At 48.7% G+C, this 115,343-nt stretch carries 97 protein-coding genes and 1 pseudogene (2 of these 98 only partly in view); 64 read left to right on the top strand and 34 right to left on the bottom strand.

Features of this window, described 5'->3' with window-relative positions; all coding sequences use genetic code 11:
- From EDM59_RS05705 to EDM59_RS05675, 7 genes are all read left to right on the top strand, one after another.
- Positions 1-1,516, top strand: partial view of a peptidoglycan D,D-transpeptidase FtsI family protein gene (locus EDM59_RS05705; RefSeq protein WP_122922710.1) — the 3' portion only. The gene continues 515 nt to the left of window position 1, outside the view; 1,516 of the gene's 2,031 nt are visible here — the last part of the coding sequence; its start codon lies off the left edge, out of view; it ends in the stop codon at positions 1,514-1,516.
- Positions 1,517-1,688: 172 nt separating this feature from the next.
- A complete protein-coding gene (bla, locus tag EDM59_RS05700; protein WP_425455944.1) occupies positions 1,689-2,588 on the top strand; it encodes a class A beta-lactamase in 900 nt (299 codons plus the stop codon).
- A gap of 290 nt (positions 2,589-2,878) precedes the next feature.
- Positions 2,879-4,675 carry a BlaR1 family beta-lactam sensor/signal transducer gene (locus tag EDM59_RS05695; RefSeq protein ID WP_122922708.1) on the top strand — a complete coding sequence of 599 codons (1,797 nt, stop codon included), beginning with the start codon at positions 2,879-2,881 and terminating at the stop codon, positions 4,673-4,675.
- Between the two features lie 49 nt (positions 4,676-4,724).
- Positions 4,725-5,099 (top strand): penicillinase repressor BlaI, encoded by a 375-nt coding sequence (gene blaI / locus EDM59_RS05690; RefSeq protein ID WP_122923390.1) that lies wholly within the window; start codon positions 4,725-4,727, stop codon positions 5,097-5,099.
- A 271-nt stretch (positions 5,100-5,370) separates the two neighbouring features.
- A complete protein-coding gene (locus EDM59_RS31725; protein ID WP_122922707.1) occupies positions 5,371-5,577 on the top strand; it encodes a YxiJ family protein in 207 nt (68 codons plus the stop codon).
- Positions 5,578-6,289: 712 nt separating this feature from the next.
- Positions 6,290-6,601, top strand: a complete 312-nt coding sequence (locus tag EDM59_RS05680; protein ID WP_342769188.1) for a GNAT family N-acetyltransferase — start codon at positions 6,290-6,292, stop codon at positions 6,599-6,601.
- Between the two features lie 444 nt (positions 6,602-7,045).
- The gene (locus tag EDM59_RS05675; RefSeq protein ID WP_122922706.1) at positions 7,046-7,528 is read left to right on the top strand and encodes a hypothetical protein; all 483 of its coding nucleotides are present in this window, start codon (positions 7,046-7,048) and stop codon (positions 7,526-7,528) included.
- 404 nt (positions 7,529-7,932) lie between these two features.
- Here the strand turns inward: EDM59_RS05675 and EDM59_RS05670 are convergent, their stop codons facing one another.
- Positions 7,933-8,376: a hypothetical protein gene (locus EDM59_RS05670; protein ID WP_122922705.1), complete on the bottom strand. Its 444-nt coding sequence runs from the start codon at positions 8,374-8,376 to the stop codon at positions 7,933-7,935.
- A gap of 364 nt (positions 8,377-8,740) precedes the next feature.
- Here EDM59_RS05670 and EDM59_RS05660 point away from each other — a divergent pair, with 364 nt between their 5' ends.
- Entirely contained in the window at positions 8,741-8,944 is a 204-nt protein-coding gene (locus EDM59_RS05660; RefSeq protein ID WP_122922703.1) for a hypothetical protein, read from the top strand.
- A gap of 290 nt (positions 8,945-9,234) precedes the next feature.
- Here EDM59_RS05660 and EDM59_RS31720 read toward each other — a convergent pair.
- Positions 9,235-9,618: pseudogene (locus EDM59_RS31720) on the bottom strand (Ig-like domain-containing protein); the annotation flags it as partial.
- Positions 9,619-10,270: 652 nt separating this feature from the next.
- Between EDM59_RS31720 and EDM59_RS05650 the strand changes: the two are divergent.
- Positions 10,271-11,473 carry a serine hydrolase domain-containing protein gene (locus EDM59_RS05650; RefSeq protein WP_122922701.1) on the top strand — a complete coding sequence of 401 codons (1,203 nt, stop codon included), beginning with the start codon at positions 10,271-10,273 and terminating at the stop codon, positions 11,471-11,473.
- 80 nt (positions 11,474-11,553) lie between these two features.
- On the opposite strand, the gene EDM59_RS05645 is transcribed toward EDM59_RS05650, so the two are convergent.
- The gene (locus EDM59_RS05645; RefSeq protein ID WP_122922700.1) at positions 11,554-11,985 is read right to left on the bottom strand and encodes an SRPBCC family protein; all 432 of its coding nucleotides are present in this window, start codon (positions 11,983-11,985) and stop codon (positions 11,554-11,556) included.
- A gap of 404 nt (positions 11,986-12,389) precedes the next feature.
- Between EDM59_RS05645 and EDM59_RS05635 the strand changes: the two genes are divergently transcribed.
- The 4 genes from EDM59_RS05635 (at position 12,390) to EDM59_RS05620 (ending at position 17,675) form a co-directional block, all read left to right on the top strand.
- Entirely contained in the window at positions 12,390-13,538 is a 1,149-nt protein-coding gene (locus EDM59_RS05635) for a GerAB/ArcD/ProY family transporter (RefSeq protein WP_122922698.1), read from the top strand.
- The gene (locus EDM59_RS05630) at positions 13,501-15,096 is read left to right on the top strand and encodes a spore germination protein (RefSeq protein WP_122922697.1); all 1,596 of its coding nucleotides are present in this window, start codon (positions 13,501-13,503) and stop codon (positions 15,094-15,096) included. The genes EDM59_RS05635 and EDM59_RS05630 overlap by 38 nt, the downstream gene beginning before the upstream one ends.
- The gene (locus EDM59_RS05625) at positions 15,096-16,304 is read left to right on the top strand and encodes a Ger(x)C family spore germination protein (protein WP_122922696.1); all 1,209 of its coding nucleotides are present in this window, start codon (positions 15,096-15,098) and stop codon (positions 16,302-16,304) included. The genes EDM59_RS05630 and EDM59_RS05625 overlap by 1 nt, the downstream gene beginning before the upstream one ends.
- A 186-nt stretch (positions 16,305-16,490) precedes the next feature.
- Positions 16,491-17,675 carry an acyl-CoA dehydrogenase family protein gene (locus tag EDM59_RS05620; protein ID WP_122922695.1) on the top strand — a complete coding sequence of 395 codons (1,185 nt, stop codon included), beginning with the start codon at positions 16,491-16,493 and terminating at the stop codon, positions 17,673-17,675.
- A 98-nt stretch (positions 17,676-17,773) separates the two neighbouring features.
- Here the strand turns inward: EDM59_RS05620 and EDM59_RS05615 are convergent, their stop codons facing one another.
- The gene (locus EDM59_RS05615; RefSeq protein WP_122922694.1) at positions 17,774-18,106 is read right to left on the bottom strand and encodes an antibiotic biosynthesis monooxygenase family protein; all 333 of its coding nucleotides are present in this window, start codon (positions 18,104-18,106) and stop codon (positions 17,774-17,776) included.
- A 376-nt stretch (positions 18,107-18,482) separates the two neighbouring features.
- On the opposite strand from EDM59_RS05615, the gene EDM59_RS05610 reads away from it, so the two are divergent.
- From EDM59_RS05610 to EDM59_RS05465, 30 genes are all read left to right on the top strand, one after another.
- Positions 18,483-19,730 (top strand): dipeptidase, encoded by a 1,248-nt coding sequence (locus EDM59_RS05610; protein ID WP_122922693.1) that lies wholly within the window; start codon positions 18,483-18,485, stop codon positions 19,728-19,730.
- A gap of 215 nt (positions 19,731-19,945) precedes the next feature.
- Positions 19,946-21,997, top strand: a complete 2,052-nt coding sequence (locus tag EDM59_RS05605; RefSeq protein WP_183192816.1) for a sigma 54-interacting transcriptional regulator — start codon at positions 19,946-19,948, stop codon at positions 21,995-21,997.
- 85 nt (positions 21,998-22,082) lie between these two features.
- Positions 22,083-22,601, top strand: a complete 519-nt coding sequence (locus tag EDM59_RS05600) for a nitroreductase family protein (RefSeq protein WP_183192815.1) — start codon at positions 22,083-22,085, stop codon at positions 22,599-22,601.
- Between the two features lie 14 nt (positions 22,602-22,615).
- On the top strand, positions 22,616-23,194 hold the full coding sequence (locus EDM59_RS05595; protein WP_183192814.1) for a nitroreductase family protein: 579 nt from the start codon (positions 22,616-22,618) through the stop codon (positions 23,192-23,194).
- Between the two features lie 120 nt (positions 23,195-23,314).
- On the top strand, positions 23,315-24,550 hold the full coding sequence (locus tag EDM59_RS05590) for a M20 family metallopeptidase (protein ID WP_122922689.1): 1,236 nt from the start codon (positions 23,315-23,317) through the stop codon (positions 24,548-24,550).
- A gap of 49 nt (positions 24,551-24,599) precedes the next feature.
- A complete protein-coding gene (locus tag EDM59_RS05585; protein ID WP_122922688.1) occupies positions 24,600-26,342 on the top strand; it encodes a M28 family peptidase in 1,743 nt (580 codons plus the stop codon).
- 267 nt (positions 26,343-26,609) lie between these two features.
- Positions 26,610-27,605: an ABC transporter ATP-binding protein gene (locus EDM59_RS05580; RefSeq protein ID WP_122922687.1), complete on the top strand. Its 996-nt coding sequence runs from the start codon at positions 26,610-26,612 to the stop codon at positions 27,603-27,605.
- Complete coding sequence (locus tag EDM59_RS05575; protein ID WP_122922686.1) at positions 27,602-28,573, top strand: ABC transporter ATP-binding protein; 972 nt, start codon at positions 27,602-27,604, stop codon at positions 28,571-28,573. The genes EDM59_RS05580 and EDM59_RS05575 overlap by 4 nt, the downstream gene beginning before the upstream one ends.
- 56 nt (positions 28,574-28,629) lie before the next feature.
- Positions 28,630-30,333 (top strand): ABC transporter substrate-binding protein, encoded by a 1,704-nt coding sequence (locus EDM59_RS05570; RefSeq protein ID WP_246010965.1) that lies wholly within the window; start codon positions 28,630-28,632, stop codon positions 30,331-30,333.
- A 71-nt stretch (positions 30,334-30,404) separates the two neighbouring features.
- Positions 30,405-31,364: an ABC transporter permease gene (locus EDM59_RS05565; RefSeq protein ID WP_092276318.1), complete on the top strand. Its 960-nt coding sequence runs from the start codon at positions 30,405-30,407 to the stop codon at positions 31,362-31,364.
- A 12-nt stretch (positions 31,365-31,376) separates the two neighbouring features.
- A complete protein-coding gene (locus EDM59_RS05560) occupies positions 31,377-32,291 on the top strand; it encodes an ABC transporter permease (RefSeq protein WP_122922684.1) in 915 nt (304 codons plus the stop codon).
- Between the two features lie 20 nt (positions 32,292-32,311).
- Positions 32,312-33,472 carry a M24 family metallopeptidase gene (locus EDM59_RS05555; RefSeq protein ID WP_122922683.1) on the top strand — a complete coding sequence of 387 codons (1,161 nt, stop codon included), beginning with the start codon at positions 32,312-32,314 and terminating at the stop codon, positions 33,470-33,472.
- Between the two features lie 10 nt (positions 33,473-33,482).
- Positions 33,483-34,310 (top strand): alpha/beta fold hydrolase, encoded by an 828-nt coding sequence (locus EDM59_RS05550; protein ID WP_122922682.1) that lies wholly within the window; start codon positions 33,483-33,485, stop codon positions 34,308-34,310.
- 42 nt (positions 34,311-34,352) lie between these two features.
- Positions 34,353-35,783 carry a M20/M25/M40 family metallo-hydrolase gene (locus tag EDM59_RS05545; RefSeq protein ID WP_122922681.1) on the top strand — a complete coding sequence of 477 codons (1,431 nt, stop codon included), beginning with the start codon at positions 34,353-34,355 and terminating at the stop codon, positions 35,781-35,783.
- Positions 35,784-35,816: 33 nt separating this feature from the next.
- On the top strand, positions 35,817-37,580 hold the full coding sequence (locus tag EDM59_RS05540) for a M28 family peptidase (RefSeq protein WP_246010910.1): 1,764 nt from the start codon (positions 35,817-35,819) through the stop codon (positions 37,578-37,580).
- Positions 37,581-37,619: 39 nt separating this feature from the next.
- Positions 37,620-39,386: a M28 family peptidase gene (locus EDM59_RS05535; protein ID WP_122922680.1), complete on the top strand. Its 1,767-nt coding sequence runs from the start codon at positions 37,620-37,622 to the stop codon at positions 39,384-39,386.
- A gap of 443 nt (positions 39,387-39,829) precedes the next feature.
- Positions 39,830-41,584, top strand: coding sequence for a M28 family peptidase (locus tag EDM59_RS05530; RefSeq protein ID WP_246010909.1), 1,755 nt, complete (start codon positions 39,830-39,832; stop codon positions 41,582-41,584).
- Between the two features lie 24 nt (positions 41,585-41,608).
- Positions 41,609-43,333 (top strand): ABC transporter substrate-binding protein, encoded by a 1,725-nt coding sequence (locus EDM59_RS05525; RefSeq protein ID WP_246010908.1) that lies wholly within the window; start codon positions 41,609-41,611, stop codon positions 43,331-43,333.
- A gap of 103 nt (positions 43,334-43,436) precedes the next feature.
- Positions 43,437-44,426, top strand: a complete 990-nt coding sequence (locus EDM59_RS05520) for an ABC transporter permease (RefSeq protein WP_246010906.1) — start codon at positions 43,437-43,439, stop codon at positions 44,424-44,426.
- A gap of 5 nt (positions 44,427-44,431) precedes the next feature.
- Entirely contained in the window at positions 44,432-45,367 is a 936-nt protein-coding gene (locus tag EDM59_RS05515) for an ABC transporter permease (RefSeq protein WP_246010905.1), read from the top strand.
- A 17-nt stretch (positions 45,368-45,384) separates the two neighbouring features.
- Positions 45,385-46,398 carry an ABC transporter ATP-binding protein gene (locus EDM59_RS05510; protein WP_122922678.1) on the top strand — a complete coding sequence of 338 codons (1,014 nt, stop codon included), beginning with the start codon at positions 45,385-45,387 and terminating at the stop codon, positions 46,396-46,398.
- Positions 46,377-47,408 carry an ABC transporter ATP-binding protein gene (locus EDM59_RS05505; RefSeq protein WP_122922677.1) on the top strand — a complete coding sequence of 344 codons (1,032 nt, stop codon included), beginning with the start codon at positions 46,377-46,379 and terminating at the stop codon, positions 47,406-47,408. The genes EDM59_RS05510 and EDM59_RS05505 overlap by 22 nt, the downstream gene beginning before the upstream one ends.
- On the top strand, positions 47,405-48,169 hold the full coding sequence (locus EDM59_RS05500) for an aspartate/glutamate racemase family protein (protein WP_122922676.1): 765 nt from the start codon (positions 47,405-47,407) through the stop codon (positions 48,167-48,169). The genes EDM59_RS05505 and EDM59_RS05500 overlap by 4 nt, the downstream gene beginning before the upstream one ends.
- A gap of 11 nt (positions 48,170-48,180) precedes the next feature.
- Positions 48,181-48,942, top strand: coding sequence for an aspartate/glutamate racemase family protein (locus EDM59_RS05495; RefSeq protein ID WP_122922675.1), 762 nt, complete (start codon positions 48,181-48,183; stop codon positions 48,940-48,942).
- A 37-nt stretch (positions 48,943-48,979) separates the two neighbouring features.
- A complete protein-coding gene (locus EDM59_RS05490) occupies positions 48,980-49,702 on the top strand; it encodes an aspartate/glutamate racemase family protein (protein WP_122922674.1) in 723 nt (240 codons plus the stop codon).
- 24 nt (positions 49,703-49,726) lie between these two features.
- Positions 49,727-51,490, top strand: coding sequence for a M28 family peptidase (locus EDM59_RS05485; RefSeq protein WP_122922673.1), 1,764 nt, complete (start codon positions 49,727-49,729; stop codon positions 51,488-51,490).
- 445 nt (positions 51,491-51,935) lie between these two features.
- Positions 51,936-53,096, top strand: a complete 1,161-nt coding sequence (locus EDM59_RS05480; RefSeq protein ID WP_122922672.1) for a sulfite reductase subunit alpha — start codon at positions 51,936-51,938, stop codon at positions 53,094-53,096.
- 222 nt (positions 53,097-53,318) lie between these two features.
- Complete coding sequence (locus tag EDM59_RS05475) at positions 53,319-53,744, top strand: RidA family protein (protein ID WP_122923385.1); 426 nt, start codon at positions 53,319-53,321, stop codon at positions 53,742-53,744.
- Between the two features lie 50 nt (positions 53,745-53,794).
- Complete coding sequence (locus EDM59_RS05470; RefSeq protein WP_122922671.1) at positions 53,795-54,454, top strand: suppressor of fused domain protein; 660 nt, start codon at positions 53,795-53,797, stop codon at positions 54,452-54,454.
- 312 nt (positions 54,455-54,766) lie between these two features.
- Positions 54,767-55,306, top strand: a complete 540-nt coding sequence (locus tag EDM59_RS05465) for an AAA family ATPase (RefSeq protein WP_246010963.1) — start codon at positions 54,767-54,769, stop codon at positions 55,304-55,306.
- A gap of 239 nt (positions 55,307-55,545) precedes the next feature.
- On the opposite strand, the gene EDM59_RS05460 is transcribed toward EDM59_RS05465, so the two are convergent.
- Positions 55,546-56,214: an S-layer homology domain-containing protein gene (locus tag EDM59_RS05460; protein WP_122922669.1), complete on the bottom strand. Its 669-nt coding sequence runs from the start codon at positions 56,212-56,214 to the stop codon at positions 55,546-55,548.
- Between the two features lie 616 nt (positions 56,215-56,830).
- Here EDM59_RS05460 and EDM59_RS05455 point away from each other — a divergent pair.
- On the top strand, positions 56,831-57,505 hold the full coding sequence (locus EDM59_RS05455; protein ID WP_183192812.1) for a response regulator transcription factor: 675 nt from the start codon (positions 56,831-56,833) through the stop codon (positions 57,503-57,505).
- On the opposite strand, the gene EDM59_RS30965 is transcribed toward EDM59_RS05455, so the two are convergent.
- Positions 57,502-57,657, bottom strand: a complete 156-nt coding sequence (locus EDM59_RS30965) for a hypothetical protein (RefSeq protein ID WP_183192811.1) — start codon at positions 57,655-57,657, stop codon at positions 57,502-57,504. The genes EDM59_RS05455 and EDM59_RS30965 overlap by 4 nt on opposite strands.
- 104 nt (positions 57,658-57,761) lie before the next feature.
- Here EDM59_RS30965 and EDM59_RS05450 point away from each other — a divergent pair, with 104 nt between their 5' ends.
- Positions 57,762-58,403 (top strand): NAD(P)H-dependent oxidoreductase, encoded by a 642-nt coding sequence (locus tag EDM59_RS05450; RefSeq protein ID WP_122922667.1) that lies wholly within the window; start codon positions 57,762-57,764, stop codon positions 58,401-58,403.
- Between the two features lie 104 nt (positions 58,404-58,507).
- On the opposite strand, the gene EDM59_RS05445 is transcribed toward EDM59_RS05450, so the two are convergent.
- The 4 genes from EDM59_RS05445 to EDM59_RS05430 all read right to left on the bottom strand — a co-directional run bounded on the left by EDM59_RS05445 (position 58,508) and on the right by EDM59_RS05430 (position 63,158).
- Positions 58,508-59,608 (bottom strand): GerAB/ArcD/ProY family transporter, encoded by a 1,101-nt coding sequence (locus EDM59_RS05445; RefSeq protein WP_183192810.1) that lies wholly within the window; start codon positions 59,606-59,608, stop codon positions 58,508-58,510.
- On the bottom strand, positions 59,608-60,666 hold the full coding sequence (locus tag EDM59_RS05440; RefSeq protein WP_122922665.1) for a Ger(x)C family spore germination protein: 1,059 nt from the start codon (positions 60,664-60,666) through the stop codon (positions 59,608-59,610). The genes EDM59_RS05445 and EDM59_RS05440 overlap by 1 nt, the downstream gene beginning before the upstream one ends.
- A 26-nt stretch (positions 60,667-60,692) precedes the next feature.
- Complete coding sequence (locus tag EDM59_RS05435) at positions 60,693-62,165, bottom strand: spore germination protein (RefSeq protein WP_122922664.1); 1,473 nt, start codon at positions 62,163-62,165, stop codon at positions 60,693-60,695.
- Positions 62,166-62,312: 147 nt separating this feature from the next.
- A complete protein-coding gene (locus EDM59_RS05430) occupies positions 62,313-63,158 on the bottom strand; it encodes an oxidoreductase (protein ID WP_122922663.1) in 846 nt (281 codons plus the stop codon).
- Between the two features lie 492 nt (positions 63,159-63,650).
- Here EDM59_RS05430 and EDM59_RS05425 point away from each other — a divergent pair, with 492 nt between their 5' ends.
- Positions 63,651-64,103, top strand: a complete 453-nt coding sequence (locus EDM59_RS05425; RefSeq protein WP_246010904.1) for a MarR family winged helix-turn-helix transcriptional regulator — start codon at positions 63,651-63,653, stop codon at positions 64,101-64,103.
- A 355-nt stretch (positions 64,104-64,458) separates the two neighbouring features.
- On the opposite strand, the gene EDM59_RS05420 is transcribed toward EDM59_RS05425, so the two are convergent.
- On the bottom strand, positions 64,459-64,824 hold the full coding sequence (locus EDM59_RS05420) for a winged helix-turn-helix transcriptional regulator (protein ID WP_122922661.1): 366 nt from the start codon (positions 64,822-64,824) through the stop codon (positions 64,459-64,461).
- Positions 64,825-64,948: 124 nt separating this feature from the next.
- Between EDM59_RS05420 and EDM59_RS05415 the strand changes: the two genes are divergently transcribed.
- The 3 genes from EDM59_RS05415 (at position 64,949) to EDM59_RS05405 (ending at position 67,483) form a co-directional block, all read left to right on the top strand.
- The gene (locus EDM59_RS05415; protein WP_122922660.1) at positions 64,949-65,317 is read left to right on the top strand and encodes a DoxX family protein; all 369 of its coding nucleotides are present in this window, start codon (positions 64,949-64,951) and stop codon (positions 65,315-65,317) included.
- Positions 65,318-65,358: 41 nt separating this feature from the next.
- Positions 65,359-66,438, top strand: coding sequence for an LLM class flavin-dependent oxidoreductase (locus EDM59_RS05410; RefSeq protein ID WP_122922659.1), 1,080 nt, complete (start codon positions 65,359-65,361; stop codon positions 66,436-66,438).
- An 88-nt stretch (positions 66,439-66,526) separates the two neighbouring features.
- Positions 66,527-67,483, top strand: a complete 957-nt coding sequence (locus EDM59_RS05405) for an SDR family NAD(P)-dependent oxidoreductase (RefSeq protein WP_122922658.1) — start codon at positions 66,527-66,529, stop codon at positions 67,481-67,483.
- Positions 67,484-67,892: 409 nt separating this feature from the next.
- Here EDM59_RS05405 and EDM59_RS05400 read toward each other — a convergent pair whose 3' ends face one another.
- Positions 67,893-69,782: a helix-turn-helix domain-containing protein gene (locus EDM59_RS05400; protein ID WP_122922657.1), complete on the bottom strand. Its 1,890-nt coding sequence runs from the start codon at positions 69,780-69,782 to the stop codon at positions 67,893-67,895.
- Between the two features lie 368 nt (positions 69,783-70,150).
- Between EDM59_RS05400 and EDM59_RS05395 the strand changes: the two genes are divergently transcribed.
- The 14 genes from EDM59_RS05395 to EDM59_RS05330 all read left to right on the top strand — a co-directional run bounded on the left by EDM59_RS05395 (position 70,151) and on the right by EDM59_RS05330 (position 85,526).
- The gene (locus tag EDM59_RS05395; protein ID WP_122922656.1) at positions 70,151-70,660 is read left to right on the top strand and encodes a GbsR/MarR family transcriptional regulator; all 510 of its coding nucleotides are present in this window, start codon (positions 70,151-70,153) and stop codon (positions 70,658-70,660) included.
- Positions 70,661-70,700: 40 nt separating this feature from the next.
- On the top strand, positions 70,701-71,675 hold the full coding sequence (locus EDM59_RS05390; RefSeq protein WP_122922655.1) for an ABC transporter permease: 975 nt from the start codon (positions 70,701-70,703) through the stop codon (positions 71,673-71,675).
- Between the two features lie 11 nt (positions 71,676-71,686).
- Positions 71,687-72,550: an ABC transporter permease gene (locus EDM59_RS05385; RefSeq protein ID WP_221176036.1), complete on the top strand. Its 864-nt coding sequence runs from the start codon at positions 71,687-71,689 to the stop codon at positions 72,548-72,550.
- A gap of 23 nt (positions 72,551-72,573) precedes the next feature.
- Positions 72,574-73,533, top strand: a complete 960-nt coding sequence (locus EDM59_RS05380; RefSeq protein WP_122922654.1) for an ABC transporter ATP-binding protein — start codon at positions 72,574-72,576, stop codon at positions 73,531-73,533.
- 5 nt (positions 73,534-73,538) lie between these two features.
- Entirely contained in the window at positions 73,539-74,534 is a 996-nt protein-coding gene (locus tag EDM59_RS05375) for an oligopeptide/dipeptide ABC transporter ATP-binding protein (protein WP_122922653.1), read from the top strand.
- Positions 74,535-74,642: 108 nt separating this feature from the next.
- Positions 74,643-76,241 carry an ABC transporter substrate-binding protein gene (locus EDM59_RS05370; RefSeq protein ID WP_122922652.1) on the top strand — a complete coding sequence of 533 codons (1,599 nt, stop codon included), beginning with the start codon at positions 74,643-74,645 and terminating at the stop codon, positions 76,239-76,241.
- Between the two features lie 26 nt (positions 76,242-76,267).
- Positions 76,268-77,650: a M14 family zinc carboxypeptidase gene (locus tag EDM59_RS05365; RefSeq protein ID WP_122922651.1), complete on the top strand. Its 1,383-nt coding sequence runs from the start codon at positions 76,268-76,270 to the stop codon at positions 77,648-77,650.
- A gap of 211 nt (positions 77,651-77,861) precedes the next feature.
- Positions 77,862-79,445, top strand: coding sequence for an ABC transporter substrate-binding protein (locus EDM59_RS05360; RefSeq protein ID WP_122922650.1), 1,584 nt, complete (start codon positions 77,862-77,864; stop codon positions 79,443-79,445).
- A gap of 26 nt (positions 79,446-79,471) precedes the next feature.
- Positions 79,472-80,389: an ABC transporter permease gene (locus EDM59_RS05355; protein WP_122922649.1), complete on the top strand. Its 918-nt coding sequence runs from the start codon at positions 79,472-79,474 to the stop codon at positions 80,387-80,389.
- A 12-nt stretch (positions 80,390-80,401) separates the two neighbouring features.
- Complete coding sequence (locus tag EDM59_RS05350; protein WP_122922648.1) at positions 80,402-81,313, top strand: ABC transporter permease; 912 nt, start codon at positions 80,402-80,404, stop codon at positions 81,311-81,313.
- Between the two features lie 14 nt (positions 81,314-81,327).
- A complete protein-coding gene (locus EDM59_RS05345) occupies positions 81,328-82,329 on the top strand; it encodes an ABC transporter ATP-binding protein (RefSeq protein WP_122922647.1) in 1,002 nt (333 codons plus the stop codon).
- The gene (locus tag EDM59_RS05340) at positions 82,319-83,296 is read left to right on the top strand and encodes an ABC transporter ATP-binding protein (protein ID WP_122922646.1); all 978 of its coding nucleotides are present in this window, start codon (positions 82,319-82,321) and stop codon (positions 83,294-83,296) included. The genes EDM59_RS05345 and EDM59_RS05340 overlap by 11 nt, the downstream gene beginning before the upstream one ends.
- A 15-nt stretch (positions 83,297-83,311) precedes the next feature.
- A complete protein-coding gene (locus EDM59_RS05335; RefSeq protein WP_122922645.1) occupies positions 83,312-84,493 on the top strand; it encodes a M24 family metallopeptidase in 1,182 nt (393 codons plus the stop codon).
- 370 nt (positions 84,494-84,863) lie between these two features.
- On the top strand, positions 84,864-85,526 hold the full coding sequence (locus tag EDM59_RS05330; protein ID WP_122922644.1) for a Type 1 glutamine amidotransferase-like domain-containing protein: 663 nt from the start codon (positions 84,864-84,866) through the stop codon (positions 85,524-85,526).
- Between the two features lie 2,422 nt (positions 85,527-87,948).
- On the opposite strand, the gene EDM59_RS05325 is transcribed toward EDM59_RS05330, so the two are convergent.
- From EDM59_RS05325 to EDM59_RS05310, 3 genes are all read right to left on the bottom strand, one after another.
- A complete protein-coding gene (locus EDM59_RS05325) occupies positions 87,949-88,839 on the bottom strand; it encodes a class I SAM-dependent methyltransferase (RefSeq protein ID WP_122922643.1) in 891 nt (296 codons plus the stop codon).
- 1,077 nt (positions 88,840-89,916) lie between these two features.
- Entirely contained in the window at positions 89,917-90,738 is an 822-nt protein-coding gene (locus tag EDM59_RS05315) for an alpha/beta fold hydrolase (protein WP_122922642.1), read from the bottom strand.
- Positions 90,739-90,744: 6 nt separating this feature from the next.
- A complete protein-coding gene (locus EDM59_RS05310; RefSeq protein WP_122922641.1) occupies positions 90,745-91,230 on the bottom strand; it encodes a DinB family protein in 486 nt (161 codons plus the stop codon).
- Between the two features lie 146 nt (positions 91,231-91,376).
- Between EDM59_RS05310 and EDM59_RS05305 the strand changes: the two genes are divergently transcribed.
- Complete coding sequence (locus tag EDM59_RS05305; RefSeq protein ID WP_122922640.1) at positions 91,377-92,276, top strand: LysR family transcriptional regulator; 900 nt, start codon at positions 91,377-91,379, stop codon at positions 92,274-92,276.
- Here the strand turns inward: EDM59_RS05305 and EDM59_RS05300 are convergent.
- From EDM59_RS05300 to EDM59_RS05210, 19 genes are all read right to left on the bottom strand, one after another.
- Positions 92,273-92,563, bottom strand: a complete 291-nt coding sequence (locus tag EDM59_RS05300) for a hypothetical protein (protein ID WP_122922639.1) — start codon at positions 92,561-92,563, stop codon at positions 92,273-92,275. The genes EDM59_RS05305 and EDM59_RS05300 overlap by 4 nt on opposite strands.
- Before the next feature lie 144 nt (positions 92,564-92,707).
- A complete protein-coding gene (locus EDM59_RS05295) occupies positions 92,708-94,465 on the bottom strand; it encodes a Rieske (2Fe-2S) protein (protein WP_122922638.1) in 1,758 nt (585 codons plus the stop codon).
- Positions 94,466-94,713: 248 nt separating this feature from the next.
- Positions 94,714-95,766: an ABC transporter permease gene (locus tag EDM59_RS05290; protein WP_122922637.1), complete on the bottom strand. Its 1,053-nt coding sequence runs from the start codon at positions 95,764-95,766 to the stop codon at positions 94,714-94,716.
- A gap of 19 nt (positions 95,767-95,785) precedes the next feature.
- A complete protein-coding gene (locus tag EDM59_RS05285; protein ID WP_122922636.1) occupies positions 95,786-96,784 on the bottom strand; it encodes an ABC transporter permease in 999 nt (332 codons plus the stop codon).
- 22 nt (positions 96,785-96,806) lie between these two features.
- Entirely contained in the window at positions 96,807-98,294 is a 1,488-nt protein-coding gene (locus tag EDM59_RS05280) for a sugar ABC transporter ATP-binding protein (protein WP_122922635.1), read from the bottom strand.
- Between the two features lie 34 nt (positions 98,295-98,328).
- A complete protein-coding gene (locus EDM59_RS05275) occupies positions 98,329-99,378 on the bottom strand; it encodes an autoinducer 2 ABC transporter substrate-binding protein (protein WP_221176035.1) in 1,050 nt (349 codons plus the stop codon).
- A 57-nt stretch (positions 99,379-99,435) separates the two neighbouring features.
- On the bottom strand, positions 99,436-100,245 hold the full coding sequence (locus EDM59_RS05270; RefSeq protein ID WP_122922634.1) for a BtpA/SgcQ family protein: 810 nt from the start codon (positions 100,243-100,245) through the stop codon (positions 99,436-99,438).
- Between the two features lie 32 nt (positions 100,246-100,277).
- Entirely contained in the window at positions 100,278-101,378 is a 1,101-nt protein-coding gene (locus EDM59_RS05265; RefSeq protein WP_122922633.1) for a M42 family metallopeptidase, read from the bottom strand.
- Positions 101,379-101,401: 23 nt separating this feature from the next.
- The gene (locus tag EDM59_RS05260) at positions 101,402-102,931 is read right to left on the bottom strand and encodes an FGGY-family carbohydrate kinase (RefSeq protein ID WP_183192809.1); all 1,530 of its coding nucleotides are present in this window, start codon (positions 102,929-102,931) and stop codon (positions 101,402-101,404) included.
- A 56-nt stretch (positions 102,932-102,987) separates the two neighbouring features.
- Positions 102,988-103,737, bottom strand: coding sequence for a DeoR/GlpR family DNA-binding transcription regulator (locus EDM59_RS05255; protein ID WP_122922631.1), 750 nt, complete (start codon positions 103,735-103,737; stop codon positions 102,988-102,990).
- Between the two features lie 264 nt (positions 103,738-104,001).
- Complete coding sequence (locus tag EDM59_RS05250) at positions 104,002-104,898, bottom strand: DMT family transporter (protein WP_122922630.1); 897 nt, start codon at positions 104,896-104,898, stop codon at positions 104,002-104,004.
- Between the two features lie 21 nt (positions 104,899-104,919).
- On the bottom strand, positions 104,920-106,497 hold the full coding sequence (locus EDM59_RS05245) for a glutathione ABC transporter substrate-binding protein (protein WP_122922629.1): 1,578 nt from the start codon (positions 106,495-106,497) through the stop codon (positions 104,920-104,922).
- A gap of 175 nt (positions 106,498-106,672) precedes the next feature.
- Complete coding sequence (locus EDM59_RS05240; RefSeq protein WP_122922628.1) at positions 106,673-108,148, bottom strand: amidohydrolase family protein; 1,476 nt, start codon at positions 108,146-108,148, stop codon at positions 106,673-106,675.
- Positions 108,149-108,211: 63 nt separating this feature from the next.
- The gene (locus EDM59_RS05235) at positions 108,212-109,222 is read right to left on the bottom strand and encodes an NADH:flavin oxidoreductase/NADH oxidase (RefSeq protein WP_122922627.1); all 1,011 of its coding nucleotides are present in this window, start codon (positions 109,220-109,222) and stop codon (positions 108,212-108,214) included.
- Between the two features lie 43 nt (positions 109,223-109,265).
- Entirely contained in the window at positions 109,266-110,510 is a 1,245-nt protein-coding gene (locus EDM59_RS05230) for an amidohydrolase (protein WP_122922626.1), read from the bottom strand.
- A 111-nt stretch (positions 110,511-110,621) separates the two neighbouring features.
- On the bottom strand, positions 110,622-112,193 hold the full coding sequence (locus EDM59_RS05225) for a glutathione ABC transporter substrate-binding protein (RefSeq protein WP_122922625.1): 1,572 nt from the start codon (positions 112,191-112,193) through the stop codon (positions 110,622-110,624).
- 17 nt (positions 112,194-112,210) lie between these two features.
- A complete protein-coding gene (locus EDM59_RS05220; protein WP_122922624.1) occupies positions 112,211-113,677 on the bottom strand; it encodes an amidohydrolase family protein in 1,467 nt (488 codons plus the stop codon).
- 85 nt (positions 113,678-113,762) lie between these two features.
- Positions 113,763-114,731 carry a GntR family transcriptional regulator gene (locus tag EDM59_RS05215; protein ID WP_246010902.1) on the bottom strand — a complete coding sequence of 323 codons (969 nt, stop codon included), beginning with the start codon at positions 114,729-114,731 and terminating at the stop codon, positions 113,763-113,765.
- A gap of 584 nt (positions 114,732-115,315) precedes the next feature.
- Positions 115,316-115,343: the final stretch of a M20 family metallo-hydrolase gene (locus tag EDM59_RS05210; RefSeq protein ID WP_342769184.1), read on the bottom strand. 1,262 nt of this gene lie beyond the right edge of the window; the window shows 28 of its 1,290 coding nt (coding positions 1,263-1,290); its start codon lies off the right edge, out of view; the stop codon is at positions 115,316-115,318.

The raw sequence follows: 115,343 nt of genomic DNA, 5'->3' as shown, positions 1-115,343 counted from the left end.
GAAGCCGATCAGGCAATACGACCCCAGGCGAATTGCCGTTCAGGCAGTCGGGTATGTGAGGCCCTACCATGTTGCCGAAAACCTGGATATTGCTCATTATCGCAGCGAACAGGAGCAATACTTGCCTAATCAATTTGTCGGTTTGGATGGGATTGAGCTGTCGTATGAGGAGCAGCTGCGAGGAGTAAACGGCTACCGGCTGTACGAGGTGGCTGCTGATCAAACGGTCGTCAAGCAGCTCGAAAAAGTCTCGCCTGTAAGCGGAAACGATCTGACTCTCACGATTGACCAACGCGTGCAAACGGCGATACGAGATTCGATCCAGCAGTTTTTGCCAAACCTGCGCGCTACCATCCCAGAAGCTTCCTATGCCAAAGGCGCTTATGTCGTAGCGATGGAGATCCAAACCGGAAAGATCGTGGCGACGGTCAGCTACCCCGAGTACGACCCGAATGTTTGGATCGAGGGACCCGATCAGCAAATGTACGAACAGATTCAGTACGCAGTAACAAATGGGACAATCAAAGAAGCCCCGTATGATGCAAGGCCTCTGACAGGGGAAGCTGCTGCCAAAGAAAACGACAAGCACCCGCGCTCCATCGTTCCATCTGGCTCGGTCATCAAACCGATTACGATATTGCTCGGATTACAGGAAGGAATCATAGGTCCAAAGGATCAATGGACAGATCCGGGCGTTTACTTTTATGGAAGAGGAACGGATCGAATCAAGAATGATAGCGGTCATGTCTACGGAATATTGACCCCTGAGAAAGCGATTCAAAAATCCTCCAATACATACATGGCACGGATTGGCGAGGAGCTCTCTGCCAAGTTTGGGAAGAAATCGGTATCGCTTCTGCAAACCTACTATCATGCGTTTGGGCTGGGGATTCAAACAGGTGTGGATTTGCCAAATGAAAGCAAGGGAAAAGAAGACTATCTCGTGATGAATGATCATTATGGTCCGTTGGCAGCCATGGTGCAAGCGTCCTTTGGTCAGCAAATTCGAGCCACCGCCATGCAGCTGGCCCAGTATACAGCGACACTGGCAAATAAGGGCGTACGCTTACAACCCCAATTAGTTGAGAAGATCACTGGACCAGACGGCAAGCTGGTAAGAGGCTTTACCCCGCGTGTACTTAGCACGTTCCCCCATCCAGACGCCTACTGGGACATCCTCACCAGGGGAATGGTGATGGTAACACAGCCGGGTGGTACGGCAGTGAATGCCTTCCGAGGTTTACCGTATTCGGTCGCAGCCAAGACAGGAACTTCCGAACAAGACATCTATGTACCCGTCACCACGACGGATCCGAAAACGGGAGAGAAAAAGACGAACTGGAAGATGCATGCCCGCATTACAAATGGGGTGAGTATTTCCTTTGCTCCTGCAGACCGTCCCAAGCTGGCGGTTGCCGTAGTCGTTCCGGAAGGGGGATACGGTGGACGTTCCGCAGCTGTCATTACGCGCTCCGTATATGATGCCTATGACAAATACATCGGACTGCATAAGTGAGTTCTCGTTTTTGTTTCAAAAAGAGGGATAACTTCGGTCATTGGGATTACAGGTGTAATCGTACGAAAGGAAAATCGTATGTACAGGATATTCCTATTCATAGGGAAGAAATGAGGGTTTGGCTATGAAAAAGGCAAGAAAAATGTCACGTTATCTGGCAAGTGGGAAAGTCATGCTCCCATTCCTTTTGATGGCGGTTGCAGCGGTTGCAGCGTTTGCGGGATGCTCGTCGATTCAGGATGAGCAGAGGGTTACCCAAGCTAAGGAGCAAGCGAACGGACAAACAGCACTAGATCCACAGTTCGGTCAATTGGAAAAAGACTTTGGCGCGCGCCTCGGCGTTTATGCCATCGATACCGGGTCTGGAAGAGAGATCACGTATCGAGGGGAGGAACGATTCGCATTTGCCTCGACTTTCAAAGCGCTGGCAGCAGGAGCGGTTCTCAAACAAAGTACTGACGAGCAGCTCCATGTGGTAATCAATTATACAAGCGACGACCTGGTTACGTATTCGCCAGTAACAGAGAAGCACGTGCAAACAGGGATGACGCTCAGTGAGATCAGTGAAGCGGCTATCCGCTACAGTGACAATACGGCAGGGAATCTCCTGCTGAAGCAGCTGGGCGGACCGGAAGGCTTTGAAAAGATTTTGCGAGAGCTGGGCGATCAAGTAACGAGCCCTGTCCGTTATGAAACTGAGCTGAATGAAGCCATTCCTGGTGACACTCGGGACACCAGCACACCAAAAGCGCTGGCTGGCACACTCCAAAAACTGACGCTCGGCGATGTACTGCCACAGGAAAAACGATCCATGCTGATCAACTGGATGCTTGGCAACGAAACAGGTGATAAGCTGATTCGTGCTGGCGCACCAAAGGATTGGGTCGTCGCGGATAAATCAGGTGCTGGAAGCTACGGCACACGCAACGATATTGCCGTCATCTGGCCCGCAAATGGGGATCCGATCGTCATGGCCATTTTGTCCAGTACAGACAAACAGGATGCTCCGTACGACAATGCGCTTATAGAAAAAGCGGCAAAGGTCGCACTCGATGCCTTAACCTCCAAGTAGCCTGTAAGCAAAGACTCGCAAATGGCTGTCACAGCTGCTTGCGAGTCTTTTTGAACGTATAAGAATTTATAAGCGTAATGCTTATGAATTCTGGAGCGCATGGCGAGGTGCCTCAGCGTCCGCTTCTGGCATTCCTTCGGTAAAACCTTCCCTAAAACGCGGTCGCTCCTTCATGAGATGGCCTCGATAGAGGTTTTCTTAACCGTGAGACTTCTCCTTTTACGCTTGCATATTTCGTCCTACACTTGTAATATATGAGTGGTTCAGGCTCCATGAAGGAGAGGAGAAGTATGTTTTTGACCCATTTCCTGACATGTTTAATCGTGTCTTCCTTTAGCATGGCTGTTATTCTGCTGACGAAAAAGATCTTTCAACGGAATCTGTCAGCAAGATGGCATTATAATATTTGGTATTTATTGTTTGTTGCCTTGCTCATTCCCTTTATTCCCAAGCCGCTATTGTCATTGGGTAGCGCGTTTCCGCTAGATGCTTTTCACTCGGACAGCTGGCTTGGCGGCTTAGAAGCGATAGCTCAGAGTCCAGCTCAGGAAAAGGCGAACTGGTTGAACGATTTTGCCGTTTCGGTTGATCGCGCAACTCCGGCGTACCTGGATCATCTTGTGGTGATCATCTGGGTGGCAGGAATGCTGCTCTTCACGGTTCCTGCCATACACGCCGTGCTTAAAATGGAGAAAATAAAAAAGTCCACTTCCCGCATTCAAAATCCTGAGCTGCTGCGATTGCTCGAGGAGTGCAAGCAGCGTGTCCAGCTATCCGGAGAGTTGATCGTGGGGGAATCACCGCTTGTGCAATCTCCGATGATGTTTGGGCTGCGCAGGACGTACATTGTCTTTCCCCTCGGTTTTCAGGAGTGGCTGTCGCAAAACGAGATCAGGTATGTGCTTTTGCATGAGCTGAGTCACTCCAAAAATAAAGACAATCTGTCCAATTTTTTGATCGTCCTGTTTCAGCTTCTGTACTGGTTTAGTCCGCTCGTTTGGATTGCCTTTCGGGAGATGCGCGTGGACCGTGAAATTGCCTGTGATAGTGATGTTCTTCAGACGTTGGACGAACGTAGCCATGTCGAATATGGCCATACGATCATTCAATTTGTAGGCAAAGTTTCGAAGCAAAAGAGATTTGTCTTGGAAAGCGAAATGGGCAGCTCCAAGGAGCAATTAAAAAGGCGCATCCAAAAGATTGCCACTTTTCAAATGGAATCCACACAGCTGCGGACGAAAAGTATTGCTGTTTTTATCCTTGCAGGCGCGATCGTGATCAGCCAGATCCCTCTCGTTACCGCAATCGCCAACGACAACACGAGCTACCCATTTCACGGCGACAACGCAGACTACGAGGATCTCGCGTCATTTTTTGCCGGATATGATGGCAGCTTTGTCTTGTATGATCAAAAAGCTGATCGTTACAGCATTTACAATAAGCAACAGAGCGAATCACGGGTGTCGCCCGATTCGACGTACAAGATCTATAGCGCGTTGTTCGCCTTGGAATCACACGTGATTACCAATGACCATTCCACACTTGCATGGAGGGGTGTGCCATCTCCCTATGCAGAATGGAACAGAGACCAGACGTTAAACACCGCGATGAAAAGCTCCGTAAACTGGTACTTCCAGGAGCTTGATCAGGCAACGGGAATCGATCATTTGCAGGCGTACCTCTCACAGATTGGCTACGGAAATGAAAACGTGTCCGGTGGAGTAGATTCATTCTGGATGGAATCCTCCCTAAAGATTTCTCCGGTAGAGCAAGTGCTGCTCCTTCGCTCTTTTTATTTCAATCAATTTGGGTTCCAGGAGCCACACATTCAGACAGTGAAGAATGCGATTGCATTAGAAGAAAAAGACGGAGCTCTGCTATCGGGAAAAACAGGAACAGGCGCAGTCAATCACAAAGAAACAAACGGTTGGTTTATTGGTTATGTGGAGACGAAGGGAAACACGTATTTCTTTGCCACCAATATTCAGGGCAAAGAGCACAGCTCTGGAAGCAAAGCAGCCGAGATCACTCTTTCGATCTTAAAAGAAAAAGGAATCTATGAAAGCCCGCGCCGTGTTAATCGGTAGATGACGATGATCGCATCATGACAAGTGTAATCGTAAGGGGGTGGTAATGGTGGCAAAAAAAGTGCCAGGGATCACGGAAGCAGAGTGGGAGGTCATGAACGTACTCTGGGAAAAGTCTCCACAAACGGCGAACGAAGTTATACTCTCCCTGCAGGAAAAAATGGATTGGAAGCCAAAAACGATTCGTACCCTTTTGGATCGTTTGGTGAAAAAAGAAGTAGTCGGGGTCAATCAAAATCAGAAGGTGTATACGTTTTACCCCCGCTATACGCAAGCCGAGTGCCAACAAGCCGAAGCACAGTCGTTTTTGAAGCGAATTTATGGGGGAACGATGAAATCCATGCTCGTGCAGTTCATTCAGGACGATTCCTTGTCGGAAGAGGACATGAAGGAGTTGCGCTCCATCTTAGATAAAAAATCATAGCAGCTCGTAAAAGGGAAAGAGGGACTATGCAGCTCCCTCTTTTTTATGGACACAAACACATGTCCAGAGATAGGTAGTAGTAGAACGAATAATCATAAAGGGGGAATCTTTTTTGGAAGAAATCGTAAAACAGCTAACCTACATAAATAATAAATTATTCAATCCATTTCCTCAAAAGGATGTACAAAAATTACAAGAGGATTTCCACGCGGAGTTCTCGAAGTTGACACACGAAGAGAATGGTTTAAGTGGTGATTTTCATACTTTCTGAATGAATATCGCTGGAAGTATAAGTTATATTTTAGCTGGTAAAAGAATCCCTCAAAATCAGGTGGAGTTTTTACGTTTTTCTTTTTTTGATTTCTTTAATCAGTATAAGTTTCTTGAAGGCAAAATTAGTACCTATAAGGAATTTTATGAGGAATATACAAGCTTTGAAGAGGCGAGGAAATTATTGGTAGAATTATTGTCTACGTAATTATTTCTGCTAAAACCAAGTGATCAACCGGTAAAAACTGGCTGACCTCATAATACGACGAGTTCGATGAGTCAATAATATGCCGGCAACCGATCTTTATGGTCGGTTGCCGTTTTTCATTGAAGTAACGAGGCAGGATAACGGGAGTTGACATGGTAATTTTAAACAAATGCCTTTATAAGTAGTTGAATGATGACAGTAAGACTGAAACTTGGAGTTACAAACAATAAGCAAATGCAGGGGTACTTGCAGCATAAGATAAGGAAAATGGAAATCTATCACTAACGGGAATCGTTAATTCAACTCTGCTGCGATTTACGAAAAGCGACCTCCTTCTAGAGAAAAGAAAGGCTCGCTTATTATCCAACGAATTGCTTCGCGTATGTTTTCTGCGTTTTGTTGGCGGACCCCAATAGTAAAGAAATGATCTTTGAAGGTCTCAAGGAGGAATACATGAATGTTATATGTGGTCAGACATGGACAAACGGAATGAAATAGAGAAGGGAGATTACACCATGTCGGATGAGATCACAGCGTACCCCGGCGTCTGGCCACCCGCCCCGATCAAGACCGAGCGGCTCGTGCTCCGTCAGTCCGAGGCACGGGACCGTGCGGCGCTCGACCGCGTGAAGAGCTCGAGCGCGCTCTGCCCGAGGTTCCAGGACAGCGCTTCGGCTTCTTCGTGGTCGAGCTCAGCGGAACAACAATCGGTATGATCACGCTCGATCGGCGCGACCGGGAGCGTAAGGGTCACATCCGTCCAGAGGGCGGGGAGCCTGAACTCGGCTACATGTTCCTGCCGCAGGCGTGGGGACGGGGGTACGCCACCGAGGCGTGCGCAGCGGCGCTCGACTGGTTCGCCGACACGCATCCCGGCGAGCCGGTGGTGCTTTCTACCCAGACTGCCAACGAGGCGTCGATGCGCGTCGCGGCGAAGCTAGGGTTCACCGAGGTGGAGCGGTTCGAGGACTACGGTGCCGAGCAGTGGCTCGGCGTGTGGTACCCGCGTACACCGTCTGATTGAGCTTGGGCACGAAAGCCACGGATCTACGATTCCGCTAATCGGTCGTCGGCCTCGGCGAGCCGCTCGTGCCAATGCTTCCCAACTTCGGTGAAAACCGTCCCGACATCGCTGTCACTGGCTCCAATCTACTTTACTTTTTTTCCATCGTAATACTAGAATCGGATTGAAAGGTTATAGAGGAATCCATTTGAGAAACCAACGTGAAGATATAAAGTTCTAAAAGAGTTACGTACAGGATAACATCCCAAGCAACCATAAATAGATCATAAAGCTAACGAGAACGATAGCTTAGCAAAAACACTAGAGGCTGTTGGAGATTTATCCGGCAGCCCGGTTGCTGGTTCGTTGAGCTAAATGGTGGGCTTCCGGAATCATCGGAACCTGTTCTGCTTGGCGGATTAATCACAGATGAAGAGCATACACCAATTGAAAAGAGGAAAAACAATGAGCGGGTATCCCCCTGAAATAGAACAGTTTCACCAAACCTTGTGCAGCATAGCCGGTGTCGATTCTGCCATGAGCGGTGTGGATGATTTGTCATCTGTAGATGCAGAGCTGCTTTCCGTAACGGAGTATGCCCATCTGCCACATGCCGCTTTGTTGCGTACCGGGGGAGGGCTGGACAATGAAGTTCTAATTCAATTTGAGCTTGTGCTGCAATCGTCACAGGAAGGTTGGCAAGCACTTGAGTTTCTCGGCTGGTTCGTTCGGGATTGTGCAAGAGGCGGCTACAAGATGCAGCTGCGGCCGTTTGCGCTGCCACCTGTGACGCCGCATGGCAGACAGCTGGGTCAAACGTTGAAGTTCCACCTTGATCTCTTCGTGGATGGCATCGAAGACTCACTGGCTCCTGCCCTGCAGGTGGTATCTGAGATCAACCGGTCTTTAGAACTTGCCATCCGCTTGTATCAGATTAATCAAGCTTAAGTATAAGATCGCACCTTAATTTATTTGTTTTGGGCAGGTCAGAATATATGTTGGGGAGCGTTGCAAGCGCTTGAGTGGTGAACGTAGGATTAGGCCGCCGGACTTGATAGCTTCGCAGTTCGTACCCACAACAAATCCCATGCAGGGCGCACCCCAGGTGAAACAAGAAGCAGGCCGACAAGTTCGAACTGATAATTTGCTCAGATCCGGCAAACTTCAAGGCCTCGCATGCGTTTAGGGCGAGCTGAGCGCGACTTTTCAGCCGTGTGGTGCGTCGTCATCATTACGCTAACAGGATTGATAGTTTCGCAAAACATCAGAGGCTGCTGGATAAGATCTGGCAGCCTCGTTAACTTTTTGGCAGGATAGTTGCGAAAATTCGATTTAACACAAGCTCAATTATGTTAAATAACTGCAGCAATAAGTTTTTCTCTGAGCTTACGAACACCTTTTACAAGTTGTTCTCGATTCTTTGATGATTTTATCCAGGAGGGTAAACGGCTTGCTAAGCTTTGATTAATATTGGGTGTCCGTTCACGTAAGGATGAGGAAATATAACCCTCCAGAAAATCAAGATGCTGCTTGTTGTAAGCCCAAAGTAAATGGCCACAGCAATTGACTCTTAACCATAGTTGGTAATCATAAAAATAACCTGCGCCCCAGGATAGATTATCTGAACAAGGTAAGAGCCCACATTGCATACAGATCACACGGAAATATGGGTACTCTTCTCTAGATTTTGTAGCGATGGCACTGCCTGAGCATTTTGGACATTCAACGAGTACATCGTTACTGAAAATTATATCGTGAGTGGTATCCCAAGAGTCTCTAAATCTTGAATCTGACAACAGAATCACTCCAAATGAAAGGCATTACAACAGTATTCAATGAGATTAGGATAAGATCTGCACAGTAGATAGTTTTTACAAAATGATCAGTAAGTAAAAATACTAGCTAGACATGGAGAGGTTCGTAAAAGAAAAAACTAGCCACGCAAGCAAGAGAGATCCAATCCATAAGTTTGAATCATAATCTTCACTATTGACAATCTTTCTGATGATCGTTGTAAAGTTCACAAAAAACCAAATCGCTATAAAAGGATTAAGGTAAAAAGCAATACCAATAATAATTCTATCCACACGAATCACCTCATCCAAATAATACCATAAACGATGTGTGGGCAATTTAACAAAGTGTGTAGGGAGGCGTGGTATGCAGGGCATTCACGGGATCAACATCCTTCAGAAATTGAATAAAGCATCTGCGAAGAACATGGATGCTTTCGTCAATACTGCGCAAGCAATTCCTGATAAGGATTACGAACACTTGCTGCAATATCTGGCGAACATGACTACGTTCGCGATGAGTGAGTTGGAAATGCGGAAAAGGAAAAAGCCGGGTAACTTATCACACTAGTTAGTATGGTAAACGGTTAGAAAATGCTCTTAACAGTTACAAGTGACCAAATCTCGTGAAGAGTCCTTCCATCGATTTTTCCATACTGCAGTAAATCTTGGTGAGAAGAAAAAAGTTCAATTTCATTCTTATAATATTCAGCCAAGGACCATCCTGCCGGGGTATTGGTAATAGAAAACCTTCTATCTGAGTATATAAATTCAATTTCATGTCCAATGGATAAATCCCGTGTAAGGTTCTCGAAAGTATAGTCCATACTTGGCACCTCATTGTTAGTTTCTTACAGTTTATCAACGTAGCAGGGTGGTCACAAGGTGCTTAACAAATCGGTAATTTTGAAAAAAAGCCCTTTGGTTTCCCCAAGGGCATGTTGATGGAGATTGAACTGGTTCAATTATCCTGACAATCCATTTCGTTGACACTGTACCACCTTTTAGATCGTTAGCTGTAATCGTAACTGTAAAAATATCTCCTGCTCTACTATCAGACGGTACAGTCAAAGTAACGGTAGTACCAACTAGGCTAACAGTACTTCTTACATCATCGGTCACAACCGTGTATGACAGTGTGTCACCGTCTGGATCAGTGAAGTCCTGAAAAATAGGCAATTCAAATGGATTCTGAGCTATTAGCAAGTTTGTATAAGCAAAAACCCCATCCATGTCACTCACTACAGGAGATCGATTTACACTATTCTCGACTTATTCCCTTCTCTTTTTGAGGGTTTCGTTCGAGCCTACACCGTGCGGGCGACTTTCATCGCACACGGCGTTCCATCAACGGATAAGAAAGTTTTTATAACGGGTAACTTTAACATACGTCGCGTAATCAAATTTGTCTGCCAGCGAAAGTTAACCATTTTAGTGGCAGCATTCGAAATGAACCTAGTTCAACAAAACATTCGATTTGATAAATGGAGGAAGTTACATGACGAAGATCAAGAGTTTAATAGTTCCTGGCACACAAGTATTGCACACCACTATTATAGACGAACTCTTAAACTCAATACCTGAATGAAAGCCGCTCTTCGCTGCGAATACGGTTAAGTGCCTCGATGACTATCCCATATGTCAATGATCCAGAGGCAGTCTAGGACTCTTGATGATCGTCCCCTTGATGTCACTGACTTTTTAACAAAGTTAGTCTCATACAATTTTAGAAAGCGTTTAAGCATTGCAAAAAAGCTGATTAGATTTGTACGAAACTTCTGGCAATCGTGAACTTTATAAAGGAAAAAAGGCTGCTTCTGCGGAAATGAAACAGGTAAGGAAGTGAATAAAGCGATTCCGAATCTAGGGAAAAGATGCTGAAGGGGAGTTTTACGAGATGAGTCTGTGGAAGCAACCGCCTGCAAAAGAACTGACTGCAGAAGTGGACAAGAAAATAGTCGCATTGATGGAGACGTATCAGATCGTCGGAGTCTCGGCTGCTGTCGTGAAAGAAAACCAGGTCGTTTGGGCCAATGAATACGGCTGGTCCGATCTGGATAGGGAGATTGCTGTAACGGAGGACACTGTTTTCCGGATTGCATCGATATCCAAGCTGTTTGTCGCCACTTCCTTGATGCAGCAGTATGAAAAGGGGAAGTTTCAACTGGATGACGATATCAGTGATTGTTTGGGATTTTCGTTCCGCAATCCACACCATCCGGATGTTCCTATAACGTTTCGCCAGCTGTTGACGCATACAACGAGCTTACATGAGGATGAGACAGGGGGCGAGCTCTATGTGGTGTTCTCGAAAGCCTCTCGCCAAGCAAACCCACCGACCATGGAAGATCTGCTCGTTCCAGGCGGCTCCTTGTATGTAGACAGCTTGTGGAGCTCGTTCAAGCCTGGTGATCCACAATGCTTCGCCTATTCCAACCTCGCTTCGATGATCGTCGCGGCCTTGGTGGAGAGAATGTCTGGGGAGCGTTTCGATCAGTACTGCCGGGATCATATTCTGCGGCCACTTGGGATGACTGCCTCTGACTTTCATGTGCAGGCTTTAGCCGATATCAATAAGCTCGGTGTCATCTACAGCTTGGAAGAGGAACAGTTTATCGCAGGCGTCGATGATTGCAAAGGGGTGAAGCCGGAGTCGATTGACTGGTCCAATGTTGCACCAGGAACGAACGGCTCTCTCTTTGGACCTCAAGGGGGTCTTCGCACGAATGCGCGAGAGCTGAGCAAATTTATGATGGCTATTATGCGAGGGGGCAGCTTCAACGGCGCGCGCATCCTGCAGCCAGAAACGGTGGAGCTGATGCTCTCCACACAATGGGCGCAAGAGGGGGTGGATCAGGGCTTCCAAGCCATCGGATTGCAATTCCATATTACGGATGAATGTATTCCGGCGAAACGGATGTTTGGTCACGGTGGCAGTGCATACGGGCTTTACTCAGGCCTGTACTTTAGCCGCGAGGAAGACTTTGGCATTATTTTCGTGACAAATGGCTCCCATGCATCGGCTGGCACACGCGGTTCTTTCAACAACGTGGAGGAAGCACTGATTGATACTCTGTACGAAGAGATCGTGAAAGAGTAGTTTTTGAGAATCGCCCCGGAAAGCTGGCAGCGGATTTCCCGTTGTGCTTTCCGGGGTGTTTTTGTGGTCAATCTATCTGTTTACTCATGCACAAGTGCTGCGCGCAATGTCGTAATACCGTGCTCCAAATAACCCTTTAGACAAGTCAGCATGTACACCCAGCCTTCTTTGTTTCCTACGATCAGGGGGATCGCATCGGCGCTCTCCGGAAACTCTTCCTCGCATACTTCCACAACAGTCGTGGTATCGTCAATCGCTGTCAGCGTGATTGTGACCAGGTGCATCGTGCCATAATCCCATTCAAAAGAGATTTTTTTGTCCGTTACGATTTCTTTTATGGTGATTTCGCCTTCCGCCTGGTACTCCTCGTAGCGCAGTGTGATGGTTTGGCCTGACTCCCATCGCTTTGAACTGGAAGAAAACCAGAAATTCCCGATTTTTGAAGGGTCGACAAATGCTTCAAACACGTCGTGGGCCGACCGCGCTATTTTGATTTTCGTCTGGTTCTTCATCCGCATTCACCTCTGTCAAAGAATACCATTAAGTATATAGGAGAATAGTAGGAATTGCGAATAGAAGCCGGATGAAGAGTATGTTCACACACCAATTGAAACATAATGAGTAGGAACAAATTTCCACGGGCTGGTGATGCATCATCATTACGATTTCCGTGCTCGTTATTAGCGTGTCGATGATTTTTATGATTACGATGATCGATATCTGTTTGTACGGTAGATCCGTATGGGACACGATCGTTTATATTTTCGATGTGGACTTTGGCACCAAAGAGTATTACGTGATCTTTGGTTATCTCGTCAGCTTCGTGTTCACTGTTCGTACGGATTTATCTCGTAGAAAGGAGCAGCACTCAGAGCAGCGCTCGTGATCTACCATCTTGTGGTTTGGAGAAGGGTATATGCGTACAGACTTGACTGAAAAAATATCGCTCAGCCAGTTTTTCTTAATGATTGTTATCTTTCAATTAGGAACTGCCATCGTCATTGGGCTTGGACAGTCAGCCAAGCAGGATGCATGGATTTCTGTTGGCATCGCGACCATTTACGGGGTGCTCTTGATCTTTGCCTACTGCTTCATGCTCTCCCTTTTTCCGGGCAAAGGCTTTTACGAATTGTTGAAGGTAGCCTACGGCAGCCTGCTGTCACGGATTCTATCTTATTTTTATGTGCTTTATTTTCTTTACATCGCAGCTAGGGTCACTCGCGATTTTTGCGAGCTCCTTACGACTGCGATCTATCCCAAAACGCCGATCGAGATCATTTCCCTTTCTCTTGCTCTTATGTGCTGTTATTTTCTTTATCAAGGGATAGAGGTTATCGGCAGGTCAACAGAGATCTTGTTTCCGTATTCGGCTGCCTTTTTGATTCTATTGGTGATCTTCCTCTTTATTAACCGTTCTTTTCATAGCGAAAATCTTCGGCCTGTGCTGGAGTTCGGTTGGGGACCTGTTTTTCAAGCTGTTTTTCCGTCGATGCTCGGGTTTCCTTTTGGAGAAATCGTCGCTTTGACCACAGTTATGGTTGCGGTCACCAGACAAGATTACTTGACAAAGGTCGGAATATCAGCCGTGGCCGCTGCGGGAACGATCCTGATGATTTTCACGATGATTAATCTGAGTGTTTTGGGGGTGGAGATGATCGATCGCGTTGAGTTTCCCCTCTTAAGCACCATCCGCGACATTTCCATTGCGAAATTTATCGAAAGGCTGGATGCCCTGGTCGTGTTCGTGATGATGCTGGGGATCTGGCTCAAAGTGTGTGTCTTTTTGTTCGCAGCGTTAAAAGGGATGGAATATATAACCCTGATTCCTTATCGAAACTTTGTTTTCCCGATGGGGTTGCTCGTTTCTTCCATATCTGTGTTTATTGCGGCCAATTTTGCCGAGCACATTGAGGAGGGATTAGTTGCAGTCCCGCTTTATCTTCATATCCCATTTCAGATCGGCATCCCTTTGGTAACAACGGTGATACTCCTCATAAAGGCGAGAAGAAGAAAAGGGGAAAAAAAGCATGAGGGACATGACAACGTGGTTCAAAGCGAAAATTAGGCAAAAGCAGATCAGAGAGGAACGGATTTACAGCTATCCTTCCTCTGCCGAAGAGGACAAGCACATCCACTCAGAAGTGGAAATAAACAAGCAAGAGATTCGCAGCATATTCGGAAATACGGCGGATTTACATACCATCGGAATCAGAATACAGGGACGCGAGGGTATGCTCAGCTATTTGTCATCCACCGTCGATCTGCAGATGGTCAATCAGATATTTCTCGAGCCGCTGTCGGATCTCGGTGGAACCGAGTCTGAAATCGATAATGACGAAGAGCTGGAACGTTACATGCAAACGTCTTTCTCGGGCAAAAAGTACGTGATGGCGAGTACGTTAAATCAGCTTACGTGGTTGATCCTGTCCGGCTATGTCGTTGTTTGCTTGGATGGCATGACGAGAGCGGTTGCCCTGTATTGTCCGGAAAAAAGCCAAAGAGCCATAGAAGAGCCTACTACCCAGACGGTGATTAAAGGGCCGAAGGAAGGATTTACGGAATCAGCGGAGCAATCCATCACGTTGATCCGCAAACGGATTAAAAATCCAAAGCTGCGTTTTGAACCATTTCAGTTGGGGACGGAAACCCATACTTCGATTTATCTGGCTTACATAGACGGCATTATCAATCCAGCGATCCTTCAGGAAGTTCGCAAACGCATTCAATCTATTCATACGAACGCAGTCTTTGATTCGGGAATGATTGAGGAGTTTATCACAGATAAAACAATGACGCCTTTTCCACTGGTTTTTAATACAGAGCGTCCAGATACCACCGCAGCCAATCTCATCTCCGGTAAAGCGATTGTCATTGTAGACGGCTCTCCGTTCGTACTTTCAATGCCCGCTACCCTAAACGATTTCTTTCAGATCTCGGAAGATTACTATCAGCCTTTTATGATGGCGACCTTTATCCGTTTCATCCGTTATATTGCCTTTCTCATCGCACTGATCATGCCGGCTGCTTATGTAGCCATCATTACATACCACCACGAATTATTACCGACGCCTCTCATGATTAGTATCATGGCCCAAAGGGAAAGCATTCCGTTCCCCGCCGTCGTCGAAGTTCTGATCATGGAGTTCACCTTTGAAATCCTTCGTGAAGCAGGGATTCGCATGCCTCGCGCCGTGGGGATGACGGTATCGGTCGTGGGCGGGTTAGTAATCGGACAGGCAGCTGTAGAAGCGGGGATTATTTCCAGTATTATGGTCATTATCGTCGCGCTTACGGCCATTGCTAGCTTTGTAAGTCCCGTTTACAGCTTTTCCATGGCGGCGCGGCTGCTTCGGTTTGGGCTGGTCATTTTGGCGGCTTCGCTGGGACTCTATGGTGTCATGCTGGGATTGTTCTTCATGGTCGGGCACTTAAACAGCCTCCGTTCTTTCGGCATCCCGTATCTTTCGCCGATGGCACCGTTTATTTTGGAGGATCAAAAAGATGTCGTCCTTCGTTTTCCGGTATTCTCCATGAAAAAAAGACCCCACTCGAACCAGCCTGCTGCTATCCTCAAGCAGCCGAATGCCCATTCGCCCACACCTCCGCAGAAAGAAGGGACATAATGGGGTATACACGAGTCATAAAATCGCTTCTTTTGTGCTGTGTATTCACATTCATGACGACGGGTTGCTGGGACCGCAAAGAGTTAAACGAGATTTCCTTGATCTCCGGAATTGCCATAGACAAGGGTGAGAATAAAAAGTACAAGCTGAGTGCGGAAACGGTCAATATCACTGAGCTGTCCCCCAAGACAAAGGGGGGAGAGACGCCGTCTGTCGTGTACACGCAGGAAGGGGACACCATTTCCGAGCTTGTGCACAAGATGAATACAGGTCTTTCTAGAAAACTGATCCTTTCGCATATGAGCGTAGTGGTTATTTCGGAGGAGGTAGCCAAATCGAGCTTAATGGAATTTCTGGATTTTATGGATCGCTATCGGGAGGTACGTAACGATTTTAACCTGGTCGTAGCCAAGGGAGTGAGAGCAGAAGAAATACTTACGGTTCTCTATCCGTTCCAAAAAATCTCCACGCTCAAGCTCAAGGTCCAGCTAAATACCCTGCAGGATGAGTGGGGCGGCGATCCCGATGTGCGTCTCAAGGATTTTATCCAGGCATTGGTATCTAAAGGGAGGAGCCCTGTAGCGGTGGCATTGACTGTCTCCGGTACCAAGCACATTCGCAATTCGACAGACATCATGAAGCATCCGATCCCTCCCTCGCTTGTCACCGTACCTGGTATGGCTGTCTTTGACAAAGAGAAATTAGTGGGTTATCTACCGCTTGAAGGAGTGCGTGCGTATCTCTGGTCGCAAAACAAATTGCAGCATACATCGCTGTCGATTCCCTGCTCCAAGGATAAATACATCAATGTCCTCGTCTACAATTCCGCTACAAATGTAAAAGCCCGCGGCAAAAATGATGTTCCGCATATTCAGCTGAACATCAAAGTGGAGACGATCCTAGATGGCACGCAATGTGGTGCGGACTTGTCCAAGCACTCTTCTTATGAGGATTATGAGAAGAAGGCAGCAGATTTTATCCGAGCAGAGGTACTCGCGAGCATCAAGAAAGTGCAGAAGGATTTTGGTACCGACATCTTTGGGTTTGGGGATCGCATGCATCTTCAGGATCCAGCTTACTTCCACAAAGTTTCAGACAGATGGCAAGAGGCGTTCCAAAAAGCAAACATCGTGGTCAATGTAGATGCCAGGATCAGGAGATCGGGATTGGACACGAAGAGTTTTCTTCAACAGCTCCCGCCTCGGTAAATACCGCGCAAACGACATGCCTTTTCGAGCACCCCCACACGAGCAAACCGCTTGTTTTGGGGGTATTTTGATTGGGGCGGAACTCCCTTTCACGAGGCAGCAAATGCGTGGAAAACAGCGCAATGATTGAAGGATCCAACAAAAGCGAATATGATAACAGGTAGGTAGGATAGGAGGTGCGGTCGTGTGACTACACAGAAAAGAAACGATCCATTTATCCGCAATGAAAAGGAAGCGCACTTGGTGAAGACAGCTGCGGAGTTGGCCGAGCGTTTTGCCGCAAGGGCGCCTCTGCATGATCGCGAGGGAAGCTTTCCTTTTGAAAATATCCAGGATCTGAAGGACTCGGGCTATGTGAAACTAACCGTTCCCCGCGAGTATGGGGGAGAAGAAATTTCGCTCTATGAAATGCTCTTGATCCAAGAACAACTTGGGCGGGGGGATGGGTCTACAGCGCTTTCGATCGGCTGGCACATGGGTTTGATGCTGCACTACCGGACGACTCGTTCCTGGCCAGAGGAGCTGTTCCGATCGTTTTGCCGAGAAGTGGTGGAAAAAGGCACGCTCCTGAACCATTTTTCGACAGAGCGATCGTCTGGCAGCCCCAGCAGAGGCGGAACACCGCAGACGACAGCCGTGAAGACAGAGGGAGGCTGGTTCCTCTCCGGGAGAAAAACCTTTAGCACACTTAGTCCTGTGCTGGATACATTTTTGGTCTCCGCCAGCATGGTGGAACGCAATGAGATAGGGAGCTTCTTGGTACGCTCCTCCGACCGGATTCACATCGATGAGACGTGGGATACGCTGGGGATGCGTTCTACTGGAAGTCATGACGTGGTATTGGATCAGGCATTTGTTCCGGATGAGGCGCTCATCAGCTCCTATCCGGTTGGAAAGAAACCACAGGCACCGAGTGATGCCAGCGCTTGGCTATTGCATATTCCTGCGTGCTATTTAGGCATTGCCCACGCTGCGCGGGATTTTGCTGTCTCTTTTGCCAAAAGCTATCACCCTGCGAGCCTGCCTACGCCGATCGCTGACTTGCCTACTGCCCAACAGCAAATTGGGCTTTTGGAGTCGGAGCTGCTAGTCGCACGTCACCTCATGTATGCAATCGCGGATCGTTGGGACAAGAACCCACCGGGCAGGCTTCAGCTGATACCAGAGCTGGGGCTGGTGAAATACGTCGCAACGAATCACGCTATTTCCATCGTAGATAAGGCGATGCGGGTCGTAGGTGGCGCGAGCTTGTCCCGTTCCTTGCCTCTGGAACGGATGTATCGCGACGTTCGTGCGGGGCTGCACAATCCGCCCATGGACGAAAACGTGATACGCAACTTGGCGATGCGGGCGCTAGCGGAGATGGACTAGACAGCACCTGACTCGCTTGCAGGAAAATAAACAATCTATTCCCATACAAAAGCCCCGATAATGCTGGTTGTTATCGGGGTTTTTGTATGGGTGTTTTCCTAAGTATTTCTCGCTTCAAATTCGTAATCTCTCTCGACCTTGCAGACTCTCGTTTTATAGTGTTGATACCACTCTGACCTTCCTTTCCTTTGTGCGACGAGATGTCTCTCGTTCTGCTTCCAATTTTGAATGGCTTCAAGGGATTCCCAATAGGACACGGTGATGCCGAGACCTTCCCGGGCACTTTCCACACCCAGAAAACCAGGTTGACAGGATGCAAGCTCTACCATTTCATCCGCCATGTCCCCATATCCATTGTCTCCTTCTGTCCGTTCCGAGGTAAAAATGACAGCATAGTACGGTGGCTGTGGTGTTTTTGCAATTCCGCTCATCGATATCCCTCCCAATCTTTTTGCCTCGGTGTAAGGCATTGTCACAGATGCTGGCAAGAGCTAACTTTTCGACGTGGGCTTTGCGCATTCCTTTCTTTCGATCGCCATGGCAAAGAGAAGAAAGGCTGGGACTTATGCTTACTCAAAATGAGTTCTCTTAGGTTGCTCGATTAGGGTGAAGCTGGTTTCAAATATCGTTAGCTTTTCTGTATAGCAGCGAAGACAGCCCAGGAAAAACGCTGATAAGACTTGCCTTTTTCCTTATGCACCCACTTGGCATCGAAAATGCATCTTGTTCACCATGAATAGACAATGGCACGCGCGATGACAGAGAACCTCCTGTCCATCGCATGAAGAACAGAAAGGTGTGATTTCGATGCAACAAAAGGATTACAAAGGATATCGCGCTTATCAGTATTTGGAGCCAGGAGTTGATTTCAAAGAATTCAAGCTATCCAAAGAAACCGGCTTATTCCCTGCGTATACGATTCCATTGACGACCGCACAAGAAGAGCGGGCGAGGCGGCTTTTCGAGGAAAACGTGGTGATTTCTCTGCATGACCACATGTTTGTCGCGCCTGAGAACCTGAATGAATTCTTCGAGTTCCGTCGGTGGGGCAGAGACAGCATGGGCTATGAAGGACTGAGTCAGTCAGGGCTCGATTGCGTGTTTGACAATCTCATGAATGGAACCGCCATGATTACTTCTCGAGCTGGGTGGAAATGGGATGACATCCTGTTTGATTTAGGCATGCGCCTATGTGATATCGCGCATCAGGACATGGTGGTGCTCGGACTCACCACAGAGGACATCCGCCAGGCGAAGAAAAATCGCAAAATCGCTTTTGTGCCATCGCTGGAGGCTTCCACGATGATCGAGAACGAGCTGGATCGTCTGGATATCCTGTACGGCTTCGGGGTTCGCTGCATGGGGATCGCCTATAGTGAAGGAAATTCGTTAGGGTACGGATTGAAGGAGAAGAACGATGGGGGACTGACGGAGTTCGGCAGACAGGCGGTGCGCCGCATGAACAAGCTGGGCATTGCCATTGATATCTCCCACTCTGGAGACAAAACCTCATTGGATACGATTGAGACGAGCGACAAACCGATCTTCATTACTCATGCAGGGGCGCGTTCTCTGTGGGAATCCAACCGCTTGAAGCCGGATCACATTATTCAGGCGTGCGCAGAGCGTGGGGGCGTTATTGGGATTGAGGCAGCTCCTCATACCACGATGACGAAAAATCAGCCAAGGCACAATCTGGACTCTTTCATGGAGCATTTCGAGTATTGCGCGAACCTCGTGGGCATTGACCATGTCGCATTTGGTCCAGATGTGCTGTTCGGAGACCACGTGGGCATCCACCGCGTATTTGCCAGTGCCCTGTCCATCTCAGCTGCACACGGGAAGAAAAATTTCGAGGAAGTCGATTATGTAGCAGGGATCGAAAATCCGACAGAAGCCTTCCCGAATATTGTGCGCTGGTTGATCACCCGTGGATATTCCGATGAAGATATCGCCAAAGTGATCGGCGGAAATATCATGCGCGTCCTGGAAGAGGTCTGGTATGACCCGAGATCGATGACTGTTGGCAAGAAGGATGAAAAAGCTCGCGCCTGATCCCGTTTCTCTGCTAGGCCAGTCCTAATACGAAACGTCTCATCCAGATAGTTCTCGCTTAGCATTTCTTCGCTAATAAGAGAGCTATCTTTCTTTATCTAGCAGCTTCCAGAAAAATCCAGTCACATCAAAATTTTTTTGACCCTATTAACCAGAGGAGTTCCCATACTATGATGGTAGAAAATATCCGTATGACTATCTTGGGAGGGGATACTGTGGATAAGCGAACCGTTCTGGTTGTGGCAAAAGATCATCGCACCCATTCTGTTTTTGCGAATCAAATCAATGATTTTTTCCAAAATCGCATTACCATTCTCCATGAGTCGAAAATCTCCAATACTGATGAGGTTGACTTGGTTCTCGTATCGTCACCGAAAGTGATGGAGGGCTGGAACATCCCCAGTGAGAAGCTCATTATGGCTAGACGAGCCATTAATATCGCCAAAATGGAAGAGCTGGTGACCCTCCCCTCGGATGTGCGTTGTCTTGTCGTCAACAATATGCTCGAGACCTCCTATGAAACGATTGAGCTGCTCCGAAATCTTGGCTTTCAGTTCGATATGGTGCCGTACTATCCAGGATGCAAACAGCCGATCGACGGGATTCATACGGCGATTTACGCGGAAGGAGCAGAGCTGCTGCCTCGAGGCATGCAGAAGGTCGTCAATATCGGAATTCGGCCACTCGATGTTTCTACCATTATTGAGCTAGCCGTTCGCCTGAACTCCAATGTGGACCGAGCAAATCTGTATGCGGCCCGATACATCCGGGAAATCATTGAGCACAGCAGACGTTTTTACCGAACCTTGAATCAAATGAAAGAATTGAACAAGCATTTGGACACCATTCTCAATACCGTCCACGAAGGCATCATCACGACCGATCCCAATAAAACCATCATTCAAATCAACCAAGCAGCGAAGAACATTCTCGGCATCTCAGACTTAAACAAAGATCTGGTAGGCAAACCCGTCGATGAGGTACTGCCATGGCTGTCCCTTCCGGAAGGCAAAGAGCAGATCGAGGTCAACAAGGTGCAAGCCGTTCAGCATCTGAATCTGGTCGTGAACAACACCCCGATCACTTTGGAGGATGAAAAGATAGGGGTTGTGACTGCGTTTCAAGACGTGACCAACATCCAGAAGGTCGAGCAGGAAGTGCGGAAGGAATTGCAGGGAAAAGGCTTATCCTCAAAATACACGATCAAAGACATCATCGGGAAAAGTGAGCGTCTTACTTCAACATTGGACGTGCTCCAAAAAATATCGGCTACGGACAAAACCGTCCTGATTCTGGGAGAGAACGGCACCGGCAAGGAGTTATTTGCTCACTCCATTCACAGCCTGTCGAAGCGTCGAAACGGTCCCTTTTTGCCGGTGAATTTCGCCGGATTGCCCGAGTCGCTGGCGGAAAGCGAACTGTTTGGCTACGAGGGCGGATCTTTTACGGGAGCAAAGAAGAACGGGAAGCCTGGGTTGTTCGAGCTAGCGCACAACGGGACGTTATTTCTGGATGAGATCGGGGATGCCTCTCCCTCTCTGCAAGCACTCTTGCTTCGTGTCCTGCAGGAAAAGCAGGTGATGCGAATAGGGGGTCAGCAAATCATCCCCATTGACGTTCGGATCATCGCCGCGACCAACCGCAGTCTGAAGGACCTCGTAGAAGAAGGGAAATTTCGCCAGGACTTGTACTACCGTTTGTTTGTTCTGCCGCTGAGAGTACCGTCGCTGCGCGAAAGAAGAGAAGACATCCCGCTTCTCGTGGACCATTTTATCCGGGAAAACACCGTCGTGAAAGTACAGATGGAGCCCGCTGTCATGCATCGTCTTCTCACCTATGATTGGCCCGGGAATGTACGGGAGCTCAACAGCGTGGTGCAATATATGACGAGTGTCATGACCGGAAGCACCATCTCGGAGAATGATCTTCCCGAGCAGTTCAGGGAAACGGAGCAGTTGGTGAGGGAAACCAAACGCGGGGATATGGAAGAGCTGGAGGCAAAAGGAGAGCTGTTAAGCTTCTTTGTCATCCTGGAATGTCTGGAGCAAGCGAAAAGTAGATTGGAATGTGTAGGGAGAGGAAAAATCGTAGAATTCGCCTCGCGAAAAGGCGTGCCGATAACGGATCAGCAAGTGCGCCATCGGATGGATAGCTTAAAAGATCTCGGCTACATTTTTTCAGGGCGAAGGGGGCAAGGCAGCCGTATCACGGACAAAGGTCTGCATATGCTCTCGATGATGAAGCAATCGATGGAGCTGCGTGCGTAATTGTAGTTCCGAATATTCGAAAGATTTCTGAGCGAAAGGAATGATCGCTTTGGTTCATACCGAGAATACGGGGTGGCACAACGTCATGAACACAATCATAAATGTGCGAAGCTACCTGGAAACACCCGTACCAGAGCAGGCTTTGGATGAGGTATTCCATGCCTTTACATTAGGGCCGTCCTTGGCGAACACGCAGCCTTGGGAGCTGATGCTGATCACGAAATCCGAAGAGAGGGAGAAGCTGATAGCCGCCACACTGGATCCCTTTCTGTCGCCCGATAGCTATGGAGGGCAAGCCTGGTTGAAGAGCGCGCCTGTCATCGTAGTGGTGATGCTTGAAAAGAGACGGGCTTTGGTACGGCTGGGGGAGCGAGGCGAAATCTTTGCGATTCAAGATACGTTTAGCGCCATCCAGAATGCGCGCTTGTCTGCTGCTGTTCATGGTCTCAGTACGTCGGTCATTCGGGAATTTGATCCGCAAATCCTGCACAAGAACTTGGAGCTGCCATGGTACATAGCGCCAATTGCAATTCTTACGATCGGCTACAGCGAGGAAGAAAAGGAAATTCCGCCGCGACTCACCGTTGCCGAGATCTTTACGTGAAGGATGTGGACAGGATGAAATCAGAATTGGATTATCCCATTCCTGCGATTTTTGAGCGTGTGAGCAAACGAAAGTTCACCCAACAACCTATTGCACCCGAAATGCTCGAGCAGCTTTTGCTGGCAGCCACACGGGCCCCTTCCAGTGGCAACATGCAGCCTTGGGAGTTCATCGTGATAGATGAGCCCGGCAAAAAGCAGGAAATTGTGCGCTCCACCTACAGCGGCTACTTTTCCAAAGGGAAAAACTATCAATACTGGATCGCCGACGCTGCAGTGGTGATCGTCGCTTGCACGAACGTAAAGCGGACGGCTGCCCGTTACGGCCCTGCAGGAGCGGAGTGGGCGATGATCGATACGGCGGCGGCTGTCCAAAATCTGCTGTTAACCGCTACCGCTTTGGGTTTGTCCGGCTGCTGGGTAGGAGGGATCAACGAGCAGGCGATCAAAGAAAGCCTTCGGATCCCCGAGTACGTCCGGATCATCGGTCTTTTGCCCATTGGCTATTCCGTGGAAGAAGCCGCTCCCAAAAGCCGTCTGCCGCTCAAGTGGGTGACGCACCATAACTCCTATAACGTTCCTTTTTACGATTAGGTTCCCGCTCACACCCTAAGACACCACAATCCCCCTCCAAAAAACGGAAATCAGGCGCTTTTCAGCCTGTTTTGATTGGCATAGACTTTGCAATTATTCATCCTCGAGGAGGGGTAACGCATGAATGAAACGAAAATGCAGGAGCTATTCCAGGTGGTCGAAGAGATGAGACCGCAGATCATTACATTTCTTCAAAGACTGATCCAAATCCCAAGTGAGAATCCACCGGGAAACTACGTGGAAATATGTGAGTTCTTAGAGAAAGGGCTGACGGAGTTAGGGTTTGAAGTGCAAGTCATCTCCGTGCCAGATGGGCTGACCCAGGCGGCAGGCTTGAGTACTCCGCGCAAGAATGTCGTGGCCATCCTGCGCGGCTCAGGTGGGGGAAGGAATCTGATTTTTAACTCCCATCTCGATACCGTTCCAGCTGGAGATCCAGCGCAGTGGGATTATCCTCCCTTTTCCGGTGCGATCGCAAATAGGCGCATCTACGGGAGAGGCGCCACCGATTCCAAGGGAAGATTGAGCGCCTACATCATGGCTGCTGTCGCATTGGCAAAAACCGATAGTGAGCGAAAAGGAGACGTCATCATAGCGGCGACCTGCGACGAGGAAACAGGGGGCATTTTGGGTGCAGGCTATATCAATCAGCACGGGCATGTACACGGCGACATGGTGATCGTAGAAGGCTACAGCAATCACATTGTGCGGGCGATGGCAGGCGTTTTGCAGCTAAAAATCGTCACGGAGGGTATCCCCGCCCATGCCGGCTATAAATGGAAAGGGTTAAACGCTGTAGAAAAGATGGCGAAGGTCGTATCGGGGCTGGAAAAATTACAGGAGGAGCTCGAGGGAGAGCCTTCCTCTATTCCCGGGATGAAATATACAACGGTCAATATCGGTACGATACAGGGAGGAACAAAAGTCAATGTGGTCCCCGCATCATGTGAGATCGAAGTAGATTTCCGTGTCATTCCCGAGCATAGCCTCGATTCGCTCTATGGTCGTGTCGAGGCGATCCTTCAGTCATTAGAGCTTGAAGACCCTACTTTTAAAGCCAAGCTCACGCGCATTACTGACTTTCAGACAGAGCCAACCATTACAGATGAAAATTCGCCGCTCATTTCCGAGCTCCAGCAGGCTGTCCAAGAGGTAACCGGACGTACCTTGCCTGTAGTTGGAATTTTGGCACAAGCAGATACGCGCTGGTTCATCCAGAATGGCATACCCGGCATCAATTTCGGACCCGGCACCAGCGAGAACAGCATCCATGGCTTTAATGAATGCATGGAGATCGAAGACTTGATTCAGACGACGAAAATATTGGCAGTCCTCACGAAAAACATCGTCGGCTGATCAACTCTATCAGAATGCTTCTAAAATCGAAAAGGAAAGAGGACCGTATATGAACCAATGGCAGACGCTTATTCCAGAGGAACACCTGCTTCTGCAGGTTAACAAAAGCAAGCTGATGGAGTTCACGCAGACCATTTCCAAAGAAGTGCGTCTGTCCGGCTCCGAAGAAGAGCTGCGTGCTTTCCACTATGTCAAAGAAACATTAGAAAAGATGGGTGTAGAAACAAAGCTGCATTTTCACCAGGCGTATATCAGCTTGCCCGTCAAGTCCCACCTCACTGTGGCCGATCAGCCGATTCCCTCCATCACGCATTCGATGGGGCAATCCGTCAATCATTTGGAGGCTGAGCTCGTGTACGCGGCCTCTGGCACTGCACAGGATTATCAAAGGCTGGAGGTTGTAGGCAAAATCGTGCTCCTGGATGGTTTAGCTACCCCCATTGCCGTGAAAACGGCAGAGGAGCAGGGAGCGATTGGGGCTGTCTTTATCAATGCGACCTATACTCACGAGATGATCGTCTCTACCGTCTGGGGAACTCCGACCCTGGAGAACAAGGGACTGCTCCCAAGCATCCCAGTGGTGTCGGTCACGATTGAAACAGGCGCAGTAATCAAGAACTACCTGACAGAAGGGCAAAGCATATGTACGATTTCGACGGTGGTAGAAACGGGTATTCGCACCATTCCCACCCTCATCGCGGACATCAAAGGGCAAGCCGAGCCGGATAAATTCGTGCTCTTTAGCGGGCACATCGACTCCTGGCATTACGGGGCGATGGATAACGGGACGGCCAACGCTGCTATGCTGGAGGTGGCGCGTATTCTTTCCACCCAGCGCTCCCAACTGAAACGGACGCTGCGCCTCGCGTTTTGGTCCGGTCACTCTCACGGTCGTTATGCAGGCTCTGCTTGGTATTGCGACACGCACTGGGAGGATTTGCGGGAGAATTGTCTCCTGCATCTGAATATCGATTCCGTCGGGGCGATGGACGCAACGGTTCTGACCGAAGCCAATACGATGCGAGAAACGCGAAAGCTTGCAAACGATGTCATAAGCCTAGTCTCCGATCAGGAATTTACGGGCTCGCGCTTTGGGCGCTCTGGGGATCAGTCGTTCTGGGGGACGGGAACCCCTTCTCTTTTCATGGGCCTCTCTGAACAAGAACCATCTGAGGATCCCGCCGCAAAAGCCTTCAGTCAGCTTTTTGGATCGGGGAAATCAGGAGGGTTTGGCTGGTGGTGGCATACGACGGAAGACACGATGGATAAAATTGATCCCGAGCTATTGGAGAGGGATTGCAAAATCTACTTGTCCATTGTATGGCGTTCCTTGACGAGTCCCCTCTATCCAATCGACCAGCTGGAGGCGATTGCTGACATTGAGGGAAGCGTCCAGGAATGGCAGGTGAAAGCAGAGAATCGCTTTGATTTGTCGTCCACGCTTGCACGGATTGAGAGTGTGAAAGCAAGCCTGCTGGAGCTAAAGGACGAAATGAAGATAGCAGTGGGGGAAGAGAAGGTCACACTCATCAATCACTGCCTGCTGGAGCTTTCCAGCTATCTGGTGCCACTCAACTACGTAAAGGGCAGTATCTACGAGCATGACTTGGCTCTGAAGCAGCCAGCTGTTCCGAAGTTCTCCGATCTCGAGCTGCTGGTGCAAACCACACCGGACCAGCCAGAGTATTACTTTCTCTTGACTTCCCTGCAAAGGAAGCGAAATGAAGTCAATTATGCGCTGAAGCAAGCAAATCGGCTGGTGCAGGAAACACTCCGGTCCTTGCAAAAATGAAACGAGCAAAAACAGCTGTTCCCGGCAGATTCGTAGTGCCGCTGGGGACAGCTTTTTTCTCTTTTTCATAGGTTCGAACGCGATCGGTCTTAGGGTCATTTGGGGTCTGCCAACCAATCATGCTTGAACCTAATGGGCCGTCTTCGATGATCCCGGACGCAAAAAGGAAGGCAGTAGCACGATTTCCCACGATGAAACCATCTGGCATAGTCCTTGCTATTAAACCAAGGTAACGAAAGAAGATGTCGTTTCACAGGGGGGGAAATCATGTCTCGAGACAAGCCAAAAGTACTGGAAGTCAAACATGTGAAAACGCGGATCAAGATGGAGAGCAAAGAGTACGCCATCATCGAGGAAATTGATTTCCACGTGGATAGCAAAGAGACGGTAGGGATCGTCGGGGAATCAGGCTGTGGAAAAAGCATGACGGCGTTGTCCATCATGGGGCTCTTGCCGGAAAACGCGAGTGTAAGCGAGGGAGAGATTCGCTTGCAGGGCACCAATTTGCTTACGATCAGCAAGGACGCCTATCGGAAAAAACGGGGAAAAGAGATGTCGATGATTTTCCAGGAGCCGATGTCCTCTCTGAATCCGGTGTATACCATCGGCTTTCAACTAATCGAGCTGTTACGAGAACACACCACGATGAGCAAGGCAAAGGCGAAAAAGAAAGCCATCGAAATGCTCCAGACCGTCGGGATTCCCAGACCGCATGAGGTCATCGACGAATACCCGCATCAGCTCTCCGGTGGAATGAGGCAGCGGGTGATGATCGCCATGGGACTCGCCTGCAATCCCGACATCTTAATCGCGGATGAACCAACGACGGCTCTCGATGTTACGATTCAGGCCCAGATCCTTGAGCTGATGAAAAGGCTGCAGGAACAGTTTGACATGGCGATCTTGCTTATTACCCATGACCTGGGTGTCGTCGCAGAGGTTTGCGACCGGGTCATCGTCATGTACGCGGGACAGATTGTCGAGGAAGCACCCGTTCTCACGCTGTTTGAATCCCCCAACCATCCGTATACAAAAGGACTGATCGCTTCAACTCCCAAAATCGGGGAAGGAAAGGATCGCTTACATACGATCGAGGGAACCGTACCCCAGCTTTCTGAAATGCCCAAAGGCTGCCGCTTTGCCACACGCTGTTCGGAAGTGACGGAGCGCTGTATCCGAGAATCCCCGCCGCTAGTAGAGCTATCTGAGCAAGTCAGATGCCGCTGCTGGTTATATCCGAAAACGAGTGGGGTGTCTGTATGAGTGAGATTTTGTTAGAAGCAAAAGGCTTGAAAAAGTATTTTCCCATGAAGAAAGGGTTTTTGCGCCGCACGGTTTCCCATGTCAAAGCAGTCGATGATTTGTCCTTTCACGTCCTCAAGGGCGAAACGCTGGGAATCGTCGGTGAGTCCGGCTGTGGAAAATCGACGACGGGCAGGCTGTTGATTCGCCTCTTGGAAGCGACGGAAGGCGAAGTCATTTACAAGGGAAAAAACATCCTGCACACCCAAAAGGAAGAAATGCGCGAGCTGCGCAAGGAATTGCAAATGGTTTTTCAAGATCCGTACTCTTCGCTGAATCCCCGGCTGACTGTCGGGCAGATCCTCGAAGAACCACTGGCAAACTACCAGCTTTCCCCCAAAAAGGAATGGCGAGAAAAGATTCTGGAGCTGCTTCAAGTCGTGGGACTGGGTGAGCAAGCGATTCATCGCTATCCCCATGAGTTTAGTGGAGGACAGCGGCAGCGGATCGGCATAGCACGAGCACTGATGCTCGGACCCGAACTGATCATCGCAGACGAGCCCGTATCGGCGCTGGATGTCTCCATTCAATCGCAGGTATTGAACCTGCTGAAGGATTTGCAGCAGCGATTTGCCCTGACCTTTATTTTTATTTCTCATGATTTAAGTGTAGTGAACCATTTTTGTGATCGCATCTTGGTGATGTATCTGGGCCGGGTGGTTGAAATCAGCTCGAAAAAGAACCTGTTTGAAAGACCGCTCCATCCATACTCGCAGGCACTTCTGTCAGCGGTTCCCAGCCCGGATCCGAGGCGCAAGAAGGACAGAATCATCCTGACCGGCGACGTTCCCAGTCCATCCAATCCGCCTTCGGGCTGTGCATTTCACCCGCGCTGTCCGGCTTGTATGGACATCTGCAAGCAGGTACGTCCAGCCTTGCGACATACTGCGGACGGGGAGGCTGTTGCCTGCCATTTATACAGCGAATAGCATCTCGTCAAACCTTTCAAACCAAACAAGATCAGGGGGAAATGAATGTGAAGCCAATGAACAGAAAGAATGTCATGCTCTCACTCCTGCTGTCTGCAAGTATGCTGGCAGCGTGCTCATCGCAGCCGACGAGCAGCGGAAATCAAAGCCCGACCACACCATCCGGCACGAGCACTCCGGCCGCGAGCACGCCCCAGCCTGCACCAGCTAGCGGGCAGCCTGCTGTCGGTGGAACACTGGTAGTGGGAACACTGTCCGGACCCGATACCCTCAATCCGCTCGTTTCCAACACGACACCTGGCAGCTGGGTCGTCAACAATCTGTATCCGCATTTGATGCAAATGGATCCGAGCGGGAAAAAGGTGCCCTACCTGGCTGAATCCGTCACGACTTCAGAGGACGGGCTTACCATCACGATCAAGCTTCGCGATGGCGTGACGTGGCAGGATGGGCAGCCGATCACCTCGGAGGACGTCGCATTCACGGGCCAGCTGCTGCACGACAAAAAGCTTCAATGGACCGCAGAAATTTTCGATCAGGTAGCCAAGGTTGAAACGCCGGACAAACTGACAGTCGTATACACCTTGAAAGGTCCTTATCCAGCCTTCTCTGGAGCCATCGGTTACTGGGTGCGCATCGTTCCGAAGCACATCTGGGAAAAAGTCGACGATCCGAAAGCCTTTGAAAATGCTGAACCGGTTGGGGCGGGTCCATTCAAGCTCGTCAAATATGAAAAAGGTCAGTATATCGAGCTGGCTGCGATCGACAAATGGTTTTCTGCACCAGGCGGACGCCCTTATCTGGATAAAGTGATCTTCAAGATTTACCCGGACGCCAATACGATGACACTGGCGCTGCAAAAAGGGGAAGTAGACGTGACTTCTTCCGATTTGCCGACATCAGCAGCCAAGCTTTTGGCGACCAACCCGTCCATCAAGGTGGAGCAAACAGCGAGCCTTGGCTTCGCTTACTACAGCTTTAATACGGATGCATCCAAAGGCGTATCTCCGACGCAAGACGTCAACTTCCGCCAAGCGATGGCGACAGCGACAGACCGCAGCACCATCCTGAACGTAGCGCTGGAGGGAGCAGGCATGCAGATCGACACGCCGATTTCCCCGCTGTTTGCCGACTGGATCAACCCCGATGCGAAAGCGCCTGCATACGATACGGCCAAGGCAAAAGAGATCCTCACGAGTGCCGGATACAGCGATACCGACGGAGATGGCATTCTGAATGCTCCAGGCAGCTTTGGCGGCAAAAACGTAGAACCGGAAGTCATCTACGACGGGGCGAACGTATTCCACCAAAAGGTTGCGAAAATTCTGGAGAAAAACGCAGCTGACATCGGCGTGAAGCTGGTCCTAAAGCCGGTCGAATACAACACGCTGGTAGCGAAAGTGTTTAACGAACGCGATTTCCAAATGCATATCGGAAAATGGGGCGTTCTGGACGAGCCGAGCGAAACATTCTCCAATCTGTATCATTCCAAAGCGAAAAACAACATGGCCACTTATACGAATGCCGAGATGGATCGCTTGGCAGACGGAGCGAAATACGCAAAGAGCGAGCAGATCGCGCGCGACGATGTAAAGGCGGCCCAAGCGCTGTTCGTCAAAGAGTTCCCGGTGGTGCCGATCTACGTACAAAAATTCAACCTCGCCTATAACGCGGATAAGTTCGGGGGCTTTACCTTGTTCCCAGGTGACCTGCAGGGCCTAGTGGATCCAAACTCACTCGTTGGCGTCTACAAAAAGTAAAACGGACATTTACCCGAGCGGCTCACCATTGGCTGCTCGGGTAGAGTGATCCACGTAAGGGAGTGCCGCTCATGACGCATTTTCTCATTGCCCGGCTGCTGCGCGGCGTGATCACCGTGCTGGTAGCCGTGACTGCTACCTTTTTAATCCTGCGTGTAATGCCCGGCGACCCGACGACCATGATGCTGGACAATCGCGTTCCTGAGGAGATCAGACAGCAGCTCTTAAAGGATTTTGGATTGGACAAAGATTTGTTTACGCAGTATCTCATCTTTCTCAAGCAGCTATTTCTTGGGTTCGATTTGGGTACGTCCTTTGTGCAAAGGGTTCCCGTCATGGATGTGATCTTGTCGAGACTTCCCTGGACATTGGTCTTGATGTCCGTCTCTATGCTGATTACCGCTTTGATCGGCATACCCTTGGGCGTCATTGCAGCCTATCGCAAGGGCTCCTTTCTGGACCAGGCGATCAATGCTTTGTCGATCCTGGGTATTGCTTTGTTCATTCCCTGGCTGGGGATCATCCTGCTGTATTTCCTTGGACTGAAAATTCCCTGGTTCCCCATAGGCGGCGCTGTAACCGTCGGCTTGGAGGGCTGGGATTACATCTGGGATGCCACAAAGCATTTGGTATTGCCAGTCGTGTCCTTGACGATCGTGCATCTAGCCAGCTACGTGCTCTATATGCGGGCAAGCACGATTGACGTTTTGAATGAGGAATACATCCGCACAGCCCGCGCAAAAGGGTTAAAGGAGAGGGTCGTGCTGTGGCGCCATGCGGTACGCAATTCCTTGCTCTCCACAGTTACCATGATGGGCTTGCAGCTGGGTGCCATCGTCGGCGGTGCCATCCTGACAGAAACGGTGTTTGCCTATCCAGGTCTTGGCAGGCTGATCTATGAAGCAGTTAAAGAGCATGATTATCCGATTTTACAGGGGACCTTCTTGATACTGGCCGTAACCGTCGTCGTGGTGAACATTTTGACAGACATTGTCTATTCGTACTTGGATCCGAAAATTACGAACAGCTAGGGGGGAAGGGGAATGGAAAATACCACTTTAGTCAAAGAAAATGTCCCTGGCTCGCTGCCCCTTTCGATCCAGCAGCCCAGAACGTCCCCTCTACGGGAGTTCATCAAGCACTTTCGGAGGAATCGACTCGGGCTCATTGGATTATTCGGCATTTTGGCGCTGCTGCTTCTGGCGGTTTTCGCACCCGCCATTAGTGATCGTCCTACCGGATACGGGGACGTCACCAACATGCTGCAGCCGCCAAACGCCCAGTATTGGTTTGGCACGGATTCGGTTGGCTTGAGCATTTTTGATCAGGTCATCTGGGGGACGCGGGTTTCCTTGTATGTCGGTCTGACCTCTGCTGTGATTTCGATCCTGATCGGAGTACCGATCGGCCTGTTATCCGGCTACTACGGGGGGAGAGTGTCGCACATTGGCATGGCGATTACGGACATTTTTCTGACGCTGCCTGTGCTTCCGCTCATGATCATTATGGCTGCCGTTTTGGGGACAGGGATCAGCAATATCGCGATTATCATCGGCCTATTCAGCTGGCCGCAGATCGCGCGGGTGACCCGTGCGGAAACGCTGGCGATTCGTGAAAAGCAATACATCGAAGCGGCGAGAGCGATTGGGACAAAAGAATCCAAAATCATCTTCCGCCACGTTCTGTTAAATGCCTTTCCTCCGATCCTCGTCAACATGACGATCATCATGGGAACGTCCGTGTTGTCCGAGGCAGGCTTGAGCTTTCTCGGGCTGGGCGACCCTATGAGCTGGAGCTGGGGGACTATTTTGCAAAACGCGCATTCTACCGGCGTCATTATCCATGCGTGGTGGCTGGCGTTGTTTCCGAGCATCGCCATCGTCGTTCTCGTGCTGTCCTTCAACTTCCTCGGTATCGGCATCAATGAAGCACTGAATCCGCGCTTGAGAAAAAGATAATTTTCCAGGAGGGACGTAAAATGCTGACCAGGATTCCGAAAGAAGTTTATGCCGAGAGAATTGCCCGCATACAGGAGCATTTGCGCCAGAAGGCGATCAGCGGCCTGCTCGTTACCAACACGTACAACATCTTTTACACCACAGGGCTGTTTCATTTTCCAAACGAACGGCCCGTTGCCTTGTTTGTCCCGGCAGCTGGCGAATCGATTTTGTTTGTTCCGGTGATGGAGCTGCAAGAGGCGAAGCATCAGACGATCTTCCAGGACATTCGCGACTATTTCGAATACCCGGGAGTCGTTCACCCGATTGACTGGATGGTGGGCAGCATCAAGCAAACCTATCCAAAGCTGTCACAAGTGAGCATCGATGGCGGCAGCCGCGAGCTCTTTCATCGCGTGCGCGAATTGTTTGCGCCTACCTCTTTGTCCGTCAATCCGCTTATCCACGAAATGCGGCTGACCAAGGATGCGCATGAGGTCGAATTGCTCCGTGCTGCCGGGCAGTACTCCGACTACATCGTCAAGCGGGGAACAGAGGTAGCTGCACCTGGCATGTCTGAGCTGGAGATGCTGCAAACGATTTCGGGAGATACCTTAAACAAAATGATTGAAGATTTGGGCGATGTCGTGTACGTCCCCGGTGGACCTGCTGGCGGACTGGTTCCAAGTGGACTTCGTACAGCGATGCCTCATGCACTGCCGAGTGCGAAACGCATGGAAAAAGGCGAGACGCTAATCCTCAGCTGCGGTGCAAATGTAGGCGGCTATCGGGCGGAATGTGAACGCACGTGCTTCATCGGAGACGTGAGTGCTGAGCAGGCAAAAGTGCTGGAGGTGATGGCGACCGCACAGCAAATGGCGATCGAGGCCATGCGTCCGGGAAATAAGTGCTCGGATATCGACGCGATCGCACTGGATTACATTCGAAAAGCCGGCTACGGTCAGTACCTGCTGCACCGGACAGGGCATGGAAAAGGTCTAGAGGAGCACGAAGCGCCTTGGATCGAGGTGGGCGACCATACCGTGCTGCGACCAGGAATGGTCTTGTCCAGCGAGCCTGGCATTTACATTGAGGGCTTCTCCGGATTCCGCCATTCCGATACGATCATCGTCACAGACGATGAACCGCTTGTCGTCACGCAATTTCCGAAGTCTTTGGATCAATTGATTATCAACGTATAGGAGGATGAGCATGTACACGACGATAAACGACTGCCGCATTTACTATGAGGTTCACGGAAAAGAGGGCGGAGAGACAATCTTTTTCATCCACGGGGCCCCAGGCTTGGGAGATTGCCGAGCGGATCGCAAAGCATTTGCACCATTGGAGGAGACCCATAAGCTCGTGTTTTTGGATATGCGCGGATCAGGTCGGTCGGAAGAGAAGCCTCCTTATACGCATGAGCAATGGGCTGCCGACATCGATGCATTGCGCAAACAGCTGAATGTGGACAAAATCGTCATCCATGGCGGCTCCTATGGCGGCTATATGGCTTTGGAATACGTCACTCGATATCCGCAACATGTCTCGCATGTCATGCTGCGTGATACGAAGCCTGGCTCCGATCGCCAGGATGTAGCGACAAAACGCGCACTGGAAGCCGATCTGCCAGGGCTGACCGAGGATGAGCTGGTCCGGATGTTCGCGGGCGAAATGCGCTCCAACCAAGAGCTGAAATCCGTCTTTTTTGCCCTCCAGCCCTTGTATACGGTGGAATACGATCCGGTGGTTGCGAAGGAGAAAATCGATAGCATCTACTATCACTATGAGACGCACAACTTTGCCTTCAGCGTGAACCAGCCGACCTTCAATCTCCGCGACAAGCTGCCAGCGATTGACGTGCCCGTTCTCGTATCGGTAGGGAGACACGATTGGATTACTCCGGTGGATGCGTCAGAGGAAATTGCGAGCCTCATCCCGCGATCCGAGCTGGTTATCTATGAACATAGCGGACACTCGCCGCACCTCGAAGAAAATGAGAAGTACGTAAGCCGTGTTCGTCAATTTCTCGCAAAATAACATTCGCAATCCTAGCAAAAGAAAGCCGAGGAGGGTACTGGAATGAATCTGCAAGAGGTTCTCACCCATTTGGAAAAAAACTTCGAGGAAGATCTGGAGCGTGTCCGTGAATTTCTCCGCATGCCGAGCATCAGCTACACAGGCGAAGGAATCGAAGAGACGGCAAACAAATTAAAAGAGATCATCGAGGAGCTGGGAGGAACTGCGGAAGTAGTGCCGACCAAAGGACATCCCATCGTCTATGGAGAGTTTGACGAAGGTCAGGAGCATACCCTTTTGGTTTACGGGATGTACGACGTGATGCCGACGGACGAAGAGGGCTGGACCGTCGATCCGTGGGGCGCGGAAATCAAGGATCTGCCCAAGTTTGGGCCGTGCATCGTCAACCGTGGGGCAGTGAATACAAAAGGACCGCTGGGCGCTTTCTTCAATACGATTCGCGCGATCCGGGAAGTGAATGGCAGGCTTCCAGTCAATTTGATCTTTGCTGTAGAAGGGGAAGAGGAAATGGGCAGCCGCAACTTTCCTGCCTTCCTCGAGCAGTACAAAGAGAAATTGTCCAAAGCAGAGGCTGTCCTTTTCCCTTTCTTCGAGCAGGATGAAGTCGGTACACCCGGTCTGGTGCTTGGCACAAAAGGACTGCTTTACTTTGAGCTGGTTTGTCAGGGCGGAGATTGGGGCGGACCTACCTCCCGCGGCATTCACGGTTCCTTTAACGCATGGGTGAAAAACCCTGCATGGCGCCTCGTGCAGGCTCTCTCTACCATGGTGGACGTCGATGAAAATATTTTGATAGAAGGCCTCTTGGATGATGTGTCAGAGATTCCTGCAAAAGAAAGGGATATTCTGAAACAGCAAATCGAGGAAGGCATCTATGACGAAAACGTGTTTCTCGAAAACTATGATGTCAAACGCCTGAAATACGACGGAACCGGGATGGACGTATGGGAGAAGCTGTACAGCCGGCCTCAGCTGAACATCGATGGAATCTACTCCGGCTACACGGGTTCGGGGACGAAAACGCTGCTGCCTCATATGGCAACAGCCAAAGTCGACGTTCGTATGGTGCCACATATGGAGCCGGATGAAGTGGTTCGCGCGATTCGCGAGCATCTGGATAAACACGGATTTGCCGACATCGAAATGAATGTCGCCAACAAATACTACTGGTCAAAAGTATCGGTAGAGGAGCATGTCGTGCAAGCCATGATCGATACGTACCGGACGATGGGCAAAGAGCCGCAAATCCAGCCCCTGAATCCTGGAAGTGCTCCCTACTATGTATTCGAGCGCTACTTGCAGATTCCTTATGTGACAGGCGGCATGGGTCATGGGGCCAGACAGCACTCCAGCGACGAGTACTGCACGGTACAAGGCGTGCTCGACTTCGAGAAATCGATGGCGATCTTCTTTGACCACTATTGCCAACGGGTGTCGGGTAAGCAAAATCCACAAGATGCGATCTCCAAGTAACCATCATCCAGGTTCGAGAGGGAGGGGTTGCCCATGACTTTCGAGATTGACCAACTCGAAAGGGCAGTGTTAAACGACATCTCTACCGAGGTGCCGAAAGCCATTCTGGAGCGATTTGTCACGCTTACCCGTGAGTCCGGGAGTGAAGATGAACGGATTGCCGCTCATTTTTTGGCCCAATATTTGGAGGCTTGGAACATCCCCTATCGGATTCATCACCCGCGGATTCATGTTAGCGTCCCGAAAAAGGCAGCCATCATCGTCACCCACCCGGAAACGAAGGAAATCCGAGCTAAGACTCCATCGTGCTCGATTTCCACAGGGGATCGCTGGATCAGTGGTGAGGTGATGTACATTCCAGCGAATGAGGACGATTTAAGCGACGCGTTTGACCCGCTTGCAACCAAGAAGTATGGAGAGGTCCGCGGGAAAATCGTATTGACGGACGGATATCCGGTGTCCGGAAAAACGAAAGAATTGGGCATGGAAGGGGCGCTTGGCGTTATTTTCATCAGTCCGGGCCGCTACATACATGAGGGCACAATTGGCGTCGTCTGGGGCTCGCCGGACCTGGACACCATGAACGAAGAGCCGCAGATTCCCGCTTTGATGATCGGGAAGCAGGATGGACAGGATGTAATCCGCGCATGCCAAGCAGGAAAGGTGAGCCTACAATTTCAGACGCATCTGGACAACGGCTGGTTTACGTGTCCGCTGATCGATATATGGATCGAAGGAACCGAGGAGCCGGATAAATACGTCTTATTGCACGGTCATTTGGATTCCTGGCACCAAGGAATCGGTGACAACGCTACTGGCAATGCAGCTCTGTTGGAAATGGCACGCCTCTTTCACAAGCACCGCCAAAAGCTGAAGCGCAGCATAAGGATTGCGATATGGCCTGGGCATTCGACAGGCAGATATGCAGGCTCTACCTGGTTTGCCGATCAATTTGGCCTAGATCTCGACGAAAATTGTATTGCGCAGGTCAACTGCGACTCTCCCGGCTGCCGCTGGGCGACATCGTACGAGGACATGACCTGGATGAGTGAAGCAGAAGAGCTTTGCAAGTCTTCCATTAAGGATGCCGTCGGCGAGCGCTCCAAAGGCACTCGTCCGCACCGAGCAGGCGATTATTCTTTTCACAACATCGGAATTTCGTCCTTTTATATGCTTTCGTCTAGCATCCCGGCAGAAGAGTTGAAAGAAAAGGGCTATTACGGGGTCGGGGGCTGCGGATCCAATATCGAGTGGCACAGCGAAGATGACCTCCTGCATGTCGCTGATTTGGATATTCTCGTACGGGATATTCGGGTATACATGACGACCATACTACGTGTGGTCCAATCACCTATTCATCCATTTGTTTTTACAAAAACAGTAGAAGAGCTGATCGAGACCATCGAGGAATACCAAGCAGCAGCAGGCGATCACTTTTCGTTTGCCGCCGCGAAAGGAGAGGCCACAGCCCTGCTTCGAGACATGCAAGAATTTTATCGGCAGCTGCCCTTCCTCTCCTTTGCCTCTGTCAGTGATCCAAGTGTGAAACGAGTGAATGCGATTATTCGCCAAATCGGACGCGAGCTCGTCACGATCAACTTCTCGCGAACAGGAAAGTTTCGTCACGACCTGGCCGTTGACATGCCTCGGTTACCGGACTTGGCAGCAGTGCACCATTTGTCCAGATTGGAGCCTGGGTCACATCCGTATCGAGTGGCCCTCACACACCTTACCCGAGGTCAAAATCGTGTGGCCTGGACCTTTCAGCGCGTACGCAAGCTGCTGAAAAATGGGTAAAGAGCTACGTGAAACAGCCACAAATTAAGGGAGGTACCCATGACAAGTATCGTGAAAGAGCATGAAAAGCTTTTGCTCGATGAAATCAGTATGGAGACACCCAAACGAATTCTAGATGTTTTCAGCGGCTTGATTCGAGAATCAGGGAGTGAGGATGAGCGCACAGCAGCCCACTTTCTCGCGTCGCTTTTGAAGGAATGGGGCGTGCCGCATACGGTCCACTATCCTTCCATTTATTTGAGTGTTCCGAAAACGGCTTCGGTAACAGCAATTTCTCCAGCAGCCAAATCGTTTCGGGCGAAAACGCCTTCCTTTTCCGTATCAACCAACGGAGTGCCGGTAACGGGCGAGCTCGTATACGTTCCATCCGCTCAGGCCACAGACCGCTACGATATTTTCGATGCCAAAGTAAAAGAAGAAGTGAATGGCCTGGCGGGAAAAATCGTGATCAGCGAAGGTCTGGCGATGCCCGAAAAAGTCGCCACTTTCCATGACAAAGGCGTGCTCGGTGCCATCTTCATCAATCCGGGTACGAACATTCACGATGGGATCTGCACCACGATCTGGGGTTCCCCAGACTTGGACACCATCGGCAATGAGCCCAAGATTCCGGTAGTAGCTGTCAACAAATCAGACGGAGAAGCGCTAAAAGCGATGTGCCAGAAGGAAACAACCGTGATCGAGCTTGCGACGAGTCTGGAAAAAGGCTGGCATGAATGCCCGCTAATCGACTTGTTTATCGAAGGCACCGAGGAGCCGGAGAAGTACATCCTTTTGCACGGCCATCTGGATTCCTGGCATATCGGGATCGGGGATAATACGACAGGCGATGCGGCTTTGATGGAAATGGCACGAATCTTCTACAAGCATCGTGACAAGCTGAAACGCAGCCTTCGCATCGCCATCTGGCCGGGTCATTCGACGGGGCGTTACGCAGGGTCTACTTGGTTCGCGGACCAGTTCGCGCTGGATCTCGACGCCAATTGCATTGCGCAAGTAAACTGTGACTCTCCCGGCTGCCGGTGGGCGACCTCCTATGAAAAAATGGACTGGACGATTGAGGTAGGGGAACATTGCAAACAAGCGATCCTCGACGCAGTCAAAGAAGAAGCAAAGGGAAAGCGTCCGAATCGCGCGGGCGACTATTCGTTCCACAACATTGGGATTACCTCCTTTTACAAGCTATCGTCCAGTATTCCGCAGGAGCAGCTGAAGGAAAAAGGGTACTATCCCGTTGGAGGCTGCGGATCTAATATCGAGTGGCATACCGAGGATGATTTGATGCATGTGGCTGACCTCGATATTCTGCATAGAGATTTGAAGGTGTATATGACATCGATCTATCGCGTCCTGCAGGCAACGATCCTTCCCTATGATTTCCGCAAGACTGCTGACGAGTTCATGGAAACGATCCAACAATATCAGGAGGCGTGCGGCGAACACTTCCGGTTTGATCAAGCGGTGGATGCAGCAAAGGAGCTTCGTCAGTCGTTAGAGGATTTTTATCTGGAGCTGCAATTCCTGAAAACGGAGGATCTCGCCTCGCCAGCAGTAAAGGCTGCGAATGAAAGGCTCCTGCAGTTAGGAAGAACCCTGATTCCGATCAATTTCACTCGCCGTGGCAAATTCCATCACGATCCTGCGGTTCAAATTCCTGCTTTGCCTGATATCGCCCCCGCTCTGCAGCTAGCCGCATTAGAGCCAGGGTCTCATCGCTACCGTGTCACACAAACCCATCTGCTCCGCGGCCAAAATCGAGTCGTATGGGCGATGAAAGAAGCGCAAAAATTGATAGGCAAAGCGTAACAGGCCCGCATCACTTGCGGCCACGTCCTATCTGGATGAAATGGCGGGTCATCTGCTATTCACCAGCTCCGCCAAACGAAACGGGTGCTCCGGCATCCGTTTTTTCTTTGGGGGGTGTGCGCGGTTAGGAGGGACGAATGCCTATCTCATCCTTCTCCATTCGATTCCGATACGGTGAAGCAAACGAGGAATAAAGGCAGCGACGGTCGTGGCTCTCGAGTGGAGTAAATGGCTGTCCTGCTTTTTTGCATGGGTAATTTATCTGAATCTTAGGTCATTTTGGGGTACATCAGGTATGGCTTTCCTACCCTAAATTTGCAACTGAAACAGATCTTTCCCGCCAAACAGCAGGCAGATGGGCATTGTCTGCGGCCTTTTTGTTTGGCACGGGACTTGCGTATTTCACCAACCGAGGCAAACGAATGACAAAAGGGGGTAGATGAGTGTTGGTGGGAGCCATGAAACGGCTGCTGGAAGAGATCAGCATGGAGACGCCCAAGGCAATCTTGGAGCGCTTTGGCAGCCTTGTTAGAGAATCGGGAAGTGAAGATGAGAGAATCGCCGCACAGTTTTTGTCCAGTTTGTTGGATCAGTGGGGGGTACCGTATCAAGTACATCACCCAAATCTATTCTTAAGTGTGCCTAGACCTGCGAAGCTGAAGCTGGTTGTACCGGAGGAAAAGGAAATTCGGGCAAAAAATCCGGCCTTCTCTGTGATCACCGGCGATGAGTGGAGAGGCGGAGAAGTGGTCTATGTACCCACTGGCTTCAAGAAGAAGTGGGACAACCAAAAAGATGCATCCTTTGATCCGGCGACTGGCAGTTTGAATGGGAAGATCGTACTGACGGAAGGGTTTCCGCGGCCGGCAAGGATCAGGGAGCTAAACGAGCAGGGAATTATCGGCGCCATCTTTATCCACCCCGGCAAGAACATACATGAGAGCATCTGCACGCCGATCTGGGGAGCACCCGATCTGGATACGTATGAAAATGTCCCGAAACTGCCTGTGTTGATGATCAATCGTCCGGATGGGCAGGAGCTGATCGAGAGAATCGCCCAAGGCAAGGTGGAGGTACAGTTCCAAACGCACTTGGATCAAGGCTGGTTCCCTTGTCCGTTACTCGACATCTTCATCGAAGGCACGGAGGAGCCCGATAAGTACGTGCTGCTTCACGGGCACATGGATTCCTGGCATCAAGGCTTGGGAGATAACGCTACCGGCAATGCAGCTATGATCGAGATGGCAAGAGTCTTCTATCAAAATCGGCATCTGTTGAAACGCAGCTTGCGCATTGCCATTTGGCCAGGACATTCCACGGGACGCTATGCTGGCTCGACCTGGTTCGCAGACACTTTTGGCTTGGACCTGGATGAAAATTGCATCGCCCAGGTGAATTGTGACTCTCCGGGATGTCGCTGGGCTACTTCCTACCACGAGATGAGCTGGATGAGCGAAGTCGATTCCTTTTGTAAAACGTCCATCAAGGAAGCAATCGGCGAGGAATCGATCGGTCAACGTCCGCCGCGTGCGGGTGATTATTCCTTCCATAACATCGGATTGACTGCTTTTTATATGCTTTCTTCCAGTATTCCGGACGAAGTGCTGCAGCAAAAAGGCTATTATCCGGTTGGCGGCTGCGGCTCGAATATTGAGTGGCATACCGAAGAAGACCTCATCCACATCATTGATTACGAAATCCTCCAGCGAGATGTGCAAGTCTATACGGCATCTCTGTACCGCATCGTGAATGCTACCCTGCATCCCTTCCAATTTGTGAGCACCGTAGATGAATTTATCCGCACGATTCAAAGCTACCAGGACGCTGCTGGCGAGCATTTTTCTTTCGAGCTTGCCCTCGGGGAGGCGAGAGAGCTCCGGGCCGCACTCGTCGATTTTTATGAGCAAAGCGAGAAGCTTCAAACGCGCGACATCAACGATCCAGAGGTCAAGCATGCCAACCAGATTCTGCGAGGCTTGAGTCGAACGCTGGTGCCTATCAACTTTACCCGACGCGGCAAGTTTTGGCACGATCCTGCGATTGATATTCCGCCATTGCCGGATATCGCACCAGCCACCACCTTGTCTCAGCTCGAAGTGGGGTCACATCTGTACAGGGTGACATGGACACATTTGATGCGCGGACAGAACCGTCTTGTCTGGACATTGCACCAAGCCAAGCGCAGCGTTCTGGCGTAATCGATTTTTTAGGGGGGAAACCGAGTGAAAAAAGCAGCCAAGTGGAAGTACGGTCTGATGGCCACAACCGTTCTCTTGGGAACTGTCCTGTCTGCTTGCACGAGCGAGACACAAACACAGCCCAAGTCCACGGATACGCCAAAAACGGAGCCAGCTGACGCGAAAAGCAGAGAGATTCGTACCCTGCAGATCCTGAGCAGGCCGCAAGCGTCCGCACCGGATGAATACGAACGTGCCAACCTGATTGCAGGTGCCATGAAAGAGCTGGGTATCAACGCAGAGATCAAGGCGATGCCGTACGAGCAGCAATCAGACATTGTCTGGTACAAACGCGACGAGTGGGATATGACGGGCTGGCAAATGGCAGCACGTCCGGAAAGGCTGGATCCGGATGAATTTGTGTATAACCTGTTCCATTCCAGCACAGCGAAAGACGGTTACAACTTCATCGGCTACAACAATCCGGAATACGACAAGATTGCGGAGCAGCAGCGGATTACGGTGGATCGCGAAGAGAGGAAAAACCTGATCTTCAAAGCACAGGAGCTGATCGCAAGCGATGTCGCTTACCTATTCAACGTCCACCCCAAATTGAAATACGTTTACAACCATCAAGTGTTTGACGAAAATTCCATCGTAGAGATGGCGGGTATGGGTATCCGCAACATTTGGACGTACTTGAATGCCGCACCGACCGGACAGCAAAAAAACATGATCCTAAACAGCAACGACTCCGTTCAGGCACTCAATCCTTTCTATATTAGCGGCGCGTTTGATTCGTGGGTAACAGAGCTGATTTGGGACCGTTTGATGCGGATCGACAAAGACGGTCTGCCCAAGCCTTGGGCTGCCGAATCCGTCACCTGGAAGACGGATACCCAGATTGAAATCAAATTGCGCGCAAACATGAAATGGCACGACGGCAAGCCCGTAACTTCGGAAGACGTGAAATTCTCCTATGAGGCCCCTCTGACAGGAGAAGTGCCGATGTATAAGCCGTTTGTGGAAATCATCGATAAGATCGATATCAAAGACCCGCTTACGCTGGAGTTTACACTGAAACGCCCGTGGGCAGCGTTTGAAACGGCTAGCTTATCCAAACTGAATCTTGTTCCCAAGCATATTTGGGGGCCGATCATTGAAGATCTGAAGAACAAGCCCGAGAATGCGGAGAGCTACCAGGAGAAGACCCCAATCGGTTCTGGACCATTCAAATACGAGAACTGGAAATTCAAAGAAGAAGTTGTTTTGAGTGCGAATACAGAGCATTTTTCTCCTCCGAAAATCGAGAAGTGGATCATGAGAGAGATTCCCAATACTGAGGCTTCTCTCGGCATGATTGAAAATGGCGAAATCAACTTCCTCGCCGTGTTCCCGGGTGATGGACAGCTGCTGCAGCAAAAAGTAGAAGCGAGCCCCAACCTCACCATGGTTACGACAACTGACCTGGGCTTCCAATTCTTCGCCATGAATCACCGCCGTCCACCGTTCAACGATGTGGCATTCCGCCGCGCTTTGGCAGCCGCCGTTGACCGCGACATGATGGCACAAGTCGTGTACAAAGGTTTTGCAGAACCAGGCGATTCGGTCATCTCGCCAGCATTGTCGATCTGGAAAAATCCGAGCCTGCCGTATCCAACGGGCGGAGTAGAGGAAGCGAAGAAGATTTTGCAGGAAGCCGGCTATGAGTGGGATGCAGCAGGCAAGCTGCTCTATCCGGCTGGCAAAAAAGAAGAGCTCGGCAAATAAAAGCTGACGCCCTCTTCATGATTTCTAGGTGCGCGGGATGCTGGAAGCAGGAAGTGACCAGCATTCCACGCCTTGGAATTCCTCAGAGAAAGGAGCGAACGCATTGGGGAACCGATCCAAGTTCATATGGAGTCGACTGGCTCAGATGGTTCTGACGCTATGGATCATCGCGACGATCCTGTTTTTCATCTTTCGGCTGATGCCTGGCAATCCGCTAGTTGCCTATATCGACCCTACCTTTACCAAAGAGCAGCAAGACATTTTGATGGCGCAGTTTGGCCTGGATAAACCACTGTGGATGCAATATTTGATCTACCTGGCAAATCTGGTGCAGGGTGAGCTGGGAGATTCCTTTAAATTCCGGGCTCCCGTCATGGAAGTCATCTGGGGCGTCCTGCCCAACACGCTGTACCTCATGCTCTTTTCCTTTGTCATCGCCTACCTCGTCGGGATATTGGGCGGTGTATTGCTTGCATGGAAACGGAAAACCAAGTTCGAGACCATCGGGATTATCGCCACTCTGTTTACGAGATCAGCGCCGCAGATGTGGGTAGGAATGATCGTCCTCGTGATCTTTTCCTTTCACTTGAACTGGTTTCCATCAGGTGGAGCTTCGGCGACAGGAGTCGTCTATGCGTCTGAGTGGGAGAAGCTTACTTCGCTCTCCTTTCTGAAGCACCTGTTTTTGCCCTCTTTAACGGCTGCCATCTATTTGATGGGGCTTCCTCTGCTCCTGATGCGGTCCAACATGCTGGACGTGATGGGGGAATCCTATGTGGAAGTTGCGAGAATGAGAGGACTTAGCGAGCGGAGGATCATGCTCAAGTACGCGGCGAGAAATGCAGCGCTGCCAGTAGTCACCGCGATGGCTGTCGGGATTGGGTACGCGCTTGGAGGCAATGTGGTCATTGAGATGGTCTTCAGCTGGCCCGGCTTGGGACGTTTGCTCGTCAATGCGGTGTCGGCAAGCGACTATGCACTGGCGCAAGGAGCCTTTATTTTGAGTGCCGCTGTCATGGTCATCATGAACTTTGTGGCAGATATCCTGTACAGCTTTTTGGATCCGCGGGTCACATTTGGCAAAGGGAGGTGAGTGGAATGAACACGGACGTAAGAATGGAACAGAGGCCTGTACAAGTCGCCTATCGAAAAGCTGGCTTCCTAGCAGTCTTGGGAAAGAATCTAGCAGGAGTCTACCGTTTTTTAAAAAACGACCCGTTCAGCATGACAGGAGCAGTGATTTACCTGTTTTTTATCTTGATCGCGCTGTTTGCGCCACTCCTCGCGCCTTATGATCCGCATGAAATGATCAAGCACAACGGAAAGCTGGCATTTAACCAGCCGCCCTCTGCTGAGCACTGGCTGGGGACGACAAACATGGGCAGGGATATTTTCTCCCAGCTCGTGTATGGGGCTAAGCCCGCGATGATGGTTGGTTTGACAGCCGCATTCTTCGTTGTAGTCGTAGGGACGTTGGTCGGTTTGTTCGCCGGCTACTACAAAGGCCGAGTGGACGGTGTGCTTATGCGCGTTACCGATATCGCATTCGGCATTCCTTTTGAGCCGTTCGTCATCGTCCTCGTTGCCTTTTTAGGTCCGAGCGTCTGGAATATCGTCCTCGCAATGGGGCTTCTTCTCTGGCGGGATACGGCCCGCGTCATTCGCTCCCAGGTACTCACGGTCCGCGAGCGCAGCTTTGTGGAAGCCGCGAAGATATCAGGGGCATCCGATTTACGGATTCTTTTCGTGCAGGTGGCACCGAATATTCTTCCTTTGTCGTTTCTGTATGGCTCGCTCGCCATGGGCTGGGCGATCTTGACGGAGGCGGCGGTCAGCTTTCTCGGCTTTGGAGATCCAGCCATGATGAGCTGGGGCTTCATGCTCAATGACGCCTACGCTTCCCAGGCATTGAGTCGCGAGGCGTACTGGTGGATTATTCCGCCGGGCATTTTTATCATGCTGACGGTCATGGCCGGCTTCTACATCGGAAGAGGCTCGGAAGAAATCCTGTATCCTCGTTTGAAAAATCAATAGCCAAGGGGGTGAAGTCATTGTCGCTATTGGAAGTAAACGACTTGAAAATCTACTACAAAACGTCGCGGGGGATCAGCAAAGCAGTCGATGGGGTATCCTTTGCGGTCGATCAAGGTCGAAGCCTCGGACTTGTGGGAGAAAGCGGCTGTGGGAAAAGCACCTTGGTGAAAGGCATCATTCGCGTGCTCGCTGGAAACGGAGTCATCGCAGGGGGATCGGTCAACTTTGAGGGGAATGACTTGACGAAAATGCCTGAATCCCACATTCGTCAGGTTCGCTGGAAGGATTTGTCGCTCATCCCGCAGGCGGCCATGGACTCTCTGAATCCTGTCTATCCGGTGATTGATTCCTTCTTGGAGATTTTGATGCTGAAAGGCAAGCTTTCGCGTGCAGACGCCACCCAAAGAGCACAAGAGCTGTTTACCATGGTTGGGCTGGATACAAAACGGCTGCGATACTATCCCCATGAATTTTCCGGCGGGATGAAGCAGCGGGCAATGATTGCGCTAGCTCTGGCCTTAAGTCCCAAGCTCGTCATTGCGGATGAACCCGTTACTGCCCTCGATGTGATTGTGCAAAATCAGGTCCTGCGCGTTCTGAAAAATTTGAAAAAGGAATTGGGTCTCACGCTGGTGATGATCACGCACGATATTTCCGTCGTGGCAGAGACATGTGACGATGTGGCGGTGATGTACGCAGGGAAAATCATTGAGCTCGGGCCTGTCTCGCGCGTGCTGAAGCATTCCATGCACCCATATACGATGGGACTTGCAAACGCATTCCCCAATTTGAAGAAAACGGAGAGCACCCTGATTTCTATCGAAGGCTCTCCGCCAGACTTGGTAGATCCGCCCAAAGGCTGTCGATTTGCTGCCCGTTGTCCGTTTCAAATCGAAGCGTGCGCGCAAGAAGAGCCATCACTCGTTTCTGTAGGTGATCGTCATTTCGCGGCATGCCATCGCTTGGACGAAATCGCGGTTCTCCAGGAAAAGGCGAAGGAGGTGGACACATGGCGGAAAATCCCATCATAGAGGTGCGCGGTCTCTCCAAGCACTTCGAGGCCAGACAGCATTTGTTCCGGAAAAGCAGCACGGGTGCAGGCGTCCTGAAAGCCGTTGACGATGTGAGCTTTCGCATTCCGAAAGGTCACTCCCTTGGAATTGCCGGCGAGAGCGGGTGCGGAAAGACTACGACCGCCAAAATGCTGCTGAAGCTGTATGAACCTACCTCTGGATCCTTTTTGTTCAACGGCAAAGACATCACACATTTGAAAGCAAAAGAAGAGCTCAAACAGTTTCGCAAGCAAGCCCAGCTCATGTTTCAAAATCCGTTTGAGGCACTGAACCCTCGCTTCACCATTTTTCGTTCGCTTTTGGAGCCGCTCATTGTCCATGATATCGGTACAAAGGAAGAGAGAGCCGCCCTTATCAAGCAGGCCCTGGAACAAGTGAATTTGATCCCCGCAGAAAACTTCTTTGAAAAGTATCCCCACCAGATGAGCGGGGGGCAGCTCCAGCGGGTCGTACTTGCACGGGCATTGATCGTAGACCCGATCTTCCTAGTAGCGGATGAACCGGTGTCCATGCTGGATGTATCGGTACGCGCGGGCGTTCTCAATCTGATGAAAACCTTGACAGAGCGACTGCAGCTGACCACGGTCTACATCTCCCACGATCTATCGCTCATCTCCTACATGTGTGAGCAGACGGCGATCATGTACCTGGGAAAAGTCGTGGAGATCGGGGATACCATGAGCGTCTTGCAGAAACCGAAGCATCCGTATACCCAAGCCTTGCTTGCGGCAGTACCCTCTCCTGATCCCGACGAGGAGCCGGATGAGGTTCTCATAAAAAATCATGTGCCAAGCCCGATCAATATGCCCAATGGCTGCCATTTCCAAGACAGATGTCCCTACACCGAGGCCATCTGCCGAGAAAAAACGCCTGAGCTGCGGCAAGCGGAAACCGGTCAGATCGTTGCTTGCCACATGGTTACGCCCTTTTTTGATCGAAAGGCAGAAAGAGAGGAGCATGTGATATGAAAATCATGTATGTCGTGCCAGGCCCGATGGATCAGGCAGAAGCCGCCCGCAGAGGTGACCTGCTGAAGCTGTGGGCAGCACCTGGGACAAACGTGGAAATCGTCACGGTGCAAGAAGGTCCAGCTTCCATCGAATCGATGTATGAAGAATACCTGTCGATTCCGCCTGTGGCGAAGATCATGTATCAGCTGGAACAGGAAGGCTATGATGCAGCGATACTCGGTTGTGCAGGAGACCCGGGCTTGGATGCGTTTCGCGAAATCACCACCAACATGCTAGTTGTCGGTCCCGCTGCAAGCAGTTTTCATGCAGCAGCCATGCTTGGACATCAATTTACCTTGCTCACAGTGGCAGACAGCATGATTGGCTCGAGCCATGAGCTCGTCGCAAAGTCTGGATTGACTGACAAGCTGGCTTCCGTACGAGCCGTCAACATACCTGTCCTGGAGCTGGCGACGAATCGGGAGGAAACGCTGGAAAAGCTCGTTCGCATCGGACGCGAAGCCATCGAGAAAGACCGGGCTGACGTACTGGTTCTCGGCTGCATGTCCATGGGCTTTTTGAATGTGGCGGAGGAGATGCAGGATGCACTTGGCATTCCAGTCGTAAACCCGGCGAAAATCGCTTTGAAAATGACGGAAGCCCTCGTGTCCATCGAGCTCGTCCATTCCAAGAAGGCGTATTCCCTACCGCCCAAGCTTGCCAGTGGAAAAGTAAAATCACTCGACGAGCTGCTAGTAAGCCGTTCCTTACCTCGGTGATGGAAAAGGGTATGAAAATCGCATACGTTGTCCCAGGACCTATGAAGCGGGAGGAGATCAGCAGAAGACAGCTTTTGCTTCAGCAGTGGGCAAATCCCGGTGTCACTGTGGAGATCATAGATGTCGCAGAAGGACCGGCTTCGGTTGAATCCATGTACGAAGAATACTTGGGAATTCCCGAGGCAGCCAAGATCATTTATCGACTCGATCAGGAAGACTACGCTGCGGTTGTACTCGGGTGTGCAGGTGATCCAGGGTTGGATGCGCTGCGAGAGATCACCCAAAACGTGCTGGTCATAGGTCCCAGAGAGGCGGGCATGAACATGGCCGCCATCCTCGGGCATCGATTCAGTGTGCTTACGGTTACGGACAGCAGAATCCCCAGAGGCCACGAACTGGCGCTGATCGCAGGACTACGCTCAAAGCTGGTTCATGTGCGTGCCTTGAATATCCCCGTCCTCGAACTGGCACAAAATCGATCAGCGGCTTTAGAAAAGCTGGTGCAGATCGGTCGAGAAGAAGTCGAGCACCACCGCGCAGATTCCCTGGTTCTCGGCTGCATGTCGATGGGCTTTTTAAACGTAGCAGAGGAGATGACGGAACGGCTCGGGATACCTGTCATGAATCCGGTCAGAACTGCACTCAAGACGGCAGAAGCACTGGTCATGTGCGGGCTGCATCATTCCAAGAAAGGCTACGCTTACCCGCCGAAGCTATCTTCGGGGAAAGCAAAATCGCTGGATGACCTGCTCCACAAAAGGACTTCGCCGTAATCGTCTCGTTTTCGACTGGGAGAGGAGGGATAGGCAGATGAAGGTAGCCTATGTCGGAGCTGCGCCAAAATCGGCTGAAGAAGTGGAAAGGCGGAGGCGTCTTTTGCAGCAATGGGCCGCTCCCGGCACAACCATTGAAATGGCGTATGCAACAGAAGGTCCTGCTTCGATCGAATCCATGTATGAAGAGTACATAGCAATCCCCCAGTACGCGAAAAACATGGTTCGATTGGAAAGGGAGGGCTTTGATGCAGCGATCGTCGGTTGTGCAGGTGACCCGGGGCTCGACGCCTATCGGGAGCTATGTACAAACATGCTTGTCGTGGGACCAGGAATGAGTGGTTTTCACGCAGCTGCCCTGCTTGGGCGAAAATTTACGCTGCTGACGGTAGCAGACAGCATGATCGCGAGCAGCTATGAGCTGATTCAAAAATCAGGACTCGCAAGTAGCGTAGCATCTGTCCTTGCCGTCAATATCCCGGTTCTGGAGCTCTCCCATAACCGCACGCAGACATTGGAGAAGCTCGTTCGAATAGGCAGGGATGCCATCGAGAAGGATCGCGCAGATGTACTGGTGCTCGGCTGCATGTCCATGGCTTTCCTGCAAGTCGCAGATGATATGCAAAAGCTGCTCGGCATCCCCGTGATCAATCCGGCAAAAGCGGCATTAAAGCTGGCTGAATCCTTGGTTAGCTGCGGGTCAAAGCTGACAAACGGGAAAGCAAAAACGATAGAAGAACGGATCGGAAACCAAAAATAGGAACCATGATGGGAGAGAGTTCACATGAATACCATTTACAAAAACACGGAAAAAACGCTGCTAGACGAGATCAATTTGGATGCCTCAAAAGTGATCCTGGAAAAGTTCAGCACGCTGGTTCGTGAATCCTCCAGTGAAGATGAGCGCATAGCATTTGCTCACCTGACCCACTTTTTGGAGGAATGGGGCGTGCCGCACAAGGTGCATCATCCAGAGCTGTACTTGAGTGTGCCTGTCCACGCTGGCGTCAAAGTGACGAGCCCCGCAGTGAAGGAAATTCGGGCAAAAACGCCAGCGTTTGCCGTTTCTACAGGAGATCAATGGATGAGCGGCGAGCTTGTTTATGTGCCATCCGGGCATGCAGCCGATATGCAGGAGGTTTTCCATTCCCAGGTCAGTGTAGATTCGAGCGACCTGAAAGGAAAGGTGGTCATCACTGAAGGTCTCGCGATGCCAGGAAAAGTAGCCTCCTTTGACAAGCTAGGGGTGCTGGGAGCGATCTTCGTCAACCCGGGGAAAAACATCCACGATGGGATCTGCACGACGATCTGGGGCGCTCCGGATCTGGACACGATCGACAATGAACCGAAAATCCCTGCACTCGCAGTCAACCGTACGGACGGAGACGATCTGATCGAGCTGTGCAAGCAAGGGATGGTACAGGTCGAGTTCCAGACCGTCCACAAAAAAGGCTGGTTTGCCTGCCCGCTGATCGACATTTTCATCGAAGGGACAGAGGAACCGGAAAAATACGTCCTGCTCCATGGACATTTGGATTCGTGGCATGTAGGGATCGGAGACAATACCACAGGAGACGCAGCCATGCTGGAGATGGCCCGCGTGTTTTACAAGCATCGCGACAAGCTGAAGCGCAGTCTGAGGATCGCCATTTGGCCAGGTCACTCCACCGGACGCTACGCTGGCTCTACCTGGTTTGCCGACACGTATGGTCTGGATCTGGATGCCAATTGCGTGGCACAAGTAAACTGCGATTCTCCAGGCTGCCGCTGGGCCACTTCTTATGACTACAGTGAGTGGATGAGCGAAGTAGATGAGCTGTGCAAGGGAGCTATTTTGGACACGGTCCAGCAAGGCTCAAAGGGCAGCAGACCATCCCGTGCCGGAGACTACTCGTTTAACAATATCGGAATTACCTCTTTCTACATGCTGTCCTCCAGTATGCCAGAGGAATTGCTGAAGGAAAAAGGGTATTACCCCGTAGGCGGCTGCGGTGCCAATATCGAGTGGCATACCGAAGATGACCTGCTGCACGTGGCAGATTTGGACATTTTGTTAAAGGACATTAAAATCTACACCGCGTCGATCCTGCGCGTCGTCAATGCGTCTGTGCTGCCGTACAACTTCCGGAATACAGTAGATGAATTTGCCCAGACGATTCAAGCGTATCAGGAAGCAGCAGGAGCCCACTTCAGCTTTGAAACGGCGCTGACAGAGGCCCGCCAGCTGCGTGAAGAATTGGAGGCGTATTATCAGGCGATCGAAGGCTTGCAGGATGGCGAAGTGACAGACCCGCAGGTCAAGAAAGTGAACGAGCAGCTCCAGGAGCTCGGACGCAACTTGATCACCATCAACTTCTCGCGCCGTGGCAAGTTCCGTCATGACCCGGCACTCGACGTTCCCAAGCTGCCGGATATCGCGCCAGCTACGACATTGAAAAATCTTACGCCAGATACGCATCTGTACAATGTGACGATCAATCACTTGCGACGCGGTCAAAATCGCGTGGCGTGGGCATTGAGAGAGGCGAAACGAATTATTCGCAGCTAATCACTGAAACCATGGAGAAAAACGAGCAGAGGACCGAGAGCATCTTGATCGGGCCTCTGTTTTTTTGCATGCCAGTCTTGCCCTTGGAGTTTCAAGAAGTGTTCATACTTCTAGGGGTATTAGTATTTACAAATGTAATAGATTCGGAATATGATGAAAACGAAGTATGGCACAAATAGGATCGACATCTTTGAAATATCAAGGGCTGGCAAAGCACTGAGGAGGGTCATAAAGTAAAAAGGGAGCAGCTGCCCCAATGAGCCGGGTTTGAAACAGGTAAAATTGGGATATCCTGCAAGTGCGGTCTTTGATCGCCAACGAGTCGCTGATCCATCATAAGGCAGTAAGATGATGATTTGGAGACGAGATTTCGGTTTCACTTATATTGCATTTACACCAAGTAATAGTTTGTAGCCACTTTATACTACTTCTTGAGGTGATTATTATGCAAAATACGATAGCCAATAAGGTACCGACAACATTCTCTAGAACGAATCCATTTCCGGCGAAAGTACTTAAAAATCAAAATTTAAACGGTGCAGGCTCCAAGAAAGAAACGAGACATATCGAGTTATCCTTGAAGGGATCTGACCTTTCCTATGTCCCAGGCGATTGCCTAGGAATCTATCCTCAAAATGATCCTGAGCTTGTCGCATCCTTGCTTGAGGAGATGAAGTGGGATCCAGAGACGGCTGTTACCATCAGCAAGCAGGGAGAGACCCTTCCATTGCGGGAAGCCCTCACCACTCACTTTGAAATTACACTCCTGACCAAAAAAATGATCCAGCAAGCTGCTGAATTCACAGACAACGAAGAGCTGAAACAACTTTCTTCCGAAGATCACATAAATGAACTGAAAGAGTACATCAATGGCCGCGATTTGCTTGACTTGCTTCGTGATTTTGGACCGTGGAAGGCTTCTGCGCAAGAGATCGTTTCTTTATTAAGAAAAATGCCACCACGTCTTTATTCCATTGCAAGCAGCCTGTCTGCCAACCCAGAGGAAGTACATCTGACCATCGGCGCTGTTCGTTATTCGGCGCACGGACGTGAACGAAAAGGGGTTTGCTCCGTGCAATGCGCGGAACGCTTGCCAGAAGGAGAAACACTCCCTGTTTTTATCCAGGTGAATAAGCACTTCAACCTGCCAGACTCTCCAGAGAAAGATATCATCATGGTAGGGCCAGGAACAGGTATCGCACCATTTCGTTCCTTTATCCAAGAACGCAGTGTGACGGAAGCCACAGGCAAATCGTGGCTGTTCTTTGGAGATCAGCACTCTGCGACTGATTTCCTTTACCAGGACGAATTCGAAGCCTATCTGAAAGAGGGGGGACTCACCCGCCTGGATACGGCATTCTCTCGGGATTCCGAGCAAAAAGTATACGTTCAACATAAAATGCTTGAAAACAGTAAAGAGCTGTTTGCGTGGCTGGAAAACGGCGCATACTTCTACGTCTGCGGAGACAAGCAAAATATGGCGAAAGACGTGCATAGTGCCTTGATCGATGTCATTGAAAAAGAAGGAAAGATGACTCGCGAAAACGCAGAAGCATATCTGAGCGCCATGCAAGAGCAAGGCCGTTACCAGCGTGACGTTTATTAATAAGAACAGTCCGAAATAGATCTTCCAACAAATGAATGGAAACCGGAATCCCGCCTTTGCGATATGGCGGGATTTTTCCATTTCTCAGCGGAAATAGATTGGCAGGGAGGACTTGAGGCTTCGCGGGACAGGATGATTTTTCCAATAACAGGACAGATCTGTGGTAAAATCGCTTTGAGTCTTTTTTGCCGATTCACACTCGAAAAAGAATGGGGAATTCTCATGAGCAGAAACATATCCTTGATTCGTTCATCGAAGCTGGCCGCTGTCGATTATGCATACGCAAGTGTTGTGCCTGCGGGAATGGACGTCATCTTTTTGGCTGGCGCCTGCCCGCTCGATCAAGACCGGCACGTCCCTTACCCCACAGATTACGCCAAGCAAGCGGAGCTTTGTATGGACAATCTGAAAGAAGCCCTGCAGGCAAGCGGTGCCACCCTGACGGATGTTGTCTACACGAGAGTGCTTGTCGCGTCACAGAATCAGGAGGACTTAGTAACAGCTTGGCGGGCAATCCGTACGCAATTTGGCGATCATGATGTCCCAAGCACCTTGTCTGGAGTAACTGTACTTGGATATACAAACCAATTAGTAGAAATTGAAGCGGTGGCTGCCATAGCGCCATCGCTGGATGACAAGGAAGCGTGATCTTGGCAGGATGAAGCTAGGCCCGCGACTGGAAAGGGAGAGGAACCACAATGACATTAGAAGAATACAAAAAGCTGGCATCAGAACAAGACGATTGGGCGCCGGGCTGGGATGCGATCGATGAAGCTTTTCAGAAGCTTTATCCAAACCAGGAACCCGCCCATTACGCGACAGATCTGGTCAAGCGAGCTCTTTTCGGTGGAGATGAATATTTGGATGGCTATAGCATCTACGAATCGCCAAAAGGCTGCAAGCATCTGGTGACATACGGAATGTCGGAGCTGTACACCAATGAGGAAGCGTTCGGGGGCGAGTGGAGCGGCTGGGGATATGAAATGACGATCAAACTGAAGGAAGAATCCAATGAGGATTGCATGTGGGCGATCGATATGCTCTCCAACCTTGCCCGGTACACCTACACGCAAAAACGCTTTTTTGAGCCCTTGCAGTTTGTAGCAGGCAATGGAACCTCCATCCATATCGGCGTGGACTCCGCCATTACGGCTCTGCTCGTGGTTGCAGATACGGAAGCACCGGGCAGCGATACCGTCCACGGTCGAGTGGATTTCATCCAATTGGTTGGAATCACGCAAAACGAATTGGAAGCATTGAAGGAAGACCCGGTGAGGGCAGCGGTTCTCGTGGAAGCGATGAAAAAAGAAAATCCATTTTTGATCACGGATATGCGGCGCGTGAAATCGTATTTGTAATCCATAGCGGTGCAGAGATATAGTAAGAGTCCCTTTTTACAAAGGGGGTTTTTTCGTCTGTTCTGAAATTAGACCAAAGGGGAGTATTTATCCACTGAAGTTGTACAGAGATAACAAGGACTGATTAATAATGTACTAGACTGGATCATAAAGTTTTAGACTAGGGCCGTTAAAATAAATGGCAGGTTAGTTCAAGCGATCCAGAATGTTAAAAGGATTGCGGGGCTAGAAAATTCGCTATTACAACATTAAGGGATCAGGCAAGTCTTATTCAAAATACATAATAGTACTGGGAGTGATCACGTGATTATCATGATAAATGGGGCATTTGGTTCTGGTAAGACTTCCACAGCCCAAATGCTACAACCATTAGTCACGAATAGCATGATATTTGATCCTGAAGAAATTGGACTTATGATTAGAAAGATTATACCTGAGGAAGTAAGGCACATCCATGAACAAACTGATGATTTCCAGGACTTTGAACTTTGGAAAATCTTGGCCGTAAAGGTGGCAGGAGAGGTAAAAAAGAAGTATCAAAAACACTTAATTGTGCCCATGACCATATATAAAGAGGAAAACTTCAATTACATTTACAATGGATTTAAAGAATTAGATGAAGAACTCTACCATTTTTGTTTAATAGCTTCAGAGGACACCATTTATAACCGATTAGTCAAACGTGGTGACACAGTAGGAGGATGGTCATTCCAACGGACAGCTAAATGTGTCGAAGCTTTTCGGAAGGATATTTATCAAGAGCATATAAATACAGATCACTTAAAGACAACTGAAATTATAGATATTATTTTAAACAGAATAAACAACAAGAATAAATGTAGTTGGACGTAGTGACTGACTCCACATAACATCGGGCATTCGACAGAATTGATTACAATAACGGGTTGGATAACGACAAAAGCACACCACGACTAAAACGCGGTGATTCGGCAGCATCATCACGCTACGGGCTAAGGTTAGAACAGGCCCCAAAATATAGTTTAATCACCGAACAATAGTAGGGAAATTAAAAAAGAGCATTAGCTGTGTAGGCTAACGCTCCTTTTTATGTGCTGTCTAATCGGTTTCCCTTATGGCTGAGCTGGGAGTGTACGTGCCTTCACATACTCCAGCGCCTTTTGGAGCAGCTCGGCAGACTCTTTACGGCTAATCTCGCCCTTTGGATTGAAATTTCCTTTTTCATCGAGCTTCGTGAAGCCAAGGGCGAGTGCTCGCTGAATCGCACCTTGATAGGCAATATTCAGGTCGGCCTCATCCGCTAGCTTAGCAGGAACGACGTTAATCATGGGGAGAGCGTTCTTGGATTCCATAGCGCGCATCAGCTGGAAGACGAATTCTTCTTTTGTCCACATTTTATTCGGCTCAAGATCAGCCGGTAATTCCAAGCCGTTGTTAGCAGCAATGATTAACGCATTGGCATACCAGGCGCTGTTGTTCGCGTTTTTGTAGTAATCACTGGCAAGCGGGGGCTTCACAAAACGAATCGTGTCCAAATTTAAATCAAAGGCGTTAACAATCAGTTGAATCCCCTCAGCCGTTGTAATGGTAGCTTCCGGCAGGAAAAAGTCAGCTGCCAATTCATCTTGCGTTTGCTGGTCAACCATGATGTGCATGGTATCTTTATCCACTGTAGTATTCTGATCCGTGAAGAAAGTGGCAGCGGACACGCCATGCTGCAAGAAACCTGCAGACAGAAGAGCGAAAGTGGAAAGTGCGAGAATGGTGCGGTTCATTTTCATGGAAGAGACCACCTTTTCTTATGAGGAGTTGATTGGTTGGAACGATTGCAAGGGGAGCGTGAACTTGCATACACTTCAAACCTACTTACTTACTAAAGCCTATACTTTAACAAAACTTAACTTAGATGTGCTGCTCTAGCGACACGTCACGAAATTCTTGTATTTGTTGACCCGATTGAAGCCATTTTGAGTACTACCTCTACCAGCAATCGTCATGATGCTTGTTAGTCTGTCCGTTTCCCCACCTCAGCTTTCGTGTTGCTAGTTACTATTCTTTAGACGGTGGTAATTCGTAAGTGTTACATGGAATTTTGATTTATTTTTTATACAGCATTCGGAACACTCGTGAGCATTTTTCCAAGTTCTACTCTAGCTGCCTATTGGTAAATATTTGTTTTCCATCACCTCTGCTATGCCGATGAAGTTTGTTGCGTACATTCTGACGACAGTTATTTCATAAACGTTTCAAGAAAATATTCAAGGGATAGAAGCAAACTGTTTTTTCTAGGTTACTTTTTTTAAACCTTGTCTCTTCAAGGTGCCTACTTCTACAACAGTTTTGAAGGGGGTATGATCACAAGGAAAGAGAACAACAACGATGACGGGAGGTTCACGTATGAATGGTCCTACCATTCTGATTGCATCTGAAGATCAAAATGTTGTCCAATTGCTTACAGAAGCCCTCCTAAAAGAGGGGATTCAGGCCACTAACTTCAAATCCGAAGAGGAAATCGTAAAGAAAGTAATGGATCCAGGTATCTCACTTCTTTTACTCGATATGGTGATTCCAGATGGGAATGGGCTGGAAGTCTGCAAAAAAATCAGACCCAACGTCAGCATTCCTATTTTATTGTTGAGCGCGAGAAATCGAGAGCTCGATCGCATCATCGGCTTGGAAGTAGGAGCAGATGATTATATCCTAAAACCATTTAGTGTAAATGAATTAGTTGCTCGTATTAAAGCTCACCTGCGTCGAGAAAATCGGTATGTGTGCCTAAACAAGACCATACAAACGAGTGATCTTGTCATTAATAAAGATACCTATGAGGTCTATCATGAGAACCAAAAAATATCCCTCACGACGAAGGAATTTGAAATATTGTTTTATATGGTTCAAAATAAAAACCGTGTTTTAAGCCGTGAGCAGATTTATGACGCCATCTGGGGGCAGTTTGGATACGGAGATATAAATACGATAACCGTACACATAAAGAATTTGCGGTCAAAGTTGGCCCTAAAAAATCAAAGCATCAAGACGGTTTGGGGCGTAGGCTATAAGTTTGTCGGTTAGTCGAAAGGATCGATAGCACCGATAATGAGACTGCCAAGATACACCAGCAGATGAAAATAATAGATCAAGACGATCTGCCTCTCATCCAGAGGCTTTTTTTGCGTGAAGGAACGGTTGTTCCACTCATGGTTACATTCATGTGCCTTTGACACATAAATGTAACTACTTCTCAAACTTCCTTTTTGAAAACATAATGACAGTGCAGATAGAACACAGTTGATATCTAGCACTTATGTAACAGGGAGGAAATAGAAATATGACAACCGTGCTTTACATTACCGCTCATCCACTCGATACAGAGGCATCTTACAGCCTGTCTGTCGGTAAGGAGTTTGTAGAGGCTTATCGTGCTGAAAATCCAAATGATGAAGTGGTCCACCTTGATTTGTATAAAACAGACCTTCCACAAATTGACGCAGACGTATTAAACGGGTGGTACAAGCTAAGAACTGGTGCTGCTTTTGATGACCTAACCAGCGCTGAAAAAGCGAAAGTGAGCCGACTTGGTGAGCTTGTAGACCAATTCGTTGCAGCCGACAAATATGTGTTCGTGAATCCTGTTTGGAACTTCTCTTATCCTCCAGCGATGAAAGCATACATCGACGCGATTTGCGTTGCGGGGAAAACATTTAAATATGTGGCGGATCAAGGACCAGTTGGACTGCTTGCTGGCAAAAAAGCCATCCATATTCAAGCGAGCGGGAGCATTTTATCCGAAGGCCCACTTCAAGCTAGCTTTGAAATGAGTCACCGCCACTGGGAAGTGATTATGAAGTTTTTAGGAGTGTCTAGCACTGAAGCGATTTTCGTTGAAGGAATGGGCGCTACTCCTGATCTGGCACCAGCTATCAAAGACAAGGCCATTCATAAAGCAATGGAGCTTGCTCGACAATTTTAAGATAGTGTCCTAAATCACCGAGTAGGTTAGGAATTCATGGAAGGCGAATACCGGAAGTGAATTCCTTCGGTTCTCAAGAAATTAACTAATCCAAATTCCCGATCTCACAGATGATTACGTCTCAGCTTGATCCTCTCGATGATCTTATAGAAAATAAATAACAGGGGGATATAAACGTAAACAAAGTAAAGTCCGGTGACGGAAGAGAAATTGCCCAGAAAATCCACCTCTAATTGATCCTGAACCAAGATGGAGGCGACCATAAGACAGGTCATCAGTATTACAAGGGACCAACTTGGCTTGATTCTGCAAACTCGTTTGAGGATCCTTGTGCAGCACCATAAGGGGATGCAAACAGTCGGAATGATGATCATAAACCATGAGAAAATAAACAACAATTCAAATCGCTCAAGAAACTGGATTTCGATAATTTTAGCCATCTCCAAAGTCGGCCAAAGAGAGTGGATCAAGTGACCTTGACTGAAATAAAGAAGTGTAATAACCAGTAGAACCGCATATTTTAGAGTGCTAAAGAGCAAGCCCAAGTGCGCCCATTTCATGGATTCTTGAGGAGTTCTGAGAAAAGGGAAATACAGCAGCAAGGTTTCAAAGCCAAGAAAGATGATGCTCGATGACTGCGCGGATAAGAGTAAGTCAGATAAGGAATGATTGAATATCGGGAGTAGATGATGGAGCTGACCATATTCGAGCGGAAAGTAAAAGGCGGCCATAAGTAAAGTAGATAAGATGACACTAAAAAAGCAGAAGCCCGTCAGTGCCCGAAATCCTCCTGTGACTAAATAAGAGAGAATGCCAATAAAAATCAGGGACAACTCCCAGGTTTGCAGGGATGGGAATATCCAGACCTGCAGCACATGAATATAGACACGCAGGACGGTGAGAGCAGTCATAAAAAAATAGGCAATCAACAAAAGCGAAGCGGCATTTCCCATGTATTTTCCGAAGCAAAATCGATGAACCTCGATTACATCCTTCGAGGGATTCCGCAACATTTGATACATCATCCATAACACAAGATGAAGGCTGATGCCTGTAAATAGAACAGCAAGCCAAGAGTCTTGCTCAGCACCGTAAATCGCCATCCTTTGAAACTGAAGCATGCCGATCCCGGTTTGAGAGGCATGGATGAGAAAAAACACAAAAAATCCGGATATCAAGTAATTTTCCTTTACGATTGTTTGCACTAAGAACCCACCCCTGATTGAGACAAGATCACTTCTGGCTTCACAACAAAGTGAAGGTTAGGATAGGTATCCTTTTGGAAATGTTCCTCTGTCCATTCCCGCTGTTTTCCTCTGTACAACTCTCCGAATCCCACTGGATCAACACCATTCGTCTGGAATTTCGTCAAAAGCTCTTTTATCTTGCTTTGAAGCTCCTCCTCGATTTGTTTCTTGAAACGGTTCATCTCACTCGGACTTAGCGGACTGACGGAAGCTGGATATTCCTGAAGCTGGGTATGTAGTGTAAGGGATATAACCGTTTTATCTTCCAATAAAGAAATGGAACGTTTTCCATATAAAAAGGAAAGTAAGACACGTTCATTTTTTCCTGTTGTAAATTCGTATTTTCCGGTTAGATCTCGGTCTGTCAACAGCTTGAGAAGCAATGCCTCTTTACTGTGGATTTTTACATGTAATTTATCGCCCTTAAAGATCCCTGCTCCGTCCATGGTAATTAGACCCTTTTCAGCTATATTTAAAATGGGCAAGTATACATCCTGACCTTTGCCATAATACTGGTTGAGCAACAAGTGGAAATTGGTTATCGGGGTATTTCCTTCCGTCATATTTTGCTCAACTAGATTCGCTAGGTAGTATGGCGGCTGTTTCAAAGACTGAGTTAATACTTTGCTTGCCGTTTGATTCGTAAGGATTACTTTTGCGTTGCTGCCTAGGAGGGGATCTCGCACCAGTACGCTGACAAGCTCGGATATCCCATTTTTTGCGAAGGCGTCCCCTAAAACCACCGTTCGTGTTTGACCCAGCTCAATCGGGTGCTGTGACTGGGCTGTGAAGGACGTAACCGTTCCTTGTATCGTATCTGACTGGCCGTTTAACAGGATGAGCGGGTTGCCTCTATGCGTATTTTTGTACAACGGGTAAAGGGCGAAGCCACGAATGTTCTTTCCCTCGATGTCATATCCCAAGCCCTGGATGATTTTGATTTGATCAATCACTTTCAGTTTGGCACAGCCTGTCAGGACAAGAAAAAGGGATAAGGTTAGATAGGCGTATTTCATCTTCTTATCTCCTGTCCTTGAGATTTTTATTCGTTGTCGTAGCTGTTCGGATTGTCTTTTTGAGGATGGACCTTATACCTTTTCATCGAAACGGGCCGAAGAAATCCTGGGCGTAAATACGTATACTCTGTCGAAGCGCGAATGAAGCTGTCTCGAAAATCTTTATAGCGAAATGGATAGACGGGGGCAAGGTAAGGTGTGCCCAGCGACTGCAATCGGAGTAGATGCCCCAAAATGATGACAAGTCCCATTACGATGCCCAGTCCCCCCCATACGGCAGCCAGTCCGATCAAAGGGAAACGTAAAAATCGAATCGTGTTGGACATTTTATAAATCGGGGTAGTGAACGATGCGAGAGCCGACAATGAAACGAAAATGAGCAAGATGTTGCTTGTCAGAGCGGCAGCAACGGCAGCTTGTCCGATGACGATACCACCCACGATCCCCAAGGTTTGCCCTACTTTTGTCGGCAATCTGGCTCCTGCTTCTCGCAACAGCTCGATTGTAATTTCCAAGAACAATGCTTCTACGACCGGCAAAAACGGCACATCTACTCGTGATTCGATAATCGGCCCCAACAGATTTTTGGGAATGACCGAATAATGGAAGCTTAAAACGGCGACGTAAATCGGGGTTGCCATGACAGAAAAAATAACCCCAAGATAGCGAATCAGCCGAAAAAATGAGCCAAGGATCCACGGCAGGTAATAATCTTCTGGCGATATGAAAAAATCGAAGATAGTCGATGGACCAAACATCACATAGGGAGATCCGTTGCAAAAGATAGCTACTTGCCCGTTTATCAACCCGTATTTGATTCGGTCAGCGCGCTCGGACGTCATAAACTGCGGAAAAATGGAATTGGAGTTGTCTGCGATGATTTGATCGATCAGCGCACTATCAAAAATGACGTCAAAATCAAATTCGGAGAGTCGCTGACGCAAGGTATTGACATGCTCTGGATTGGCAATCCCTTCTATGTAGGCGATGGCGACCCTGGTTTTCGATAAAGAGCCCACGGTTAACTCTGCAAAAGTCAGCTTATCCGATATGATAATCCGGCGGATCAGCTTCAAATTGGTATCGATATCTTCTACAAATCCAACTTTCGGTCCGACAACGCTATATTCATTTTCAGTGTTGTTGTACTTTCTGGCGCCACTTTCCTGATCTTTTATGTTTACCAAAACACCTTCATCCAGGTAGCTGTCCAGCTGGATAAAGATATAGCCTTTCGTCAAATGTTGTGTGATTTCATCCAGGTCTGATGAGATGACTAAATCCTGGATGGGTATTAATGTGCGAAGCTCGTGGACAGTCTGTATGTTGTTTGTTGTATTTTGAAAGAAGGGGAGCAGATCGTGATGCAATTGTTCATTGCTGATCACGGATTGGTAATAGGTTAAATGGACTACATTGCACTTCGTTCGTACCTTTTTCTGAGTAAAATCATGGGACTTCGAAAGCTTTTGCAAAGAATTGAATAGCGTATCTTGCATAGGGAACCACCTGCCAGTATCTGTCTAATCATATGGTTATCCATCCAGTGCTTGGGTATTCAAGAAAAATGGCTCGATGGAGAGGACAGGTTCAAAACAAAAGCGATCACTCCCCAAACGGTAAAGGGAGTGATCGCTATGGATGGTTTACTCGTCAAAGCCTGTACTTACAGATACGTGCTTCCAAGCCTCCATATCTGCTTGGAGATGCTTGATTTTGGTGGCAACCATTTCAAGTGTATCTGCACCTAGCATGAGGCGTAGCGGTGGATTCTCTACAAAAGCAATATCAATCATGGCTTGAGCTGCCTTTTTAGGATCGCCCGGCTGCTGCTTGTTTGCTGCTGACATTTGGCTACGCATGCTGCCTACGGTCTCTTCATAATCAGCAATCACATTCTCTACGCGAGCAAGAGATTCTCCCGCAAGAAAATCCGTTCTGAAAAATCCTGGCTCTACAATCGTCACATGAATCCCCAAGGGTGCAACTTCTTGCGCGAGTGATTCTGAAAGACCTTCAACAGCAAACTTCGTTGAGCCGTAAACCCCCCAGCCGATAAAGCCAAATTGACCACCGATGGAGGAGAGGTTCAGGATGTGCCCGGAACGCTGCGCTCGCATGTAGGGAAGTACTGCACGAGTGACGTTAAGCAATCCGAACACATTGGTTGCAAAATTTTTCTCGACTTCAGCCGCACTCGTTTCTTCGACGCCGCCCAAAATGCCGTAGCCTGCATTATTTACCAGCACATCGATTTGCCCAAATTTCTCGATAGCTGCTTTTGCTGCAGCATGGGCTTGATTTTCATCTGTAACATCAAGTGGGAGCACTAGAAGCTGTTCAGAGCTATGCTGGAGTGAATCCGTGATGGCTTCTGGCTTACGTGCAGTCGCAACGACCTTTTGACCCTGACTAAGCAGTTTTTCTACCATGAGTCGTCCAAAACCTCGAGAGGCACCAGTGATAAACCAAACTTTTTGGGTAGATGACATTATTTATACACTCCTCATTCCTAGCGAATTTATGTTAGAAGGCTGCATAAGTAGGAAAGCATTTGCAGCGAGCTATGCCTCAGGCGATCGTGCCCTTATCTAGAATTTCTCTCGCGCCGAAGTTTTATAAAAGCTGGAGACGAAAAAGGAACTTCATGCGCTTCTTGTAACAATATAATTGCGTGCACATGCAATTTATTTCGTCTGAGATTATTATTTCAGCTCCCGACTTATTAAATGCAAGGCTACATCATGAGAAATGATCACTCCTTATTCAAGAGTTGAATTTTAGTTGCTTGCACATGCAACTGATGTTTATATTACGGACGATCTGTCTCCTTGTCAACTCTTTTTGAGCGTCATCTGTGGACCTCTCCGTTTGCATCTTAGAGAAAAGCATTTGAATCCAGCTAACTCAATTGATAAAATCGGGTTACCAAATAATTTGCTTGTGCACGCAATTTTAGCGAAGTAAGACTGAAAGAAGGTTTCATGATGCGAAGGGATCGAATCGAAGAGTTTTTGAAGGAATGTCTATTCTTTACAGTGAAAAAGCTGGACCGAATTCTTGATAAGCTGGCGGAGGAATCATTTCGGTCAACGGGGCTTTCCCCAACCTATGGTTTTATCATTTTGGCTGTCCATGAGAAACCGGGTATTTCTCAAAAAGAACTTGCCGAGCTCCTGCATACTGCTCCGTCTACCATTACTCGCTTTGTGGAGAAGCTGCAATTCAAAGGGCTTTTGTACAGTGAGCAGTCTGGAAAGCACTCCTTGCTATACGTAACAGAGGAGGGAGTAGCCATGCTTGTTAAGATCAACGAAGCGTGGGACGATCTCTACAGGAAGTATGCAGATATAGTAGGGGAAGACGAAGGAGACGGGCTGGCCAAGCAAATTGATGATATCGGAGATCAATTGTCAAAAATGAACAGAAATCGCTAATAACCATTCCCTCGCCAATACTTGGACACTTGGCGAGGGTTTTTATTCGGTGTAACGGAAGCCAGCTTTCAAGTGCCTTTCACGCTGCAATGAGCAGATCGTGAGGGCATTTTTTGTTTCAATAAGCTCCTGGCAATTTGCTTAGGTTACATAAATGTATCCTTGACACATAAATGTACCTACTTCTCAATTGATTGGTTTGAAAACATAATGACTATGCGGATATCGAATAACGATATTCAGTCCATATACAGAGGAGGGAGACGCAACCATGAACAACATAGTAAGACATGAAAAAAGCTGCCCCAATGCCAAAGGTATGGCTTTTGAGACAGCTGGAGGTTCACGACGTTTCTTACAGGCTTTGCCTAGTATCTTCAAGGATCAGGCTCGATCTTCGCACACGCATATGCTCTGCATGAGATCTTCCCCATTGATGTATCGAACTTAATACAGGCTCAAGCGTACGGCCGTATTCGGTGAGCGAATACTCAACTTTTGGAGGAACGACCGGGTAAACAACACGCTGGATGATATCGTGCTCCTCCAATTCACGCAATTGTGAAGTCAACATTTTCTTCGTAATGTCGGGAATCCCTTTTTGCAGTTCGCTAAACCGTTTCGTACCGTGAAACAGATGGAATAGAATGGAACACTTCCATTTCCCGACAATTACATCCAGCGCCGGATCTAGCGCACAAGCCTCCATTGTGTGCTCCATATATCGCACGCTCCTTGTTGGATTTCTAGGGGTGTTGATGACGTCAAAACTATTCACTGAAAAACCGGAAGAAACGCATCTATCTTATCATTCGAAGTCAATAAAAAATAGGGGTGTAAACAGAATGACGACACTTTCCATCATTATTCAAAGTCTGTTAATTCTCATCTTCCTTCTTGCAGGAGGCAGTAAGCTTGCGGGGGCAAAGGCTCAAGTAGAAGCTTTCAATCATCTGGGCCTGCCTCAATGGTTTCGGGTCATTACCGGTCTTGTCCAATATATCGGGGTAACCGGTCTCATTATCGGTTTTTGGCATCCATGGGTAACAGCTTGGGCAGGAGTTTGGCTCGCTATTACGATGCTCTTTGGCTGCATCGCTCATCTGAAAGTGAAAGACCCTGTTTCCAAAACAATGCCGGCCTTTGTACTCGGTGTGATCGCAATCATTTTGGTATTTATCAATATAGATGGTATCCGTTATCCGTTCTCCTAAGAAAACTTACTACCATCTGAAGTGTGAAAGAAGGGATCCTGATGAACATCGAGCCAAAACAGGCTGACGTTACCGCATCTCGCTTTGAAATAGGGCTGTACACGTTTGGCGATCTTGTTCCCAGTCAGGATGATGGAAGAAGGATCAGTGCAAGGCAGCGTTTACAGGAAATGGTAGACGCTGCTGTACTGGCCGATGAGTCCGGGCTTGATATTTTCGGAGTCGGGGAGCATCACAATCTTGATTTTGCAGTATCTTCCACGTCCGTTATTTTGGCAGCCATTGCTCAGGCAACCAAAAGAATCAAGCTGACCAGTGCGACGACCGTACTGAGCACGATAGATCCTGTCCGTCTGTTCGAGGATTTTTCTACGCTCGATTTAGTGTCGGGCGGGCGAGCAGAAATCATTGCCGGACGTGGAGCATTTGTCGACTCATTCCCTTTATTTGGATATCGCCTAGATGACTACCATCGTCTCTTCACCGAAAAATTGGATCTGCTCCTGAAACTGGGCAAGGAGGAACGGATTACATGGAGCGGTCAGTTCCGCAGTGCGCTCAATGATGCGGAAATCTCTCCACGACCTCTTCAGCCCGAGATCCCTGTATGGATCGGTGTCGGCGGAACACCCGAAAGTGCGGTGAATGCCGGAAAACTCGGTGTAGGCATGGCAATAGCCCTATTAGGTGGAGAACCAGAGAGGGCTAAGCCTCTAGTCGACCTGTATCGTCTCACCGGTCGAGATCATGGTCATGACTCGTCGAAGCTTCGTGTAGCTGTCTCGAGTCATGGTTACGTAGCGGAGACCTCGCAGCAAGCCAGGGATGAGTTTTATCCGTATTACAGCCAATACTTTTACCAATTTTCTGGAAAGAGGACAGGAAGAGGGAGAATACCTCGTTCCGATTTCGATTATTCCGCGAGGCAAGCTACAGTACTTGCCGTGGGAAGTCCGGAGCAGCTAATTGAAAAAATATTGCATCAACATAAGCTTTTTGGACATACCCGATTGATGCTCCAAATGGATATCGGGGGAATGCCCTATGAGAAGGTAGCAAAATCAATTGAATTGCTGGCAACCAAAGTCGCACCTGTTGTGCGCCGCGAGCTTGCAAAATAATGAATCTTGTCAAAGGAGCTAGCTTTCACCGTTATAAGCAGTCTATTCACTTGGGTATAAATGAGCATCATTGGATGGAGGGGAAAGCATGCAGCAGCCGCTAGAAACAAACTACACTGCACGAACAACTGCAGAAGAAGTGATCAAAAATAGTCGCTTGCACGGAAAGGTCGTCATTGTTACCGGTGGGTCGGCTGGACTAGGATTGGAAACGGCCAAGTCCTTGGCAAAAGGGGGGGCTACCGTTATCGTTCCGGCAAGAAACATCCGGAAGGCGAGAGAGGCATTATTTGAAGTAGAGAATGTGGTGTTATATCCGGCTGAATTCGATTTAAACAAAAGAGACACTGTCGAATTGTTTATCTCGTGGTTTCAGGAGCATTTTCACACATTGGACATTCTCATCAACTGCGCTGGAATTATGGCCATTCCCTACCAGACTGATTCTTTGGGGAATGAGCTGCAAATCTCCAGTAATTACCTAGGGCACTATTACTTAACAAAGGGGCTCTTGCCGTCATTAAAGAACACAAAGGGCGCTAGAGTGGTGAATCTTTCCTCTCGTGCTCACTGGTTTGGGCCCTTTAACTTCGATGACCCAAATTTTGCAGATACCCGCTACGATAAGTGGATCGCGTACGGGCACTCGAAAACGGCGATGTCTTTAATGACCGTAGCACTCGATATGCTTTATCAAGCGGACGGGATTCGTTCGTTTGCCGTGCATCCGGGAAGTATTGTTACCAATCTCTCTGATTCCTTAACGGACGAGGAAATGAGGGCTATCGGTGCGATTACAGCAAGTGGGGAACGAAGATTTACAAGCTACAACGACGAGAACAAAACGATTCCAGAAGGGGCGGCGACGATTGTTTGGTGCGCGGTAAGTTCAGATCTGGACGGATATGGTGGCGTTTACTGCGAAAATAGTGATATTGCAAAAGTTGCCCTCGATGAAAGCAATCGGGAAGGCGTGCGCCCGTGGGCAATTGATGAAAAGCTAGCGCTAAAATTATGGAGAGAAACACCGGTATTATTCCGTTGATCGCTTAGCCCATGACAATCGAGCCATCAGTCTTGGGAATGCAGGATACGAAATACAGTCAGCAGCTGAGATAATGGATGAGGCTATACTTCAAAAGGTGGAAAGCTGCGGGGCTAGGAGCTTGGCCTTTTGTGAGCGCACGAGAATTTGCGGAATATCTGCTTTCTGACCACATAGAGAGGTTTCCGAGCAGGTCATTTCACACGTAGGTTAAGACCGTAGAATAATAGGAAGAAATAGGCACCCCTGACAAACGGAGTGGATTCACCTGAATGGTGCGTCCAACGTCGATACCGAGGGGTGCCCTCTTATTTTTTGTTTCCTGTACACACAGCAGGGCTAGCAAGATAATAAGTAGATCTCTCTTTATGAGAATGCTCATACCTAGAACCTAATTCGTTCATCTGCTTCAAAGGTAGACTGTCGTCTCTCGCGTTAGCCGTTCTTCTATCTCTGTCTCCAACAGCTGATAGATCTCAATGGCGATACTGACATCGAGAAATTGCTTCTGGTTCGTCAGGGATATCCCTAAAATTTCTTCCATTCTCTTTACACGATAAATCAGCGTATTCAGATGGATATTGAGTGCACTTGCTGTTTCTTTCATCTTCAGGCTATGATCCAGAAAGGTGGTGAGCGTATGTAAAAACTCTCTTTTCCTTGATTTTTCGTAGCGCAGCAGTGGCCCTAAGATCTCTAAGACGTAGTCCAATAAATCTTCCGTATCATTTTGGAGCAGCAGCCGTTTGCTCCCCAGCTCCGGGTAACTCAAATAGGGTTGCTCCATTTTGTAATTCTTCAAAAAAGAGACGCATCGAATGGACTCCTCCGAAGATTTGTAGACATCTTTAAGCCCCTTTTTGATGCCTCCAATCCCGATCGATGCCTTCAGCCCCCAATTTTTTATGCAGATGGCTGTTGTGAATCTTTGGCATTGGTCTTCCATAGAGCTTCGTATGTCCTTCCAGGATTGATTACTCGCAAAAGAGAGCAAGACCACTAATTGCTCCTGCTTGGCTACGATCATTCCAAGAGGATGCGTCTGTAGAAAGGAGTCTGTAGCAATCTGAATGAGATTCCTCCGAGCGGCAAGCAAACGATCGTAAAAGTCAGTGGATTCACGTCGATCATTTTCAAAGTTGATCGTGAGCACTTGATAGGATCGGTGAGGGTCCATATGCAAATGCTTGGCTTGTTCGATTAAGCGGGAGCTGATATGGCCAGTAAAAAGCTGTTCAATAAATTGCCCCCTCAGATTTTGCTCCGTTTCAAAGACGGCTTGCTCCTTGACCAATTCAAAAGAGATGACCGTACATACGTGCTCGAGAGCGGCCATGTTCACTTCGTCCAATGGCTTTTCACTGAGAAGCGCGAGATAGCCTAAAAAATTCGGCTTGGCGCCTATCGGGAAAACCATGCAGCCATTGGGCATCTTTCGTGTGCCAAAAGGAGGATAGACCGCGCCATGTGTCAAGGAAGATGGAATCGAGTGCTGAATGGTTTCCAGCTTGTTTTTTACCTGGTATTCCAACTCCCTGAAGGCAGGGGCGGAAGACAGAATTTCCCCCATTTGATCGAGGAGAATGATCGGCTGCTCCATGAGACGGTGTACATGATCGAGGATGGCGCTCACGCCTTCTCCTTGCAAAACAAGGGCTGCCAAGCTTTGATGTATTTCCAAAGACCGATTTAGTAGATGATTTTGTTTCTTCATCTGGGTATTCAGCGTTTCCAGCAGCTCAACCGATTTTTCTTTGTCCCGGTATAAATTCGCTTTTTCCAAGGCGATCGCAGCTTGATGCGAGATGGCTTCCAACAGCTGCATATCCTCGGGTTTAAAAGAAGCATCTGGTCGAAAGCAGTCCAGAGTGATGACGCCGATGCACTCACCGTTGGACATGATCGGAGCGCTGGCTGCTGAGGAGGGAAAGATGGGGTCAGCCTCACGCAGTCTCTGCTGATTGGACGAAGACATGGTACTTGCCGCTCGCTGCACACTCTCGCGATCCGGAAAATGCGTGCACGTTTTTCGGAGAAAGGTAATGCCTGTCATCGATTCGCCAGGCTTGAGGCGAACGACAGAAAGCACGTCATTGTCTCGGAGAAATACGCTTTTTGCCACCAGGTAGTCATCTGTGGGGTCGTACAGAAATAGGAAACCTTCATCAGCCGCTTCAATAACAGCGAGCGTTTCTTTCATGATGGTATTGAAAACAACGTCCAGGTCGAGCGTGGAATTAATCGCGTTGGACACCTGGATCAACATCTGCAACTGTCCGTGACTCAGATCACTTTTCATGTGGCCACCTTTACTAGAGAGAGGATGGGAGAAGCGGGTTTACATGGCAGGGACACCCATCTCTATTATAAAAGAACTCGGATCATCCTCTCTTGATTTTCGTAGAAAACATGCAGAGAGAAAAATGAGCCCACACATGTTTTAGATATTTTTTTATATTCTTTAATTTCAGTATTTACTAAAAACTCTAAACGTATTAGTATTAATAACACAGAAAGAAAAAGCCTCTGCAAATCGAATGGCTATTGTTTTGGGGGGAGGGGGAGTTTGTCCTGGAGTTAGTCTTTGCTGGAATCACGTTGTTATTTGGTTAAAGGAATGACATTACATGATGAATGGGTTCGTGCTATTCGGAAGGAGCATTTATTTTGAGTAAAATTACCCCCGAAGTTCTCGCATTTATCGAAGAAATCGGTCTAGACTTTGAGCGCCAAAATCTGCCTAGAGTCGCGGGGCGCATTATGGGACTTCTCATGGTTTCAAGCAGTCCATTGTCTTCTCAACAAATCGCGTCGACCCTGCAAATTAGCCTGGGTGCTGTCTCTACGAATATAAACTTGATGCTTCGAGATGGGCTAGTTGATAAAAAGACGCTTATTGGGGATCGCATGAACTATTACGTCCTGCCATCGGATTACCTTGAACAAGAACTGATCTATATGATCACAGCCGCACTTACCAGACAAGCCATATTCAAAAAGCATCATGATGCCGTGAAAGAGGATGACGCGGTTGACCAACGATTTAAGGACTGGATTCAAGGAACCGATTATCTGATTGAGATGTATGAGCGATACTTAGCAGAGCTGCGTGCTAGTAAAAGTGAGAACAATTCCGTGAATAAGAATGCAAGACAATTAGATCGATTCAAATCATGAAGCAATCGATACTTTCTATCAGGATGGATGGGAGCAAACTATGATCACTTACTTACGCAAGCGAATCATTACTGCCATTCTCGTCATCATCGTATCGCTATCTATTAATTTTATGCTGGTTCACTTGGCACCTGGCAATCCGATCAGCCTGATCGCGGGCAAAGACAATCCTTCCCCGGAGATGGTCGCGGCATTGACGGAAAAGTACGGCTTGAACGATCCCATCTATATACAATTCTTCAAGTACATCGGGACGCTCTTGAAAGGAGATTTGGGCTATTCTCTGATCAACAACGAGCCGGTCATCAAGCTGATTGCCGAAAAAATGGGACCTACGCTGCTGCTTGCTCTGACCGGACTGATTCTGGCAGTCCTCATCGGAACCGCGCTCGGCATCTACGCGGCGCGGCACAAAGGTTCCCCTTTCGATGTAGTAATGAACGGCATTTCCTACCTCTTTGATTCCACACCAGGCTTCTGGTTAGGCCTCATGCTGATCCTCGTATTTGCTTCGCTATTAAAATGGCTGCCGACTGCCGGAATGGTAGATTTGCGAGCGAGTCATACCGGCTTTGCTTACGTGCTGGATGTCTTGCTCCACCTGATTCTGCCGCTCTTGACCGTCGTCTTGAGTCAGGTCCCTTATTTTTTCCGAATTGCGAGATCATCGGTGATTCAGGTCATGGCCGAGGATTTCATTACCACCTTGCGCGCCACTGGCATGAAAGAAGGCAGAATCTTCAGAAAGTACGTTTTTAAAAATGCGATTCTCCCCACTGTTACTGTCTTTGGACTCAGCCTGGCTTATGTGGTAGCGGGTGTAGCCATTATTGAAATTGTATTTTCCTGGCCTGGGACAGGCAAGCTGCTGATGGATGCCATCATGAAGCGAGATTATCCCTTGCTTATGGGAGTCTATCTGATTTTATCCGTGTCGATCGCGGTTTGTATGATTCTAGTGGACGTGATCTATTCGATGATTGACCCACGAATTAGACATAACGAAAAAGGATAGGGGATAAAGCGGTGAACATAAAACGAAATCGGATGAGAGTGAGAGTCACAAACACCCTTCAAGTGATCAACAGTATCACACAGTTGAAAATCGGGCTGTGCTTACTAGCTGTCATTATTCTACTGGCTTTATTCGCACCGTTTCTAGCCGCATACGATCCTTTTGCGCTCAACGATGATCTGCTCGCCCCGCCGGGTTCACAGTATTTATTGGGGACCGATGGGTTGGGCAGGGATGTATTCAGCGAGCTTCTGTATGGCGCGCGGACTTCCATTTTCATCGGTGTCGTGGCGGCAGCGATTTCAGGAATACTAGGTACGCTGATCGGAGGGCTCTCAGGCTTTTACAGAGGAAAGCTGGATAGCGTACTGTCCGAATTCGTCAACGTCTTTTTGATGCTGCCAACCTTTTTTCTCATTCTATTGATTGTGGCGCTCTTTGGATCGAGCATGCTCAACGTGATGCTGGTTATCGGGGTTACGACTTGGACGGGAAATGCGGTGTTGATGCGAGCGCAAGCCATGTCACTGCGGGAGCGTACCTACGTAAAATCTTTGCAGAGCATCGGTGTCAGTAAATTCAAAATTCTAACCAAGCACATTATTCCAAACGGGATCTTCCCGATCATTGCCAACACGACGATGAACATTTCTGGGGCCATATTGACGGAAGCTGGACTTAGCTTCTTGGGCTTGGGTGATCCCAATCTCGTCAGCTGGGGACAGATGGTCTTCCATGGTAAGTCCTATCTAGTAAACGGCTGGTGGATTTCTACCTTCTCGGGCTTTGCCATTGTCGTGACGGTTCTGGCATTTTACTTGATTGGGGACGGTCTCAACCATGTGCTGAGTCCAAAGCTGCGAGACATTAAATAGAAGCCTGGAAGAAGGTGAATGACATGCCCTTGCTATCTATTCAAAATCTGCAGGTGAAATATCGCGTCAAAAATAAAGAAATCCACGCTGTCCACAACGTTTCCTTTGACGTGGAGCAGCAGGATTCCGTGGGAATTGTAGGCGAATCCGGCTCTGGCAAATCTACCTTGGCGATGGCCTTGCTGAGGCTGCTTCCAGAACGGATTGCCGAGGTGAGTGGCGAGGTCCTTTTTGCGGGAGAAAATCTGTTGTCACTCGATGATGAGCGATTAAAAGCCCGGCGCTGGACAGAGATGGCCGTAGTCTTTCAAAAGTCGATGAATGCATTGAGTCCGGTTCACAAGATCGGATATCAGATGGCGGATATCTACAAGGTTCATGCGAAGACGGCGACAAAGGAGCAAGCCAAAGCCCGGATACTTGAGCTGCTGGAAATGGTGAACCTGCCTGCGCGCGTATATACGATGTATCCGCATGAGCTGTCAGGAGGGATGATGCAGCGGGTATCCATCGCGCTCAGCCTGATGCACAATCCCAAGCTGCTGATTTTGGATGAGGCGACTACCGCACTCGATGTCGTGACACAGGGTCAGATTTTGAAAGAAATCATGCAGCTCGAGGAGCGGCTGAACATCACGCGGATCATGATCACCCATGACATGTCCGTGGTTGCGACCACCTGTAAAAAAGTGGCGGTGATGTACGCTGGAAATCTGCTGGAGTTCGGGCTGGTCAAAGACATTATTGCGGCACCCGAGCATCCGTATACGAAGGGCTTGCTGCAGTCCATCCCAGCTTTAAAGGGGGAGCGTGGAGAATTGAAAGGCATTGCCGGTTCTCTCCCGGACCTTAGCAAGAGCCCGTCAGGCTGTATTTTTGCCGATCGATGCCCGTCAAGAAAGCCAACATGCGAAACGGAAACGCCGATTCGTCGCACATTGGCGGATGGACGCATGGTCGCATGCCACATAGCGGGGAGTTGAAGTGCATGAAGACACAGGAGTACGTCCTGTCAGCTACAGACGTAGTGAAGTGGTACAGCCAGCGAGTCAAGTCAGAAAGATTTCGGTTCCGTTCCGCAAGTAAGACTGTGAAAGCCGTAGATGGCGTAAGTCTGCAGCTAAAAGCGGGAGAGATCATGGGAATCATCGGGGAATCGGGCTGCGGCAAATCCACTTTGGGCAAAATGCTGGTGCGATTGGAGAACCCAACCTCCGGAGATATTTCTGTTCACGGAGTATCCTCTGACCAAATGCTGCAGGAAGATCAGCTACAATTCCGCAGGACGGTCCAGATCGTGTTTCAAAACCCTTTTGATACGTTTGATCCGCGTACAACCATCGAACGAATTTTAACGGATACGCTGAAGCTGCATAAAATCGGGGAGACTCACGAAGAACGATATGAGATCGCAGCCAAAGCTTTGGAAGATGTCGGATTGCAGCCAGCGGATGACTATTTGTATCGCTATCCTTTCGAACTGTCAGGCGGTCAGCTCCAGCGGATCTCGATTCTTCGGGCGATGCTTTTGAAGCCGAGCTTTCTCGTCGCGGATGAACCAGTTTCGATGCTCGACGTATCCGTGCGGGCAGAAATCATTAAAATGCTGAAAGACTTGGTGAAAAACCACAACACAGCACTGGTCTTTATCAGTCATGACATCAGTACGACTCGTTACATCTCCGACAACGTCTCCGTTATGTATCTTGGCAGAATTATCGAGTCGGGAGCAACAGACGATGTCCTGCATCATCCGCAGCATCCTTATACGAAGGTACTGCTCTCCAACACAGCGTCGATCGATCTGACGGAAAAAAGAGAGGTGATTACCATCGATGGCGAACCACCTACCCCCATTGATCATGGGCCAGGCTGCTACTTTGCACCGCGATGCTACATGGCGCAGGACATTTGCTTGAAAGAATACCCCAAGCGTGTAGAAGTCAAGGACAACCACTGGGCAGCGTGTCATTTTGCACAGTAGGCGCAGCTGAAAAATCCTTACCCAACTGGTTAGGTGGAAAGAAAGTGTTGGTACGCGTCTGGTCAAAAAGTAGTTGAGAATCTGATCTTGTCTATTGGGGGGAGAACGATGAAAAAATTGGCTTCCATGATGTGCGTACTGCTGTTGTCAGTAGGATTGCTTGCTGGATGTGGGGGGGCGCCAAATGACAGCTCTGCCGCACCTGCAGGCGGAACTGCAGAGACTGGCCCGAAAAAGGGCGGAACGATCATCGTAGGATTAAACGGCGATCCGACGACGTACAATCCGGATTTCAAGGGAGACGACAACGGCTTTGCCATTTATCAAAACATCTTTAACCGGTTGTACAAAATTAACAACAACCAAGAGATCGTGCCCGATCTGGCAGAGAGCTATGCGCTTTCTCCCGATGGAAAGGAACTGACCTTCCATTTGCATAAAAACGTGAAATGGCATGATGGAAAGCCGTTTTCGTCAGCGGATGTGAAGTTCACCTACGACACGATTATCAAGGAAAAGGGGCAAATTTCCGGCTCGTTGTCTTCGATTCAGGAAATTACCACACCGGACGACAATACAGTAGTCTTCAAGCTCAAGCAAAATGACTCTGCTCTTCTGGGATACTTGTCTTGGTATGGATGCTTTATCATGCCCAAGCATTTGTATGAAGGAACAGATTGGGGAACGAATCCTGCGAACCAAAAACCTGTTGGGACAGGGCCGTTCAAGTTTGTCGAGCATCAAAAAGGGGTCAGCATCACGTTGGAAAGAAATGACGAATATTGGGGCCATGTGCCGTACTTAGATCGGGTGGTCTTTTCGATCATGTCGGACTCCAATACAGCGACGCAGGCTTTGTACAACGGACAGCTGGACTTCCTGGGAATCGAGCCGCCGCTTGCCGAGGCAGAGCGATTTATGAGCAACCCGCAGCTGAAGGCAGGCAAGCAGAATTGGCCGTCGCGCTTCCATGTCGCTTTTAACGTCAGTGAAGGACCATTTGCCAATCTTAAGCTGAGAGAGGCTGTGGCTTATGGCATCAACAGGGATGAAGTCATCAAAAAGGCACTAAAAGGAGTAGGACTGAGTGCGAAGACGGCCATGACGCCTTTGTATCAATGGGCGTTAAATTCTACGGATGTCTATCCGGATCGCGATGTCGAAAAAGCCAAGAAACTGATGGAAGAAGCCGGCTACAAAGCGGACAGCAAAGGGATGTACCTGACTGCCACTCTCGATGTCTTTAATTCCGAGCCGTTCCCGGATATCGCGACGGTACTCAAGGATAACTTAAAAGACATCGGAATCGACGTGAAGATCAATGTCATGGAAGGCGCTGCTTGGGACGAAAAGGTATGGAATAACAAAAACTATGAATTTACGCTCCTCAGCGGCTACCAAGGGCCGGACCCAGGTGGCCTGTATGGTAGATTTGCATCTGAGGGCACGATGAACATCATGAAGTATTCCAATCCAAAGCTGGACGAAAATCTGAAGAAAGGTGCTGCTCTGGTAAAAGTAGAAGAACGGGCTCCTTTCTATAAAGAAGCGCAAAAGCTTCTCGTAGCGGATAAACCGATGGTGCCGATTGCGGAACAAATAGGGGTGGTGCCTTATCAAGCGTACATCATGGGTGCGCCCACTTCACCGGAAGCCATCCAGAAAACGGGCTTTACGGAGTTTACGTACGTTTGGATCAACAAATAACGGATAAACAGGAGGAGGATTGACAAATGAATGTTAGCAAGATTGTCGAGAATGTCCCCAACTACGAAGTCTTTCTGACGGTTGATGAACTCGATGCGAGTACGCGGCAGCTGGCGAGCGATTATCCAGATATTGTGACGCTATTTGAAGCGGGGAAATCGAGAGCTGGCCACCCGATCCTGGGATTGAAAATCGGAGAAGGGGAGAAAAACGCACTCTGCTTTGCTCTCCCTCATCCGAATGAGCCAATCGGGGCCATGACTTTGGAATATTTGTCGCGAGCTTTGGCAGAAGATGAAGACTTTCGCAAACAATCGGGCTATACCTGGTACATCATCAAGTGCGTCGATCCGGATGGTACGAAATTAAACGAAGGATGGTTTAAAGGTCCTTACAATATCTACAACTATATTAAAAATTTTTTCCGCCCAGGAAGTGTCCAGCAGGTAGAATGGACTTTCCCCATTACCTACAAAAACTTGCACTTTAACACTCCGATGCCGGAAACACAGGCCATCATGAAAGTCATCGATGAGACCAAGCCAGCGTTTCTCTATTCGCTGCACAACGCAGGCTTTGGCGGCGCTTATTGGTACATTACCCATGCGTACGAGGATATTTACGAGGATCTGCGTGCAAGTGCGGGTAAGCATGGAGTGGCTCTGCATTTAGGTGAGCCAGAATCTCCTTCTTGCACGAAATTTTCGGAAGCCATCTATAAAATGATGGGAATAACAGAAGAGTACGATTATCTGGAAAAGTATTCAGAGGTGGCACCGGAGTCGCTCATCACATGCGGGACTACCAGCGCGGATTATGCGCTAGAGAAAAATGACTGCGTGACTTTATTGACGGAGCTTCCGTATTTCTTTGATGCGCGGATCCAGGATATGAGCGACAGTACGATCACGAGGAGGGAAGCGATCGAGAAAAACATCGAGATGAACCAGAAGCATTGCAAGAAAATGGACGAATTCTTATCGGGTATTCGCAAGTATATCGTTCCAGAAAATCCGTTTGTGATTCTGGTGGAACAGATGATTACCTTTACCAAATCGGCAGAGGGGGCCAAACGAAAGTGGGCGGAGGCACCGGAATTCGAGCTCCCCGCGAAGGTTTCCGAGGTCTTGGATAACACTGTCATCGCACGGTTTTACAACAGCTTGTCGGCAGGACTGATCGCTCGCGGTGCAGAGTACGAGATGGAGAGGCTGAAAAAGGAAGGAAATGCTGATGAGCAAGCTTTGGCAGACCTGGAAGACGCGAGAAGCCGGGCCGCAGCCTATCTAGTGGAAAGCTGCGAGAAGCTCGAGCAAGACCTCGACTACACGGTCGTCCCGATTCAAAAGCTGGTGCAGATTCAGATCGAGAGTGGTTTGATCGTAGCCGCGCGCAGGCTGCGAGCATAAATAACCTTTTGTTGTACAAGCAAGATTTTAAGAACTCCAGCTATTTGGGGTTCTTTTTTATTCAGAAGGATACGGCCCTTCCTAGCTTTTCGTGTAAAACATACAAGTTTTGTAAGCGAAATTCATAGAAACATACGTAGAAAGAAAAGCCCTCTTTGATAAAATTTAATGTATTCAGAAAATTTAATTAGCAATTAAGAGGGGGATTGAAATGTTACGGAAGAACCAGACATGGCTGTACTTGTTTTTGTTCGTTGCTTTACTGCTTACAGCTTGCACACCTGAAACAGCGGGTACGACTCCCAGTAACCCACCGCCCACTCCCCAGCAAGCAGGCAGTAGCGAAGCCCCCTCAGCCCCGCCCAAGCAAGATTTGGTTATCGGCTTCGAAGCAGATGCCGCCACGATGCTGGCGAACACCGATGTGAACTACGTGACCGACATTCAGATCCGCAATATCTATGACCCACTCATTGATCGGGACAAAGATGGCGCGCTTATTCCGGTACTCGCTACGGAATGGAAGAATATCGATCCGCTCACCTGGGAGTTCAAGCTGCGAGAAGGAGTGAAATTTACCAATGGCGAGCCTTTCAATGCTGAGGCTGTCAAATTCAACATCGACTACATTTTGGATGAAAAGAACAACTCGTTCTATCGCTCGAGATGGAAGGATATCAAGGAAGTAAAGGTCATCGATGATCATACGGTGCAGATTATTACGGTTCAGCCATTCCCGACCCTGCTGCTCCGCATTGCTGATGATTTGCTGATCATGGCACCCAAGCATACCCAGGAAGTTGGTTTGGAAAAAGCAGCGACCGATCCGGTTGGGACTGGTGCCTACAAGTTTGAGAAGTGGACAAGGGACGAGTCTCTTCAATTGGTAGCCAATGAAGAATACTGGCAGGGCGCACCTTCGATTAAAAAGCTGACGTTTAAAATCATTCCTGAGTTCAGCGCACGTTTGTCTGCGTTCCTGAGTGGAGAAATTCATCTGTTTAAAAATGTTCCCGTAGACTCGGTAGACCGGGTGAAGAATAGCGAAAACGGCAAGATCGAAATGGTAGGTTCGTCAAGGATCAACTACGTTGCCCTAAATACGTTCTACGATGGTCCACTCAAAGACCAGCGGGTACGCCAAGCGATTAATTACGCCATTGATGTGGATGAGCTGTTGAAGTCGGTGCTGAACGGCTATGGAACGAAAATGACGGGTCCATTATCCAAGGTAAACGCCGACTACACGGAAACGAAAGATTATGGCTATGACCCGGACAAGGCGATTGCCCTGCTGAAGGAAGCCAATATCGACCCGAAAACCTTGAAGCTGCAGCTGGATACGCCTAATGGTCGTTACCCTATGGATACACATGTAGCCCAAGCGATTGCATCGCAGCTGCAAAAGATCGGGATCACGGTAAATGTTCAAGTCAATGAGTGGGGAAATCACCTCGCCAAAATCCGCCAGCACGAGATGAAAGACATGTTTATCCTCGGATGGGGTCCTGCTTTTGATGCCCAAGGTACGATAGAAAATCTGTTTACCGAAAAAGCGCCTTACAGCGGATTCTACGAGAAAGAAGTAGAGGGCATGATTCAAAAAGCGCTGCCTGTGTTTGATCCAGTAGAGCGTAAAAAAGGCTTTGACGAGCTGCAGCACAAGCTGGTAGAGGAAGCAGCATGGGTCCCGCTTTGGCAGCAAGGCGATTTGTATGCAGTAGACAAAAATCTGCAGTTTACTCCGCGTGCGGATGAAAAATTCGCCGTGTTCGAAATGAAATGGGCCAAGTAGGAAGCGACAGGACATAGGAGGACTCTATGCTAGACTATCTGATCAAACGGACGGTGCAAGTGCTAGTCGTTCTCTTCTTGGCTCTGACGACAGTCTTTTTCATTATCCGCCTATCGGGAGATCCAACCGCACTGTTTTTGCCACCGGATGCGCCACGGGAGCAGTTGGAGGAATTCCGCAAAGCACTCGGATTTGATCGCCCACTGTACGTCCAATACACGGAGTTTATGACCCATGCGGTGCAAGGAGATTTCGGAAACTCCTTGCGCACGAGAGAGGATGCTTTGCAGACGGTGCTCAACCGCATTCCTGCAACCTTTCAGCTGGCCTTTACAGCTCTGGGACTCTCCCTGTTGATTGCCATTCCGATCGGCATCAACTCGGCTTACAAGCGCAACACCCTCTTTGACCAGACAGGAGTGGCTTTTACGGTTTTAGGGCAGGCGCTTCCCAGCTTTTGGCTCGGGCTGATCCTCATCTACGTCTTTGCCGTTCAGTTCAAATGGCTGCCGACCGGTGGAGGAGGTTCGATGATTCATCTCATCTTGCCTGCCCTGACACTAGCGGCGTACAGTGTGGCACGATTTGCACGGTTTACCCGCTCGACCATGCTGGATGTTCTGAGAAAAGACTATATCCGGACGGCTAAGGCATCAGGCATTCCGATGTACAAAATCCTGTCTGTCTACGCCTTGAAGAATACGCTCATTCCGATCATTACCCTCGTCGCACTGGATTTGGGCGTGCTTCTCGGTGGTGCGGTTATTGTGGAGGTAGTCTTTGCTTGGCCAGGGCTCGGACGTCTACTCATGCAGTCCTTGCTCAATCGCGATTTTCCGGTGGTCATGGCTGGCGTGTTTTTGATTGCCTTCATCTACTCCGTGATTAACTTTGTGGTGGATGTGCTCTATGCCTACGTGAATCCACAAATTCGGTATAAGTAGGAGGGCCACCAGATGAACCAAACAACCGTAACGGAATCCAATGTCAAAGCGCAACTGCTGAAAAAGAGAAAGGCAGGCTCTGGAAAAGCGGGCTTCTACCTTCGACAGCTGAAAAAGAGTCCGTCAGGGATGGCAGGCTTTGTGATTATCTTGATCGTCCTGTTTCTGGGCATCTTTGGCTCTTGGGTCGCTCCTTATGATCCCAATCTGGCGGAGCTCAGTAAAAAGCTGCTTCCCCCGATGTCTGAGGGTCATTTGCTTGGAACGGATCAGCTAGGGCGCGACATCTTATCCAGATTGATACACGGAACAAGTGTGTCTCTCATCATCGGGAGCTGCGCGGTGGTGGTAGCGGGAGCTGTCGGGACGACCTTGGGCGTTATTGCCGGTTACTTTCGCGGGTGGGTTGATACCATCATCATGCGGCTGGTAGATGTCGTACTCAGCTTTCCGTTTATCTTGCTCGTTCTGGTCATCAACGCGGTGATCGGAACAGGGTTGAAAAACATCATTCTTTCCTTGGCAATCGCAGGCTGGGTCATTTATGCACGAGTGGTACGCAGTGAGGTACTGGCATTGCGGGAAAAGGAATTCATTGTCTCGTGTGTAGCTACAGGAGTACCACGCTGGGAAATCATCCTCAAGCACATCGTCCCGAATCTGTTTACGCCGATTATTGTGCTATCGTCTCTGCAAATTGCCACCTACATCATCGCGGAAGCATCGATCAGCTTTTTGGGATTCGGGGTTCAACCTCCACAGCCAGCATGGGGCAATATGCTGAGTGAAGGAAAGGACTACATTTTCAGCGCCTGGTGGCTGATCACGTTCCCGGGAATCGCGATTGTCGTCACGGCGCTTGGGGTCAATTTGTTTGGGGACTGGCTACGAGATGTACTCGATCCAGAGCTGAAGGGCAATTGAAAGAGGTGAAAAACATGCGAGAGCGTGCCCCCATTCTGGAAGTAAGGCAGCTAAAGACACATATCAAGACAGCAAACGGAATCGTGAAAGCGGTAGATGGAGTAGATTTCACCATTTATGAAGGGGAGACGGTGGGGATCGTCGGGGAATCAGGCTGCGGCAAGAGCATGACCTCTCTATCCGTAATGGGACTGCTTCCCAAACCGATGGCATACATCGAGTCGGGTCATATTCACTTTGCGGGCAGAGATCTTACGCAGTTGTCTGAAAAAGAAATGCGCAAGCTGCGCGGAAATGACATCTCCATGATCTTTCAAGAGCCGATGACGTCACTGAATCCCGTTTTTACCATTGGCCAACAGCTCAGCGAACCACTGAAGCAGCATACACGGCTGAACAAAAAAGAGATACGAAATGCCGTTATCTCGATGCTGCAGTCGGTCGGAATCCCAAGAGCCGAACAGATCATCGACGAATATCCGCACCAGCTTTCGGGAGGGATGCGGCAGCGGGTCATGATCTCGCTAGCCATGCTTTGCCAGCCAAAGCTGTTGATTGCCGATGAGCCGACTACGGCTTTGGATGTGACGATCCAGGCGCAAATCCTGGAGCTGATGAAAGCGATCAAAGCTAGTACAAATATGGCGATGATGCTAATCACACATGATCTGGGTGTCGTGGCAGAAATGTGCGATCGGGTCATGGTCATGTACGCGGGGCAGGTAGTGGAAAGCGCCGATGTTCGTACGATTTTCAACCGGCCGACGCATCCCTACACACAAGGACTGTTAGCTTCCATGCCTACCGCCAATGAGCGCAAAGGAGAGCTGTCGTCTATTCCGGGCAGTGTTCCGCGCCCAGATGAAATACCGCCTGGCTGTGCATTTGCGCCACGCTGTTCCATCGCTACCGACCGATGCAGGCAAGAGCGGCCTTTGCTGCATGCATACGAGAACCAATGGACCCGTTGCTGGCATCCCATCAGCAAGCCCTCGGAGGTGACACATGCTACCTGAGCCATTACTCGAGATCAAGCAGCTGAAAAAGTACTACGAGATCAAAAAGGGTTGGTTCCAGCCCGTACAGCAGGTACGTGCCGTCGACGATGTCACGTTCACCGTGTATAAAGGCGAGACGTTTGGGCTGGTCGGAGAGAGCGGGTGCGGAAAGTCGACTACAGGGCGGGCCATTCTCCGACTGCAGGAGCACACATCCGGTGAAATTCGCTTTGCGGGGAGAGACATTTCCGGGCTTCCTTATACAGAAATGAGGCAGTTGCGCCGAAAAATGCAAATGGTATTTCAGGACCCATACGCTTCCTTGAACCCGAAAAAGACGATCCTGCAAATTTTGACGGAGCCTTTACGCGTCCATGGGCTGTACACGCCGGAAGAACGCGTGCAAAAGGCCATTGAAATGCTTGAAATCGTGGGACTGTCTGAATATCATCTGCATTCCTATCCGCATGAATTTTCTGGTGGTCAGCGGCAGCGTATCGGCATTGCCCGCGCCGTCATCCTGCAGCCTGAGCTGATTATCGCCGACGAGCCTGTGTCTGCCCTGGATGTTTCCATACAGTCACAGGTGATAAATTTGCTTTTACAGCTGCAACGCGATTTTCATCTCACCTATATTTTTATCTCCCATGATTTAGGGGTAGTCCGGCATATGACTGACCGGGTGGGTGTGATGTACCTGGGAAAGCTGGTCGAGCAAGCCAAGACAGAGGAGCTCTTCCGAAGCCCCAAGCATCCTTACACAAGAGCCCTTCTATCTGCTGTACCGATTCGACATCCAGATGAGGAAAAAGAAAGAGTCGTTTTAAAGGGAGACGTTCCCAGTCCGCTTAACCCACCAGAGGGATGCCATTTCCATCCACGCTGCCCGGACTGCATGCAAATTTGCAAGACAGACAAGCCGCCAGTCGTGGAAGTGGGAGATCATGTCGTCGCTTGCCACTTATATGCAACTGAAAACAGATGAAAAGAGGAGATCAACATGTTACTCGCCATTTCTAAGGAAGAACTCATCGGCCGCCAGAAAAAGCTCATGGAGAAGCTATCTGCAAACGAGCTGGATTGTGCCATTCTCTTCAGTGTTGTCGATATTTTTTACCTGACTGGCTTTCATTTTCACCCAACTGAAAGACCGATCGGCTTTTTCATCGACCCGCAGCAGAAGACTCATCTGTTTGTTCCCGCTCTTGAGCATGAGCATGCAGAAGAATTCGCCAGCGTAGACCATGTTCACTCCTATCCGGAGTACCCCGGGCTTCGCCATCCGATGGAATACCTGAAGGATGCATTGGTTGAAGCCAATTTTTCCGGAAAGCGAGTCGGCTTTGATGCAGAAGGCTACGGCTCCTCGATGGGGTACCGTGGACAAAAGGTTCGTCAATTTTTAGAGGCAAAAGACTTCACCTCGATTTATGGCTGGGTCGAGGAAATGCGCGTCATCAAGTCGGCAGCTGAAATTGAGCTGATCAAAGAATCGTGCCGCTGGGGAAATCTCGCTCATCGCTTGCTGCAAAAGTATTCCAAACCAGGCTTGAGCGAAATTGAAATCACATCCAAGGCTTCTACCGAGGCGACCATGGCCATGATCGAAACCTTGGGGGCAGACTATAAGCCACACGGAAATACGGCCTATGCCATTTTCCGCGGTCAGGTCGGGCCAATGTCTGCTTTCCCGCATGCCGTTACCCAAAACCTCGTGCTGAAAAAAGGAGATACCCTGGTGACGGGAGCCGCTGCAGATGTCTGGGGATACCATAGTGAGCTGGAGCGGACGATGTTTGTCCAAGAGGCAAACGAAGAACAGGAGAAATACTTTTCCTACATGGTGCAGGCGCAAGATATCGCTTTTGCACACATCAAGCCCGGCAAGCCCATGTCCTATGTAGAAGAGGCAGTTCAAGCCTTCTTTAAAGAAAACGGAATTTCGCATCTGACCTCCCATCACACAGGGCATGCGATCGGTCTTCTGGGACACGAAGCGCCATTCTTCGACCTGGGAGATCACACCATCATGCAGCCCGGAATGGTCATGACGGTAGAGCCGGGGATTTACGTACGCGGACTGGGCGGATTCCGTCATTCGGATACGGTCCTCGTAACAGAAAATGGGATGGAAATGCTCACTTACTACCCAAGAGATTTGGGCTCGATGATCTGCGTATAAGCAGTAAAAGAAGGGCAGAAGAGGGTTGTCGCTTATGGTGACAGCTCTCTTTTTTTGCATGGCAGCTCTTCCTTTGCTCAAAAAGCACTCCATAATAGGGGAGTACGCGCGTTTAGGGAGTACCCGGGTATTCTTTGTTTCGTAGCGGAAGGCAGCGGATCAGGACCAGGGAGAAATCCCTTTATTGTAATGAACCGAGTCCAAAGAAAATAATGGATGAGACTGGCGATCAGGTTAAGCTACCGTGCAGATTAGATTCGCAATCTGTAAGAAACAATCTGAACTGCAATATCCTAAAATATAGTTTATGTAGACATCCTCCGTAAAGCCGAAAAGAATAAACGACAGACGCACACAAAGGAGTGTAGTCATGAAACTTCTGCTCACATCTGCAGGCATCAAAAACCAAAGCATACTCGACGCACTGGTTGACATGCTGGGCAAACCGATTGCCGAGTCTACCGCCCTCTGCATTACTACTGCGGTGTACGCCATACGGGGTGGTGCGGGCCATGCATGGCAGTTCTTTAGCGGGCAAGCCTCCACACCGATGTGTGAGTTAGGCTGGAAGTCCATGGGGGTTCTGGAGCTAACCGCGTTGCCTAGCATCGATGAAGAGCTTTGGGTACCTACGGTCAAGGAGACTGACGTTCTCCTCGTAAATGGCGGTGATCCCTTGTTTCTGTGTTACTGGATGCGGCAGTCCGGACTGGCAGAGCTCTTGCCGTCGCTGAACTTAGTCTATGTGGGACTGAGCGCCGGGAGCATGGTGATGGCGCCTAACATCGGTGATTTCTTCGTTGGATGGACTCCACCCAATGGTGGCGACGAAACGCTAGGACTGGTTGATTTTGCAATATTTCCGCATCTGGATCACGAGATGCTGCCGAGAAACACCATGGCTGATGCAGAGAGATGGGCCGCCGGGATGCAAGGGCCAGCGTATGCGATCGATGATCAGACCGCTATCAAAGTGATCGACGGAGCGGGTGAAGTTATCTCCGAAGGGCATTGGAAGCTGTTTTTGCCCTGATAATACTCCGTTTTTTACCGATAAATAGGTGAACCTTAGCAAGGACTCTAATTTAAGATTTCATTTCCATCGGACAAATAGAGCCTGCTAAAGAGCAAACAGAAAGTAGGGAGTATCATGAGGTTTCATTAAGCGAAGAGAAGCGGCAAACTTGTATGCGGTGATTACATTTACAAATTCATACAAAATCTGAAGTGAGCTAAAACTGTGCGTTGTGGGAGCGGTTAGCAGTGAAGGGTAGGGAATAAGCAGCGGAGAAGCGTGGGGGAATGAAGAGAGCAGAATAAAGAATATCGGGAGAACGGAGGACCCGTAACACGACGAAGCAGAGTGCCGCCCTTTGGCACTCCTTTCGTTTTATTTTTTCTTGTTTCTTTCGAGGTAGTGAGCCAGGTTGTTCAAGGTATCTTCGTAGGATCTTTTCTTTTGCGTAGTAGTTGTTGTATTTGGTTTCGCTTTTACTTTTGTCATGGTGGGCCTCCGGTCATTTTTAGTTATAGTTATCATAATTATAATATAAGTGAATTTACAAATAATGTAAATAGTAATTTTAAAATTATTTAAAAAAGTTTTTTTGTGGTTTAATGATAGCTTGGCAGTTACATGGTGAAACCTCATGAATCGGTCACCAAGGACAGCATTGATAAGCATGATAATGAACGTTTGATAGGCTCAATTTGAAACCTGCGAACGTAACAGCTGCTGATGCAGCGTATCATCGATAAATAACACGTGAACACATATCCAGGATTGCTGTGATCTATGAAGCTAGCATTTTTCTCCAAGCGGTGTCATTTGAGATATTTGTTTGAAACTAAGCTAGCGATACATAAACAACCAAGGTTCGATCAAGATTTTGGACGCTGCTAGATTTGTAACTGATTTGAAAGATGGCCAGCAACGATTATACTTGCTGATTTACGTTATTTAAGATCCGGATGTGCTGGTGAGCGAACCATGATGATTTGCAACCAAACAGCGTCATAGTTCATAAGAACAGAGTGTACTCCCTAGCCATAAAAGCTCAGTTTGTTTTGAGTCCGATAATATATATTATGTAAACTTATAAAAAGAGAAGAAGTTCTGGATGTGTGTAAGTACCAGGTATTTATGATAATGACTGTTTGGAATGGTTGGTTTGCACCAGAAGCATTATAAGATCTCTTATAATCCGGCTAAGTCCAGCTAAGTCCATGTCTGAATGATCGGATCACTGTGTACATGGTTTTAAGGATGCATCTATCGTAAATGGTTTTGGTTAATTCACAGGATTGTACAGTCTATATGACAAAGTTCAATTAAATTTAACGACGTGGTCGATATATGGCAATGTAAGATTATTTTATAGTGGATAGTAATGAAACCAAGGTAACCTCACAAGACAAAAAGGTACTCTTCTGCTTTTTTAGTAAAAATAAATTTCAGTTCATGAAATGGCGTTTTTATGTACTGAAATTTATTAATGAAAAACGAAAAAAATTGATTGTAACAATTTGTTATGCGGTGAGGAAATAATTCATTAACTTTCAAGCCTATTTCTCATAACGTCCTCTTGCATCGAACCTCTTCTCTATGCGTACACGATTAGAAACTTGATCTTGAGTTAAGCTCCTCCATCCTTATTTACCTTCCCTTCCTTGCTCCCATCTTGATTTGAATCCGTAACTTACCGGCGATAACCCTTCTCCCTACAATCATTCTTTTATGAACTTAACTATCTATGTACTACAAACGCTGCCATCTAAGTAGCGCTTCAGTCATTCATTTTTCCTAGCCGCCGGATCGTAAAGATATTTCCTATCGATCACGATAGATGCCCTTGTGAGTGCATCTCGGTATAAGAAACCCTTCTATCCATACTGAATTGTGATCCCAGTCTATGGATTTCCAATATGATTAGATATGATCGTATGGAATACTCGTATTTTAATAGATTAGTCTAGTCCACTGAGGGACTCCATCCACATGACCACAATTCTAGGAGACAATTCCTTTGCTACTCCCTGCACTTTTTTATTACGTCCTGCTGTTGTTTAAGAAATGGTTCTCTGCTTTCACTTTTTCAAGCTTGATTTCTTTCACTAGAACACCTGCCGATCGGATATCGATCATATGTGTGCCTATGAAGCAGATATCTTTTATAGCTACTATCGTACGCGGCAGATCCGGTTGATTTATATTATCGATCAACACAAAGATGCCTTGCTATAGTGGAGCGCACTGTAGCAAGGCAAAAAGTCGTTTTAAGCTGGTGCTGCGAGCCCATCCGTTAGTCTGACTCTAACGATCATGGTGCATCATAGATGGTCGCTCCCTTTTGGAAAGCACTCATAGCAGATTTGTCCCTTTATGATTGTTGCACTAGCCTTTTGCGTAATTTCATAGGCAAGCGATTGCCTGTTTGGCGGACTGACTAGGCGACTTAAATTTCTCTCGTGTACATGTTCTGATCGCGCAATCGAACCAGGACCTTGCCAAAACGTCCGCCATGCCGGACGACCACTTGGCCAGACGGATAGGTTTGCTCCAAATAGTCTGCTACTGTTTTTCGAGTCCGCTCATCTGCAGGCTGATCGTGACTATGCAGACGGTTCATCATTTCCTGCAACGCCATTTCTGTAGAGATTTCCTTCGTTGTCGTTTCCCTCGTCACAAGCGACTCATAGGAGTAGCCTTTGAGATACAGCAGATGAAGTAAATATCCGATTTCCTTGTGTTTCGTTGGGAATGGCTGACCGGTAATAAGCGGCCAGATTTCATTTGCCAGACTGTTCTCTGGGGAACTCGCGGGCATGCTGATATAACAAAACTGCCGCGCGCAATGAAGTAGCTTTTCCACGCTCTCCCAATTGAGAAAGACCGGGCACATTGAGGCGAAGACGAGATCGAAGGCATTGCTCCAACCTCTGGCTTGCACGTCAATATCTTCAAACGGTTCGGGTACAATCTTCACCGTATCTACGGGGAATTTTGAAACGTTTTCTTTCAGCAGTTCGACCAAAGGAAGAGAGGATTCTACGGCAGTTACGTGTGCCCCCCGCTCCGCAAAGGGCACCGAAAATACCCCTGATGCGGCGCCAATATCCAACACAGAGGCGTTTTCGAATTGAACCCCTTGTCCTTCAAGCCAGTTCATGATTCGCTTGACCCGTTTCCTTCCTTCTTCATTAAACGATTGTTCGTTGAAAGCTCCTGCCTTTTGATCAAAAGCTCGGGCCGGTACGATTCCAGCCTTCTTCCTATTATTCACGACGGTATCGCCATGATCTTTCCATGCTTTTTCCCAAATGGCTTCATTAAAAAAATCGCTCATAACCGTTCCTCTCGCTTTCTGCTATCGTTTATGGTCTATTAGACGAACGTCCATTATCTTTCAATGTCTCGCCTCCGGTCTCTACAGCCTTATCGCTACTTCTTGTTCTAAAACAGACAGATAAAACCATGTTGTTTTCCGTCACCCCAAGGTGGCCTCTGTGCTATCCTTTATACGTCCAGCATGATCATGAATATAGAGTACTCTTGCTTGAATGCTCATTAGTTCTAAATGGTTGTACAATGACTTATCTCCTCGCTCTCAGCGTAATCTGTTTTCAAGATATCATCTTTCCGAATCAGCTTGAACTATCTTCTTTACGTTTCAACAAATAACCATGCCGTCATTTGAGATACGGCTCACCGCAGTTGCCTTGGCTACTGCGTACGTGGAGACTTTCTAAGAGAGGAAGTCCATGTCGAGCCCTCATTGCGAAATCTGTTCATGACGATCGGATAATGTAGAAATAAAATTATCTCGACTATTTTACCAATTACACAACTTACCAGGGCACGAGAGATTTCATCCCCAATTCTAATTTATACCACAACCTTCTTTAAGCAGCCGTCTGCCCCAACCAATAGAAACAGCGGCAGCCAGTAGACAAGAAAATAATGTCCTAGGCTCCCGCTGTTTTCTTGAAGGCTTGAGAGTACACGGCGATTCCTCTGTGGATGATAGACCAACGTTTGCCAGTGTGCCCCGGTAGAATTCCGAAGCATACTGGCTGCTTTGTCTCATCGAGATCAGACTTTTGGAACAGGATCATGTAACGAAAATTTATCGACGACAGTCATTCCAGTTGTTGAAAAACTGCTCATTGCTTCACATCTTCAAAAGCACTAGATCATTCGGATTTTGGCAAGCAGCTAATCAAATCCAAAAGTATAACCCCCGTGATTTTTGTCACCTAGCAAGAAGAGTACCTTAAAAACACGAAATATTTTACACAAAATATGTTAAATGTACGTATTTTTCGGGTGTTTTCGACATTGTTCTGTCCTATCTCTTCTCCCTCACGTTAGCCCTTTTTTTAAGAGTATTTCCCCCGGCCACTTCCCCTTCGTGGCCTTCCGCCTAGCCATTGATGAACGCCAACAGATCAGAATTAAGGCGGTCCGCATGGGTGATGAATAAACCGTGTGCCGCGTTCTCGTACACGATGAACTGACTGTCTTGGACAAGCTGCTCGGATTTTCGCCCGCATAGGTGAATAGGTGCCGACTGATCCGAGTCACCGTGAATGATCAAAGTCGGTACGTGAATGTCCCTCATCTGTGCTCGCAGATCCGTTTGAAAAATAGCCTCGCCGCAATCGATCGTAGCTTTCGCTGAACACTGCATGCACATCTGCGTGCCCCATTGCATCCTCTCTGCTGATACCGAAATCCCCGGCAAACCTACGCCGAAAAAGGGCGGGGCGTTGTCCGCGAACCATTTCGGCCGATCTTGGGTACGCATCGCGACCATGGTATCAAACATTTTCTGGTCGATCCCGTCAGGGTTGTCATCAGTCTTTTGCAAAAACGGTGCGGTACCCGCCAGTATGGCGATCCGCGCAATACGCTCCGTGCCGTAACGGGACAAGTAGCGAACAACCTCGCCACTTCCCATGGAGTAGCCGACCAGCGTGATGTCTTGCAGATCGAGACAATCGATCAATGCGGCGAGGTCGCTGGCGAGCGTATCGTAGTCGTAGCCCTTTGCCGGCCAATCGGAACGACCGTGCCCACGCCGGTCGTAGGCTATACATCTGAGCCCGCTGGAGACGAGAAACGGCATTTGCAGCTCCCACATTTCGGAGTTCATAAAGGCAGCGGAAACTAGGAAAACCGGCTTACCCGCCCCCCAATCCTGGTAAAACAGGCGTGTACCGTCACGCGTTTCGAAGAGTGGCATGGGTGATCACTTCCCCTCTTCGCGCTCGTATTGCAGAACCTTCAACAGGCAGGCTATGGTCGAGAAGTGCATGGTTTCATGGATGAAGGCAAAATTGAATACTTCTCCAACGGTTTCAAAGCGCAGCGGCCCCATTTCGATAGGCGACTCCAGGTTCTTTTCGAGTAAGTCTGGAGAAAGTTCGGATAGGCTGGCCAGCTGAGTCGACAAGTATTTCACCAGTTCCTCTTTGCTTGGAGGTGCCGCAGTCCAATCGGCCGGCTTCGTCCCGGTATGGAAGAAGGAAGCGTAGCTATCCGGTACGCTAGATGGAAGCGGGAGCCCGAGTGAGAGAAAATAATCCAGACAAAAAGCGATGTGTCCGACATTCCATCTGATCGTATTGGCAAACTGTGGGGACTGCTTGTCAAACAAATCCTCGGGAATCGATTGGATTTGCTTCAGGACTAGCTGGCGAACAGAAATGGCTGTACGAATCATGCTTTGGGACATCAGGGATCTCCTCCGTTTTTTCCTCGATTGACTGCGCGCGCTTATCGTCAAACCAAGTGTATCCCTTACAAATACATCCAACAATCACGTAATTCCGATTATAATGATTAGTAGGAGTAATGATGTCTCACCGGGAGTGTGTTTCTATGGAGCTAAGACAGCTTGAATACTTTATGGCCGTTTGCGAAGAATTACACTTCTCCAGAGCCTCTGAAAAGCTATGTACCACGCAGTCCAACCTCAGCCAGCAAATCAAGCTCCTGGAGAAAGAACTGGGCGTTCCCCTGTTTGACCGAATGGGGAAACGGATTGCCCTGACAGATGCCGGAAAAGTCCTGCTCGATCAGAGCCGCCATGTTTTTTCCCATATTGCCTATGCACGCGATGCGATTGCTGAAATGAAAGACATGCAGGGCGGCTCCATGACGATCGGTGTCCTCCCAGGAGACGCGGATCTGCTGTTCAATGCGCTGCTCGTGCAATTTCACCAGACCTACCCCAAATTGTCGCTGTCTGTCATCGAAACGACGAAAATCATCGAGCAGGTCGCTGCCGGCTCCATTGACATCGGGGTCACGACTCCCCCTTCTCCAGATGAGCGCTTCACGGTTGTCCCGCTGTTTCACGAGGAATTCGCCTTGGCAGTTCGTTCGGATCATCCTCTCGCAGAAAAGGGGAAGATTGCTTTCGAGCAGCTTCGGGACTTGAAATTGGTGATGTTTCCACCTGATCATCAAGTCAGGCAGCTGATCGGCCATTATTGCTTGCAGGCAGGCTTTCGTTTGCAGCCCCATATCGAAACGACTACCTTGTCCTCTCTTCTCTCTCTCGTAGAGCAAGGGATTGGCGCATGCGTACTGCCCCGCTTGCTTTTGGAATCGCTGGGCAAAAAAGAGATTGCGGTCGTTTCACTGGTGAATCCCACTCCCAGCCAAGATATCTGTATCGTGTATCGCTCGGACAAATATTTAGGATTTGCGGCAAAGGCATTTATGGATACGCTGACCCGCTACATACAAGCCGCCAAAGAGCATACAGGAGTTTAACCTACGGTATGATCAGGGTGACCCAATTTGATTTCCTTGGGCAAATTTTCCGCCTTTGACCATTCTTTGAAGGTAAGGATATCAGGGACATACTCCTTTGTTAGACAAAGACCACTTAGCATCTTTCGAATCGTGTCTATTTCCATTTGATTACACTTCGATAAGCCAGTAGATGATAGTTCCATACACTTACCGAAATGCTTTGTTAACCCGTTCAATAGTAAGTTTTTCTCTTGCTGATGTAAGGTATTGAATTCGGATATGATTCTTTCAATGGATTCTTTCATAATCCCTCTCCTTTGAAAATCTCCTTCTCCATTAGGGGAATTGCTATGGTTGCATTTCCATCATACAATCATACATGAACCGAGGCTGCCGAGTTCTATCGGGCAGCCTCGGTTGTTTATGAGAAACAAAGCTTCGCTAACGGCTTACGCCTCTTCGAAAAGCCGCTCGCCCCGATACAACCGAGTGGCAATGCGGGCGATATGGGACTGTTCGCGCGGGGTTGGCGCATGGGCAGCCAGATAGCGGGTCGCTGCCAAAAGCATCGTCTCACCAGCGCGCGCAGCGAAGTCGTCTTGACGTGTTGCCCAACGCTCATATTCGGAGACCGCCGCTTCGTACATTTGAAAGGAATGGAATTCGGCATCTTCACGCAAAAGCGCATGTCCCAATGTATTCAGAATGACGTCAGGGTCGCCGCCGGCGTGCAGGTAACCAGCTGTCCAGCGGGCCGCTTCGTTTACCTGCTGGCGAAGATCCATCATTTGCAGCAGCCGCTCCGGTTTGGCAGTGTCAACGGCGGGGACGATCGAGCCATCTGGGCGTGGTGCCGCAGGGATATTCAAAAATCGATCTAAGTAAATCCGGATGACTCCATGATAGATCGCCCGTAGCAGCAGAGGATGGGTCGAACGGCGCAAACGCTTATGCACGGCATGGGAATAGGTAAAGGTATGCAATACGGAAATCCAATCACTAAAATCATTTTGAGTATGGAAGCGGACGATCCGCTCAGCTGCTGCCAGAGTTACCAGCTGCGCCAACTGAGAGGGATTTGCTCCCGCTTTCAAGACCTCTGTCACGAGATGCACCGTTTCAAGTGGTTCGTCGCTTAACAGTTGATCCACGATTTTCTTCTCGTCCGCTGCGGAAATATCGGTATAAGACTCTACCAGTGGTAAGCTCTCCAGCTGCGCGAAGGCTTCCTTTAGCGGAGCAACCAGATTCACAGGCGACTGCCACTGATGAAGTTCCTCGCTTCGGGTCGGATTGGCGAGGAGCGGAACCAGTGCGGTTAATGTCTGCTCGGCGTGCGCTTCTCCAATAAGGTCAATCGCTTCCAGGGCTTTATTGTGAAAATCAAACGTATGCCCGCCGTCCAAATAAAAGTGGTCAGTCGCCGCGATCAGCATCATCTCCGAAAGCTGTTCCAGGGAAGCGCCTTGGCGGATCGCCGTAAGCAAGACTCTTTCCGCGCCTTGTGTGTCGCGGACCTCGATACAGTTGCGGTACCATTCCGTCAGTCTCTCGAACGGCACGTCGTCTCCCGGCAGCGGCTTAAGCAGATGACGAGCCGGTGCACCAGAGCTGTTACGAGCTACGTGAAGCAGCCCTTGATAAAGCGCGAGGATCGTTCCTGCTTTATCTAGCTTTGGCAGCACGTTCGCCATGGCGGTAAGAATGGTGAGTCCAGAATTCCAGCCTCTCCCATAAACGGTACCGAACTCGATGCCGATCTGCGTGATGTCCGCTGCTGGAACCCCTGCCTCCACCAAGCCAACGACAGCTTTGGCAATGACAAGACCTAGATTTTGCTCCAGACCTTCCCGCAACCGAAGCTTGTATCTTTCAGCACTGCTCGTCTGTTTTGGCTGCGGATTCACCCAAACGATCCCATTTTCAATTTTCACTTCATAGGATGGAACATCGTCCGCCCAAGGGTCCAACGTTCCACCGCTGCAGACGTCAAAGCGCGCATGATGCCAATGGCAAGTAAGTATCCCTTCGCACAAGCTCCCCATATGCAAAGGAAACCCCAAGTGCGGACAGCGATTGTCTACCGCATAAACCTGCTCCTCATGATAGAACACTGCGATTCCGCCGTGGATTAACTTGTGGCCATTCTCTTGAATCGCCTCCAGCGTACCCGCTTGGATCCATGACGAGTTTGGAGTTTGCTGCATACTGATCCCTCCTGATAAGTATTCTGTATTTTCTAATAAAGGCTACCATCGTTCTTTTACTTTGTCAATATTTTAGTTTCTAATGTATATTAACGGAGTGCGCACTCTGCTTCCAATGGTCCGTGCCATGAACCATAAATGAACAGCTAAATCGTTTCGTACCACGCTAAAAAAGATGACAGCCGCGGCTGCCATCTTTTGGAGAACTTTCGCATGAGAATAATACTTCCGATAACTCAATACCTTGTTTAACCAATCCTCCGTGCCTTCCTTCGATTGCTCCATTCGTTGATGACCATGACGAGTAAGAGAACGACTCCCCACATAAAATCCTTGAAGAAATTCCCGACGTGCAAGGCGTTTAAGCCGCTCGACAAAAATTGGAGAGTCAAGACGGCCATCACGATCCCCGATATCTTGCCAAAACCACCTTTTGGATCAACACCGCCCATCACAGCTACCAATATCGCCTGCAAAATGTAGGACGTCCCATAGTCCGCCTTTGCCGAATTGGTCTGGGCGACAATGACCAGACCTGCTATGGCAGCCAACACACCACTGATCGCGTAGGTCGTAAGCAGTACACGCGTGTTGTTTACACCCGAAAAGACGGAGGCTGTTGGATTTGCCCCCAGCATTTGCAGCTTCATCCCGTACGTTTGCTTGTTCAACAGCACATACGTCCCCAAAATACACAGGCAAAACATAAGAAGCGGTACAGGTAAGATCCACAAGCTCCCGTTTCCGATCTTCGTATACAGCTCAGGCAGGCCCACTATAGCTTGCCCCTTCGTTACAATAATGGCAATCCCCATAAAGAGCTGCATCGTACCCAAGGTCACTAGAATGGGAGGAATGCCAATCTTTGTAATCGCAAAGCCGTTAAATAGACCGCATACGAGTCCGACCATGAGTGCAGCAGCCACGCCCAGCAGGATATACAAAAGGCTCTCGCTCGCGGATGCTTCCGCAGGCAGCATTCGCACCATAACCGAAGCCGCTATGATCGAGGTGAGATTGGCGATCCCTACAATGGATAGATCGATCCCTCCGGAAATCATCGAAAGCATCATAGCAAACGCGAAAATACCAAAAACGGGGAACTGAAACGACATTGACGTAAAGCTGTCCAACGACAAAAAAGTGTTGGGACTTAAACCTGCCATTATGACAAAGACGACGAGCATGATGATGAACAATCTAGTCGTGCTTGCATCTTGCGGCAAATAGCGCTTCAAAGAAAAAGACGACCTACTGATTGGCGTGATTGGCCCTGGACTATTCCCGTTTGGGTTTGTCATAGCTACCCTCCTTTCATCGTTAGGAAACGATCGATTTTCGCCTCATGATCGATCTCTTCACCTGATATGCCGCCACGCCCGTTCCGATCAGGATCAAGGCACCGATGACAAATCGCTGCCAATAGGAAGGAATACCCAACAGTATCAAGCTGTTCTGGATTGTGATAACGAGTAATAATCCCAGCAAGGAGCCCAGCACCGTTCCATGTCCGCCCGTAATGCGCGTCCCGCCGAGCACGACCGCTGCGATAATCAGCAATTCCGTTCCCAGCAAGTCAACCGGATTGGAATTTCGCATCATTGTCGTATGAATCATGCCTGCGACCCCGGCCATTAGACCGACAAAACCATAAATAAAAAACTGAATGCGAATGGGAGAAAAGCCGATCCTTTGCGCAGATACGGCATCACCGCCGAGCGCGTAGATGCCTCTGCCCATCATGGTATATCGCAGCAGCAATGCTACGAGTGCAATCACTCCCAACGAAACAAGGACGGCGACCGGTAGCCCTACCGTGATTCCGCTGTCATTCGTAAACTTGAAAATCTGCTCCTTGGAAAAGGTTAAGAGCGGCTTCGGCAAATCGCTGATCTGGCTACTGCCTACAAAGGTCAGGAGAAACCCGCTGAACATGGAAGAGGTACCCAGGGTGACGATCAGCGTGGGCAGGCGGAACAGAGAAATGAAGACAGCATTTATCAGCCCCAGGCACAGACCAATCAACCCGGACAAAAGAAAAGCTACGAGCACGGGGCCGTCAAAGTGCATGGAATGAAGAATTTTCGTGGAGCAAAACATGCTGAAGGTCGCAATGGCAGGAAAAGAAACATCAATCCCTCCCGAAATAATGACCAGCATGGCACACATCACAAAGATTCCGGGAACGATCCCGCTGCGGATTAGATCGAACAGATTGGTGATGGTAAAAAATGCACTGCTTTGGCTGCCGATCACGAGAAACAGCGTCAGGACGACGATGGCTACATAAAATTCACTGGTTTGCATGACCTTTTTCATTGGCTCTCCCCCTGCCGCCTCACTACGATGTGGTTTCTTGCAATCGCGTCCATTCTTCTTGGCTCCATTCCTTACCGGCCATTTGTCCCACCAGTCGACCATTTTTCATGACCAGTATCCGATTGCAGTTATGCTTGAGCTCAGGAAAATCATCGGAGATCATTAACACGCCCATGCCCTCCTGCGCCAATGCGCGTATGACTTGGTGGATGTCTTCCTTTGAGCCAATATCTACCCCGACGGTCGGCCCATTTAAGATGAGCAGCCGCGGATGGGTTGCTAGCCATTTTGCGAGAACGACACGCTGCTGATTGCCACCGGATAGTGTCTTGACCGGCAATGCAGGAGAATGTGCGACAATCCCCAACCTCTTGATCCAATCCTGAACCGTACTTTTCACTTTTGTTCGATTCACCATGCGCGAGCGGCTGGACAGCTGATCGACCACGCTGATCACCATATTCCGCTCGATAGATTGCTCCAAAAATAAGCCTTCGGTCAGACGATCCTCTGGCACGTACGCAATTCGCTGCGCGATCGCATCCTGTACAGAATGGATCTGCTGCTCCTTGCCCTCGATATAGATTTTGCCGCTCGTAGCGCTTCTCAAGCCAAAGAGCGATTCCGCCAGCTCCGTTCGGCCTGATCCGAGCAAGCCCGTCAAACCCACGATTTCCCCTGCTTTGACCTGCAGCGAAATATGTTCAAAGCACCCCTGCAATCCTAAATCTTCTGTTTGCAGGATAGGGATGCTGGCATCTTCTTTTATCTCGTAAAAACTTTCTTCAATTTTTCTTCCTGTCATGTAAAAGACGAGCTTGTCACGATCGAACTGTTGGACCCGTTCGGATACGACGTTCTTACCATTGCGCAATATAGTGATTCTCTCGGAAATCTCAAAGACTTCTTCCAGCTTGTGGCTGACGAATAGAATCGTCATTCCTTCTTTTTTCAGACCGTTAATGATGGAGAACAGGGACCTCACTTCTTTTTGCGTCAATGCTGTCGTCGGCTCATCCATGATAATCAGCTTGGCTTTGTGCATCAGCGCTCGTGAAATGGCAATCAGCTGCTTGTCGGCTACTGACAGCGTTTCGACCTTTGCATCGAGATCCAGCTGGATGTTGACTTTCTCCAGTGCCTGCTTGGCCATCTGCTTCATCCTGCGCCAATGAACCAGCTTTCTGTTTTGGGCCAGCTCAGTATTGAGAGCGATATTCTCTGCTACGGTCAGGTTCGGAAAGATGGAGAAGTCTTGATAAATAACCTGAATCCCTTCGTTAATCGCATCGATCGGAGTCAGCAGCTTGCGTTTCTGACCATGTATCCGCATTTCGCCATGATCCGGTGCGTGCACACCGGACATGACTTTGATCAGAGTGGATTTCCCGCAACCATTCTCTCCGGCTAAACAGTGGATTTCTCCATAATCCAATTCGATGCTGACATCCTTCAGCGCTTGGACCCCGGCAAATGATTTACTGATCCCTGACAATTGTATGAGTGACATGATTGCGGTTCCCCCTCTCTAAACTTGTGTGGGTTTAGAAGTTGTAATCATTCATGTTATCTTTGCCGACCCCGACCCAAGCGCTGCCGAACAAGTATTTGTCATTGACGACCTTGATGCTTTCGTAGCCCTTCACCCCGAGGTTTGCACCTTCCTTGATATCTGCTTTCTTACCATCCAGGACCATAACAGCCAGCTTGTTCATCACATATCCAGCGTCAGCGGGGTCCCAGAAGCCAATCATGCTCATCGCACCGCTATCCAGATATTGCTTGCTGACGGACGGTACGCTCGTGCCCACGACGCTCACTTTTCCTTGCAGCCCCATTTCTTCTACTGCCAGTGCCGCGCCAGCAGCATCGTTACCCGACGCGCCCTGGAAGCCTTTCAGATTCGGATAAGCCTTCAGTGTTTCGCGGAATTTCTCACTCGCTGTCTTCTGATCGTCATTCGTTTCCAGCTTGCGGGCGACTGCTTTCATGTTTGGGTATTTCTCCTGCTGACGCTTGTACGCGCCCTCTTCCCACTGCATGTGCGATTTCGTCGTTAAGCTGCCCACAGTCGTCATGTATTCGCCCTGCTCGCCCATCGATTTCGCCAGACTGTCCATCAAGAACGCGCCGTAGTCCAAGTTGTCGAACGCTTCGATATTAAAGTCCGTATTTTCAAAGCCGTCTGCCTCGTGTGTAATGACTACAATGCCTTTTTCACGTGCCTTTTTCAGCACGGGCTCCAACGCTTCGGCAGAGAACGGAACGACGGTAATCGCGTCTACCTTTTGCGCGATCAGGTCCTCGATAATTTGCACTTGCAGCGCCGCATCTGCTTTCTGCGGTCCTTGCATAAACGTTTCGTTGCCTGTTTCCTCACCGAACTTCTTGATTCCCTCGTTCATTCGATCAAACCATGCGACACCCGTCAATTTGACCACTGTTGCGATCTTGTACTTTTTCCCGCTGGCCTGTTGTCCTGTCTGGTCTTGTGGTTGTGTACTTCCGCCGCCACTGCATGCTGACAGTAAGAGCAGCAATACAGCCAGCATCAGGCTCACGAGCGTCAAGCTCCTTCTCTGTCTGTTCATCATCGTCGACCTCCCTTATCTTCTGTTTGTAATGAAAATGACATGGTCACATGTCATGCACTACCTCTGCCGAAACGCTTTTACCTTTTCCATGAACGCTTTTACTCGCTCTTGATCCACATGATTTTCGAATTTTCCGTCTAATTTAAACGTTGTTCCGACAACCGCACCGTCCGCAATGGAAAGCTGCTGCTCCAGATTTTGCATGCGGACTCCGGTGTTCGCCAGGACGACTGTTTCGGGAACAGCATCCTTTACCCGCTTCAACATTTGCGAATCGGTCGCTGTCCCTGCCGTCAATCCGGACACGCACAAGGCATCCGGCCGATTGTTGAACACGGTGGATTTCGCGACATTCTCAATATCCCGATCGGCCAAGTACTTCGCGGCTTCTGGAACGATATTGAAGAGCAGCTTTACCTTCTCTGCTCCGATCCGATACTGATGACGTACCGTCTCGCCTACATTGGTGTTCCATATCCCAAAGTCGCTCGCGTAAACGCCCGTAAAGATTTCACGGACAAATTGCGCCCCAGTTGCGGCAGCCAGATCCAATGATTTTTTTGCATCCCAGAGCACGTTGACTCCAAAAGGAATTTGAATATCGCTTTTGAGTTCGCCGATGATTCTCGCCATCGCTGCTACTGTCTCCGTTTTTACATCGGTCAAATACGGCAGGCTAAACTCGTTGGAAAACATCACGGCATCCACGCCACCGTCCTGGAGCGCTCGCAAATCCTTTCGCGCCATTTCCACGACGTATTCCATCCCTTTTTCTTTCTGAAAGGAAGGGTCTCCTGGCAAAGGAAGCAGGTGGCACATGGCAATGATTGCTTTTTCCGTTCCGATTATGTCTTTTAACCAAGTCATGATTTGACTCCACTCCTCTGGTAGATAATAGGTTATCCGCGGCTAAGATCCAAATTTTGGTCGAAAGTGAGCAAAAGCTTTTCCAGCAAGCAAATGAGTTGCTCCACATCCTGTAAATCCACTGCTTCTACTGGCGCATGTGTGTAGCGTGCTGGGTAGCCGAGATCGATCATTGGAATGCCGTCATTTTCCAATTGGCTAAAGGAAGCATCCGTCAGAATGCCCATAAAGACTGCTTGCTGCAGTGGAATTTCCTGTTCGCTTGCAATCTTTTGCACATGCTTCACCAGCTTGGGATTGGGGATGAGTCCACCTAAAGTGCCTCTTCCATGGAAGGTGTACATGCCAAGGCTCGGGCCGCCGCCGAGACGAATATCCGCGCTGCCTTTTAGATCAGGGGTATCTGTCGCGATCGTAATATCCAGCGTGATTGCCAAGTGCGGATTTATCTTTCGCACGGCTGGCAGCACCCCGCGCAGGTTAAACTCTTCCTGTACGGAAAAGACAATGTACAGCTCGCAGGGCAGCTCGGTATGCTGCAAACGGTCTGCCAGCTCCAGCAAGGTCAGGCAGCCCACGCGGTTATCGAGAGTATTGCCAAATACGATCGAGCCATTGTCAAAAAACTGTCGGGCGTAGCCTACCGGTGTACCTGGTGAAATTCCTGCATCCAGCGCCTCCTGCTTGCTCCGAAAGCCAAAGTCTGCATAGATCTCGTTTACCGGAAGCACTTTATACTTCTCGTCTTGCTTTGTGACATGGTGGGATTTCGTGCCGACAATCCCGTTCCACCGCTTTCCCTCCACTTCGATCAAAAGAGTGGTACCTGCCAAGCTCTTCTCCGGAATTCCTCCCAGCCGCTCCAAGCGCAAAAAGCCGCTTTCCTCGACTTTGGTGACTACCAATCCGAGTTCGTCCATATGAGCGAACACCATCACCCGAAACGGATTTTTTGTCTGGATCCGATTCATTCGCACAATGACATTCCCGAGCGGATCGACCTGAATATGCTCTGCCGCTCCTGCCAGCCTCTCCTTTACATAACGGATGACTGAATCCTCGTATCCGGACAGAGCCAGACAAGACGTCAAATCACGTAGAACCTCTTTCATTTTTTGATAGTCTGGAATCATGCTTTCGTTCCCCCGTTGTTTGGTTAAGTGAGCTCATCCATCAAATCTCGTGTTTGCCGATACAGCCTGTGATAGAGTTCGTAGTAGCGCTCATAGACAGGCAGATGCGTCTTCTGCGGTGCAACCTCTTCCTTGACTCTTACCCATTGAGCCATATCCGTAAGTTCTCGATACCAGCCGAGTCCGAGCGCACACAAAAAGGCGTTTCCGTAAGAAGCACCCAGTGTAATTTCCGGGATGACCTGAGTCAGTTGGCAAATGTCACTCACGCTTTGCAGCCAAAGGCGATTTTTGACACCACCTCCTACCGCAATGGCTCGATGGATCGGGACATCCAAGCTTCGGATTTCGTCCATATTGTGGCGAATGGAAAAGGAAATGCCCTCTAAAATCGAGCGGTACATGTCAGACTGCGTGTGATGGAGGGAGAGTCCAAAAAACACACCCTTTGCCGCAGCGTGATGAATAGGCGTCCGTTCTCCGCTAAAGTAGGGAAGGGTAAGCAGCCCATTTGCCCCAGGTGGACTCTGCTCCGCCAGCTTCATCGCATACGTGTAGGCTTCATCGACCGTCATGCCATCTCCCTTTTGTCCAGCTGTCGACAAGCATTGATCGATAAACCAGCGGGTGAGTGAGCCTGCTGTAGCCGTGCCACCCGTAATGGTGTGATAGCCAGGAACGGCGTGCAAATTGGCCCATAAGGTTTGTGTCCTTGGCAAATGGGGAGCAGCAAGAATGAAAAAGGTAGAGCTGCCGTACATCAGCATCAGATCGCCTTTGTTCACCGCTCCTACGCTGATCGCCTCGGAAAGCGCGTCGGCTGTACCAGCAATCACCTTCGTTCCGGGGGCAAGTCCAGTCTGTGCGGCTGCCCGCTTCGTTACTTCTCCAGCGATTTCGTGGCTCCAGGTGAGTCGGGGCAATTTGTCCAACTCACAGATTGCACCCGCCATTTCCTCGCTCCATTTCAACTGATGAATGTCCAAAAGCGGTGAGTAAGACGCAGCCGTATAACGATCGATGACCTGCTCATCCGTAAGCTTGTAGACGAGATACCCTGAACCACAGAGAAACTTGGCCGTTCGCTCGTACACATGCGGCTCCTCTTGGCGAATCCAGAGTATTTTCGGTCCTGCCGATTGAGCCGATAAAGATTGTGCCCCAACTTGGAAAATCCGCTCTACTCCTATTTTTTCGTTACATTCATGGACCTGCTTTTGCGATCGCGTATCGACTCCGTACAAGATTGCTTTGCGTAGGGGCTTTCCTTCGCTATCGACCGGGACGACGGCTGGGGCGATCGAGCTAACCCCCACTGCTTTGATCTCGTCCGGTCGGATCCCGTATTTGGCAGCGGCCTTTTGCGTGATGGCTTTGCTCAAATGCACAAAGTCGTGCCACCACGTATGCTCCGCATCGTGCTCGGCCCAACCGCGTTGCGGGATTTCCAGCAGATGGGCCACCGACTCGCTCAAAAGGAGCTTGCCGGTCTCGTTTACCAACGCTCCCTTTGATTCATAGGTCCCGATATCTATCCCCAGCACATAAGCCACATTTTTCACTCCCCTCGCAGCCCAGGTAGATCGCCTCTAGTGCGCTGGACATATGGCTAGACGTAAGTAATTTTTCCTTGGAAATGGTCTTCTGGAAGCTCCCCGCCAAAGTCGCCTTTGTTCGTGATCATTTCATCGATCTGCTCGGCTTCACATACCTGGATCAAGGAAGAATGTCCAAATTTCGTCCTGTCCACAAGGGCGATGACTCTTTTGGAGCGATCGATAAATGCTCGTTTCACTTCCGTCTCTTCGATGCTGTAATCCGTGAGACCCGTTTCCAGATTGATGCCTGCTACCCCGAGATAAAAGCGATCAAAAGTGAATTTCCTAATCGTCTCTTGGGCGATGCTGCCGACCATCGACAATTCCGTTTTACGAATCAGCCCACCGATCATATACACCTGGAGATTGCTCTTGGCGAGAATGGAAGCGACCTGGATGCAGGAGGTAAATACCGTGATCCCCGAGCGCTTGGTCAGCTCTCTCGCCAATTCAGCCGTCGTGGTACCGACATCCAGTGCAATGACCTCTCCCTCCTGAATCGTATTTGCTACGTACTTGGCTATCGATTGCTTGAGCTCGTTGTTTTTCTTTTGCCGTTGATTAAACATGGGCTCAAATCCTAGCTCGGGTAGAGAAGCTCCTCCTCTTTTGCGAACGATCATCCCTTTCTTCTCCATCGCTGCCAAGTCTCTGCGAACGGTAACCTCGGACACATACAGCGAAGCAGCCAGTTCTTCCACCGACAACGGGGATTTTTCGTTCAGAAAATTCAGAATATCTTTCTCGCGATCTGTCGCCATGCTTATCGATCTCCTCTTGACTGAAATGATACATGAATGATCATATTCGATCAATTAAAAATCACGAATAATCAGAAATTGATCATTTCAAAATAGTAATTCGATCATATGTGATCACGAAAGCGATTGCAATACTCGGCAGCAGAATAATGAAGAATCGAAAGTTCGTTTTATGCCCGTACCGAATGATTACAAGGAAAAAACGTCAGGATCCCTCTCGTGGACACTGACGTTTTTTCTGCTGGCTAGTTATTCATGTATGCTCTACTTACGAAAGCTGAGTTTCTGTTTGTCGGATAATTTCGGAGATACTTTTGCTGTAGTTACGATAACGCCTGCGATGATGAGGAATGACCCGATCAATTGCAAAGGACTCACAACATGACCAAGCAAGGCAAATCCGAGGATCATCGCCACGAATGGTTCAAGATTTAAGAACATTGCCGCTCTTGCAGCCCCTACCTTTTGCAACTGACTGTTCCATACGAGGGTAGACACTCCTTGAATGACAATTCCCGTTGCTATCAACAGGAACCATGCCCAGGCTTCTGTACTCATCTGGCCTACCGATTCAGTACCCAGGGCAATTGGAGACAAGCACATAAAGCCAATCAAATTCTGGTAAACAGTGACAGCTATAAAATCATAGGTTTGTACCAGCTTGCGGACACAGACAATGGAAAGGGAAAAAGTCAGCATGGTGATCAAAATATAATAAGCCCCTTCGGAAATTTCCAACTCGTTTCCGTTGGTGATGATAAGAAATACACCAGAGATGGCTATTACAGCTCCAATAACCAACCGCAAAGTCATTTTTTCTTTCAGGAACAATGCTGCTAAAAAGACGGTTGTAATGGGGGCAAGTGCCAAAATTAAGCTGGCAGTTGCTGGATCCGTTGTTTCCAGGCCTTTGTAAAACGACCATTGATTTAGTCCCATCCCAATCATGCCCAAAAAAAGAAAGAGAGTCAGATCACTTCTTGCAATATTGAACTTTTTCTTATGCCACAAAGCATATAGGACTAAAAATAGAACAATGAAGAGTAGACGGGTACCTGATAACAGTAGCGGTGGGAACTCACGAACTAAGATAGAACCAAATACAAAGTCACTCCCCCAAAAAATGACGCACATCAGTACAAGGAGATAGGAGCGAATCATGCAGCAGCATCCTCTTTTGATTTATTCTTCTACGGTTACCTTATTCAGTTGAAAGAACCCAATTGGATCCATGGAGAAGTCTTTGACCTTTTCGCTTACGATAGCCAGGTGATCGACGATTCGGATCGGAACGACCGGGGCATCTTTCCACTCTATTTCCTGCAGCTTTGCATAGATTTGGTCGCGTTTTACCGGATCACTTTCTCTGCGGCCTGCCTCGATTAGCATGTCCACTTCCGCGTTAGCGTAGAAAGCATGGTTACCAGGATCACCGAAGGAACTGCTGTGGAAAATATTCCACTGAACAGAATCACCGTCACCGGTCGCGTTTCCCCAGCTGCCGATAGTCATCTCATGCTCTCCTTTTCCTGCGGCAGCTAAATACGCGCCATACTCCATTGACTTCACTTCTACATCGATACCGATTTCCTTTAATTGAGCTTGAATGACTTCGGCCAGGTTCACACGCTCTTTTTGATCCCCCGTCATAATCGAGGTTGTAAATCCATTTGGATATCCTGCTTCGGCTAGCAGCGCTTTTGCTTGGTTCACATCATAGTCATAGTCCTTTAAAGTAGGATGATAGCCGACGACCTTGGGTGATAATGTGGAAACAGCCTTTCTGCCCACATCGTTGTACACGCCTTTGATAATCGCTTCTTTATCGATCGCATGCGCAATAGCTTGCCGGACGCGAACATCATCAAAAGGCTTTTTCTGCACGTTAAAATCGAGCCACTCGATGCCCAGCCCTTCTGTGCGCAGGAGTTTGATAGAAGGAGATGATTGCACGCGTGCAAGCTCCGAAACCGGGACTTGATCTGTTAAATGGGCTTCTCCTGTTTCTACCATAGCGGTCCGTGTGGTATCTTCAGGTACGATCTTATAGATCACTTTCGCTATCTTTGGTTTTTCGCCCCAGTAGTTTTCGTTTCTCACAAGTACCATTTCTTGTCCGGGTGTCCATGACTCAAAGGAAAAGGGACCGGTACCTACCGGATGCTTCGCTAGGTCCTTTCCATATTGCTCGATCGCTTTCGGGCTAATAATACTTCCATCATTAATAGCCAAGCTGGCAAGCAGCGGAGCATATGGATAATCCAAAACGAACTGAACCGTGTAGTCGTCGATTGCTTTAATCTCTTTCACCATAGCAAAGACGGCAATACGCGATGAACCAACGTTTTTATCCAATATCCTCGCAAATGTCTTTTGGACGGCTTGAGCATTGAATGGAGTTCCATCGTGGAAGGTTACCCCTTGACGGAGCTTAAATTCCCAGGTGACATCATTCAGCTGTTTCCACTCGGTAGCGAGTGCAGGTAAAAACTTCATGTTTTGATCGCGTTGCACAAGGCCTTCATAAACTTTGCCCATAGAGATATAATTCGAAGTGTTGTTGTTCGTAATGAAATGTGGATCTAAGGTTGTCGCATCCGCCTTTCTGGCAATAATCAATGTCCCCTGTGTGTTCAGCGTCTCTGCAGTTGTGCTGTTGTTGGAAGCATGCTGCTCTGAATTGGAGCTGCAGCCGATCAGAGCTAATGCAATTCCCACAACTACCGCAAGATAAGCAGCGAGAAAGCGTTTATTCACCATGATGAATTTCCCCCTTTACTCAAATGGAAATACACGGTACATTTAGATAATAGATAATTTTCAGTAATCTGTTTTTGGTGTTTTGTGCTTCCAGGAATAGAGAATCGTATAGCTCGATCTACACGATTCTCCTAGATATATCCTTTAGGTAGTGCCGCTTCGACTGAAGGTCATGTTACCCTTTTTGGCATTTTTCAATAACTCGAAATGATGGTTGAAATAGTTCTTCTTCCGGAAGTTGTTGGTAATCCCTTTCAAGATAACTGAGGCGCATTTTGTCAAAATAGGTTTGCCCTTTGATGCGCACTGCTTCAAGGTCAACTCCTGGAATCTGTCTATCTCTCATAACGGTTCGTCCGTTGATGATCGACATTTTTACATCTCTACCAGAACCGGACATAATCATCGTGCGGATCGGATCTTCTACTGGTCCTATGTGGAAACCCTCTAAATCGACTACGATGATATCCGCTTTTGCACCAGGCGCGAGACGGCCAAGATCTTCACGGCCGAAAAATTGAGCTCCTCCAAGAGTTGCTGCGCGAAATACGTCTGCATAAGTAGAATCCTGCACGCCTCCTTCCAAGATGCGTGATACCATGCTGGCGGTGCGAATATTTTGGAAGAAGTCCGGTGGAAACGTATCTGTGCCGATTGCCAAATTAATTCCCCTTCTCTTATACTTGGCAAAGGTCTCAAGTGCTGAACCGTGTCTGCCGATGACGAGAGGGCAGTGAATCACAGTGGTACCTGTTTCCGCCAGCAGTTGCAGGTCGTCACCTGTTCCCTCGTCAACTTTACTGTAACCGGTTACAAAGTGAGCGTGAGGGATGCCTGTCCGAGGCCCCAAAAAGCCCAAATCGTAGAGAAAGCGAATCGGCGTTTTGTTATGTCTGCGCTGGATTTCCCCAAACTCATACGCCCCTTGTGCCGCATGTAGTTTTATGGGAACACCCAATTCATCACTGTATCGTTTCGTGTTGATCAAGTTTTCGGGTGTTTGCATTTCGATCCGCTCAGGTGCGAGCATGCCGCGAATCAGCCCATCATAGGCACCGTCATAATTCTTGATGAAATTGACAGCTCGTTGAAGACCCAGCTCTCCTTCTTTTTCATCCCAATACACGACCATGTCACCATTCGGTTTGATCACGCGTGTCCCCGACTGAAAACTGGAACCCAAATACATGCGAAGACCCAGATTGCCTGCATGGTGTGCGGCCGCTTCTATTTCCTCATAGGTTTCCGTCCATTTTTTATAGAAGCTGCAGGTGATCGGCATTGCTGTTGTAACGCCATTCAAGATTAGTTGCGTATAGGCATACAAGGATTTGAACGCTTCTTCTTCCGCGGTCATCACTTCACGAGATTGATAAAAGTAATCAGTCGACCATAAAAGGTTCTTGGATCGCTTCGCATCTACTTCGAGGTGAATGAGATCGTGGTCGATATCCCCTAGCGCATTCAAGTCGATGAAGCCAGGGCTAACAACAGCGTTGCCTGCATGGATGACTTCATCCACTTCTCCATCATAATCGTGACCAACGAAAATAATCGAATCATTCTCATAAACCAACTCGCCGTCTTTGACAATTACGTGGTCATTCCCATCAAATCCAATGACAAACTTGCTTGTAATCTTTGTTTTCACCTCTACCATATCTCCTTTGCTTGGTCTAAAACTAGAAATCTATAAATCTATGAATCAGGATAGCTAATACCCTAAGCGGTACGGCATCGGAGGCTTGGCATCCTCTTCTAAGGTTTTGAGAGCATGAAAAGCCCAGTAGGGATCTCGCAGCATGCTTCTTCCTACAGCAATCAAATCTGCTTCCCCTTTGGCGATGGTCTCTTCCGCCAGCGCAGGATCATCCAGCATTCCTACGGCGATTACGGGTACATTCAGTGCTTCCTTGAACGCTTTGGCAAATGGTACCTGATAACCGGGATAGTTGCCCGGTTTTCGTTTTCCGAGAGGGGCTTCCCCACCGCTTGAAACATCGAACATATCCACCCCCGCTTCTTGATAACGGCGTGCGAGGTCGATGCTGTATTCCAGATCATACCCTCCCTCCATATACTCAATAGCGGAAATACGCATGATCAAAGGCATGTCTTCGGGCATTACGCTTCTGAAAGCTTCAATTACCTCTAGACCGAATCTAGCACGATCACGCCCATACTCATCATCTCGTTTGTTTATGGATGGAGAATGGAATTGATGGATGAGATAACCGTGCGCAGCGTGAATCTGAAGCGTATCCATGCCTGCCTCTACGGCTCTTCTGGCTGACTCTTTGAATTTCTTTACAAGATCCTTCACTTCTTCTGTGGTAAGCGCACGCGGTGTATCGTGCTCAGGACTCAAAGGAATGGCGGATGGAGCAACAGGTACTTCTGCTTTGCGACCGGAATGGGCAATTTGAACGCCAATTTTGGTCCCATATTTTTGTACCTCCGCGATTACCCGCGCAAAAGCAGGAATTTGCGCATCTGACCACAATCCAAGGTCATGATCACTGATCCCGCCGTACGGGTCTATGTCTGTCATTTCCATAATAATCAGTCCGGTACCACCAACCGCGCGGGAAACATAATGAACAAAGTGCCAATCATTTGGACTCCCAACCTTTGCTTCCGCGGAGTATTGGCACATCGGAGGCATCACAATTCTATTTTGTAAAGTTAAACCTTTAATCGTATAAGCACTGCCTAGATGGGACATAGCTGTTTTCCTCCTGAATGACCATTCTGCGATTTCAAACTTATCAAGAGAGATCGACATCGGCACATGAAAGTTTTCCAGAAACCAGTTTTCCTTTATTTAGCACGGCGTGTCGTCTCGCTTTTCTTGCCACAGCCTCTGCCGAACAGCTTGCCTCAACAAGCACTCCGCTGGCTTCGTCCCCTTGTTTCGGCCAAATACGATTTCCCTGTTTGTCTAGAACGGTCTTTCCGCCAGTAATGAAACCAAGCGTTTGGGATAAAGACAGCTCATTATTCCAGCGAAATCGCTCTGCCAGCCGACTCGCGCGATCCAACATATCTCCGTTGCCAAAGGGTTGCCAGGAATCAAAAATATTATCGCTGCCAACGGCAACCGCTACCCCTCTTTCGTGTAACAGAGGAACAGGTGGGATTGGTCTATTGATGGGAACGTGCGTGATGATGGTGATTCCAGCGTCTGCTAGAATATCCGCCATCTCCGTCGCTTCGCCCTCCGAGAGCTCCCCTAACCCAAACGCATGGCTAATCGATACTCTTCCTTGCCATCCCGCATCAACCGTAATCTCTGCCAACCGTTTCATCGTATATGTACCTAAATGGCTTGGATCATGTAAATGTAAGTCAACTCCTGTATTTGACTCTACAGCGAGTTCCATCATCATTTGCAAGGAGGCTTCGACATTACCGTCCACTGTAGCTGGATCCACACCTCCAACCAGATTTGCTCCAGAATGCAGTGCCTCTCTGACCAATTCTCGCAAGTTAGCACGTACCAAACCAAAATCAGGGAATGCAACAATCTCATAATTTAACTTGCCATCAAATGTGAGCAACGCCTTCTGGACAGCCTCCAGATTTTTTAATCCTAGCTCTGGGTGGATGTCTACATGAGTTCGCACATGAGTGGAGCCTGAACGCAGCAGAATGTCCAACAATTTTTCTGCTCTTTCCTTTGTGGTTGTCGATAGGCTATGTAGGATGCGTTTTTCCCTTTGGCTTCGCTCAATAATATTCGAAACCGGAAACGGCGCTCGCCATGCATCCCCAATTAAGGTTTTATCTAAGTGAACATGCATGTCTTTAAATGCGGGGAGTAATAAGTGTTTTTCTGCATCATGTGCAGGGAGCTCAGTCTGTAACGGCGTAGAAGCGGCAACAATTTCTCTAAATGTTCCATCTTCGACCAAGATATTGCAAATTTCTGTCTTGGTCGCTCTAACAAGGCCATCCTCAAATTCATAGCCACTCTCTAAACGGACATTTGTTAACCAAAACTTTGTACTCATCCACTTTCTCCCCTTCCTGGTGAGCTGTTGGTAAGGGGATAGCTAAAAGACTATCCCCGACTTAGCTTGCTGCGCCAAAAGGCTTGACACAGCCTAGCTTTCTTACTGATCTTATTGAATCGTTACTTCATTCAGCATCAAAAATCCAATTGGATCCACCCAGAATCCTTGTACCTCTTTCGTTGTTACAGCAACATAATCGATCGTTCGAATTGGAACCATAGGTGCATCGTTCAATTCGATTTCCTGGACTTTTGCATAGATTTCGTTACGTTTTGCCGGATCTTGTTCTTGACGGGCTGCCTCGATCAGCTTGTCCACTTCCGGATTGGAGTAGAATGTATGGTTACCTGCATCACCGAAGGATTTGCTATGGAACACGCTATACTGTACAGAGTCACCATCTCCGGTCGCGTTACCCCAGCCACCGATCTCCATCTCGTGTTCACCTTTCGCAGCAGCTTGAAGGTATGCGCCATACTCCATTACTTTTATTTCCAAATCAATGCCGATTCCCTTTAATTGAGATTGGATAACTTCAGCAAGATTGATGCGCTCTTTGCGGTCATCTGTAATGATGGAAGTCTTAAATCCGTTCGCGAAACCAGCTTCAGCAAGCAGTGCCTTCGCTTTACTCACATCATAATCATAATCTTTCAAATTCGGGTTATAGCCAATGACCTTCGGTGACAGTGCGGACACGGCGCTACTTCCGACACTATTGTATACACCTTGAATAATGGCGTCCTTTTCAATCGCATGTGCAATCGCCTGGCGAACGCGAACATCATCGAACGGTTTTTTCTTCGTATTGAATCCAATCCATTCTACTCCCAATCCATTTGCACGAACCAAGTTCATGGAAGAGGAAGATTGGACGCGATCCAGATCTGCAGATGGCAGGTTGTCCGCAATGTGAGCCTCTCCAGCTTCCACCATCGCAATTCGAGTGGTATCCTCAGGCACCACTTTGTAAACAATTTTATCTACTTTCGCCTTATTCCCCCAATAATTCCCATTTTTCACCAATGTCATTTCCTGCCCGGGTGTCCATGATTCAAAAGCAAACGGGCCGGTTCCTACAGGATGTTTTGACATTTCCTTTCCATATTGTTCAATCGCTTTTGGACTCATGATACTTCCATCATTCCCAACCAAGCTGGCAAGAAGCGGTGCATACGGATAGTCCAGGATGAATTGAACCGTAAATTCATCTGTGGCTTTGACCTCTTTTACCATGGCAAAGACGGCTGCTTTTGTAGAATTCAAATCTTTCTGGAAAATGCGATCGAATGTCTTTTTAACAGCTTCCGCGTTGAAAGGAGTGCCGTCATGGAACGTTACTCCTTGACGAAGTTTGAACTCCCACGTCTTATCGTCCAACTGTTTCCATTCAGTAGCAAGAGCAGGTTGATACTCCATGTTCTTGTCACGACTCACGAGGCCTTCGTAAACTTTTCCAAGGATATAGTTGGCTGAAGGATTATTTGTAATGAAATGAGGATCCAATGTCGTCGCGTCTGCCTTTCTGGCGACAATCAATGTTCCTCCTTCCTTAGGAGCCTTAGCATCCGTTCCGGTACTCGAAACTGCTTGTTCGGAACTAGAAGCGCAACCAGTTAAAACCGATGCAAATATGATAGACAACCCCAAAAATGTACCTAGAAGTTTGCTCTTTCTCATGAATAACTGTCCCCCTGTTATCTTCTCTCATCTACGTATGATCTTGCGTGTCCCCAAAAATACTTGGTAGGCTGCATGTATCTTTCAATACCAGCACGTTCGATAGTACGAAGAGATTCTTCATTGGCTTCCTTTAGGATCTCTTTTTCATCTACGTTTAGTACCTTCCGATCTTCCATGATGACTACTCCGTCAACAATGACGTTGTCGACATCACTTGCAACTGCTTGATAGACAAGACGGTGAACGTGCATGAACGCAGGGGTGAGATGCGGCTGCTGCATATTTACCGTGATAATGTCAGCCTTTTTCCCTGCTTCCAGCGAACCCAACTCGTCATCCCATCCCACACAACGAGCGGCATCAATCGTCACCATCTCCAGCAGCTTTCCAGGCGGCAAATAATAGTAATCCTTTAATGCTGCCTGATGGTACATCTGTGTTTTTCTCATCGCCTGAAATAAATCAAAGGTGGCTGCTGGAGCTGTACCATCTGTTGAGATGGCAACTGTCGCTCCCATTTCAATCAGTTCCGTGATCGGCGTACGTGCATTCACTTGTCCAAAACCGGGAGCTTGGCTCACGTTCGTACCTGTCTCGGCCAAAATACGAGCCTCGTCAAAGGAAATGCCCCGACAGTGCTGGAGATGGACATCTGGCCCCAATAACGCATTTTCCTTATCCTGAATCGCTAAGTGAATCATTCCGCCAAAAGCGTCCGAGTGTATACGTGTATTGTATTTTCTCGCAATTTGCCTGATCTTTTTTGCTTGATAGTGGTCAAATTCCGTCAGTCCGTACAATTGGTCTGCAGGTGTTGGTGCCGATGGATTAACAGACGGAACGATAACAAAGGGCGTAATAAAAGCTCGTACATGATCATCATGGGAATGATTCAAGGCTTCGATAACTGCTTCTGCGCCCTTTAGAACTTCATCATATGTAACCTCTTTGGTCATTTGCTTGCCATCTACCCAGCGGCTAAACGATTGGGGCCAAGGGGGATTGCAAGGTCCTGTGCATACGATTTCTCTTACGCCTACTTCCGAGTATGCCTTGGCATGATTCAAAGCGAATATCGGATCATCGGAGCGCGGTGATCCACCAATGATACTCGTGCCGGTAGTGATCCCTGCCTTTAGACGCTCTAATGCAGAAAGCTTCCCATCCATGTACCAAAAGTCATCTGTCGTGAAATGATTATAAGTTCGGGTGATCATGTCCAACCAGACACTCGGCGTATCCATCGCGAGTGTTTTCATCATGGAATGTCCGGCATGGCCGTGAACATCGATGAGGCCCGGTAATACGACATGATGATTGCAATCTTTTACTCTCTTGGCCTCGTATTTCTCCAGCAAGTACTCAGTTTTACCTACTTCCAATATCCTTCCTTTGTCGATGGCTACAGCGCCATCTTCGATAATACGTCGCTCTTTGTCCATCGTAATGACAACACCATGAACCAACAATAAATCGATCATTTTATTACCTCTTCCTTTCTTTAATCAGGGAATTTTCCGTCACTTTTCTCGATCACCCCCTTCAAGATCCACGTTAGCGTTCCGTTTACTTTCCTTTAAAAATCTCGGTTAAAGATAGCGGAGCTGCAAGAGTTTCATTAAAGTTCAGCAGAGATTCTATACGATTCAGATGCTCCAGCATCAGGCGCTCGGCAAGTGATTCATCTCTTTGCTTTAGAGCATGTAAGATTTCAGTATGCTCCTCAGAACCACAGAACAATCGTCCCGGGCCGTAGAAAGCATAAATAACATAAGATAAGGAAATTAATTCTTCGAGGTAGCGATAGTTATACGAATTGCCAGCAATCTCAGCTATTTTCAAATGAATATCGCAAGAAAGCCGGAGTGAGACAAACGAATCTTCATGAGAGTGCGCTTCATGTTCTTCCTCGATGATCGTTTTTAGCTGTAAAACATGCTCCTCAGTCAAACGTTTGCATGCTTGTCGGATGGTAACTGCCTCTAAGAATTTTCGTGCCTCATAGACTTCTTTTGCTTCCTGCACGGTAAGACAAGAAACGAACGTTCCTTTATAAGGAATAATCGTGACTAATTTTTCTTGAGCAAGCCGGCGCAATACATTGCGGACAGGAGTTCGACTAACTCCAAATGACTCTGCTAGTACCTCTTCAACCAGTTGCATATTTGGACGGAGCTGCTGTTGAATAATAGCTTGTTTAATTCCCTTGTAAATTTCTTCCTCATTCGTCGGGATCATTCTCTTTTGGGTCTCTCCGTGATCACGAACAGAATGATTTACAGGAAGCGATCCCACATTTAATTCGGGTCCTATGATTGCTTCTTGAGTGTCTTCTAGTAAGCTATTGATTTCATCCTTCTCTGAAGAAACAGGGAGTTTTCGACCGAAATACTTAATCTGTTTCTTACCATTGTCTAACTTCGTTCCGTAATAGTATGGGCCGTGACCATTTCCTTCTTCACAAGTTTTGCAGCTGACTTTACCGCATTTGCGAAACTGAGGCACAATACTCCATCCATCGATGAGGATCGCCACCAGGATCCCTCCCTCTGTTGTTCGTTTCTGTAAATCTAACGAATCATACATTGTATACAATGTAGTATATCGCGAAATCAGCCTAACTCTCCAGCTGATATTAACACCTATTACCATTACTTTCAATGTAGAAAATAGAAGAAAAATCAAGGGAATTTACATACAAGATACATACAAGTTATACAAAAATCGATAAGTTCTTGTATGCACCCGGAGGTCCACTTGTATTCATGATCCGCATGATGGATGTTCATTCACTGCCTTGAAGCTCTCACAGAAAAAACACCTCCAAGTTGTCTCCCTCTCTCCTACAGGGTCGAACTCTCCTGGAAGGTGTTTTGATCTCACAACATAGGGATTCTTTTCAAGACCAGCTGGTACTTTGGTAAGCACGCATAAGGCTCGCTGTCCAAGGCAGCCCTAATCGCCATCAGTGGCGAGATTCACTACTTCGCACAGATTCTCTCGCAGTGTCGTCTGTATAACTGTCGGTGGTAAGTGCTCCGATGCCCGAGCGTTTTCCCTGTCAATGAAAAAAAGAGACATCAGCGTGGACGTCTCCTACCTACTGGGAGTATCATCAATTACTCTTCCTGCAAGGCTTCGATAAAG

Origin of the sequence: Brevibacillus nitrificans (assembly GCF_003710965.1) — a bacterium.
In the GTDB taxonomy this organism is placed as follows: Bacteria; Bacillota; Bacilli; order Brevibacillales; family Brevibacillaceae; genus Brevibacillus; species Brevibacillus centrosporus.
Note: the sequence above shows the minus strand (reverse complement) of the source record. Positions and strands in the feature narration are given on the sequence as shown.

Excerpts from the sequence above, each read along its gene's own strand:
- EDM59_RS05570 (WP_246010965.1), top strand. The coding sequence starts at position 28,630 with ATGAACAGAAAGAATGTCATGCTCTCACTCCTGCTGTCTGCAAGTATG.
- EDM59_RS05635 (WP_122922698.1), top strand. The coding sequence starts at position 12,390 with ATGCGTACAGACTTGACTGAAAAAATATCGCTCAGCCAGTTTTTCTTA.
- EDM59_RS05535 (WP_122922680.1), top strand. The coding sequence starts at position 37,620 with ATGACAAGTATCGTGAAAGAGCATGAAAAGCTTTTGCTCGATGAAATC.
- EDM59_RS05350 (WP_122922648.1), top strand. The coding sequence starts at position 80,402 with ATGAACCAAACAACCGTAACGGAATCCAATGTCAAAGCGCAACTGCTG.
- EDM59_RS05545 (WP_122922681.1), top strand. The coding sequence starts at position 34,353 with ATGAATCTGCAAGAGGTTCTCACCCATTTGGAAAAAAACTTCGAGGAA.
- EDM59_RS05580 (WP_122922687.1), top strand. The coding sequence starts at position 26,610 with ATGTCTCGAGACAAGCCAAAAGTACTGGAAGTCAAACATGTGAAAACG.
- EDM59_RS05460 (WP_122922669.1), bottom strand. The coding sequence starts at position 56,214 with ATGAAAATGAACCGCACCATTCTCGCACTTTCCACTTTCGCTCTTCTG.
- EDM59_RS05465 (WP_246010963.1), top strand. The coding sequence starts at position 54,767 with ATGATAAATGGGGCATTTGGTTCTGGTAAGACTTCCACAGCCCAAATG.
- EDM59_RS05675 (WP_122922706.1), top strand. The coding sequence starts at position 7,046 with ATGAGCGGGTATCCCCCTGAAATAGAACAGTTTCACCAAACCTTGTGC.
- EDM59_RS05650 (WP_122922701.1), top strand. The coding sequence starts at position 10,271 with ATGAGTCTGTGGAAGCAACCGCCTGCAAAAGAACTGACTGCAGAAGTG.
- EDM59_RS05505 (WP_122922677.1), top strand. The coding sequence starts at position 46,377 with ATGGCGGAAAATCCCATCATAGAGGTGCGCGGTCTCTCCAAGCACTTC.
- EDM59_RS05630 (WP_122922697.1), top strand. The coding sequence starts at position 13,501 with ATGAGGGACATGACAACGTGGTTCAAAGCGAAAATTAGGCAAAAGCAG.
- EDM59_RS05425 (WP_246010904.1), top strand. The coding sequence starts at position 63,651 with ATGATGCGAAGGGATCGAATCGAAGAGTTTTTGAAGGAATGTCTATTC.
- bla (WP_425455944.1), top strand. The coding sequence starts at position 1,689 with ATGCTCCCATTCCTTTTGATGGCGGTTGCAGCGGTTGCAGCGTTTGCG.
- EDM59_RS05310 (WP_122922641.1), bottom strand. The coding sequence starts at position 91,230 with ATGTCCCAAAGCATGATTCGTACAGCCATTTCTGTTCGCCAGCTAGTC.
- EDM59_RS05560 (WP_122922684.1), top strand. The coding sequence starts at position 31,377 with ATGGAAAATACCACTTTAGTCAAAGAAAATGTCCCTGGCTCGCTGCCC.
- EDM59_RS05225 (WP_122922625.1), bottom strand. The coding sequence starts at position 112,193 with ATGAGAAAGAGCAAACTTCTAGGTACATTTTTGGGGTTGTCTATCATA.
- EDM59_RS05565 (WP_092276318.1), top strand. The coding sequence starts at position 30,405 with ATGACGCATTTTCTCATTGCCCGGCTGCTGCGCGGCGTGATCACCGTG.
- EDM59_RS05480 (WP_122922672.1), top strand. The coding sequence starts at position 51,936 with ATGCAAAATACGATAGCCAATAAGGTACCGACAACATTCTCTAGAACG.
- EDM59_RS05235 (WP_122922627.1), bottom strand. The coding sequence starts at position 109,222 with ATGTCCCATCTAGGCAGTGCTTATACGATTAAAGGTTTAACTTTACAA.
- EDM59_RS05250 (WP_122922630.1), bottom strand. The coding sequence starts at position 104,898 with ATGATTCGCTCCTATCTCCTTGTACTGATGTGCGTCATTTTTTGGGGG.
- EDM59_RS31725 (WP_122922707.1), top strand. The coding sequence starts at position 5,371 with ATGAATATCGCTGGAAGTATAAGTTATATTTTAGCTGGTAAAAGAATC.
- EDM59_RS05295 (WP_122922638.1), bottom strand. The coding sequence starts at position 94,465 with ATGCAGCAAACTCCAAACTCGTCATGGATCCAAGCGGGTACGCTGGAG.
- EDM59_RS05365 (WP_122922651.1), top strand. The coding sequence starts at position 76,268 with ATGAATGTTAGCAAGATTGTCGAGAATGTCCCCAACTACGAAGTCTTT.
- EDM59_RS05220 (WP_122922624.1), bottom strand. The coding sequence starts at position 113,677 with ATGATCGATTTATTGTTGGTTCATGGTGTTGTCATTACGATGGACAAA.
- EDM59_RS05340 (WP_122922646.1), top strand. The coding sequence starts at position 82,319 with ATGCTACCTGAGCCATTACTCGAGATCAAGCAGCTGAAAAAGTACTAC.
- EDM59_RS05375 (WP_122922653.1), top strand. The coding sequence starts at position 73,539 with ATGAAGACACAGGAGTACGTCCTGTCAGCTACAGACGTAGTGAAGTGG.
- EDM59_RS05540 (WP_246010910.1), top strand. The coding sequence starts at position 35,817 with ATGACTTTCGAGATTGACCAACTCGAAAGGGCAGTGTTAAACGACATC.
- EDM59_RS05695 (WP_122922708.1), top strand. The coding sequence starts at position 2,879 with ATGTTTTTGACCCATTTCCTGACATGTTTAATCGTGTCTTCCTTTAGC.
- EDM59_RS05680 (WP_342769188.1), top strand. The coding sequence starts at position 6,290 with ATGATCACGCTCGATCGGCGCGACCGGGAGCGTAAGGGTCACATCCGT.
- EDM59_RS05230 (WP_122922626.1), bottom strand. The coding sequence starts at position 110,510 with ATGAGTACAAAGTTTTGGTTAACAAATGTCCGTTTAGAGAGTGGCTAT.
- EDM59_RS05455 (WP_183192812.1), top strand. The coding sequence starts at position 56,831 with ATGAATGGTCCTACCATTCTGATTGCATCTGAAGATCAAAATGTTGTC.
- EDM59_RS05255 (WP_122922631.1), bottom strand. The coding sequence starts at position 103,737 with ATGGCGACAGATCGCGAGAAAGATATTCTGAATTTTCTGAACGAAAAA.
- EDM59_RS05300 (WP_122922639.1), bottom strand. The coding sequence starts at position 92,563 with ATGAAAGAATCCATTGAAAGAATCATATCCGAATTCAATACCTTACAT.
- EDM59_RS05420 (WP_122922661.1), bottom strand. The coding sequence starts at position 64,824 with ATGGAGCACACAATGGAGGCTTGTGCGCTAGATCCGGCGCTGGATGTA.
- EDM59_RS05285 (WP_122922636.1), bottom strand. The coding sequence starts at position 96,784 with ATGAAAAAGGTCATGCAAACCAGTGAATTTTATGTAGCCATCGTCGTC.
- EDM59_RS05290 (WP_122922637.1), bottom strand. The coding sequence starts at position 95,766 with ATGACAAACCCAAACGGGAATAGTCCAGGGCCAATCACGCCAATCAGT.
- EDM59_RS05600 (WP_183192815.1), top strand. The coding sequence starts at position 22,083 with ATGAACACAATCATAAATGTGCGAAGCTACCTGGAAACACCCGTACCA.
- EDM59_RS05645 (WP_122922700.1), bottom strand. The coding sequence starts at position 11,985 with ATGAAGAACCAGACGAAAATCAAAATAGCGCGGTCGGCCCACGACGTG.
- EDM59_RS05595 (WP_183192814.1), top strand. The coding sequence starts at position 22,616 with ATGAAATCAGAATTGGATTATCCCATTCCTGCGATTTTTGAGCGTGTG.
- EDM59_RS05555 (WP_122922683.1), top strand. The coding sequence starts at position 32,312 with ATGCTGACCAGGATTCCGAAAGAAGTTTATGCCGAGAGAATTGCCCGC.
- EDM59_RS05615 (WP_122922694.1), bottom strand. The coding sequence starts at position 18,106 with ATGAGCGGAATTGCAAAAACACCACAGCCACCGTACTATGCTGTCATT.
- EDM59_RS05475 (WP_122923385.1), top strand. The coding sequence starts at position 53,319 with ATGAGCAGAAACATATCCTTGATTCGTTCATCGAAGCTGGCCGCTGTC.
- EDM59_RS05485 (WP_122922673.1), top strand. The coding sequence starts at position 49,727 with ATGAATACCATTTACAAAAACACGGAAAAAACGCTGCTAGACGAGATC.
- EDM59_RS05330 (WP_122922644.1), top strand. The coding sequence starts at position 84,864 with ATGAAACTTCTGCTCACATCTGCAGGCATCAAAAACCAAAGCATACTC.
- EDM59_RS05415 (WP_122922660.1), top strand. The coding sequence starts at position 64,949 with ATGACGACACTTTCCATCATTATTCAAAGTCTGTTAATTCTCATCTTC.
- EDM59_RS05405 (WP_122922658.1), top strand. The coding sequence starts at position 66,527 with ATGCAGCAGCCGCTAGAAACAAACTACACTGCACGAACAACTGCAGAA.
- EDM59_RS05470 (WP_122922671.1), top strand. The coding sequence starts at position 53,795 with ATGACATTAGAAGAATACAAAAAGCTGGCATCAGAACAAGACGATTGG.
- EDM59_RS05390 (WP_122922655.1), top strand. The coding sequence starts at position 70,701 with ATGATCACTTACTTACGCAAGCGAATCATTACTGCCATTCTCGTCATC.
- EDM59_RS05660 (WP_122922703.1), top strand. The coding sequence starts at position 8,741 with ATGCAGGGCATTCACGGGATCAACATCCTTCAGAAATTGAATAAAGCA.
- EDM59_RS05410 (WP_122922659.1), top strand. The coding sequence starts at position 65,359 with ATGAACATCGAGCCAAAACAGGCTGACGTTACCGCATCTCGCTTTGAA.
- EDM59_RS05585 (WP_122922688.1), top strand. The coding sequence starts at position 24,600 with ATGAACCAATGGCAGACGCTTATTCCAGAGGAACACCTGCTTCTGCAG.
- EDM59_RS05355 (WP_122922649.1), top strand. The coding sequence starts at position 79,472 with ATGCTAGACTATCTGATCAAACGGACGGTGCAAGTGCTAGTCGTTCTC.
- EDM59_RS05360 (WP_122922650.1), top strand. The coding sequence starts at position 77,862 with ATGTTACGGAAGAACCAGACATGGCTGTACTTGTTTTTGTTCGTTGCT.
- EDM59_RS05280 (WP_122922635.1), bottom strand. The coding sequence starts at position 98,294 with ATGTCACTCATACAATTGTCAGGGATCAGTAAATCATTTGCCGGGGTC.
- EDM59_RS05305 (WP_122922640.1), top strand. The coding sequence starts at position 91,377 with ATGGAGCTAAGACAGCTTGAATACTTTATGGCCGTTTGCGAAGAATTA.
- EDM59_RS05435 (WP_122922664.1), bottom strand. The coding sequence starts at position 62,165 with ATGCAAGATACGCTATTCAATTCTTTGCAAAAGCTTTCGAAGTCCCAT.
- EDM59_RS05625 (WP_122922696.1), top strand. The coding sequence starts at position 15,096 with ATGGGGTATACACGAGTCATAAAATCGCTTCTTTTGTGCTGTGTATTC.
- EDM59_RS05490 (WP_122922674.1), top strand. The coding sequence starts at position 48,980 with ATGAAGGTAGCCTATGTCGGAGCTGCGCCAAAATCGGCTGAAGAAGTG.
- EDM59_RS05265 (WP_122922633.1), bottom strand. The coding sequence starts at position 101,378 with ATGATTCCAGACTATCAAAAAATGAAAGAGGTTCTACGTGATTTGACG.
- EDM59_RS05315 (WP_122922642.1), bottom strand. The coding sequence starts at position 90,738 with ATGCCACTCTTCGAAACGCGTGACGGTACACGCCTGTTTTACCAGGAT.
- EDM59_RS05370 (WP_122922652.1), top strand. The coding sequence starts at position 74,643 with ATGAAAAAATTGGCTTCCATGATGTGCGTACTGCTGTTGTCAGTAGGA.
- EDM59_RS05335 (WP_122922645.1), top strand. The coding sequence starts at position 83,312 with ATGTTACTCGCCATTTCTAAGGAAGAACTCATCGGCCGCCAGAAAAAG.
- EDM59_RS05430 (WP_122922663.1), bottom strand. The coding sequence starts at position 63,158 with ATGTCATCTACCCAAAAAGTTTGGTTTATCACTGGTGCCTCTCGAGGT.
- EDM59_RS05590 (WP_122922689.1), top strand. The coding sequence starts at position 23,315 with ATGAATGAAACGAAAATGCAGGAGCTATTCCAGGTGGTCGAAGAGATG.
- EDM59_RS05275 (WP_221176035.1), bottom strand. The coding sequence starts at position 99,378 with ATGATGAACAGACAGAGAAGGAGCTTGACGCTCGTGAGCCTGATGCTG.
- EDM59_RS05515 (WP_246010905.1), top strand. The coding sequence starts at position 44,432 with ATGAACACGGACGTAAGAATGGAACAGAGGCCTGTACAAGTCGCCTAT.
- EDM59_RS05575 (WP_122922686.1), top strand. The coding sequence starts at position 27,602 with ATGAGTGAGATTTTGTTAGAAGCAAAAGGCTTGAAAAAGTATTTTCCC.
- EDM59_RS05550 (WP_122922682.1), top strand. The coding sequence starts at position 33,483 with ATGTACACGACGATAAACGACTGCCGCATTTACTATGAGGTTCACGGA.
- EDM59_RS05450 (WP_122922667.1), top strand. The coding sequence starts at position 57,762 with ATGACAACCGTGCTTTACATTACCGCTCATCCACTCGATACAGAGGCA.
- EDM59_RS05245 (WP_122922629.1), bottom strand. The coding sequence starts at position 106,497 with ATGGTGAATAAACGCTTTCTCGCTGCTTATCTTGCGGTAGTTGTGGGA.
- EDM59_RS05345 (WP_122922647.1), top strand. The coding sequence starts at position 81,328 with ATGCGAGAGCGTGCCCCCATTCTGGAAGTAAGGCAGCTAAAGACACAT.
- EDM59_RS05380 (WP_122922654.1), top strand. The coding sequence starts at position 72,574 with ATGCCCTTGCTATCTATTCAAAATCTGCAGGTGAAATATCGCGTCAAA.
- EDM59_RS05400 (WP_122922657.1), bottom strand. The coding sequence starts at position 69,782 with ATGAAAAGTGATCTGAGTCACGGACAGTTGCAGATGTTGATCCAGGTG.
- EDM59_RS05440 (WP_122922665.1), bottom strand. The coding sequence starts at position 60,666 with ATGAAATACGCCTATCTAACCTTATCCCTTTTTCTTGTCCTGACAGGC.
- EDM59_RS05325 (WP_122922643.1), bottom strand. The coding sequence starts at position 88,839 with ATGAGCGATTTTTTTAATGAAGCCATTTGGGAAAAAGCATGGAAAGAT.
- EDM59_RS05610 (WP_122922693.1), top strand. The coding sequence starts at position 18,483 with ATGCAACAAAAGGATTACAAAGGATATCGCGCTTATCAGTATTTGGAG.
- EDM59_RS05270 (WP_122922634.1), bottom strand. The coding sequence starts at position 100,245 with ATGACTTGGTTAAAAGACATAATCGGAACGGAAAAAGCAATCATTGCC.
- EDM59_RS05500 (WP_122922676.1), top strand. The coding sequence starts at position 47,405 with ATGAAAATCATGTATGTCGTGCCAGGCCCGATGGATCAGGCAGAAGCC.
- EDM59_RS05495 (WP_122922675.1), top strand. The coding sequence starts at position 48,181 with ATGAAAATCGCATACGTTGTCCCAGGACCTATGAAGCGGGAGGAGATC.